Consider the following 115,343-nt stretch of genomic DNA (forward strand, 5'->3'; position numbering starts at 1 on the left):
GACGATAGGTCATTGCAAGATCACTGATCAGCATGTCCATATGGGCCGATTTATCTAGCATAGTCGTTGTAAACTTACGGACTTCCTCTTTCGACCAATCGTATTTTGGTTCTGCCAGTAAATGAGCATATCCTGTGATTGAGGATAATGGGGTTTTCAAATCATGAGTAACACCAGCGATCCATTCTTCGCGTAAGCTCTCCGTCTCCTCCCGCATGACTTGATCTCTCTTCAAGGTTGCCGATAATTTCTCAATTGAAACCATCACATCAGCAAAAACACGGTACCTTCTCCTCCATTTTAAGGCGGGTGTTCGACTGCGACGAAGTCCTTTACGATCCGTTGGCTCTGTATAAATGGCATTTCCGATGGAATCGAGCCATACGAGCATATGCAGCATTGGCGCACCAAAACGATGTGCTTGCCATAAGGAAAGCAACACAAACGCGATCAATAAAGCGATAAGCATGGCAAATGAACCGATGATCACGACTTTAACTTCTTCTGGTACCCACATTTTTTTGCCTGGATCTGTCCCTTTAATATTGGGTTCTCCCACGATCCAAGTACGACCTGAGTCCTTATCAAAAGAAGAAAGAACATGGTACCCATATCGTTCACTGTACAGGGTGCGAAGTGCAAGCTCTTGAACGGAGTACTGAGTGGGTATCACATTAGGTCTATTATAAGAAACCACTTCATTGCCTGATGAATCTATAAGTTGAACAAAAGCTTGGGCCGATTTAATTTCTTTTTCAAGTTCATCAGGAAGTACTGGCTCCCCTTTCGCAGCAGCGAATGTCCCCTCACTCACTTTCTTTAATAGTGGACCTAATACATTAGGCGCACCATACACCAGTGCGAGCTGTTTACCATCCTTTTCTTGAATCCATAGTGCCAGATTATAAGGAAACGGCTGAGTGCCCGTCCAATAAGCAACTACTTCGCCAGGGCCATATTGAATGGGTACATCTTTAGGTGTATTATAGGCACTCTCAACTTGCCCATCTTCATTTAGACTTTGTAGCCAGCCATTATTTTTCTTCACTTGCTCCAGTAAACTCGGAGAAAAATGTATGCCATCCTTATCAATCTTAGAAGATTCTACCAATTGTTCAAGACCCACATTGGCAAAATCACGCGAGAGACTAATATCAAGAAACCGCAGCAAAATCCAAGTAAATGTTATGGCAGAAATAGCGAGTACTACCATGCCCGTAATTGCGAGCTGAAGAACAAACTTTAACGTTAACCGGCGCTTAATATTCATGGCGCAGACAACTCTTGACGTTCTACTTTAACCAGTTTGTACCCAAGACCTCTAACATTAACAATAAACTTCGGATCGGATGGGTCTGCTTCTATACGCTCTCTTATACGATGAATATGCACCATGACCGTATTATCATCACTTAAGGCTTCTTCACCCCAAACCTTTTCATATAATTCACTTTTGCTGAATATTTGATTGGGATGTTTACATAAGAACAGCAGCAATTGGAATACAAGTGCCGGACAAGAGACCGACTCACCCTCAACCAGCAGCTCCCCTGCCGTCTCATCCAGTTTAAATCTCCCGTAATCGTAAACGTTCGCAGATTTGCTGTGAACTGTCGCTGTGATCTTATCAGTATCTGATGGAGCAGGTGAACTTAAGTACCGCCGCAACTGCGCTCTTATTCGAGCGACAACTTCAAGTGGATTAAAGGGTTTAGTGATATAATCATCTCCACCTATAGCAAATCCGGTCAGCTTATCAAAATCAGAGGTTCGAGCCGTAAGAAACAGGATAGGTGCGTCCGTCGTCTGCCGGATAAAAGGACAGATTTCAATTCCACTGCGCCCTGGCAACATCACATCCAATACAATCAAATCATATTTTTTGGCTTCGCAGGCGCTTATCGCTTCTTCACCCGTCACCGCAGTATCAATATTTAAATAACCCTCTTTGCGTAATACAGTCTCCATAATCTCCAAAAGCGATTGTTCATCATCTACAAGTAAAATCGATGCTTCATTCATTGTGAAATTCCCTTTCCAAATAGCCCTTGTTTTTATCATCATAGCATGATTCTTGACGCTATCAATCGCACTTACCTTAACAGAAGCTTAATTCGTATTCGTCTACTACACCAAAAGTTAAGATCGTATTAATACTGTGTTTCAGAAGAGCTAAGACTCATTTGCTATAATTTGACTAATGGGAGGCGATATTCTTGAAAAAAAGCTCTAAAAAAATAATCAGCATACCGGGAATGTCAGCAAAAACAGTTTTGGCAATAGGATCACTTGCCTTGCTATTAACAGCTTGTGGAGGAGGAAAAACGGATATGAACAATAATGCGAAAGTGGAGCAAACATCCAGTTCAGCTGTAGAATCAAACGAAACAATGTTCCTGCCTGATGATCTGCCAAATTTTCTGCTTAAAGGGAACTATAAAGAAATGTACGCCCACTTTAGTCAGCCTTTGAAAGATGAGGTTAGTGAAACTGAATTAGCTGAGACCGCTAAGGAATTCACTAAGGATATCCAGACACTGAACCAAGCTTCTGATATGCAGCTTAATGGATTTGATCGTCGTACTTGGGTAAGTGATGCAGGTAATAAAGGGCTTATCGGAATGTTTGATCCGGATGGAACCATTTCATTAATCCAGATTCAAAAACTGACATCCTCCCCTGAAACCGACTCGAAACTTAGCAAGCATGAATACGCATTACCTTTCGAAGGTGACTGGTTTGTATTTTGGGGCGGAAAGAATATTCTCGTAAATTATCATTATGAAGTAGAGATCCAGCGATACGCTTATGATTTCATCAAAGCCAAGAATAACTATTCTTATAAAGGGGATCCGCTAAAAAACAAAAGCTATTATGCCTTTGGCGAAAAAATTCTCGCCCCTGCGGATGGTACAATCGTATCGGTTGTGAATGATATTAAAGATAATGAACCTGTCGGTGTCATGAATCCAAACCAGGCAACCGGCAATAACGTGATCATCGACCACGGTGGTGAATACAGCCATCTAGCTCATCTAAAGAAAGGCTCGATTACAGTTAAGGCGGGCGATATAGTTAAAAAAGGCGATGTCATTGGACTGACAGGTAACTCAGGCAACTCTAGTGAGCCCCATTTGCATTTCCAGATTTCTGACGGAGTAGATTTGTTCAACTCTCGTTCAATCCCTGTTAGGTGGGAGAACGGATTGAATCCAATCCAAGGCGAGACGATTACCGCCACTGAATAGCGATCATTTTGGGTTGATAAGGTTGTCTCCCCTAGGAGATATTCGGACGAGACAACCTATACCTAAGCTTGAATACATACAAATAGGTCGATTTACAAATATTAATAGGCCTATAGTGACTAAATACTGATCTCTTCTCTGAAGAAAGGAAGTGTTACACCAGATGACTTTACTCCTTGGGTCACATGTATCCATGACTGGACCAAAAATGCTCCTTCGAGCTAGTGAAGAGGCAGCATCTTATGGAGCGACCACCTTCCTAATATATACCGGAGCTCCTCATAATACTCGCCGTAAGCCCATTGAAGCTTTGAATGTTGAAGCTGGACAAGCTCACATGAGAGATAACGGCATTTTAAATATCGTTGTACATGCTCCATTTATTGTTAACTTAGGGAATACGCTATCCGCTCAGGTCTTTGAACATAGTATTGAGTTTCTTCAATCAGAGATTATTAGAACGGAAGCTTTAGGCTCTACACAAATTGTCCTGCATCCCGGTTCCCATGTGGGTGCGGGTCCACAGGCCGGAATTTCTCGAATTGTAGAAGGCTTGAACGAAGTGCTGTCCGATAAACGAAATGTTCAGGTTTCATTAGAGACCATGGCGGGAAAAGATAGTGAATGCGGAATTACATTTGAGGAATTAGCAGCGATCATTGATGGAGTTACTAATAACGAGCGCCTGTCTATTTGTCTGGACACTTGCCATATCCACGATGCTGGTTATAATGTGAAGGAAGATTTTGATGGCATATTGGATCAATTTGATCGCATAATTGGAATAGAGCGCCTAAAAGTCATTCACGTAAATGATTCAAAGAATATCATCGGCTCGCGAAAAGACAGGCACGAAAATATCGGACATGGATATATCGGCCTTCAGGCGCTTCGATATGTAGTCCACCATCCACAGCTAACAACCATTCCCAAGCTCCTGGAGACCCCCTCCATCGGTGAAAAGAAATATGTTAACCCGCCCTATAAGCATGAGATTTCATTGCTACGAGGAGAAACGGATGAGCCGATAAAACAAGCATAAACGCCTTCGGCGTCCTTATAAGGACGGTAAGCGTTTATGCTATAAACTATAATCAATTTATCCTTTTGCTGGATCATTCGTAACAGGTGCGGTTTCGTTCACTTGGAGTTTCTTTAGCGAGTTTTTCTTTGCGGTTAATTCTTTTGACAGATCAGCTTGCATACGATTTAAGGTTTTTATCTCATCATTCAGCTTTTTGATTCGTGACATTTTACTGCTCAAATCTGTGTGAGACTTGCTAAATTTCATATCCTGTTCTAATTGATTAATTTTAAATTTAGATTTTTCTTTTTTGTTCTGTGTGCTCTTGATTTTGTTTTCGAGCTCGGTAATTTCTTGTTGTAATTTAGTGATCATTGGTTTAGTAAAATTAATTGCCATTCTTACACCTCATATCATATTGTGTTGCTGAGAGACTATTCTACTATAAAAAGAGCAAAAAAGCACACTCATTAGAGCATGCTTCAAAGGTTCATATATTTTAAAAATAATCAGAGAAATAAGGATGCTCTGGTCTAATCAGTCCTTCCAGCAAATGAATCGTCGCTTCATCCGTCTGAATACGTCCGATGCGAGCTAGGTAGGTTGGCCGCTTATAGCCCATTAACATGGTTGTTAAGGTAGGAATATCAATCGTAAGTGAAGGATTTAATCCCCCTTCTCGTAGGGTCCCCTTCCCTTCTTTATCTACAGTTAATGAAAATGTCCCTCGATTCCATTCCAGCATCGGATCGCTTAAGTTAAAAATGAGCTCACAGTCTTTGTCCTGCCGTTTAAAAGGATACTGTTCAATAAATAAACGGACATCTACAATCCGTGCCATAAAGTATGGAGCAATCGTTTCCTTGATATCCCCATCATCTAATATGAATGACAACGGTTCTCCTTTATAAATATCCCCTTTAACCAGCTTAATCATTGAAAAGTGCGCACTAATAAAATTCCATAAGCCCGTTCGAGCCTCTTCAACAATATATACCATCTCTTTGATATAAAATATTTCTTCGGCGACCCAATACAACAAGTACCCCATGGGTTCATCGTTGTTATTGTAATAAATACCTACCGTCATATCATCTAAATCCCACCGCAAATATTCTTCCCAAGCTAACTCATTACGAATCATTGCCCCATGATGCTGCACGGCAAACTGATCATAAATCACTTTGATATCTGGATGTTCAATGGATACACGTTCCACATTTCCTGGGACATTTCTCATTTTTGGCAACTGGGTATCCGGCACTTCAAATGAGATTTTATCAGTGATGATTTCCCAGCCTTTTCTTCTATAATAAGGGATTGAATACGGATAAAGATAAGATATCGATTGTTTACGATCCCGCATTTTAGTTAAAGCATGAAGCATCAGTTTATTCATTAAACCTAAATTGGCATATTCGGGATAGGTTCCAACACCCGTTAGTCCACCCATCTCATAGATATGCCCAAAAATATTAACCTGAAATGGGTATACGGCTAACTGAGAGATGAGCTTGTCTCCATCAAACCAACCTACAACATCAGCATACTTAAGAACTGGCAACTTAGCCTGAGTGATTTCACGATTCTCCCAGCCAAAGATTTGCAGATCACGATTGGTCACTTGAAATACATAACGTAATAGATTATTAAATTGTTCTGCGTGCTTAGTTTCGACATTAGCTAATCTGATTCTATCCTGTAACTTACTGCGACTCACTGTTATTACCTCCGATAAATTGACCACTTTTTAAGCTTAGATCACTAGCTTGATCACATTGACTCAACGCATAGTATTCTTTATATACGTTGAATCAATGCATTAGGTGTCCATTATCTTGAGGTTTCTTAATCTTTACCCAATGAGTTCCTTTGTAATCTAGGGATCAACGCGTAAGCAAACGTGATGAATGGACTTAACCATAAGAAAGTTGCATAAGGCACATATTCTATCACGGGCACACCCAGAGTCACTGCGAAGAAGGCTCCACTGACACCCCATGGAATTAATGGATTAACGAGAGTGCCGCAATCTTCTAGCGTACGGGACAGTGTCTTCGCTGGAATGCCACGGCGATTATATTCATCTTTGAACATTTGACCTGGCAAAAGAATCGAAAGATACTGTTCACCCGTCATGCCATTTACCGCAATGGATGACGCTCCGCTCATCAGTACAATGCTGCTTTTACGCTTGAGCGGTTGAATGAGTTTACGGAAAAAGGCCTCAATGACACCGCAATGCTGAATCAAACCACCTAAGGATAAGGCAATTAAGATTAGAGATACAGACCACATCATCGATTGCATTCCTCCGCGGTTGACGATAGATGCAACCATTTCATTCGCGATATTACTGTTATATCCACTCTGCATTACACTAAACCAGACATCGATTTCAGTCTGCTGCTGAATCAAAGCCGTCACAAGAAGACCACTGACAATACCAACAACTAACGTAGGCAGGATCGGTATCCGCTTGATCGAACAAGCGATGACAGCTAGCGGAGATAGCAGCGTTAACCAATGAATATGGAATCCATCTTGTAACGCAAGCTTAATGTCTTTAATCGAGGATAAGTCGATCGAATTCCCCTTTGGAGCGAACAGAAAAAAGAGAGTGGTGATAACAAGCGCTGGCACCGTAGTGTATGCCATATTACGAATATGTGTAAACAAGGATATACCCGCTACTGCAGGTGCAAAATTCGTTGTATCGGAAAGTGGCGACATTTTATCACCAAAACAAGCCCCACTGATAATTGCTCCAGCAGCCAAAGTTGGGGAAATCCCCGTAGTTACTGCAATTCCCATTAAAGCAACGCCGATGGTGCTAACTGTCGTGAAGGAGCTTCCAGTGAACATCGAGACGATGATCGTGACATATAATGCGCTCACCGCAAAATAATTCGGATTAATATAATCCATACCATAATATAAAAGCGATGGTACTGTACCGCTCATCATCCACACAGCGATCAGAATTCCAATCAGCATGAGGATAAGAATTGGCATTATGGCCGTTTGTATCCCTTGAATAATTGCTGATTCGATCTTCTTCCAAGAGAAACCAAACATTCCTAGTAAGACGGCCGTGCCTATTGTAGTTACGAGAAGCGGTAGATGCGGCTCCGCTTTCAATAGAAAGATAGATACAAATAGAAGTGCTAAAATAAAAACGATGATGATCATGCTTTTTGAGAAACTAAGCTGTCGTTCCATGAAAATAATGCTCCTTAACATTGTATTGGGTATAAAAATAATGATCGAACGCTTCCGCACTTTTAAGCTTTTTTGCTTTTTGGCATTGAAGCGCAGAGGTAATCTTAACGAAAAGACTGAGAACAGTCAATGTAAAGAACATACATTGAAGGAATTTCCATAAAAAGTTCATAAGTATAGGCGAGAAATAAAAAAAGTGCTGGCAATTATGCCAACACATTTGACTTGGTTCTTAACCCAGCTCACTACAATTTTAATTGCCAGTGTTTTTAGGTGTTCTCTGTTCTGATGAAACGTAATTTAACGGGTAAGACTGACTCCCTAGCAACATCCTATGACCCTGAAACTCATCATATAGATTTATACGAACGCTGCCTCCCCTTAATATTTTGTGGAAGTTACTATTAAATGAGGTTGAGTATGATTTATTCTTACCCATTGGCAAATCAGACCCCAGCTGCAAAGTCTTCTCCATGGATTGTCCGTAAGGGTCAATAATTTCTAAGACTAGCTTATGCTCATAGGCACCTGCTTCAAAAGCGTCTTTTTCGAATAAGCTATAATTCATAACAATATCTAATGTACCTTTCTCTTCAGTAATCGTACCCACTGCATTTGCAACCGAAAGGTTGTAAGGGAATAGATCGACACTTGTTAGATTATTCTGTGAGATTGCTGTCATTGGGGTAAGTGCTAATTTAACACTATTGATAAATCCAGTGGATGTTCCCCCTAAATCTGTAAGCTTACCGTCAGCAACCCCTTCCCCAATATAAAGCAGAAGCTCAGACGTATTCACCCCTTGCGGAAGTTTACTCCAGATTGTAACTAGGTTTTTACCATTTGGGCTTGTTGGAGTTGTCGATTGGCTAACCACCGCCTTGAAAAATTGGTTGTCAGGTGTTTTGTAATAAGCCACAAGCTGTGCCTGTTTCGACTGACGTGGTTCTTCGTTAATCATTTCCAGTTCCGTATAGATCAAGCTAGAACTGTTTTCATTATAAGTGGTTGTCCGACGCTCGCGAACTTTTGCTTTTCTGCCTAACGAGTTCACTTGGTAAGATTCACCTGCAGCAATCGTATTGATCACATTATTTAGCGAATTTGTATTCATAGAGAGAAACTTCGTGACTTCATCTCCAGAGGTATCTTGCAACTCTATCTTTAGCTGATTGAAACTATAAGTATATGGAACTCTCGCTATCACATAGATCTCTGTCGCTTCATTGGGAGCAAGCATCGATTGCGTATTTGTGGTCACGATCTGGGCTGTACTGCTAAGATCACTCATTCCTGCTTTAACTATAGCTTTTAAAGAAGGTAGCTGTACTGAGGTTAAGCCGGTGTTACGGATGCTGATAGTAGTTACGATTTGATCACCATCATCCCAAGGCAAACGCTGATAGGATCCAAGTTTCACCATGAATTTCCCGTAGCTATTCTCGACCGAATACCCTTGTCCTATCAGATTATTGTTTTCTAGTGCATAAGGTATGTTATACAGCACAGTTGGGAAAATAACTTTGTCGTCAACAGCAGGTTCCGTCCACTCTAACTTTAATGTACCTTGATTAAGTATTAATGGCACATCCGCCCTGAGACTGACGATCTTCTCTTCAAGCGGTTTCAATGTTAAATTGGCAAGTGCTTTTGAGTCTACTGGAATACTAAGTCCTTCAGCTGCTTTAACCGTAAGCTCGTATGCAGGTAGAGTGATAGGTTTATTCCCAAGATTCTTAAGTCGGAATTGAAGATTCCATTTCGCGGAGTCATTCTCCGAATATACGGAAGCACTCTTCAATTGCGTTTCAACCGTATTATTCTTTACTGAAATCTTCTTAACAGCATAATTAGCCACAGCAAAGTCGACAGTTGTTAATGCAGGAAGCTTAAACGATTTAACAGGTAGCATTATTTTCAAAGTTTCATCTTCTTGCGCAAATTGCAATATCATATGTTCAGTCTTCATATAGGAAGGGACTTCTGTTAGATAGTAAACCGTCTTCTTCTCTTGGGACTGTACATTGATACTGCTTCTCGCATCCTCCTGCTTAAGTTCGAACACCGAGCCACCGGCTGATTTCAGGTAAGCAATATAAGTGGAGCCGCTTAGCAATTTTTTACCCAAATTCGTGAAACTAACGCCTACTCTCATATATACTTTTCCATTCCTTTTAAGCCTTTGTAGACTTTCCGCTTTGATGTTTACTAGCAGATTATCCATCGTGAGCTTCCTGCTCTGGCCTTGTGGAACGACAACTGAATAACTTGCCGGAATAGCGAATTCACCTAGCTTTTTCTGATAATCCTGACTACTGAAATCCCACTTCAATAGGGTCACTTTAGTGCCGTTCAATTTAGTAGACTGTCCAATATTCACATTATAAGTTACAATTTGGCTACTCTTTGGAGGGATGTTTTTTTTGGTAACATCTCTCGTGACAGGTTTGCCTTGTATGACAGCCCCCCCAGTTGTAGTAACCCTTGAGAAATAATCAACGTGAGCTACACTATTGCTACTACCATTGCTATAACTAAGTGTGTATATAAGTATATTGCCGCTCGGTTGCTCAATAATATCCATATCAATTAGCTTCACGTTGACATTGTTTTTTAAAGCGATCGTACCAAGTTTGTCCAGCGTGAATACCGCTGTAGCTGAAGCACTTGCCGATGCTGCATATGTGCTATTTGCAAAAGGTTGGCTTAATAGCATTGCGCTGAGCAGAACTACAGCATATGTCTTTAGTGATTTGTGCATGAGTCCCCCTCCTTATACAAAATCCTGTTTAATACATCTATTCATTTAGAACGATTGTTACTCGATTCTGGATCAGCTTTGCAACAGCTTCCGCAGATTTTTGTCCACTGAAGAATGATGAGGACTCCTCTCCAATAATAGAAAGCACTTTAGTATCCAGTTCCGCATATTGATCTATTGTATGAATGATTTCTTTAAACTTAGTAAATTCTTCATCAGAAACCTTAGCTACTTTTCCGGTTGGAAGCTTATATGCACCACTTTTCATCTTTTCCTGAATATCGTTTAAATTCTTATCGTTCACGGATTGGAGCAAAGAAAATCCTTCTCTATCTTGCAATGACTGTGCTTCTTCAGATAACAAGAAGGTCATAAACTTATAAGCTTCTTCTTTCACCGGAGTATTGGCTTGTATGGCGAGCGATGATGAAGGAATGATTCTCATACCACCAGTCTGACCTGCATGTGGCTTTTGAAGGTACACCGGATTTTCAAAGTAAGAATATGGACCATCGATAAAGTCTGTTGGTGACCATATAACGATGGAGTTAAAAAGCTGATTACCTATCTCCGCTGGCTCCGAAGTCATAACTTGTTCTTTATACATTTTCTTGACTTGTTCCAACAACTCCACAAAATCAGGCGAGTCGAACTTCGCTTGTTTCGCTTCACTATCAACAAACAAATTATAATTATCAATAGCCATTTCTTGGAGTGTCATTTCCGCTGGGTACTCCGTTAGGGCATAAAGTTTGTTTTTAGCGTCCTTCCCAGTCAGTTGTATAATTTCCTTCGATTGCTCCCCAAACTCTTTCCAAGTCCAATTCTTATCGTCAATCTTCACATTTGAGTTCTTAATCATATTTCCATCACCTATGAACGCTCTAAAAGCGAACCCGGTAGGAATGAAGTATAGACCGTCGCTCACCTTCATTGCGTCCAACACATTCATTTCTAAATCGCTCTTATTTACCGTTTTATCGTGTTCAAATATATCATTCATGTTCACAAGCAACTTTTTACTCACATAATCATTGATTGAAAAGGCGCTTACATCAAAAATATCTGCACCTTTTCCAGAGAGTAGGGCTGTATTTGTTGTTTTTTTATATTCTACATAACCATTCTCCCCCCACTCGTTTCCCTCTTCTTTATATGCCTTAATTTGTAGGTCGATATCCGGGTATTTCGCTTCAAACTTTTTCTCTAGCGCCTGATAGAATGCACTCGATTCTGCTAGAGATAGAGTTAAGATTGTCTTCCCCTCTTCAGTTGTCGTTTTCCCCTTACTTTCCACTTTCTCATTACCTCCGGAATTACATGCCGTTGTCATTATCAAAGCACCCATTAATAGTACAAAAATAGATCTTTTAATCATTTGATTTCCTCCTCCTATTTTCTCGTTTATTTGATTTCTTATTGCAGTCGAACTCGGTTCCCGTCTTCAAGAGGTTCATTACTTTCCAGAATAATTGAATCCTCCTCATAGAGAATATCCGATTGAATCATCGTTTCTTTCTCGTTCTTTTCACTAGAGTGAATACGGACTTTTTGAGCGACAAAAACATTGCCTAATGCCCCCCGCTGCTCGTCAACTTTATAGACAAACAAACCTTCGCGATCCTCATGAATAGCTTCATTGGAAAGGAGTAATCCTTCTTGGAGTGAATGTTTTTCGATTTTGATCCGAGCCTGTTCACCTCCTTTAAGTTCTGGATCAACGACTTTTATTCTCAGATTCTTTTGAGGAATGGTTTGAATCTTCCCGGACTCATTACTAGAGGGGCTATCAGTACGTGACTCTGAATTCGCAACTTCTTCAATGGAGCCGTTTAGGGTCCGGGCTTCTTGTCCATGATTCATATCAACCTCAACCTCTATCTTTTCTCCAGCAGAAATCCCTAAATTGGACAAATGCACGGAATCCATAATAATATCCAATCTGTAACCCCGACTACTGTTGGATACAATTACATCCGGTTCTCCCATTGGAGCTAACCCTTCGACGGCATTTAGTTTTGAAATCAGACCATCGAAAGGAGAAAATAGTTGTTTTTCAGTTGTTAGACGATTTTTTAGCCCACTAATCTTATTTTCCTGAGCTAAGATATCTAATTTACCTTTTTCGATATCACGTCTTGCATTTCTGATTTTGAATTCATCCTCCTCCAGCGCGGATTGGATGTACTGATCTTGCCTATTCTGTTGATCAATTTTCTGCTTTTCTAAATTCGTTATTTCATCTTTCAATTCTTGCTCAGCCGTTTTGCTCTCATAGATAATAAGTTTTTGTCCCTTTTTTACACGTTGTCCTTCTTTCACTAGAATTTGTTCGACCTTTAGTCCGGAAGTACTCGAAAGTTTAACTTCAGCAAGTGGCTGCAATATCCCACTACCTTCAATCGTAAATAAAAGATTTCCCTTTGTTGGTTTTTCGGTTCTAACTTTCGGCAAGGTCAAAGTTTGTATCGTGTTACTGAACAATGTAAAAAACAACAATAATCCCATAAAAACCATGAAGACGACTTGAATATTTCGTTTACGTCTACGATCAGCCGGCTCTATACCTAACTCCATATCCCGTCATTCTCCTCCAATCAACCTTTGATACCAGACAATTGAACGCCTTCAATAAAATACGATTCCGCATACAGAAACAGCATCACCATCGGAGCCATATAAAGTATGGATGCAGCAAAAGCAATGCCTCGCTCGCCTTCATTGATCCTCGATAAAAAGACTGACAATGGCTGTTTAAACGGATCATCAAGAAAAATAAGCGGCTGCTCCACCATATTCCAATAATCCACGAACAATAATATGACTAGTGCTGCCAGACCAGGTTTAATCATCGGAATTATAATCTTGTAGAAAATCAGAAAATGTCCAGCACCATCCATTTTGCTTGCTTCGATATACGCATACGGTATATCTAGCATGAACTGTCTGAGCATAAACACACCAAAAGCTGCAAAAATTCCAGGCAATATAATTGCATATGAACTATTTAATATTCCTAGCCTATCCGCCATAATATAGTTCGGTACTAGCGTCACTTGGAAAGGCATAAGCATCGTTAGGACATAAATAAGAAACAAAGGATCTCGTCCCCGGAATTTCAGCTTCGAGAATGCATAGGCAGCGAGTGCTGCTACTAATGTTTGTCCTGCAATGATGGGCACAACCATGAATACTGAGTTCCAGAACATCGTCAGATATTTAGGGTTGTCTAGGAGAACCTTAGTATACTGGTCCAAGGACACTTGATCCGGCAGCAATTTTAAATTTACAAAAGGATCTTCTCTCCCTTCAATCACCTCATTCATCTGCCCGATAGGTCCATAATTGATCTCAATTTCTTTCTCTGTCATAAGCGAATTTGTGAATGTGATCACAATCGGGAATAATAACAAGACTGCAATAACAGCCATGACGAGTGTTAATGCCCCTTTTCGCAACACTTTGACAACTGGCACAACCTTTTCACCCCTATTCCATGAATTGTCTATGCCTCCGTTCAAATGCAAACAATCCCAACACAATCAATAAAATACAACCAAACATCAAGGTCGCCGCGGCAGTCAGCTTCTGAACATCGAGCGACATGAACATATTGTTCATATAATGCTGCAGCATGTATATGCTGTCGTGCGGATAATCACCAGCGATTAAATACGTTTCTCGAAACACTTTGAATGAATTAATAATCGACATGATGATCACAAAAAACATCGAAGAGGTTAGATAGACAAGCGTAATACTGCGAAACTGCCGTAATCGTCCAGCACCTTCAATTTGAGCCGTTTCATAATAATCCTTTGGAATTTGCTGCAATCCCGCCAAGAATAAAATCACGTTATAACCGATGTTCTTCCATAAATAAACAACAATGATTACATTTCTAGCTGCATCCGTCTTCATCCAATCCACACGATCGATACCGAAGTTGTTCAGCCAGGCGTTAAGCGAGCCATTCCAATCGAAGAGCATCTGCCAGATCAGAATGATGGAGGCGACAGGTACGACAAGCGGCAACACGTATCCAGTCCTCAGCCAATTCCGAAAATATGTATTTTTATTCAATAACATCGCTAATCCTAACGAGAGCACAAGCATTAGTGGAACACTTATCACGCTAAAATAAAATGTATTAGATGCTGCTTTACGGAAAGAATCGCTATCTAGCAGCTCTCGGTAATTATCAAACCCTACAAAATGGCCCTCTATCGTGCTGTCCATAAAAGAATAGAATACTCCCATAACAAACGGTATAAGGTAAAACATCGCGAATCCGATACCGCTTGGTGCCAGGAACATTATTGCCGCTGAGACATCCTTTCGGAGCCATTTCTTCATAATTGGGTTTATCATTCTTTCAGTAACCTCCTTCCTGTACTTAGAATAGGTAAAACTTTTTAAAAAGAAGTACGGTATATATTAAGTATTTCTTAAATTTCAAAGAATGAATTCTCTGAGAACACAAAAAAACCGTTGATGAAATATCAACGGTTAATCGAGTACAGCTCCACAGCCTGCGTATCCATAATTGGATTTATATATCTCTCTAACGTAATCGTTAATGGCTGAGGATAGTTCTTCGCATCCGTGCCAAAATTATATCCAAACTCGTTCACGGCTGAGCCATCCTTAGAAGTCGTATAGCTGCTGAAGCTACTTGTGGAAGGTGCTTTATTATATACCTTCCCTTTTGCGTCAGTAAAAGTCTCAGCAAGTCTAGTAGAGCCTTCTAAATATTGAGCATTCTCAATATTACGAATTAGGAGGATTTCTCCTTCCTCTACGTTATTCTCTTGCTTTGGCGTGACTAACTCAAGTCCAGTTCCGGGCGCTTCAATAAGCTGATATTTGTTAAGATCCACGACAATTTTCATTTGATCCTTTTCGACTGCCGAAATTCCGAATGCTTTCAACGTCACAGAATCCGGCTGCTGGCTGCCCTTACTATTCTTGAACACTAACGTGAACTTGGAGTTGTCCGAGTAGACTTCGGAATTGTCAGAATTGATGATATCGGGGTAATACAACTTCTCAACTGTGTCCCCTTTTTTACTAATCAGTACTGGATTAATTAATTGAAAAATCTGTTTATCATTATTCTGATTATATTCCAGATCCACATAGGTGCTAAGCGGAGTATACTGCACTTGATTCACTCTAATCTTTTGCCCGTCCACTGTCAGTGTTCCGTCTGTATCCAGCATTCGTTCCTGTGCTTTAAGCATGTCAGGATCAAGCTCGAAAGCAACATCTAGGCTAGTCCGATACTTATTACTACTGGATAGGAGAGCCTTATCTGAAGTTTCGGTAAGAATTATATTATAGTTTACTTTCTTTGGATATTTTACCAATGGTGAAAGTTTAGTGGAGTATATAAAATCCATAGACTGCCCAGGTTGAATTCGGCTCTCACTAGCGAGCATACTTAATGATGCGCCTTTGTGAAGAGGCGACTCCTGTATCCCTTCAAATTTAAGCTCAAAATCCGCGTGTATAACTACTTCGTCCGTATTGTTCTGAACACTGTATAAAACATAAACCTTCCGTCCATCTGTAACGGCACCTGTCACATCTATCCGGTAACCCTTGTTTTCCGCACTTTGACCGACCGGCACAACGAGATTCTGCTCAAGGGCACTGGCTAATGCAGGCTCTAACCTTGAGAACGAGCGATAAGCTTTGAAATTATCCGTGTTTTTAGTGCTTGCTGATTGTACTGAAGGTTGTGCCACTCCCTTATTCGGTAATCCGATTGTTGAGTATGTAAACAGTAACGCAACCGCTGCAGCTGCAGCTGCAACCACGCCCATACCTGTAGTATAGATGCGTCGTTTTTCTCGCTTCTTCCCTTCCACAATTCCCTTTTTCATAGCGTTGTAGATTTTCATCTCCTGTATTGTTTCGACATTCTGTTGCATATCATCGATGTTCTTACGTAGAATACGTTCTTCTTTTTCTGTCATTCCATTCACCTCCAATATCGCTATAGATAACTTCGAAGCTGTTTGAGTCCTTCGCGCAGCCAAGTCTTAATCGTACCTTCTGGCCTTTTTAGTACTTTGGCAATTTCAACAGTGGTCATGTCATGGTAGTATTTCAGCGTTACGACATGCCGGTATTTAGGTTTTATCCGATTCATCGCACGCTCCAGGTCAATTCGGTCATTACTCTTCATTTCCTGTGCCGCTTCCTCCACCAGCTTCTCCGCTACAATCACACGCTTTTTGCGCCGTAGCTCATCCATGCAACAATTGATCGTTATTCGGATCAGCCAAGGTGTTAAGGACTGTTCATCCTTTAATTTTTTACGTTTCATCCATGCCCTGCATGACGCTTCTTGGATCACCTCCAGCGTGTCTGCCTCTGTTCGTAAATAACTGTAGGCAATAGCGTACATTTTTCGATGCTCCACATACAATCGACTAAAAAAAGCTTCTTCATCCATTTGCGCAAAATCTACCATTCTGACTTCATCCATTGTGTTTTCCACCTTCCACCACCCCCTCTATCTTCTATCAGGAAGATGCATCCACCTCATATATCTATAAGTAAGACGGAGTTGAACGTAAAAACGATTGATTTTTTTCAAATTCATTTCATATGTAGTAAAATAGTAACGTTAAGTACAACCTTTAGAGCATTTTGTGAAAAGAGGTGGATCAGTGCTAAAAGCTGACAGACAGGCGTATATCCTAAAAAAAGTAGAGACCGAAGGCCGCGTCGTTGTCCAAGAATTAACACAGGAATTAAATGTAACAGAAGATACCATACGAAAAGATTTACAAAGCTTGTCGAAGCTGGGACTTCTCAAACGAATTCATGGTGGTGCTCACAGCCTTATTAATGACATGAAAGATTTCAATTCACGTGTAGAATTTAATAGCCAGACCAAAGCTGACTTAGCTAAACGAGCTTGCACACTTATTGAGAATGCAAAGGTTATTTTTATTGATGGAGGGTCCACAAATTTAAAAGTAGCCGAGAACATCCCTGAGCATTTTGATGGAAGAATTATTACCAACTCCCCCTCTATTGCATTATCGCTGTGCCGATTGTCCAAAGCTAGTGTAACCTTGTTAGGTGGCGACCTCGATAAAAAGAACCAAGTGTTATTCGGAGCCGCAACGCTTAGAGCGATACAGCAAATCCATTTGGATCTAACAATCCTTGGCGTATCCACGCTGGATTCAAAGGTGGGCATAACTGTTCCCTCTTATGAGGAATCCATCATTAAGAATCAACTTTTTGAACAATCTTCCATGGTTATCGCCATAGCTACGAAAGAAAAGCTGGAGAAAATATCCACTTTTTTTGTAGCCAAGGTATCCGCGTTAGACTATTTAATCACTGAAGGTACAGTAGACAATAAAATTGTTGATACATATAACAAACTCGGCGTTAACGTAATTACAGTATAGATACTTTCTAAATTTGTACAAAAAAAGATGAACACCTTTGAAGCTTGTGCTCATCTTTCATTTAAAAAGCTCTCAATAGCCTCATAAGAATCTTGATTATGTTGCTTATTACTGATCGTTTTCGAAGTAATCTCAATAAATTTAGCGTTTGGGATATATTCTGAGAGTAATCTCCCGTAGGTGTATGGATGAATAGGGTCAAGTTGACTAGCAAGGATCAATGTGGGCAGCTTTAAGTTCTTCCAAGCCTCACGATCATGATTAGGACAATCCATTGGCAGCTTCACAAACTTCATCGAGGTTTCTTTTACATAAGGATATTTAAACTGCCCTAATAGGGATTCACCCGCATAAGTAGATAATGAATTTATGGATTTATAGACCTCTGAATTTTCGTATCTATTTTGGGCAGTCAGAGGATCTGTATCTTGCAGTACCTCATGAACTTTGGCGTAGGCTTCACGAATCAACGTCTCTTGCGGCTTATCCTTCCAGGCTGGACGTGACAAAATAAGCTTCTTAACGCTATCCGGGTACCTCAATGCCAAATGAAGCGACACCCCAGCACCTGTGGAAATCCCCCCAATATTGAATTGACTGATATGAAGGTATTCCGCTAAAGCCATCACATCTTCGGCGAATTGTTTAAAAGAAAAATCATCCGCATGGCCGAACGCCACAGTCTTTCCATGACCGCGAAAATCTAGTGAGATCCTTCGTATGTGATCTGTTTGCTTCATTAAACCGAAAGTTTGATTAACGTCACCGCCCAGACCATGAAGAAAAATAAAAGGCTCTCCATCCCCTCCATCATCTTCATAATAAAATCGAATGTGCTCGTAGGTAAAGTACGGCATATTCTCCCCTCCTTTACAAAGGACCAGAAACGTCACTTAGATAAATCGTATTTCCGGTCTTCACCGATTCTTCAACAGCGAGCATCGCTCTCATCGTAGCAATCCCATCTTCAATCGTTGCACCTACACCTGGCTTATTATGCAGAACTGAATCTGCCAACCCTTCAATCTGCAATCTATAAAAATGACCATCTGCTCCAAGCGGTCTATGGTAGCTGTTATCACTAACTTTGAAAATTTCTACATCGCTTGATTTTAATGTCCACGGGTTGTATGTCTTTCCTACTACTGATCCGAATTCACCATAAATTTGGAATCCTTCATGCCAATCCATCCGAACCGCAATGGTCAAATCCAATTGAGCTACAAAGCCGCTTTCAAACTCCGCAGTAATAAACCAACAATAGGCACCGAACTTTTGCGTATTCCATGCTTTCACACTTACAATATTTCCACCTAGATATCTTGCGGTATCGAACAAATGGCTTCCATGACCTAAAATATAATAGCGTTCCTTGTTCGCTTTTGGATCTCCAGCAGGTCTCTTTATATTTTTACCGGATATAATCACTGGCTGAACATTCTCGGTAACGGTATACCGATAGGTGGAATCACAATACCAAGCTTTTAGGCCAATAATCTCACCCATTTCATGATCTACAAACTCTTTAGCTGCTACTATACCGGGGTCAAATCTCTTCATATTCCCCACTTGCACTTTGAGATCGGTACGATCCACTAGCTCTTTTAATTCTTCCACTTCTTCGATGGATACACCTAGAGGCTTTTCTACCAAGACATGTTTACCTGCACGCACCGCTTGTTTAGCTGCCTCCACATGAAATTGATCGGCAATCCCAATAACTACAGCATCTACGCTAGGGTCCGCCAGCATTTGATCATAATCCATATATACCTTGTCAGGTTCATAGATAGCATTCATTCTTCGAAGTAAGTATTCGTCTACATCGCATATTGCGTAAAGGTGAGCATTACGTGAACGCCTTATAGAGTCAAAATGCGCCGCTTGTGAAATCTGACCGCAACCTAATACGCCGATGTTCAACAATTGGTTTTCCTTTTTCATATTCATGTCCTCCTATTCTAGTTAAAGAAATTCAAAGCAAGTGCTACATCGTCCTCAGCTAACCCATGCATAATAACAGGACCGTCATAAACCTTACTTAATTCATTTAGATATTCCTTTAAGGGCAAGTTTCCTTTTCCCACCGGTGCAAAAGTGATCTTCTCTTCGGATACAAAAGCATCTTTGCAATGCGCAATGGCAATGTGCTTCTTCAGCGCTGTTAGCGTTTTTGAAATCTTACCTAAGAGGTCCTTATGATCCTGTGGGGTTACTAGATTTGCTGCATCATACAAAACCTTAAGATAAGGTGAATCTAGATCTTGTAATAGTCTCAAAGCATCTTCTGCCGTACTCACCACATTGGCTTGTTCAGGTTCAAATATTAGCGTTATTTGGTTGTCTTCTGCAATTTTCAGCATCCACGCAAGACTTTCATGCAATAGTGACCATGCCCTCACTGTATGATTGTCAGGATGAGAACTCCAGAAATCTTCTTGGTTCAAACTACCCGTAGAAATCGAAACATACGGAACAGCTAATGCAGCTGCAGCCTCAACTACATTTTTAAAACGCTGCTGATTTTCAACTTTCTTCTCCTCATTTAGCTCTAGCGTATTAAACGTTCCTGAGATCACAGCAATGCTAACTCCACTGTTCATTACTGCTTCTCTGATTTGATGGATGGTCTCCTGACTAATCTCTTTAGGCAAGCTTTCCAGTCCTACATTAGCAAAATTGAATTGAACGCTACTCATGCCTTGCGCTTTGATTTTGTGTAAGGCGATCTCCAGTTCATAGTTCAAGTATACTTTCGAGAAAATTCCTAGCTTCACAAGTTACACCTCCTTTATCTATTTTCAACTTCATCATACACGTAATTTCGATTATAAACAATAAAATTCAATTATCAAAAAGAACTAATGATCTGCATAAAAATATAAAAAAGTGCTGGCAATAATGCCAACACTCTACAAACAATTATCGATTTCGATTAATCATGTAATTCAATAAATGCTTCAGAAAAGCAATATTACGAGGGATCTCCTTTAACGCTTCCATAGCGAGACAGTAGTGTTCCCACATCTCTTTTCTTGCGCCGTCAGCACCAAGGATAGATACAAACGTTGAATTGTTATTCTCCACATCCTGACCTATCGGCTTACCTAGTAAATGATGATCTCCTTCCAAATCGAGCAAATCATCTTTAATCTGAAAGGCAATCCCCGCATGATAGGCAAATTTTTTCAAAGCCAGAACTTCAGATTTCTTAACCTGAGCCAGAATCGCTGGCATCACTAGTGAAGCTTCAAATGCAATTCCGGTCTTATAAAAGCAAATCATATTTAATTGCTCTAGCGTCAATGCTTTTCCCTTAGAATTCAGATCCATTGCCTGACCCATACATGTATCTTCTGCTTTTTGGGCTGAATATTGCATCAAGGCTAGCACTGCTTTTGCATCAAAAGAATGAAGTGACGCCTGTTCCTCGATCGACTTCTGAATCAGAAATAGTCCGGTTAACTCCGCCGTTGAACTAGTATACATTTCGTGTAGAGTTGCACGACCTCTTCGGGTTGAGGCATTATCCTGGGATGGAAGATCATCAAAGATTAGAGAAGCGGTATGCATATATTCCAAAGATCTCAGAAGCGGCACAATTGCGGATGCATCTAGACCATATTCGTTAACACCCATGACCCAAGTCAATATAGGTCTTATCCGCTTGCCGTCGCCTGCTAGACTATAATTAGCCGCATCAATAAGCAACTCTTTCATTTCTGGCGTCCCGTCTGGCTTGGCTATCAGCAATTGTTTATTGATTTGATCGCGAACCTTTTGGATCGTATCTCGAAATTCCACTTTTTCCTTCTTGCTGTTTTTTAGATTCAAAAGCAACTGATCCCGAAGCAGTTTATCGAAAAAATCCACATCGTCCGCTTTCTGCACCATCTGCTGGACAAGCCGATTAAACGCTGGTTGACCAGAAGCAAAAATCTCCATGATCTCTTTATACTTCTCAATTCCTACACGTTCTTTACATCGCTTGAGTCCATTAATGGCGCGATCTAATATTACTTCACGGGTTTTAGGATCAGAGCGATACACAGTGTGTATTAAATGGGAAATGACCGTCCAGTATAATTCAAAAGGATTGATCAGATCTGTACGTTGACTACGGTATTTTAAATAATAAGTATAGGGGGTTACCGCTCCCGCTTTCATATCGTCAAACATATCCGCAAAATCATCAGCCAGCTGATTATATAACCCATAGAAAAAGGTATGTTGATCAAATCCATCATCTGCTGGAGCACTAATTACGGATCGGACAATTAAACGGGAAGAAGAGGATTTTAAAATGATGGGTATGAAAAGCTCTTCATTGCTGTATTCAGAGTTAGAAAGATCCTTCATACGATCCAATTCCTGAGAATGGAAAAATACAAAAGACTGCTCGAAAAATGCATCCTGCATTTCTTCCCGCTGATACCCTCTAATATACTCAAAAGCCTCCTTGAGCTCCGAGTGTACAAATCGAATGAACGGCATGTTCTCTCCGGACCATTCACCCAATTCCGGTACAACTCTATTAAGGATCGCAGTGCGTATCATATGAGAATACTGTTCTTTCTCTTGGTCGGTTAAGACACTGGAATCAAGGAGATCATCAATGAATGGATAAGTTAGGCCATATGAATAACCAAGTCTAATGGCTTCACCAATCCTCTTGGATCGCTCCACAGGTGGTACGTCATCGTCCATCTCTTCCATCACATGGAGAATCACCCCAATAATGATCTTGATTAATTTACGCTGTGCTTGCTCGGGATTCATTTCCTTCGGAAGATGTGCTGATACCCGCTTAAGTTTGTCTATCACCCAAATCGTGGCCGTTTCAACGCCTTCCTTCTGAGCCCAACGGTAAATCCCGGTGAAATTCATGAAATCTGACTGATCCTCCGAACTTGTGGAGCCTGGAAGAATCATCTGATTTCTAATATCGGCAACCATACGCTTAATCCGGAGCTGTGTATTCGGCGAATCCAAAGCTTGCCCCAGATCTCTCATGTAAAGATAGGAAACACTTCGATCCAAATAATCATCCAATTTACCGGTCTGATTCAGCCATCCTAGATATCTATGATAATCCTGAGAATCAGGTTTCCTCTTGCCTCTTGATAAAAAGGACAACCATGAACGGCGATGAATATGGTTCTTCTTCCACAATTGAAAATCTTCAATCAAGGTAGACACATAAGTTTTTTCTTTGAACTGTTCACGAAGAGATACAAAATACTGAGCTGCCTTCTGCTCAGCAATCGAATATCCTGTATCGGCGTAATCTGTAAATTTTTCATTCATAGGTGATGACCTCAACTTCTCTTTTTGTTAACATGACCCATTAGGGAAGAACAGAATTTCTTCCTGAATGAAATGTTCATCAGTTAATACGGTCAAAACTCTTTTGGGTTACGAAAAAGAAGCTTGACTAATCAAGCTTCTTTCAAAATAACTATACACAAATTATTCTATTTAGATTAATCTGCATTATGCTACTTTACTTGGATCTTTAGCGAGAGCGTCGATCCTAATTCCTTTTGTATATATGCTAAATCTGTTATCTGCTCGATATGATAAACGCCGCCTGGAAATGAAGAATCATAGAGGAGCTTTGATACTGCTGCTGTCACTTTTGCAGTGATGATGGATTGATTCTTTCCTTGCAATATTAAATCAGCATGCATTGGCTTCCCCTCTCGATTTCTTCCACGAGCCTCAACCTTGATAGCGAACTGGTCGCTCCCAATATGCAGCCGCTCCATAGCACTAACCATCCACCTGTTCACCCAGCTTGTCTTTAACAAACGAACGGCTCCTGTTTTTTTGGCTATAGCCAGCATTTTAGTAACGAAAACTGAGTCCAGACAAAATCGTGTGGAGATGGACGATGCTTTGAGCGTTCGGGCAAGCGTCTGTTGATCTGAGAATGGGAAACGATAGGCATGGCGATTCCCTAAATCGTCACCAAAGTGATATGACTTTCTATCGGTGAAGCTCTCTACCTCTACCTGACGATTCTTCTGCTTAAATTCAAACTTTTCTCCTAAACTATTCACTGTCCATTCGATCGCCGCCTTACCATGAGAATCACCAAGTCCGAGCATAATCGCGATTTCGATGTCCTCCGTCTGTTCTATCAATCTTTCCGCTTCAAGAGCCATTAGATTGGTTATGCCGGGTGCAAGCCCTACACTAAGAACGGCACTAGATCCATGTCGTGCAGCCTCTTCGTATAACGCCTCAATTTGAGATAAAAACGGACCACTCGCTGATACATCCACATAATACGTACCGCTACGAAAGCAGGCTTTTACAAAATCCGTATTCGTTTGATCCAAACACATAATGATTAGCTTCACTTGATCTAGTAAATGTGGAGGTATCGGCTTATTAATATCTAACTGTAACGGCTTGATCCTGCCGTGGGTATATTGACTGAACCGCTCTGCTTTTTCAAGACTTCTCCCTGCAGCAAATACTTTCCCTGGATACTTCTTCTCTAATATTTCGCATATGGTACGCCCTACATGTCCATAACCACCAACGACAACAATATCTTCTTTTCCCTGCATTTTTATCACCGCATCCTATATAATAGAGTTGATTAAGAATCATTCTCAATTATACGGATTTCGCTTCCGTTCACTATCCCACAAATGTGGGAGTTGATATAATCCATTAAGGACTAGAGGGCTACTCAATGAATACCAATAAACAATTCATTCTAATAAAGAAACAAATCGTTAAACTAGGTATGGTTACTGATTCATCTCACAACTACCGTACTTCCTTGCTGACTCTTTTACGTGAAGCAGTTCCCTTTGATGCTGCCTGCTGTACTCATGTTGATCCACAGACATTGCTTTCGACAGGTGCGGTTACTGAAGACAATGTAGAATCCATTCATCCCCACTTGTTCCAGATCGAATACGGTCAGGATGATGTTAACACCTATGAGCAAATGGTTCATAACAAACTCCTCGTCGCTACAATTTATGAGGCGACCAAGCAGAAACCCGAGCGGTGTACACGCTATCGAAAGGTATTGTCTCCTGCAGGTTTTGGGGATGAACTACGTGCAGTCCTTATTCTTGGCGAATCTTGTTGGGGATATTTGACGCTGTACAGGAATACAGATCAATCGAAATTCTCACAAGAGGAATGTGATTGGATCACCTCGCTCATCCCTCTGATTGCAGCTAGAATGCGGGCTTTCAGTCTTGAGCTTCCAGAGAAAGATGAGACTTGGCTTGAAGATCATTACGGTTCCGGCATTGCAGTTTTATCTGATGACTTGGCTCTTCTCTCTTCCAATCCCACAGCGGATCGCTGGTTAGGCAAACTCCGCTCATTGGAAATGATTGAGGCTCATGTTCTACCTCGTCCAATCCGTGCTGTAAGCACGCAAGCGTTAAACAGCCCTTCCGAATCTATGGGGATAGCGAAGGCATGCATTCGTATGACTGAGGGGCCCTATTTAGTCGTTCGGGCAAGTCTTCTTAAGGCTTCCAACGGTCAGAACCAAATTGCCATTTCATTCGAACCCGCGCGTCCTGCTGACATGCTCCCCATCATTGCTGAAGCTTATGGTTTGACGGAACGTGAGCAACAGCTATTACACGGTGTAATTCGAGGATTATCCACTAAAGAATTGGCTTCTGCACTGCATATTTCTGCATACACCGTCCAGGATCATTTAAAGTCCATTTTTAGCAAAGCAAATGTCAGCAGCCGTAGAGAACTTATTTGGTATTTGCATTCACGCTACAATATTGCTCAAGCTTGAGTAATCCGAGATAAAGGATATACAAGTTGTATGTCCTTCTCTGTAATTAGTCCTTCATATAACGAATGATTATGGTCTGCACCTACAATACACAAGATTCTTTTCTCTGAGTGGCCTTTTATGGCGTTTTTGATTCGTTGAATCATTATAAGATGTCTACACAACCATCTGAACTGATGTGCTTGCGGATTGATTCGTTCTAACCATTCATACTTCTGTCTTGTAATAGTGTCATATTCTAATGAATTAAAGGGGATTGCACTTGAATCCACTGTTGAAAGCTGTCTTTGAAACCATTGCTCTAACTCATATTCCAATTCTTTTCTCTGATCTTCTTTATAGCTATTAAAAGGATCAAAATCTGTCCAAACATCCAATTCAACCCAATCAATAGGGACAAATTCATAATTCTCTTCTTTACACAAAGGAAAAATGAGATCCCAATATTCACTTGCAGGTTCTCCCCAATATCCACGGTAATTACTGTCCTTCTAATAATGTTCCCAACTACTAGGAAGGACTTCTCCACAAATAATATCTGGATTAAACTCTAAAATTAAATCCTTTATGAACTCTAAAGAAAAATGATATTTTTGCCTAAGTTCATCATCGTGAACCACTCCCAAAATACCTACAATTGACACGAAAAATCCTCCTACCTTCAATTAATTCTAATATCATCTAATTTTACAATCGTCAAATTTGATAATATTACAATAGGAATATAATGTAAATCATTGTTTTAAAAAAATAGACTGAGCACCTATGAATAGAGGGCTCAATCTGTTTAAATGTAACATTTCACTAGTGCATTCGTTAATATTGCAAAGCAGCCATCCTTTAATGCGAAGCCGTATACTCTCCCAATTCAGAAGCCGGATCAAACTTTTCCTTACTCATCACAAATGCAGCCAGTAGAGCTATAACAGACGGAATAATTGCCCATGCAAAAGTGTGAACAAGCGATGAGGATAATCCCTCTGTAATCTTATCAAGAACTTCCGTAGGGATTTTCTCACGAGTATCCGGAGTCAAAATAGTACTTGGATCGCTTAAATTTACCCCTATAGGTGTTGCACCACTGCTACTGAACATGGATGCTAATTTATTCGAAAACACATGACTTTGGATAATACCGAATACTGTTATGCCGAGTGTCATTCCCAGCTCCCTTGTAAAACTAAGTGTCGAACTTGCGGACCCACGCTGCCTTGCTGTAAATCCATGAATGGCTGCGTTACTTAGAACAGAGAATGAAGAACCTATTCCAAGACCTACTAGAAACATAAATATGGTGACCATGAACCGTGAAGAATCTGGTGTTAATGTGGTTAGCAAGGCGATACCTAAAACAAGCAGTATTAACGTCGATATCATGATGGCGCGATAATTGAACTTCGAGAGCAGGAATCCGCCCCCCGCTGCAGTGATAACGGAGCCGAGCATCATAGGAAGTAGAACAAGACCCGAATTCGTTGCTGAGCCGCCAAGCACCCCTTGAATGTAGATTGGAATGTACACCGAGGCTGTAATAAATGCTGCTCCACTAAATATAGCCATAACATTACTCGTAGAATAAAGACGATTCTTGAACATGCCGAAAGTAATGATGGGTTCTTCTGCACGACGTTCGATAAAAATAAATCCCACGATAAACACTACAAAAGCTAAGAACAATCCTAAAATCATAGCAGAGTCCCAAGCATATTTTTTACCACCCAGCTCAATCGCAAACATGAGACATAGGATGGAAGCTACAAGTGTAAACGCACCTAGGTAATCGATCTTTTCCTTGGAATGCTCAACAGACTCTTTGTAGAAGAAAGCAATCAAAAAGAAGGCAATAACACCTATAGGTAAGTTGATGTAAAAGACCCAAGACCAATGAATGTAATCCGCTATGTAAGCGCCAATAAGGGGTCCGAAAATACTTGATATACCATAAGCTGCTCCGAATAATCCACCGATCTTCCCCCGTTTTTCCGGAGCAACCACATCGAACATGATGGTGAACGCAATTGGAACCAGTGCCCCTCCACCAATACCCTGAATCGCACGATAAATACTCAGCTGAACTATAGAGTTTGCGGTACCACATAAAGCAGATCCGATCATAAATACAATAATTCCGAAAATAAAGAAACGCTTGCGGCCATACATATCCGATAATTTTCCGAAAATCGGCATTCCTGCCATCTCAGCTATCATATAAGCAGAAGTCACCCACATCAGTTTGTCAAAACCGCCAAGTTCCCCTACGATTGTTCCCATTGCAGTTGCTAATATAGTGTTATCCATGGATGCCATAAGTGTGGCCAGTAATAGAGCCGCTATAATAATCCCTACATTATTTTTCTTCTCCAAGTTCTTTACCATTCTCTTTTGTTCCCTCCACTTTTCCTTAATTTCGAATTTAATCTTATCGTTATAAGATCGCACACCAACCTCTCTCTAAACTTCTTGATGCATTACCTTTTGCAAAACTTTAATAATTCCGATAAAATGAATTCAATTAATCGCACGTTTATCGAGTATCTTAATTGTCTAATATCTCGATTATCAAGATATCAATATTTTAAAAGGAGGGCTCTCTTTTGTCAAGAGATCGACACAATCAAGTGAAAAATCAGCAGGAAGACTTCACCTTGCGTATGCGGGGCCTAGGAAGTCGAACGATACTATATCAGCAAAATGTGGCAGCATCACTTGGGTTATATAATAATGATTATCTATCCATAGATATCCTCCATGAAAGAGGTCCCATCACCGCTGGTGAACTGTCCAAGCTAACCGGACTGGCTACAGGCAGTGTTACGGCATTAATTGATCGACTTGAAAATAACGGTTTTGTTCGCAGACAAAATGACCCCAGTGACCGTCGTAAGGTAATTATTGTCCCTTTGTATGAAAATAATGAGGTCGGGAATGCCTACCTTCCCCTGCATGCCGAGATGCTTAAATTAGCTTCCACCTACTCGGATGAAGAGCTTGAACTTATTACACAATTTGTTGGCAAAGCAAGTGCGATTCTGGAAGAGCAAATTCATCGTCTAAGCTCCGCAACAAACAATAATTCTTCCTCTTAAGCCTTAATTATTCATCAAAAAAAGGACGATACCCATTGTCTAATTACAATGGGTATTGTCCTTTTTTTTCTCACATTATTCGAATGTTACTTCGTATCTATGGAAATAGATAGCTTTCCATTGGATTCAATTAAAGAAATTTTGGCATTATCCGTCTGCCATACCCTACGAAAGTTTGTACCTTCGCCTTCTTTTCCTATATCTGCTGTGTTACCTTCACTCTTAGTCGTAAGCTCTCCAAGCTGTTGCGTTATCTCTTGCGTTAATTTTTCCTTGGTAGCTTCTTCAAAATGAATCGTCTCTCCAATCACTTTTCCAGTGTGATCATAGGAGACCTGAAGATTTGCTTCGTGATTCACAATCTTCTCGTTATATTCGCGGGATAAAAGAGTAGAATTCGTACCTTCATTACGATTAGGTGCGCCTTTGCCGAGAGCTTGGACAACTTGAGCATCCTCTTTTCCAATCAAAGTGGCAAGTTCCTCAAGGCTAAATCTTTCCTCAGCTCCACTTGGCACAACCGTTGGAGGTGGTAGCTGGGATTTATCTGCTACTGGTCTTGAGCATGCACTAAGTGCAAGGACCGTAAGCAGTAGCAAACAAGTTTGTTTTAATATCTTCATGGGTTTCATTCCCTTCATTGCTAGCTCTTGATGTATTTTTCACAATTTATTGAATGATTATGTATTGCTGGAGCCAAATTCGTCCAAAAAAGACGATATCCCATGAAGTCAAATGACTTTGAGATACCGTCCTACATCATGAATCTTGCAATTAAAGGGAAGCTGAGGATTGGCTAACCCAAGCCACTAATTGAGCCGTATCCACTGTATCCCCTTTTCGTAGTTTCAGTGTTTTTCTCTCCGGAGGGCCCTCGAATATCCCTTCTGGAAACTCAAGCTCATTCGTATTAAAAATAACAAAGCTTACCGCATCTTTTGAAGTTGAAATAGCTGCTGCGTATTTACCATTTTTCAAAAAATGAGGCTTCTTATACTGAATTCGTTCCTGTACATCTGGGATTGCTTGGTGAACAACCTCACGAAGATTAGTAGATAACTCCACCTGCCATGGTTCTTTTAATGCTTCAATAAAATCGATGACTTCTTGATTCATTTTTTATCTCTCCTTTATGTACGTACCGGTTTAAAATAATATTGAATTAACTACGATGTTCCTAAGTTACACGCTGCCGCCCGATTCAGCAAAAGAATCCTTTCACGTTCATTCCCAGTCAAGGATGCGGCACGTTCAAACTCTGTACGAGCCTCATCATATCGACCCAGCTTCAGTAGAAGATCACCACGAACGCTGGGCAGCAGATGATATTCCCTTATAGATGGTTCAGTATTTAGCTCATCCACAATTTGCAGTCCAAAGGTTGGGCCGAACGCCATGGATATGGCGACCGCTCGGTTTAATTCGACAATCGGCGAAGGCATGACTCTCGAGAGCGCTTCGTACAGTGCAGAAATACGGATCCAGTCTGTCTCTGCTGCAGTAGTCGCCTGTGCATGACAAGCAGAAATTGCAGCCTGAAGCGAGTAAGGTCCGGGCGGAAGTCCAAGCTTTCGGCTACGCTCTAATGCAGTCAGGCCACGGCGGATCAGTAATTGATCCCACTGTGCCCGGTTTTGATCCATAAGTAGAATAGGCTCCCCTTTGCTATTAACCCTCGTCCTAAAACGCGAGGATTGAATCTCCATAAGGGCGACCAGTCCATGAACCTCAGGTTCATAAGGGGCAATCTCAGCTAGTACCCGTCCTAACCTCAGCGCCTCCTGGCATAACAGCGGACGGATCCAATCCACTCCAGAAGTTGCAGAATATCCTTCATTAAACATTAGGTAAAGGACTTCAAGCACCGTAGACAAACGGTCTTTAAGCTCTTCTTGAACGGGTACCTCAAAAGGAACCTTGTTAGCACTTAGGGTTCTCTTCGCCCGAACAATTCGCTGAGCAATCGTTGATTCGGCGACTAGAAAAGAACGTGCGATTTCATCTGTCGTCAATCCACATAACAGTCGAAGGGTCAGGGCTACTCTGGCATCTTGTGACAACAGAGGATGACAGGTCATAAAGATCAGACGAAGGAGATCGTCACTGATCTCCTCATCTAACGCATCATCTATATCTACCTCAGTGTATAAATCCATGCTATGTGCAACCTCTACGTATTTCTGATCTCGAAGCTTGGTCCTGCGAATAAGATCAATCGCACGCCGTTTCGCGGTGGTCATCAGCCAAGCACCTGGATGATCTGGAATCCCCGTCTCTGGCCATCGATTAAGGGCAATTACTAATGCGTCCTGAGCAAGATCTTCTGCGAGACCTACGTCCCGTACCATGCGCGTTAAACCCGCAATGATTTTTGCCGATTCCATTCGCCATATTGTATCAATCGTTCGATGCGTATGGGAGAAACTCACGTTTGCTTCTGCTCCTCAACCTGTTTACGAAGTGCTGCTTCTTTCGCCAATGTTTCGGGATCGTCCATTAATTCCTCCGGCTCGAATACCTGCCTTAACTCAATCTCTCCTTGGCCAAATCCATGAGGGTCCGGCATACGTAAAGCCCATTCAATGGCTTCTTCTCTTGATTTGACCTCAATCAGCGTATATCCAGCGATCATTTCTTTAGCTTCTGTAAACGGACCATCCATAACTTTCGGTTTGCCGCCAGCTTCCGGATATGAAATTCGAATACCACTGGAACTCGGTTGCAATCCATCGCCTGCCAGCAACACACCTGCTTTCACCAATTCCTCATTATACTTCTGCATAGCATCAATCAGTTCTTGACTAGGCATAATTCCCGCCTCTGAATCTGTGGTAGCTTTAACAATCATCATAAATCTCATAGGTGTATCCCTCCTATTTTTAATTTCCCATAAAGAATACAGTAAGCTCAGTTGAAATGATCCTTGTATTGAGTTTCTTCGTATGACCGAGCCCCTTTTTACTTAACAGTTTCGCATTAGGTAGTACTTTAGCAATTGCCTGAGCACCATGCCGTAAGCCAACAGGACTCTCCGTACCTTCGAGGACCAGCGTTGGAATGGTAACTGCGCTCCACAATGTGGCAGGAAGCGGCTTTCCGTCCATATACCCATCCAATAAAACAGCATCATAGGGAAGAGTGTGCGCTACAGCCATTAGGTTAGACCATACACTTGGCATTAAGTGCATCAATTTAACAATAAACGCAGGTGCTCCCATACCTTTAGTCATAAAATACTTAATCGCCTCAGATCGGCGATTTGTAGCAATAAGCTCAGTAACATTCATTACGAAATCTAGAGGCGGCTTGAGATCCGAAGCATCAACCACAAATGGAGGCTCATGCAGAGCTAATTTTGTAATATTTGCTCCATCCGCTGCTGCCTGTAGAGCAAGAACTGCTCCAGAAGACAATCCCCAGACATATGCCGCTCCTCCGGCCGCATTAATTATAGCCTGCAGATCTTCGATCTCACGAGCTATTGCGTATGGCTGAGTGTCTCCACTATCGCCACGACCTCGTCGATCGTAATTGAAGACTGTGAAATTCTCAGACAACAGATTAGCTAACTGTACCTGACTTGGGAATTTTCGGTAACTAAATGCACCTGTCACTAATATAAGTGCTGGCCCTTGACCCATTTTGTCATAGGCAATCTTAGTTCCGTCCATTGAAGTTACTAAATGCATTTCATCTCTCCTTCGCTTTAACGTCTGATATCCGGACTTCTATTTAAACGACGAACGGAAGATGATGAAATCGACACATTTTTAAAAATTTATTTCTTATGAGATAAATACTATATCCTACCATTTATTTCTTGTTCATCAAGTCAATATCCTTCTCTGAAGTTTTAAATTTTTACTATCCACAATATAAGAAAAAAGGGAAAAGTTCCGAAGAACTCCTCCCTCACACTAACGCTTAATGAATCGTCAGATTAAAACCGCTCTGAATATAATTCAGGTTGGGGTTAGCGATATTCGTAGTCGTCAGGTTGTTAAACGTTGCTGAACCATTGCCTGTGTAGGTATAGATTGCCGAACCCTGATGTGGCCCAGAGAAACGTGAAGTAGTAATACCATCAAGCCCAGTACCATTAATATTGATGTTGTTAAACACGATATTCTCAAATCCACCACCATAACCGAACTGGATTGCATCGCGTTGTGTATTGATGATATCGATGTTGGTAAAGGTGACGTTCTTGATGGCATCATTCGATGCCTCTAAATCGATGGCTCCACGTTCTCCACCATACAGATCTTTACTGGTACCACTTGTGATAATCGTAGTATCTGAGAAAACAATGCCCGCATTATTCTGGAAATGGTAACCAGGGAAAACGGTGTTCATACGAATACCAGAACCACCTACAGTGTCGATGATGTAGTTGTGATCTGCCTTATGACCGCCGCCTCCAAAGAATGCTATGGCTGCAGCACGCCAGTTATTCTCAATCGTGTTGTAGGAGAATGTGTTATTTACACCCGCCGGAGCACCATTGGTGTTACTAGTCCATACTGCAAGACCATCGTCACCGTTATTTCTTACGTTGGTGTTTCGAACAATCGAATTGCTAGTGCCTTGGGAGTAGTTGATACCATCGGCAAGATTGTTCCGAATCCGGCTGTTTTCAACCACAAGCCCACTGGCATAAATAGCAGGTGTATGAGCATAGTCGCCTACCCACATACCACATTCAAAATGTTCTACCCAGACATCATGGATAATTGAATTAGTACCAAAGTTATCCATAAATCCTTTATAAATTGCATTTTGTCCATAACGGGATCGCAAATTCGAATTCATGTAAATATTACTAAAATCTAGCTTGCCGCTAATACGGAGTGAAATACCGCCTCCCGCCGCATTAGGATTAGTAAACTGGAGGTTCGTATGCCAGATTCCAGCACCCGTCACCGTAAAGTTGTTAATCATATTGCTGGCAGAGCCAATTTCCCACATGCTGCTAAGATTAAATGTTCCGGCAGGAATATACATGCTCTTACCACCTGCAACAGCTGCATTCACCGTTGCTTTAAAAGCTGCAAGGTCATCCTGACCATCATTTGCTACAGCACCATAATCTGTCACTGACACGGAGTTCGCCGGACGAGCGACTGCAGTAGGAACGGGTTCGATTTCGAGGAAATCAACACCATATTCCAAGCTATCTCCATTGTTCTTCTGAATACGGATGATATCTCCAGGCTGGAGAGGAGTATCCAATTTCCAGTGGACTTCGTCAAATCGGAAGAGCGGACGCCCAGCACTAGGAGTATCACCAGGCATATCGCCCGAAAAATACTGCCAGCTGTAGTAGGATGTCAACGATACCGTTTTGACTTTTACTCCATTCACATACACGTCAAGTGAACCATTCAGTCCCATACCATCCGAAGAGTCAGGCATAGTAAATCTCATAGTTACACCCGCGCCGCCTTGTCCTTGTCTGACTGTCCATCCCACGTTCGAGCCGTTTGAAGGAAGTGCTACATAACGCTGACCAGATGCTTCTGAAGCAATTAGTGCTTGATCAAACGTAGGTGCTGATTTCAACGTAGCTCCACCACCGAGAGTAGCATCTTCGGTATCATACCGACTATAAGGCATGCTTGCACCACGTAGGGCATAGACCACCAGATTAGTTGTGCTTATATTGTTTGATTGCTTCGCTGTTACCTCATTAGCATCCACTTCAACAGTAGTGGTTATAGTGTAATTACCGTTGACTGCTGTCCATGTCCCTGGAATCGTGACGTTAACGGAAGCTCCAGCAGCAAGGGTCCCGGAATAGGATCCATTAAATGTTTGAATCGTGGTACCTGCTGAGTTTTTAAGAGCTACAGTAACACCATGAGAACCGCTTGCAGAAGCAATGGTTCCTTGATTCTTGAGATTTACGGTAAAAGCTACTGTACTATTAGCCACTGGATTACTTGGTGTCCAGGTAGTCACACCAACTAAGTCAGAGCTGGAGACTGGAGCGATAACAAGAGATGCCCCGTTCGTATAGCTGTTATTCCCTTCGTTCTGCTCGATAATCACATTGTTCTCATCTACTTTAGCGCTGAGAGCATAGGTCGCAGCGGTTTTGGCTCCAGCGTTTAATGTCATTGAGGCTGTTGTTGATGCGCCTGCAGTTAATAAACCTACTGGAGCAGATCCAACGAGCTCATTGTTTAAGTAAAAGTTGACAGTGGTTGCTGCGGAGCTAGCATTACCGTTGTTCTTAACAACTGCATTTAATGTAATTGCACTTGTCTCGACAGGAGTAGTAGGTGACCAGGACATACCCGTTATCATTAGATCAGGGTTCGCCCCTGGTGTACCGAATACTTGAAACTCCGCGATTTGCCCAGCAGGGGCACCAGAGTTCGAAGTGATATTCAACTGCAGACGTTTAACCGTTGCCGTAACCGGGATGGTTACTGTGTTGCCCGAAGCTGGATTAAACGTATAGGATTGAGCCGATACCAAATTACCGAAGGTAGTCGTGTCTTGATTGTGACCGAGCACCTGAATCGTTTGTGTGCGAGTACTCCATGCAGAGGCTGGATTCAGCTTCAAAACGATTGACGTAATGTTGTGGTTCGCCCCTAAGTCGAGGGTGAGCGAACTTGGATTGCTGCCACCTTCCCAGTACGTGCTTGTGTCATTATCGTTCGCATTTGTTGCTACGAACGTTTGTGTACTGGAAGAAGCGGTAATCGTCTTGCCGACAGCAATATTACTCCCAGGAGCAGGTGTTGGTGTGGTTGTTGGCGTTGGTGTGGTTGTTGGCGTTGGTGTGACCGTCGGTGTTGGTGTTGGTGTTGGTGTTGGTGTGGCTGTCGGTGTCGGAGTAGGTGTTGCAGGTGGTGTTGTTGTCGTCGACGCTACAGTGATTTGGTCAAGGTTAACATTGCCAGAATCACCAGCATCATATTTATATGCGATGGTGTTGTTACCCGCATTTAGATTAAGAACTTCTACTTTAGTGCTCCATAAATCCCAATTTGGTAAGTTAGATAATGAGGTCTGGCCAATTTTAGCACCATTGACATAGACACTTATTGTCTTTGCACTGCCACTTGCATTAGCGTATTTCAATGTCACCTCACGACTACCTGCTGCTGGCACGTTAACCGTGAATGTCGTTGTTGCACCTTGTGTCAAATATCCATCCACGAATCCCGCGCCGGAGTAACCGGCATGATCCGTGTTCACTTTAGCTCCTCCAGACAGTGAAGCAGATTCAGCTTCATAAGTGCCGGAAGGCGATGGAGTTGGAGTAGCAATAGGGCCACTAGCGCCGTAAATCTCGAATTCAGAGAGCTGAGCTGCCGGCCAACCTGTGTTGCTCGTTACATTCAGACGAACATAACGCGTACTGATTGAGGCAAAGTCGATGGTAACACTGTTCCCTGCCACTGATGGATTGAATTCATAATTTGCAGAACCTACAATATTCGTGAATGTCGAACCGTTTGTGCTACCTTGAACAGCCAATGTTTGCGTCCGCGTCTCCCAGCCAGAAGGGAGCTTTAGAACGATTTGATCAATATTCGTATTTGCACCTAAATCGACTTGAATCCATTGTGGGAATGCATTATTCGTGCTTTCCCAATACGTGCTTTGATTACTGTCTTTAACATTGTCAGGACTATAAGTTTGTGATTGACCGCTCGCAGTTACATTTTTGCCGAGTGTCAGGTTTGGTCCTCCGGAGGCTGAAACAAAATTAAGTGGGCCCGCAGCCAAGAATAAACTTGAAATCAGCATGGATACTACCAGCGACCATACAACATACTTGTTACGCATTTTAATTTTAATCCTCCTTAAATATGTTAGATTCTCAAAAATTCACGAACCTATCAGAGTGCTCAAATGGTAGCGTTTTCAATAGAGATCATCCAGAGCACATTAAAAAGAACCACACCCTCCCTTCACTTTCAGACACACTCATTATAGATAAATAGTAGCTCAAACTATAAGATGTAATTCTACGGAAAAGGTAAGTGATACCATTATCGCGAAACTATGCGATTTATGGAATCTATGACATCCGTTTAAAAATAAAAAAAGAGCCTGATTTATCAGGCCCGTACTTTGTCTTCACCTTTGGCAGGAGAGTTTAATAATACCACTCCTCCTACTATTAATACTATTCCGGCAAAAGTAAGAATACCAAATGGATCTCCCCACACAACAATACCCACAATTGCAGTTAGAACAGTACCTACACCCGACCAAATCGCATAAGCTAAGCTTAACGGTAATTCTCTAAGGCTTATGGATAAACTATAAAAAGCAATAATAAAACCAATAATAACCCCTATAGAAGGGAGTAATTGCGTGAATCCTTCTGACATTTTCAACATAGTAGTACCTACGACTTCGCTAGCAATCGCTATACTTAGAGCAATATATCCTACATTTCTTTTCATGCTGCAGCCTCCAAATTCTAATGAGCCCCACCTGAGAGCTTCATAATGATTACACCACCAATAATAAGTAGTAGACCTAGTAATTTCTTACGATTAAAATTCTCCTTATAAATAACTACGCCAATTATAGCTGTCAAAGCTGTGCCCACCCCTGACCAAATCGCATAAGCTGTACCTAATGGAATTGTTTTTAACGCTAAAGAAAGACTGTAAAATGCTAAGCCCATACCAAGGATCACGCCAATGGATGGGAATACCCTTTTAAACCCGTTAGACACTTTTAGCATTGAACTGCCAAATACCTCACAGATGATCGCTGTTGCAAGTAATACATATGAATTCAAAGATAACCTCTCCTTACTTCGTCATATTTATCAATTCTTGAATGACTTTCGTGCGTAATTCATCATCTAACACACCTAATCCGAACATTTCGGAATACCATAACCCATCTGCTGCCAACCTAATGATAGTGGAGCGTACAGGATCAATGCCATCGTTCTCTATGTTTTGTTGCCATGTTGCATATTGACTTTGAAATTTGTTAAGAATATCTGGATTTGTGAAAAGAGCAGCGAGAAGCGCGGTACCAATCTCTTTGCCCTCTTTAATATCATCATCCATGGCTTTAGTAATAGCACGACTCCACTTTCCTTTTTCAACCGTTTCGCTCATTGCTCTATCTTGAACATTGGTAAAAAAATGGTTCGTTAGATCTTCGACCATCCCTATGATCAAAGCTTCTTTATTTGGAAAATGGTGCAGTAGCCCGCCCTTACTGACCCCGGCTTCTTTAGCCACAGCTTCAAGCGTAAGCTTCTCTACTCCATTATTTTTAACAACTGTGGAAGCCGCCAATAAAATAGTTTTACGTTTAGAATTACTGTTCACATTGATCACCCCTAATATTTACTATACCGTCTGGACGGTTTTAATGTCAAATAAAAAATAAGCCTGCTAATCCAGGCTTACTAAACCATAATTAAATTAACTCTTTAATATACCAAGCATCACATGCGAAATGCTCTGAGCCAGCTAATGGGGCATCTAAAAGTTCGAAGCCGTTTTTCATATAAAAACGGTTAGCCGCATGCATGTTCTGTAATGTCTCCAAATAACATTTGTTGTAATATAGCTTGGCAAAATCCAGAGCCGTATTTAAGAGTTCGGAAGATATCCCTCTACCTCTAACAGACTGAGATAAGTACATTTTTTGCAACTCACATATGTCGCCCTCATTGCCGAAAGGCGCAATGCCACACCCGCCCAATATATTTCCATCTTCTTCTACAACCCAATAGGCCTGATTATCACTATGATTGTAATACTCATATAAATGATGCAGGCTGTCATCTTCCCACGCAAGCCCTGCCCTATTCCCGCCAAACTCAATCAGGCAGTTCCTAATAATCTGTTCGATTGCATAATTATCCTTCATTTGTATTCTTCTGATGTTCATGATCAATCTGTCCCCTAACTTTTGAATATCAATCTATTGTTATACTATTGTACCACCTCAATGAAAGGATAATTATAAGGGATTTCATACATAATATAGGTGAATTTATAAAAGGAGGGACTTTAATGAAAGTGGCAGCAAAGCAGCTCTGGATTGCAGCATTAGGCGGTGTGAATGAAATTGGTAAGAATATGTATTTCCTGCAATATGCAGATGATATTATTGTCATTGATTGCGGTTCTAAATTTCCAGACGAAAGTCTACTGGGGATTGACCTCATTATTCCTGATGTTACGTATTTATTAAGTAATCTTGATAAGATTCGAGCATTAGTAGTTACACATGGACATGAGGATCATATTGGAGGAATTCCGTATCTACTCAAACAATTAAATCTTCCGATCTACGCATCTCGGTTAACCTTAGGTCTAATTGAAAATAAACTGAGGGAACACGGAATATTACGTCAGACCAAGCTTCATGTCATTGATTCTGAGTCTACTTTACAGCTAGGAGCGATTACTACAACGTTCTTTAATACCAATCATAGTATTCCGGATTGCCTTGGTGTTGTATTCGACACCCCAGAAGGGACCGTTGTTCATACAGGGGATTTCAAATTTGACATGACCCCTGTTAATAAGCAGTATCCAGACATACATAAAATGGCTGACATCGGTAAAAATGGTGTAAAGTTCCTGCTCTCAGAGAGTACCAATGCAGAACGCCCAGGCTTCACCCCCTCTGAAAAACTCGTTGGCGCTCATATAGAAGAAGCATTCATGAAAGCTGACCGTAGAATCTTTATCTCTACCTTTGCTTCAAATGTACACCGTCTACAACAGATCATTGAAGCTGCTCGTTTAACCGATCGTAGATTAACCTTACTTGGCAGAAGTATGGTTAATGTTGTCCGAGTAGCCCAGGAACTCGGGTACTTGAGCATTCCAGATAACATGCTGATCGAGCCTACAGAAGCTGCCAAACTCCCTCCAGAGCAAGTAACTGTATTATGTACAGGCAGTCAAGGAGAGCCCATGGCTGCGTTATCGCGACTGGCTAACGCAAGTCATAGGCAGATGGAAATCCAGGCAGGAGATACCGTTCTGATAGCAGCTAATCCCATTCCCGGGAATGAACGCAATGTATCTAGAATCGTCGATAATTTATACGTGCTGGGCGCTAAAGTCATCTATGGATCACGCAGCGAGCTTCATGTATCTGGGCATGCAAGCCAAGAAGAGCTTAAGTTAATGTTAACCTTGATGAAACCTGAATATTTCATACCGATTCATGGTGAATACCGTATGCTACATCATCACAGCTTGTTAGCAGAGGCAGTTGGTGTTAACCCCAATAATATCTTTATTCTAAAAAATGGAGATATCGTCGAGTCATCATCAGGTGTCGTCCGCCAATCTGGCCGAGTGGCAGCTGGACAAACCCTAGTGGATGGCCTTGGGATTGGAGATATTGGTAATGTCGTTCTTCGCGATCGTCGCCAGCTGTCAGCAGACGGTATTTTGATTACAGTGATTACATTAAGCCAAGAAGATGGACGTTTATTAAACGAGCCGGATACCATATCCAGAGGATTCATCTATGTCCGTAACTCAGAAACTTTAATGGAGGAGATCAACAAGCTTGTAACCTCCACCCTTCAAAAGATGAGTGAGGCTGACCTAGGCGAGTGGAATATCATCAAGCAGACCATCAAGGAGACCCTAAGTAGATTCCTGTACGAAAAAACGAAACGACGTCCAATGATTCTCCCCATCATTATTGAGGTGTAGCAAAAAGGAGCTCCTTTAATAGGGGCTCCTTTTTCATATCTAATGAGAATTAAGAACTATGTTATCCATAATTTCAATGTCTCTGCTTCTAGCGTCATTTTTTGATGAATAATAATGATTTGCTCTAGCCGATTAACCCGCTCCTGAAGATTAGCGTTTAACAGGTCAGATTGTAGCTGAGCATTTAGAGAAAAGTATTGTGGCACTTCCCAGACACTACGTAAAGCAGTGCTTAAACAATAACCATATCTTGCAAGGGATTCGTCCCCTTGCCATCCGCTAGCCTTTAATCCTTTGATATACGAATGGAATAAAGACTCTTTAAATTCCTCGTAACGATGGATAGGAATTACACCAAGACTCATATTTACGCCAAACATTTTACCAAGATCTTCACCTAAACCTGATAAGCTCATAAATTGCCAGTCTATCAAGACTAACTCTCCGTTTTGAGTTAACAGCATATTCATTTGACTGAGGTCCTGATGGGCTAATACTCGCGGCAAGCGATGGAGAGCATTCAAGTTACTGTCTATCCGCTTCGTGAAGTCTTGGAACCAAGCCCAAAGGCTTCGGTCATTGTCTCTATGTAATTGATGAATATATTCTTCAGGGTTAGGTGCATACATTTTACTTGCGGTAGTCCATGATCTAAGCCAGCTTCTACATATCCATTGGTTATTAGGAGTGTTCTTTCCTGAAAGATAAGCTCCATTAAATCGGCCTAACCGTTCAGCGATAATATCAAACTGCTCCTTCGCATGTGCAAATTCCCCTTCAATTCGTTCCATCCATAACCATACGGTACCATCTACTTGCTCCTCAACAAGATAACACTTAGGAGCTTGGATTGAGCCCGGAAGCTCATCCAGAATCTTAGATTCAAAGACTAGGGCTTCTCGTCGCCAGTAATTGTGATGTGCTGGATCCTCTTTTTCTACACTATCAGACTTAATGATTTTTAATATGATTGACCATGGAAGCTGCTCGTTATTAATTAGTGCGATACCCTGAAGATGAAAGATACCCGCTGTTGTAAAGTTAGGTGTTTTATAATCTAAATCCTCACATGTGAAATCGACTATTTCTATTTCTTGTTCTCCAAAAATTCTTTGAACACTGATGTTAAGCTGATCCATTTTATTCTCTAACACATAGACCCTCCCCACTATCCATAAAAAAGCCTATAAAGCGTAACTGATTCGTTAACACCTCATAGGCTTGTTCAATAAAGATTTGCTTATTAGAATACTTTTGTTGTCCAATCTTCGCAATTCCAGATATCGGTGACAATGTCTTGATAAAAATCTGGTTCGTGAGAGATCATGAGAATGCTTCCCTTATATGCTTTCAGCGCACGTTTCAGTTCATCTTTGGCATCGATATCCAAGTGGTTCGTCGGCTCATCTAATACGAGAATGTTCGTCTCGCTGTTAATGAGTTTACATAGACGCACTTTAGCTTTTTCTCCACCACTTAGAACAGCAATCTTACTTTCGATATGTTTCGTGGTCAGTCCACATTTGGCAAGGGCAGCACGTACTTCGAATTGTGACAGGGATGGGAATGTATCCCAGATCTCCTCGATACAAGTCTTGTAATTGCCTTCTTTCATTTCTTGCTCAAAGTATCCAATCTCTTGATGGTATCCACGTTCTACCGAACCGGACAATGCTTGGATTTCACCTAAGATGCTGCGAAGCAAGGTGGTTTTACCGATCCCGTTCGCACCGACCAACGCGATCTTTTGTCCACGCTCCATTAACAAATTAAGCGGTCTGGACAACGGTGTGTCATATCCGATAACCAATTCTTTTGCTTCGAAAATCATCTTGCCCGCAGTTTTACCTTCTTTAAAGTTAAACTGTGGTTTTGGCTTCTCTTTTGCAATCTCGATAATTTCCATCTTGTCGAGCTTCTTCTGTCTGGACATTGCCATGTTACGGGTAGCTACGCTTGCTTTGTTACGTGCAACGAAGTCTTTCAGCTCTGCGATTTCTTGTTTTTGACGGTTATAAGCAGATTCAAGCTGTTGTTTTCTCATTTCGTAGACCTGCTGGAATTGCTCATAGTCACCCACATAACGAGTCAGCTTTTGATTTTCCATATGGTAGATCAGGTTGATAACGCTGTTCAAGAAAGGCATATCATGTGAGATCAGAATAAATGCATTATCATACTCTTGAAGATAACGTCTCAGCCATTCAATATGCTGCTCATCCAGATAGTTCGTAGGCTCATCTAGGAGCAAAATATCTGGTTTTTCAAGCAACAGCTTCGCAAGCAAGATTTTGGTACGCTGACCACCACTAAGATCAGCTACATCACGATCCAATCCAATATCTGTGATGCCTAGACCGCGCGCGGTTTCTTGTATCTTCGCATCGATCATGTAGAAATCTTGATTTGTAAGCGTATCTTGGATCGTACCAACTTCTTCAAGCAGCTTTTCCAACTCTTCAGGCGACACGTCACCCATTCTGCCGTACATATCATTCATCTCTTGCTCAAGATCAAAGAGGTATTGAAAAGCGCCTCTGAGTACATCTTGAATGGTCATGCCTTTGGTCAACACTGCATGCTGATCGAGGTAGCCAACACGCACCCGTTTGGACCATTCGACTTTACCTTCATCCGGTTGCAGCTTTCCTGTAACAATATTCATAAAAGTGGATTTACCTTCGCCGTTAGCGCCGAATAATCCGATATGCTCGCCTTTTAGAAGACGGAATGAAACATCCTTGAAGATCGCACGATCTCCAAAACCATGACTTAATCCTTCTACATTTAATATGCTCATTTATGGACACCTTTTTCTTATTTTTCTCGCTATATTATAAGCAGGATTACACAAAAACTCAATGGAGAAGCAAAAAAATATCATATTATGGACCGTAATGCGAAATACATCAGGTTCTCAAAACCTACGGTAGATGAGGATTTTACGCTGGCGATTACTCATCTTCTTTTATATGATAATATTTAGAGATAGACTGTAGCAATGAATTGAGGTTCTAAGGAGAGACAATGATGAACAAACTTGTATTTTTTCTGGGGCCAGCTGGGGCAGGAAAAACGACATTAGCTAAAGCGATCGCTTCCCGGCGTAAAGTACCCTTCTTTGATATGGATATCCTATTACGTCCAGCGGCTGACGCCATCATGACCTTTCACGGATTGGACCCGGCAGATAGAGACTCTGCCGATTACAAAAGATTATGCCGTGATTTGGGCTACCGGATTACGATGGACGCAGCGCTAGACAATATAGGCCTGAATGTAGATGCATTTGTGGTTGGACCATTTACTAAAGAAGCTGCCACCCCTGACTGGATCAGCAGTGAGTTATCTCGAATCGGACGTTCGCTGCAAGATGTTGAGGTTAAAGTTGTCTTGGTCGAACTAGCCAATGAGGAATTGTATCGGACACGAATTCACGATCGACAATCACCATTAGATGAATGGAAGTTCCAGCATTGGGATGAATTTCGCAAATCATTTGGAAACCGCAGTGTGAAGTGGCCGCTTCCAAGTTCTAATGTGAAGGTGATCGACAATTCTAATCCTGACATAACGAAGACTGTGGCTGTTGTGGAGCATTTTATCTACGACTAGGAATTAATTAGCTTTTCAATGATTATTCGTTTACGAAAAATAAAGACCGGCAAAGAGAGAACTCTCTTGCCGGTCTATTAAAATATAATATCAAAAAGTTTGGAGATTCAATTAATTCTTACTTACTTTCCAAGGCTTTCGCAAGAAGTGAGGCGTAACACTTGGAGCCCTCTGGTTTAAGATGCACACCATCTTGGTAGAAATAATCGTCTTTTCCTTCACTTGCAGAGTACCAGTCTACTACGGTCGTATTACTATATTCACTGGAAACTTTTGAAATATTGTGATTCACATTATTCTCCCATTTTCTTGGGACCCGTGTATTGACCAAAAAAATCTGCTCAGCATCACTTAATGAATCCAGTAAATTACGTAATTGCTTTGAACTAAAGGATCCGTTAGTCCCAAGCTCGATAATAACCTTTTTGCCCAGCCGGCCTTGAGCTTTCAGCTGATCCACTACCTCCTGAGCTTTAGCCATCTGCCGACCGATCTTTCCCTCGATGACAATGCCAGGTAATTCCTCTGAAAGGTATGGTGCTGCATCCAAAATGACAGAATCTCCAATGGCCGTAACATCCGTTCCAGCTTGACTCTTCTCAGCCACAGGTTTCTTTTCTTCAGGAACAGATTTTTTCACTTCTGATTCAGGCTTTGCTATTTCTGTATTTGTAGTTCCCACCTTAGTATCAGCTTTTTTCACTTCAGGTTCAGTTGTAGCTGTTGCCAAGGCTGGTATTGATGGTTTATCAGTTACATTTTCGTCTATCGCTTTATGATCTGCGGGATCATTCTTTCTTCCCATATCTTGTTGTTCTTGCTCCTGCAGTCGTTGTTCTTGCTGTTGAAGTTGTTGTTGTTCATACTGCAAATCTGCCGATTCGATCGCAGACGTATCCGATCCAGCGTTTAACAAATAACCTTTGCATGCGATTGGGATAAGAATCACAGCAATAATAGCCATTAAGAAGCCTGGACGAAGACCACCCCTTCGTTTTACACTGATGTTCTTCCAAGTTTCTTTAAATGAACCTCGACGAATGGGCTCCTCCACATACTTATATGACAATGCAGCTAGAAGAAAACTTACTGCTACCTGAATGATGATCCGAAGCATGCTGCTTTCTTCAGTACTCACATTCGAACTGCTAAGGATAATGACTGGAAAATGCCATATGTACAAGCTATATGATCGCAGCCCGATCCAACGCAAAGGTTTACAGCCTACGATCGACCCCAGACGGCTAGCAGGATGAGCTAGAACGGCAATAACTACAGCTGCAATCAAAGAAATCACTAAAAACCCACCACGGTAAAGTAAATCATCGAACTCATTAACCTGATTAAAAAGTACCAATAATAGAATGAGTCCTAATCCCCCTACAATATCAAGCACACGCCGAGCCGGTTCTGAGACGTTATCATTAAGTTTCTGACTTGGCCAAGCAACTGCAAGTGCTGCTCCAATGAGAAGCGCAAATAAGCGGGTATCTGTTCCATAATACACTCTACTTGGATCAGTCCCCGGTACGTAGATCAATGCCATGGCTAAAGCAGAGACTGCTGCGCAAGCCATAATCCATGCAATAAGCTTACCTCGCCGACGAGCGATTTTCATCACGATGATGAGAACTATTGGCCATAGAATATAAAACTGTCCTTCAATAGAAAGCGACCATAAATGTCCAATTGGAGATGGTGGGCCAAAGCTTTCAAAATAGGAAACATTATGAAATATTAGCCACCAGTTATTGAAATAAAATAAGGAAGACATAAAGTCACCCTTGAGCCCAAACAATCTTGATGGTTCTATAATTAAAAGCCATATGGCAACCACAAAAAGCATAACGGCCATCGCAGGCAACAGCCTCCGCGCCCTACGAACCCAAAAGTCTACAAGGTTCAGCCTTCGGTGCCGCTCCCACTGGCTAATGATTTGGTCAGTAATGAGATATCCGGAGATTACAAAAAATATTCCAACGCCGAGAAGTCCACCCTCAGCCCAATTCAGATTCAAATGATATGCGATTACAGCGAGTACTGATAAAGCCCTTAGACCATCAATTCCTGGCACATAACGCCTGCCGCCTACAGATTGTATAGAAGACTGGCTCCTCATATTATTTCTGAAAAGCTTCGTGTTGTCTTTCATAATGTTTCAGTCCTTACCGTCGATTTATCGTTCATAAGTAAGACGCTGTAAACATATGAAAAGTTCTGTAATCAAGTGAAAATGTTATAAAATAAAAAAAGTATGAATGGTTGATCGTAACATTTGTCCATTGTGCTCCCAACATTAACTCAGATGTGTAATAATAATTTTTTCAACTTCTGTGCCCCGTAATTCTACGTAAAACGGCTGCGCATCATCATTTAGACAATACTCCAGCCGCAGTCTGAGGTTTTTCCATGTGACCATTTCCAATGCTTGTTCTATCGAGAAAAACCCAACTTCTAAGCTCTCGGAACTAGTAGCAGGTTCGCCGCCGATGGCTTTCCCTAGAAATAGGTTAGTACAAATAGATCGATCAACATTTTGAAAAACTCCGCAGAACTTATTAATCTCTATATCAATACCCGATTCTTCTTTGGTTTCCCTGATCATTGAATACAACGGTAGCTGCGGAAAGAATATGTTTGGGGGTTGTCATATCGGATACCTCCCTCATTAAAGCTCTAAACAAGCTTTGTCATTTAGAGCATCGTGAATATTGCGGGCAAGCCACACTCTATTCTCTTCATGTTGTGTCTCCGAAAACTCTTGAAATAACAAAAGCACTAATTCCAGTCGGCGCTTCTCAATAAAGAGCGGGAGCTCTTCTAGCCATTTATTGTCGAGTGCATACTTTCGATTATACCCTTTCATAAAAGAGGTCAGCATGGCTGCCGCAAGACTAGAAGTTCTACTCTGCTCTACCTCCGGTTTTCGCCGATCCCCAAAGATAGTCGAGTAATAAACGGCAATGGCAATATCATGCACCATATAGTCATATCCGCAATCATCAAAATCAAACACGGTGATCTGCCCCTCATGCACGAAGAAATTACCCGGATGCAAATCACGGTGACATAGTCCATAGCCTTCTCGATTCCGCGGCAACTGGTTAATCCGATCATTTATTTGAAGCAACTTTTCAAAAAGCTGCTGTTCAACAGTACCAAAGTTAGCAAAGTCAAAATCTAGCTTACCCTGATGTGGTCTTGCCAGAACAGTCTCCGGACGCTCATATTGCAGAGCTAAAGCATGCATTCTTCCTGTTACCTCACCCCATTGCTCAAAAAGCTCCGTTCCCCAATAGGGATCGGAAGCATTAACATGACCACCTGGTGCTTTCTCCATCACACAGATCATAAATCTTTCTTCATCTTTGACTAACGTTTGTACCAAACTGCCATCCTGAAAGGGAATGGGGGGAGCCAGTTGCACGCCATGCTTTGCAAGATGGTCCATAAAGTCAAGTTCAGAGATGACCATCTCCTGCTCCTGATGAGAATGATGTGTTACACGTAAAATATATTCATGATCATCTTTTGGAAAGCTATAGACAACATTTTCAAAGCCACCAATATACTTAATCGTTGTCCAATCGACTTGAATCTGTTGTGCAGCTTGTTTAAGCATTTCTTCATCAAATTCCACCTGCCAGTTAGGCATTTCAATCACGCTCCTACCTTCTAAGAAAACATCAATTAAAATGGTATATTTTGTATAGCAGTGCTTTATAAAGATATTTTAACACTTCACTACCAATAAAAGAAGCAATCAAAAAGGTAGGAGCAGCCTAGAACTTTAACAAAGTCCATGACAGTTCCTACCTTAATCATCTTTCATTACTTTTGAGCTTATATTTCTATTGGTTACTTTATTGCTGAAAGCTCATCATCCGTTACCCATTTATGATTTTTCACTTTATCTCCACCCGTAGTAGGTGTGTAATCAATCATATATACCGTAGTTTGTTCCGCTGCGTTAATTTGAGCCGTTGCACCTTTCATATCTTTCATATGGTCAGCTTCCATTATGACTTCCGAGCCGGATTCATAGGGTTTGTCGGCTGCTTTTTTGATTTCCTCATGAATAATCCACTTATGATTTGTAACTGGAAATCCACCTGTTGCGGGCCTATAAGAAACGATATACGCAGTGGTATCAAAAGCTCCAACTATCGTTGCTGTTGCCCCTTTCATACCTTCCATATGCTCTGCTTGGATAATCGCTTTACTTCCTATTTTAAAAGTAGGATTCTCTGCCACTTTCAAATTTTCAGGTACGACGCTTGAACTGGAATGTGAGGTATCTTCCATTATCTTATTGCCATAGCTATTATCATTACCACATGCGCTTAAAGTGAGTGCAGCTGCGATTATGAATAGATATAATTGCTTTTTCATATATAAAACCTCCGATGTTGATGTGCCTCTGATTATTCATTTACCCATTTCATAAGATCACAAACCTAATGAAGTATTTTCGAAAATGTAAAATGGATTATTAGATTACCAATAAATGAGTGTTGTCTCAGTTATTGAAGGTTATTTATAATGTTTTCTGAAAGGAGGCTACTACAATGAAGACTAAAATATTCACTTTGTTGCTTCTTTTGGGTCTGGTAAGTATGGCTACTATGATCGGTTCTGCTAGTGCTGCACCTGTATTAACCGTAGGGAGTTCTTCTGGAGATGTGTGGGATCTTCAGTATCGATTAAAAACTCTGAATTTCTATACTCAGCCTTTAGATGGTGTATATGGATCACAAACGAAAGCTGCCGTTGCTAAATTCCAAAAGGCCTACGGATTAAATGCCGATGGAGTTACTGGTACAAAAACTTGGAATGCTCTAAAAAAATACACGCTTAGTATTGAGGAAATGGATATTCTGGCGAAAGTCATTTATAGTGAATCTCGCGGTGAGCCTTATAAAGGTCAAGTCGCAGTTGGCGCTGTAGTTATGAATCGCATACAATCTAGTCAATTCCCAGACAATATTAAAGACGTTGTATTTCAAAAAGGCGCATTTACAGCCGTATCTGACGGTCAATACTGGCTTACTCCAAACCGGACTGCCTATTTAGCTGCTCTTGATGCTGTCCGAGGTTGGGACCCAACAAACAATTCGATCTATTATTTCAATCCAGATACAGCTACTAGCGCATGGATCTGGACTCGTCCTCAGAACTTAAAAATTGGTAAGCATATATTTGCGAGTTAACGCTTCAAATAAATGTAATAGCCGGTCAACCCTAAGGTTGACCGGCTATTTTTTAGTATAAACAATTTTCTTAATACTATCTTTAGAAAGACAGTATTCACCTGAGAGCTGGTCGACGGTTGCACCAGCAGCAAACCTCAGGCAGATCTCAATATTTCTTGATTCCAAATATTTTCTACTCCCTGACTTCTCACCCCATTTTACATGTAATTCTTCAGGCTTTGGAACGTAGACCATACCACCGTTTATATATTTCTGTATTTCTTGTAGTAACTCTTTAGGGAAGACTGTATCTGCATTTACATATTTCATAATTAATCTACTCCTTAAACTTTTCAAATTAAGATGAAATAACAAACAACCTGTCTAACCATAATGGTCGGACAGGCTGTTTTTATAGAAAGCTTGCTATTAAAATTAAGATGGCTCGGGACGGGGTCGAACCGCCGACACTAGGATTTTCAGTCCTATGCTCTACCAACTGAGCTACCGAGCCTTGCAGGGATACAAATATTTCTTCTAAATGGACACAAAAAGACCCCTCGTCCGAAAAGGGACGAGGAGCCGCGGTACCACCCTAAATTAGAACTATTCTGTACAACAAACAGAAATGTTCTCACTTAAATATTTAACGGTTAACACCGGTACACCTCTACTTGCCAACAATGGTTTCAAGGGACTGCTCCGGAGTGAACTTCGATCAACCCTTTTCTCTAGAAACGCTCCCAATCTCCGGCGTTTCCTCCCTGTAGTGAGGTATTGAACTACTTTTCTCCATCAAAGCATTTGTTTTGATTAGCTTTATCCATTACAAAAATTAAAAATCATCTTTAATTCATCATCAAAAGACTTCTTACATTCTTCTTGAAAGCTATTACCAGTATATTCTTTTAGTGTCTTTCTCCAAAAATGCTGGGCTCTCCTATTAGTAGCTGTGGGATTGGTTTGTAGCTCCCATTTTCCAATATGAAGATTAAATACCTCCTTAGCCGCACGTTCAGCGATTCCCTTACCTCGGAAGGGCCGCAGGATAAAGAATTCGTTTAAATAAAATTCACAACCTGGTGGTGTATGAGGTGGTGTCGCTACTAATGCAAAGCCAGCAGGAATTCCATCCTCTTTTATTAAATAAGGATATAAAATCCCCGGCTTCTCCCACCATATGTCGAAGACTTTATTCTGTTCATTCAGCGTCTGTGTTTCATCATCCTCGTATACACCGTATTGATTAGGAAGATTCCCCCATATCTCTGATAGATCGTGTAAGTATAGTGGGTAGAGATTGTTAATCATAAACTTCGTTGTGCTGTCAGTTAATGTTACGGTGATATTCATTTCGTTCTTCCCCTTCTATCGAATGCTTGAATATATTTTTGGAGATCACTAGAATAACGTTCTGTATAGTTGTCTTTTGTATAATCCTGAAGAACTTTTCGCCAGAATGCTATGGCAGATTTATTATTTTCCATTTGAGCTAGTTTCCATTTAGCTTCTTTAAATAGATCAAGTGTTTTTATTGCGGCAGCAGTACCTATTCCATTTCTCCTGTATTTCTGCAAAATCATAAAGTCATAGATCACATGAGTTGGATCTGGGTCTGTATCTAAGTTTTCAAAAAGAACAACCACAAATCCAGCTACGTTTCCTGAAACCTCAATCAAATATGGATTCCATCGATGATCCCCTTCCCAAAAATAATCAATATTCACCTCGAATTCCCCATGCCCGTTCACATCTTGATCTGTAAATAAACTGAAATCATAATTGTAAAATTGATATAGATTAGTCAATACCTCTTTATCTTCAAACGTTACTGGAACAAGATTAATTTCCATCATACCTCCACGTTTTTTCTCTAATTTCACTTCTATACTCAGTATAATTACGACCACACACTTGTAATATGCCATGTTCAATTAGAATTAAATTTTATATAACGTCATTATTCTTCTAAAATAAAAAGAGTTCACCTGAGTTTTACACTCAAATGAACTCCAATATAATTACCTGATGATTAAGTTAGATCTACAATAACCTTGATCGTTTCTTTTGCTGCAATGGCTTTATCGAAGGCGGCTTGAATATCCTCTAATTTATAAGTCTGTGTCACCATTGTAGAGATATTCGTTTTCTTGTCGTTTATATGTTCAATTACCTTTACAATATCTTCATGTGTGTATCCACTAGCTCCAACTATGTTAACTTCTTTACTCATCACTTGAGCAAGGCTTATAGGTACTTCATTTTTATAAACGGCAATGATTGCTATTCTTGCTTGTGGCTTTACAATCTGCATCACTTGTTCAAATAAGATTGGAGCGCCCGCTGCGTCCACAAAAGCATCTACATTGGGTACATTCACACCGTATACGTTCAATTCGCCGAAGTGTTTGATTAAACCCTCTGCTAATGTTTCAGTCGACGTATTAACTGTTAATGCGCCTAATTCTTTTGCTTTATCCAAACGCCAGTTGTCAATATCCACTACGCAAACATCTTTAATGCCTTCACCAATTAATCCTGCAGCTGCAGATAAGCCAATAGGACCAGCACCAAGAACTACGATTTTGTCTCCATGTTTGGGCAGTACGCTAAAAGCGCCATGGAAGCCTACGCTCATGGGTTCCATTAATACGGCCTCTGTTGCCGAAACGGAATCATCAAATTCATAAAGGTTATAATTAAGTGCTGCATCTTCAATTAAGACATATTGTGAAAAGGCTCCTACCTCCAACGAATAACGACGACCTGCACGTTTTGCAGTAATTGGATTCACACCTACACGCATGCCAACTGCCAAATCGGTTTCCGCATCAGAACCTAATTCGACGATTTCACCAAACATTTCATGTCCAAACTCTGAGCCGAAACGGATACCCATTTCTGAGCCTGCTTTTACTATATTGATATCTGTACCACAAATTCCACCAGCTAAAATCCGAACCAATGCATCTTTTGCTCCTACTTGAGGCATCGGACGCTCTTCTATCCCCACACAATTTTGACCGTGATAAATGCCGACTTTCATCATTCATTAACACTCCTTATTACTATCTATTACTTTCATGGTAGTAGTTATTAAGGAGCTAAGCAATCTACAATAATACTGAAAGCGTTAATAAAGCAACAGTTGATAAATATGTGTTAATTAAAATTTAAATAGTGAAACAATTCACTATATCTTTTTATTATTTGCAGGTATAAATGGATTTAACTGTATGATTCGTTCTGCTAAATATTTAGGTGTATAAGGCATATCATTGCCTAGCCACATGGAAATTGTACCAATGATAGCCGATGTTCCATACCAAGCTGCAATATCAGATGGAGTATCGACGGTTAAGAAATCCTCTGTTTTTTGAATCGATTGTTGTTCTGTTGTTGTTAATATCAATTCATATAACAGATCCATCAATTTCGGTGTGAAATAAGGAATATTTTTGGTTACAAGCAACACCTTATACATATGAGAATTCTCTGCAATATGCTCAAGCAATAAAATCAGCGAGGTAAGTTCATCCCCTGGTTTATAGGATTCTTCAAATTTATCAATGAGTATTTTCTTCAAATCTGCTAATAAATCATCCAAGATACTATCAATCAAATCATTAATATCTTTGTAATGTAAATAAAATGTGGCTCGATTGATTTCAGCCTTTAGCGTAATAGCGTTGATCGAGATCTTATTCAGTTCTTTCTCTGCTAATAAATCTATAAAAGCATTCCGGATTGCTTTTCTTGTCTTTCTTATCCGTAAATCTAAGTATGTTTTGTCTGCCATGTATCTTCCACCTCGTAGTTAATGAACATACTGTCAATTATAATACAAAAAGCCACGTCAGAGCTTCCTCTAACGTGGCTTTTTGGGATTATAGCTATTTTTTTGTGTAAACAATCTTCTTAATACTGTCCCTTGATAGGCAGTATTCATCTGAAAGCTGGTCAACCGTTGCTCCAACGGCAAACCTTAAACAAATCTCAATATTTCTAGATCTTAAGTATTTTCTGCTCCCTGACTTCTCGCCCCATTTTACATGTGCTTCTTCAGGCTTAGGGATATACACCAAACCACCGTTAATATATTTCTGAATTTCCTCTAATAATTCTTTTGGAAAAATCGTATCTGCATTTACATATTTCATAGTCGCTCTGCTCCTTAAACTTTTTTTGAGTTTGAAGGTAGCAAAGTCTATTCTAAAAACAACCCTGCACAGTGCACTGGCGGTAAATCAATTTTTATTCGCTCTATACAAACAACCGCCGTTGTTTATAGTCTAGACTTTGCATAGAGCTTATCGCTAATTTTCTCACTATTGTCCGCCCTCCTTTGTTTAATGTGTAATTACTTGTTCCAAAATGCGTTCCGCTGTCTTCTCTCCATTTGCAATACAATCAGGAATACCCACACCATAATAAGAACATCCAGCAAGGATTACATTCGGATAATGATCTGCAATCTTCTTCTCTAAGGATACTACAATCTCGTGATGGCGTTTGTGGTAATTTGGCATAACATCATGCCATTTGGTCACATCGTGGGTAACTGGATGTCCAGTAATTCCAAGACTGGTCTGTATATCATTCAACGCCACCTTTAATAATTCCTCTTCTGAAAGCTTAATCAAGGACTCATAATGCGGTCCTGAGCTTTTATAAAAGAGTCTGACAAGCAGACGTTGTTGACCAGACGTGTGCTCCCACTTGCGACTTGTCCACGTACAAGCATTACAAAGAACATCGTCACTGTTGGCTGTTATAAACCCTGTACCGTTCGCTGGCAGTTGACTGTCAGGGATATCAAATCCTATATACACACTAATCATAGAGCTGTTAAACAACTGTTTGAAATCTTCATTCAGCGCTTCGTCTTGAAGTAATGCTTGTGCAGTAGAATGCATCGTTCCTAGTACGGCAAAATCGCTCTCTAAGATTCGTCCATCTGCCAGTGTTACCCGGTACCGTTCTCCATCCTTTGCAATGCGCTCTGCCCGAATCCCTTTGATGATCTCAACATCGGACAGCTGTTCTTCCATGGCATCAATCAGAGCAGATACGCCACCCTTAAAAGACATAAACTTCTTATCGCCGTTCCCCTGGAATTTAGCCTTATTCGCGGACAATCCCTGAATAATACTTCCATATTCATTTTTATAATCAATCAAATAAGGAAGGGTCGAGGCAATGGTAAGTTCGCTCAATTTCCCGGAATATACACCTGATAGGACAGGTGATATTTGCTTCTCGACAAGTTCTTTTCCAAAGAAAGCTTCCAGAAAGTCACCTACAGAATCGTTTTTCGTAAAACGATCATTCGGAGTATAGAAATCTTTAAGTGCTTCAACTTTACCTTCAGCAGAGATCAAATCTGTAGTAGCAAGCGATTCAATACTGAGAGGGATGCCAAAGACTGTATCTTTAGGAATTTGCTTAAGCTTACCTTCTGTGTAGATGTATGATATTCCTGTCGCGTTATATACAACCTCATCCTGAATGCCTAATTCTTCAATCAATGGTGCTACATTTGTCTTGCGAGTGACAATTGAATCAGCACCAGACTCCATGATGAAGTCATCATGCTGAAGTGTTCTGATTTTGCCGCCCAGTCTATCGCTGGCTTCAACCAAAATGATTTTTACATCCAACTTATTATGCTGTATAGATTTCTGTAGATAGTAAGCGGTAGACAATCCAGTAATTCCCCCGCCAATCACGACGACCGTTCTCAAGCGTTGACACCTGCCTCTAAAGTTATAATCTGTTAATTTCAATTGAATACATTATATCATAGGGATTTATATGTAATAACATACCGTTCGTGTCATATATAACACAAAACACCCCCAAAAAATATAAACCTTCAGAAAAGTCAAATAAGCCGCGATTATCGCGGCTAATCCTTATATATTCTCCTGTTTTAAAGCATCAATAATATTTTCCTTCTTCACTTTTGAACTGGAGTACAGCATAGCTGAGCTAACGATGATAAATACAGCGACTATGACATACAAGATACTCATCCACGGAAGTGTGAATCCATAAGAGAAGCTACTCATCATTGATCTATAGATCAGGTACATAATAACTATACTAATCGGAAGCCCATAAAGTAGTGACTTAATTCCATAAAAAACACTTTCGTAATTAATCATTTTATTAAAACCATTTGGCGTCATCCCCACAGACTTCAGCATCGCAAACTCTCTTTTACGAAGGGATATGCTAGTTGATATCGTATTAAAAATATTCGCAATCGATATTAAAGTAATTAAAGCAATAAAACCATAAGTGAAAATAGACATTAACATGATCATCTGCTCACTATTTTGTCTATTTTGAAACACATTTTGAACATAGACATTCCGCTCTTTCATCTCTTCAATGGCTTGTTGTGTCGCTAATGGATCAGAGCTGTTCAGGTTTAGTCGGCTTTGTATATCGTTACTCATCGTATCATTTGTTAATTGATCGAAGACTTGGTCAGAGACAATGATGTTTAATCCACCAACTTGTGCTGAATGAACACCCATAGGGCGTTTATCAGTTAATGCGACGATTTCTACTGGTGGTAATTTCGTCTCTTTCTCTGTGTTCCAATCCGTATAAATTAAATCAAGCTTCTGACCTATTTCCGAATGAAGAGCTTTGGTCTCAATAATTTTTTTGGCGTTTTCATCCTCAAAGGTGACGGTATCATTCACAATAGCTGACATCTGATTGAGATCCGTTAATTGTTCATAACTTACACCGACGGATTCTGCATAGGTTCTCAAACTCTGTTCATTTAGGGCATGGATCTGAATGTAGTAAGGATATTTCCCATTCTTTAAAATACTGCTATCCTTCTCCACGATCTCTTGCAATTCTTTTGCCATATCTTTTTCATCAATCCATGAACTCAAGCTTAGTTCCCTGACCACATTATATTCCGTTATATTAGGTAAGGCAGATATCGATTTCGTCAGCCGAGCTACTTTTTGAGTGTCCTCAGTCCCCATATAAACTTGGATATCGTAGTTCAAACCATCCTGTGAGAGTTCTACCGACTTTCTCATATTAGTAGTGAACGAAGATACGGATAAAAACAGAACAATACTAATGACAAGTGAGAACACGGTTGCTTGGTACCTGCGTTTATTTCGCTTTAAATTCTTCAAACCAATTTCTGCTTCAATTCCAAACAAATTGCGAACGAACTTGGAAGTTTTCACCGCTTTACCAGAGAGCTTAACATCGGTTGTTTGTCTGATTGCATCAATCGCCGAAATCTTGGAAGCTTTTCTGGCTGGAAGATAGGTGGATATAAAAATCGTCAGTATCGAAACTACACAAGCGGTGAATAGGGACAGAGGTGTAACAACCAATGTTAATTTTTCAGTTATCCCTAGTACATCTTGAATCATCGAATTGATAAACATAAAAGTGATCCCGATTCCTGTAATTCCGCAAAGGATCCCAATAGGTATACTAATTAAACCGATGATCATCCCTTCAAAAAACACTGAATTCTGCTTCTGCCTCTTTGTAGCACCTACGCTGGAGAGCATTCCTAAATGGCGTGCACGTTCCGAGACAGAAATTGCGAAAGCATTATAGATTAAAGAAACGGAACCAATGATAATCACAGTCATAACGATGACTGACAATGAAAGAAGTGTATTACGTAAGCCATCGTTATTCGTCACACCATAATAGCGGAGCAAACTATTATTATAAGAGATTGACTCGATATTGTTTTCTTGTGCCAATTCCTCTGCATGCTTGTATATGGAGCTATCCACCTTATTTAATACAACCGTCGCTGTGGTTTTTTCAGCTGCTCCAATCAAGCTTTCATCCACATAACTTAGAGCAGTATAACCCGGGGACCATGTTGGTTCCCAAGTAGGGCGCTTTATCACTCCCACAATCGTGTAGTTCATTGGTTTTTTATGAATGATCTCTTCATTCAGGGTATCCTCTTCAGTCCGTAATCGTTCGTTCTGAGATAAGGGCTGCCCACTATTTTTAACATCCCTAGTGACTCGCTCTCCGACATCGAGAGTTAAAGTTTCACCAATCTTGTATGTTACTTTAGCGTTTTTTGCAATTTCCTCAGAAATGACTACTTCATAGTTAGTCTTCGGGAGTCTTCCATCCAGAAGTTCAATCGGAAATTGTTTAAAACCAGCTAAATTATATTCCTTAATATACCAATAGGGCTTGTTCTCATTCTGTCCCCCCTCTAAAGGGGCATAGCCACGATCATTTGAGATGACAAGTGTTTTCGTTGCATCATCCGCTTCTATCGCTTTAAGCTGAGCTTTAGTAACATTTCTATATTGGACATGCCATTCTCCATTTGTTGAGATACTCTGCTGCCTCATTAATTCCATAAATGAAAAACCAAGCGTTGCCACAGCCGTCACCATAGCCACAGAAATGATGACTCCAATGATAGTAACCAATGTTCTTCGTTTATTTTGCTTCAAATGTCTAAGCGTTAATTTATTTACGATATTCACGGACGAATCACCTCATCTTTGGCGATCCTTCCATCTTCAATGGTAATCACTCTATCCGCTTGTAATGCAATCCGTTCATCATGAGTAATGACAATCAGTGTTTGATTATAGGTTTTATTAAACATTTTTAATAAATCTATAATTTCACCACTGTTCTTACTATCCAGATTACCGGTTGGCTCATCCGCCAGCATGATTGCGGGATTACTAATTAACGCTCTACCAATAGAGACCCGCTGTTGTTGCCCGCCTGAGAGCTGATTCGGGAGATGGTTTAAGCGATTCTCCAGATTTAACGCCTTTACAGTATCCGCAAATTGTTTCTTATCTACCTTGTGCTGATCAAGGAGTAAAGGAAGTGTGATGTTCTCTTCGACCGTTAGGACCGGTATTAGATTATAGAATTGATAAATCAGCCCAATTTGTCTGCGTCTAAAGATCGCCAGCTGTGTTTCATTCAATTCATAAATATCCGTGTTATCTACGAATACTTTGCCGCTTGTCGGTCTATCCACTCCGCCTAATAAGTGCAGAATGGTCGATTTCCCGGAGCCAGATGGCCCGATAATCGCTACGAATTCCCCTTTTTTAATCGAAAAAGATACATCATCCAGTGCCTTTACCGCTGTTTCGCCTTTACCATATGTTTTAGACAGATGTTCAATCTTTAAAATGTCCATTGTTAGACCTCCATTTGTTGATGAGATCAGTATATCTGTCTACAATGACTATCCAGTGACTCAAAAGTGACATTCTAGTCACTAAGCTACAAGTGCTAAATGACTTGCTTATAAAATTTGATCTGAAATTGTGTACCCTTTCCCACTTCACTCTTCACATCGATCGTTCCGTTTTGTCCTGTGATAATGCTTTGTGCCAAGGCAAGTCCAATCCCTACACTATCTTCGCTTGCATTCTTACCTTTATAGAATCGTTTGAAGATATAGGGGAGCTCTGCCTTTGGGATTCCTTTGCCGTTATCTGTAATGATAATTTCCGTAAACAGTGCATTTTCTGCAAAAGAAATCGAAATTTCTCCCCCAGCAGGTGTGTGCTCTACACAGTTTTTCAGAATATTAATGATCGCCTCAGTTGTCCAATTGAGATCACCGGCAAATGTGGTACTATCTTCTCCATCAATCAAGATCCGTTGTTCTTTAATATCCATTGGAATTAACATGGGCTCCAAAGATTTTTGAACTAGCTTGTTCACCAGAACAAGATCTTTTTTAAAATGAATGGTTCCTGCATCGATCTTGGAGAACTTTAATAAAGAGGAGACTAGCCAGCCAATTCGTTCGAGCTGGATCGTAATTTTCCGGGTAAACTCCATTCTCTTCTCAGTGTGCAGCTCAGGATCACTTAATAAATCTGCCATCACAGTCATGGAAGTAAGCGGGGTTTTGAGCTGATGAGAGATATCCGAAATCGCATTGGTGAGCTTCATTTTATCTTCTTGTAATTGCGCACTCTGCTCGGATAACATCAGCGTCACTTTATAAATGTCATTCTTCAGGATACTAAGCTCACCTTCCTGATTATCACGAACATCGAGCGAATAATTCCCACTACTGATTTGGCGTAGATACCCTGAGAGTTTTTCAATTTCACCATATCTCCAGCGGGTAAACAATACACTGCAAGCTATAAGCAAAGCTGAAGTCCCAGCTGTGAGCCCTACCGCCTCTAACGATATAAATGTCGCCACCGCTGTAGCCACAAGACTGATCAAGCACATCGTAAACAATAACCATCTAAATTCTCTATTACGAAGCATCCTAATCACCTACCTTGTAACCCAACCCTCGAACTGTTTTGATCAGTGTGGGTTCTTGGGGGTTATCTTCTAACTTTTCCCTAAGTCTTTTTATGTAAACCGATAATGTATTGTCGTTCACGAATTCACCTGCCACATCCCAAATCCGTTCTAACAATTGATTTCTTGAGAGAACCTGACCAACATGGTTAGCAAAGATCAGTAATAATCGATATTCTAATGCGGTCAATAGCACTTCATTGCCGTTCTTATAAACCTTTCCTTCAAGCGTGTTAATCCGTATATTCTCTAATTCGATATTGGATTGGGTCTGAGCCTGCTTGTTATATCTCCTTAAGACGGATTTAATCCGCGATAGCAGCTCCCGAATCCGAAAAGGCTTAGTTATGTAATCATCTGCCCCCATATCGAGTCCCATCACCACGTTGACCTCATCATCAATCGCCGTTAAAAAAATTACCGGTATATCACTTTGCGCTTTCACGATCTTGCACAATTCATAACCGCTGCCATCCGGCAGTGAGAGATCAAAGATGCATAAGGTGAGCTCTGATAACTGCTCAGATAACACCGCTTTGGCTGAGCTGGCGTCATAACATAGAAGGGTTTCAAAATGATCCTGCTGTAATGAATATTCAAGCCCTGATGCTATCGTTCTATCGTCCTCGACAAGAAAAATTTTCATGGATGATCATCCTAACCTTATAATATATTCAATCGTTCCATTCGTTCCGATGATCATTCTCTCATAATTATAGAGTTATACCAAATTACAATTCATATTATAGTATTTACAACTCCACGGTAAATATAATAAAAACGTCTACTCCATGGAATAGACGTCTCTAAAAGGATTATATTGCAAAAGCACCACACTTATATTGATGTATCTGCTGAAACCCTAGCCGTAGTGACGATTTTTTCGAAGCTTCATTATCTAGTGAACAATCCCAGTAAGGAATAAAGCCATTGGCAAGCACATCTTCAACTACTAGCGTCGCTAAATGTGTCCCCACTCCTTGTTTCTGATATTTAGGAAGGGTTTCAATTCCGATTGCGTGTGTATCCTGTGTAACAAAACTAGAATAACACACCCCCATAATTTCAGATCCCTCAACTGCAGCATATCCGTAGCCTTTTTCAGCAAAGTCTTCTTTCGATGACCAGAATAAATCAATATTTTCATGTACAAATTCTATATTCTTTAGATCTGAGTTCTCCCAATCCAGCATTTTAAGATTTATAGTTCTAGTCCCATTAGTCTGCGTCGTAGGCGGCTTGTGAAGTAACTTGAACACTATCTGTTCAAACGGATATAGCTTCCTAGAAGGAAACATCAATTCCAGATTCCATTCATCATGTTGACCAGAAACTTCGAAATGTTCCATCCCGAGTTCCTTCATTCTAGGTACAATATGATCTGTTACATAACTGTCCAGTGCATGGATAAAGGCTTGATTGGTGTGATCACCGATAAGATAAAACCCTTCAATCCCCTGACTCCATACTAACGCACTCTTTGGTGCTGTAAGGTGATCGACAAAGATCCAACCAGGATTATTGCCTTCAATCACAGAGAGAGTTTCGGGATGGATATGCTCGCCTTGAAGTAGTGGCTTCACTTTATAATAATCCTCATGAGGTATTTCATGCATACAAACACTCCCCTTATTTTCCTTACAGATGCTGTATACATAAGTATAAAGTAATCGTCCTTCATCGGCTGGTAAAGTTCATTCATAACTGAAAATTACTGTCCACGTATAACTGTTTTTCTAGCCTTAATTATTAAAAATGAAGGTCTCCTTCTTTCATTTATTAATTTGGGCATCTTCTCAAGACCCTCAAGGCTGGATTCAGGTTCAACAATTCCTTCAATAGTCAGTCCATTTTGGATCAAAGTATTAAGTAATGTTGAAAGTTTTCTATGATATTTTATGACACCATCGATTCCCCAAAACTGTGATCTGAGACCTTCTTCTCCATAATTATCAATGGGCCAATGTAGGATATTTTGATCGGAATCTTTAACCCACCCACTTTGAATCTTATTTGATAAAACAACAGGATGCTCTGTTGAGAATACCAAGTAACCATTGGGTTTAATCCATTCTGAAATCCTACTAATGAGTGTTTTATAATCCTCGACATAATGAAAAGCTAACGAACTTACAACCAAATCAAATTCATTTCGATTAAATTCGATTTCTTCCATTGAGCCCTGTATATAACGGATCTCAGGTCGTTTCCTTGCCATAGCTAACATCTTCTCTGATATATCTACACCTGTTACCTGTGAAGCATTGTTATCAATCATATAGTTTGCCATTTCACCAAAACCACAACCCAGATCGAGAACATTTAAATCCTGTAGGTCTGGAAGTAACCCTCTTATTGCAGGTTGTTCAATAAAGTCATTGTATGTAATTCTTGACTCCCTTAAGTTCTTATACATTTGGAAAAACTCAGGGTTGTCATAAATGTTCTGTTGCATCATACACCTCCACGATATTATTGATGATGTTTACGAAGTCGGTTGTAATATAGCCAAGTCCGACTAACATATGATCCAAACATTAGAATTAAGATGGCGTACAAGATCATATTTATGATCTGCAATCGATCCAGGTTAGAATAAGTCGATAATCTTACATTTAAACCAATGATATACATATATAAAATAGTGAGGGGTAAGAACATAGCAGAATACGTTAAAGCTATACGTCTAGCTAGTTTCAACTGATTTAACTTATCGCTGTATATTTGCGGTTTGGCTTTACCTGCTATATATTCTTGGCCCCATAAAACCCATTTCTGACTCCATGAACTCGAATGATACAGACATATCCAGCCAGAATCCGTATGAATGTTGAAGTAATTGGTATCAGCAGTATTTTGTAAGTCCGCACAATAACACATCTTACGAGGCTTCCCTTTTTTAAAATAAAAGGCAGTTCCTGTTTTGCCAACGCTGTACAGATTATATCCCTTTTCTTCCATTCCCTCTAGCCACTCTTCAAGCCGATCCGGCGAATACATCCATCCAATCTTCCACTTCAAAACAAGTTGACCTGAACTTTTCAAACGCTTCTCTTCATTCTTACTTAGCCTGTCTTTCAGAGGGGATGTCCCCTGACCATTTTGCTTGTTTGGTTGTATGAATTCCCCTGTTAATCTTTGGTTCGTCTTGTTTAATGTGATCAGCGAATATACGGTGAAAATGCATAAGATAATGCTAAGCCCTAATGCAGTAGCGGGAATAAAACCAAAAGGTCCGTTGAAGACATTAAAATGACCAGACTTGGAAACACTCAATGCTATCGTACTTATTAAAATTACATTGAGTAATGCAACCATTAAATAAATCAATATCCCCATAAAAATATACATGATCTTCTTGTTATGCTTTACGATTCCCTCTCGATCAGGGAGAGCTCTAATCTGTTCTAAAGGCAGCCGATTCATCGTCACAACCCATTTGCCGCTCTGTAACACCTTCGTCCATCCGAAATTTAATAGACCCTTAGAGAGGGATTGGTTGGGAACTTTATCGAATACGATTCGATAGTTTGCTGCTTTCGGTTCGCCCTGCTGAAAGTAAAAATATCTAGTTAAACGGTTGATTCGGATAAGTTCGTAGCCTTTTTGGGCCATAGAAGCTAACCATTCTTCAGTTTTCTGAACATCATAACTCCAAAGGGGTCTAAATATTTTGATAATCATCTATGTCACCTCCATATTTTGTAGCATTCTCATGTAGCTCTTTAAGCCTATTAATCTCCGTAGCAAGAATTAGCATCCCTATGTCTGTTCTTTCGTAAACTGTTTTTCTCTCTTCATCAGCAAAAACAGTAATCATCCCATCTTTTTGCATCTTCGTTAACGTGCCATAAACTGTACCTGAACCTAACAAAAGACGTGCTTTCGTGATTTTCTCCACATGCTTCACTATTCCATATCCATGACGTGGTTCATCTAAGGATAAAAGAATATAGAATGCTGTTTCAGTCATGGGTACGTATTTCTTCAATACTTTCTCAGGGTTCAACATGCCCAGCTCCCTTTATTTATACGTCGCATTTAAATATGTCTTAACGTGACTATATCACGTCGTGACATAGTCTACAATATTAATGCTCGAAAAAAATAAAAAAAGTGTGTAGAATCGCTTCATCAGCCATTCTACACACTCTACATTTAACTGCTCCAACCTGCCTAACGAATATCTTTTACACGAATATTACTTCCTAACAGACTCGAATCACTACTTAATCGGAATGACGGGTAATTCTCATCTGCTTCAAGTCGCATCTGTTCATCAAATAAAGACTCCTGTTGCCGGTCAACAAAAAAAGTAAAAGGTTCTTTCTGAACTTCAATATCTGTAGCATGAGGTTCACTAATGAGCTGAATTACGATCACGCCATTACAACCACAGCCCTCTGTATCGAAGAATAATTTAAAATATCCTGGTCGTTCACCAAGGCTTTTTTCTAACTTTTCAATAGTTTGGGAGTTCAATTGTATGAACATAGGATGATCTACTCCTTATTTATAATTGAGCTATTACTTTCCCAAAGTATAATTTGCTTTTCTTCCATCATCGTGTGACTGCCATCACTTCTATTTTGACAGACATGCGACTGAGGGGAAGGCTAAACCGCCTTCTGCGTCTCCCGTTCACCACCTAGCTTAAACACGAGAATGCCTCCAACAATAACAATCACTCCGACCAACTGCTTCCAAGTAAAAGGAACCTTTTCAAGCCCTAACCAGCCTAGTGAATCCCAGAGCAGCGCAAACCCAAGCTGAGAGATTAATACGATCGAAATCGCATACGTAGGGCCCAACCGCTTAGTACCTTGCACAAGGCATATTACTACCCCAACCCCGATCAAACCACTGATCCAATACCAAGGCTCCATATTTCTCAAAGTAAATATACGGTTTCCTTCAACGATAAGACTCATGATAAATGAAGCTAGGAATCCCATCCCTAACACTAAAGTTGTCGTGGCCCAAGATCCAACCTTTTCATTAACTTTTGTATTAAATATATTTTGCAGACTCACTAGTGATCCCGCGATAAGCGCTAATATCAAACCAATAATCATAACTTAACTCCTCCATTTATCGACTTTACGCAAGGCCATTAGAATTTCAGTATCACTACGCCAGCGATCATCAACCCGATGCCGATGAACTGCGGCAGTCTCATTTTTCTCTTTTCCATTCCAAACCAGCCTTTAATATCAATTAAGAACGTCAGACATAGCTGAGCAATCAACAATGAGGATATCGTAAACGTAACACCAATTTGCTGAATGGCCGTTACTTCACTGAAAATAATGACAGCCGCAAAAGCGCCACCGATCAAATATAAGGGTTTTACTTGCTTAAAGCCTCCCCTTTTCCCATCTCTAACGAACAAAAGAATGAGAAAGGACATGATGAACCCTGTTAATTGTGTAATTGTAGCCGCCTGCCAAGTCCCGATATCTTGACTAATTCGAGCATTTGACACGCCCTGTAGCGTAATACAAGCCCCCGCTAAAAATGCAAATATAATTCCTCTCATTTCTCTCTCTCCTCAACTTCGATCTCTTCCATATTAAATAGCATTTCGGGGGGTTAAAAAAGGACATCTGTCCTTAATGAGAAGAAACGTTGCTATCGCCCAACAATGACCTTTGGCTCATAGAAATAAAAAGACCGTCCCAAGCCAACTTGCTGGCTTAAAACGGACTTCAAATGCTGTATATGGTTGATTATGAGAGCAAATTCTTCTCATGCAATTGATCAAAAATAATTCGGGTAACAACAGACACGCGATCCCGATCCTTATAGCTTAACCAAGATAATTCCTCGATTTCGGACGCTGGCATTAATGTCCCTTCATAATCCGCAATATAACAGGTCATTTTGACTGTAACACCCTCTGCTTTCCCATGAGCTTCTGCCTCAAACGTTCCAAAATAAGAAACAGTCTCTGTCTTGATCTGAACAGAAATCTCTTCCTCGATTTCGCGCACGAGCGTCTCTTCGTCTGTTTCTCCGGCTTCTCTTTTTCCTCCCGGTAAATAATACATATCTTTCCCTTTGGAACGCGCACATAAGACTTGCCCATTCTCGATATGAATCCAGGCGATTTTATCAATGATTGTAGTCATATTGTTCTCCCCATGCCTTTTTTTCAACAATTATATCATACAGCTGAACGTATACATTTATGCAACGTCAGCTTTAGATTTTTGAACGCGAAGCTTAGATTGAGGTAGGTGATGAAGCAAATAGTATACAGCAACTGAGATAAGCGTCACGAACCCTGCAACTTCGTACATCATACGGTAATCTGTATAAGAAGCAACTACACCCATAATATAAGAACCCGCTCCATACCCCAAATCAAATAACAAGAAAAAGGTTCCATTGGCGCTTCCTCTACGTTCTTTATCGGCTAATTTAAGTGCAAGCGTCTGAAAGCATGGCATAAGTGCGCCATACCCAACCCCCATAATGATGCCTGAGAACATCAACATGAATCCGGATTTAGCTTGACTTAAGCTAAGCAGACCTACAGCGAAGATCAGAATTCCGGGATAAATGAGAATATGTTCATTATATTTATCGAATACTTTACCGATTAGCGGTCGAAACAGCACAATCATAATCGCAAAGGCCACAAAAAAATAACCGGTAAGCTGTGATTGGTTAATTTCTTTTGTAAAAGAAGCGATAAAACCAGATAAAGAACTATAGGAGAACGCAAGCGTAAATCCGACAAGCGAGATGGGCAGTGCTTTGGGTTCAATGACGTCACTCCAGCGAAGACCCTTTCGCATCTTCACAGGTTCCTTAACGGCTTCTTTAACCGTATCCTTCTCTTCTTTGGGCATACGAACGCCTAATGTGAATAACAGCGAAAGCGCAGCAATCACACATACACCTAACAGTAATACATGAATGTTCTCATCTTTCCATAGAAAAAGACCCAAAGCTGGTCCAATGACCATCGCAATGCTCATAAACATACTGAAATAACCGATACCTTCTCCTTGGCGTGAGAAAGGGATTAACGTGGAAGCTATTGTACTTGTCGCTGTCGAGGCAACCGCATAACTCATACCGTGAATGAAACGAATCACCAGAAACAATACAATTCCATTAGCTCCGAAGTATCCTATACAGGCGAGTAGAAATAAGACCAGCCCAATAACCGCCATTTTCTTTTTACCGAATTTATCAACCCATTGTCCTGAAAAAGGACGGATCAATACACCTCCGAGGACATAGATGGTAATGGCTAACCCCATTTGCTGCTGATTCCCGTGCAAGCTTTCCTTCACGTATAACGGGAATGCAGTCGCCAGAATGTAAAAGGTCAGAAACATAAAAAAACTACTCAAACAAACAACAATAAAATTCCGGGTCCATATCTTCTCTCTAATCACAGCAGACTCTCTCCATCCTACCTAAATCTTTTTATATGTTACAATAGTATAGGACCGAAAATTAATTAAGTAAAATACATATTATATGATGGATATATCACATTAGAGTTATGAATAAAGAGAGGTCAATGTTATGGAATTCCTTCAGCTTCAATATTTCCGTGTAGTTGCTCGTCTTGAGCACATGACTAATGCCGCCAAAGAATTAAATGTATCTCAACCCTCACTTAGCAATTCCATCCAACGTTTAGAGAAAACCTTAGGTGTTCCCTTATTCGAACGCCAAGGCAGAAATTTAAAATTGAACGAATTCGGAAAAACATATCTTCGTCGTGTGGAGCAAGCATTTCTGGAACTGGATGAAGGTCAGCATGAGCTCACGGATATGGCCGGACTTGAACATGGAGTAATATCTATAGCAGTAACACTACCGTATGTATTGCCCACTTTACTAAAAGAGTTTCTTACCCTTCACCCGCACGTTCGGATCATTCAGCGTCAGCTTGGCTCAGCATTAGAAATGAGAAACGATCTGGAGAGTGCGGTGATTGATTTTTGCATATCTTCGACACCTGTCACCGGACCAGACATCGAATGGTTTACCTTAGCAGAAGAGGAATTATGTTTAAGTGTGCCTAAGAATCATCGTTTTGCCAATCGCGAGAGTATTTCTTTGATTGAAGCTGCTGGTGAGAATTTCATTTCTTTGTCTTCTAGATCTAATTTCCGTGAAATTACAGATGCATTTTGCCGTCAAGCTGGATTTGAACCGCTAATTGCTTTCGAGCTCGAAGAAGTAAGTGCCGTTCAAACCTTAGTTGAGATGGGGCTGGGTATCACCTTTACTCTCCCTTTAGCCTTAAGCAGGAGAAGTAAAAACACAGAAATCGTTCAATTGAAAATAACCGATCCGTTTTGTCAGCGCACTTTTGGCATCGCTTGGAGCAGAAAACACTTTTTATCACAAGCGGCTATACAATTCCAGAAATTTGTTGTGGATTTTTTTAGTAAACCTCATGAGTATAGTTAAGGAGAATATGCCATCTTATATCAACCGCAATCACATCTAATAAGCTACTTATACCAAGAGGATTGTAAAGCGTACATGTTTGCATAAATCCCATTGTGATGTACTAAGTCTTGATGATCCCCTACTTCAGCAATTTCTCCATGATACATAACATAGATCGTATCAACATTCTTCGCCCAACCCAAGCGATGTGAAATAAAAATAGCTGCTTTATCTTGGCAGATTTCTAATAATTTCGTATAGATCTCCATCTCGGCATTCGGGTCAATTGCAGAAGTAGGTTCATCGAATACTATAAGTTCCGCATCATTGTATAACGCGCGCGCAATCGCCAGCTTTTGCCATTGTCCCCCTGATAGCTGCCTGCTTCCTTCTACTATTTGCCCCAAATTCACATCTAATCCGCCTAATTCATGGAGCAAATCTATCAGCTCACATTGTTCTAGAACCCTTAGTATTTTAGCATCATCTGAAGGTGTATTCGCATCGCCCAATAGGATATTTTCTCTTAGTGTCAGTTCAAACTTCACAGCATTCTGAAATACAACGGACACCTTACCGTGAGGTTCTAAATGATCCTTCCAGCAAATCGTTCCGGAGCTTGGTCTATATTGACCTAATAACATTTTAATCAACGTAGATTTCCCTGCTCCATTTTCCCCGACGATCGCTATTTTCTCACCCGGCTTTATGGTCATATTGATGTTAGATAAGAAATTCTTGTTCGATTTGGCGTATTTAAAATAGACATTTGAAACGGTAATTGGGAGCATAGAATCAGTCGAATTATTTATGTTATTTTTGCGAAAATCACTGTTCTTATATGTAAGTACTTCATTTAAGTCATATAATTTGCTACTGCTGATGTAAAGCTTGCTTAATGGCCAGGTCAAACTCATAATTTTACCACGACTCGATAACAGCGCCAGAAATAACACCGAAATTGTTCCAATTGTAACTGTATTAGACTCCCCCATTTTGTTTAACAGGTACACTAGAACTACAAAGATAGCACTCGTCTGGACCATAGCCACGACCATCCCTGTTTTGATCTCGAATTTTCTGGCGCTAAATCTTTTATTATGCTGCTTCTTCATAAGCATTGCCCAGAGATTTGTAAAATAAGAGATGGAATCATAAATTCGCATTTCTCGAATCGCATTAGGGTCTTCCAAAGTGTTAGCAAGATAGTCTCCCATTCTTCCATCGAAGGTGAGTTCTCTTCCTGTTCTTCTCACTTTAATTTCCGTAAATAATCGAATGGATAAGGTAGTCACGATCATAAGTGCTACCACGAATGTGACCAAGAAATAACCACTTGTCGCCGACAACCAGATGATGCTTATTAGTCCTGAGATAATTCCTACACTCGATACCAAAAAACCTGTAATCCCCTCTAAATCTTCTCCAACTACCTTTTTAGCTCTTTGCAGTTTATTTACAAACTCTTCATCATCAAAATCCTCAAAATCAACCCGGTTTGCAATATCTATCAATTCGGATTGAAAAGCGAGGGTTAGTTCCGCATTCATTCGATTCTTCATTATGTTGGTTATGCTTAATGAACAAGCTTGTACGCCATGAATCACAACAAACCATAGAATAGGGAGCAGCGTCATAACACCGCGAGCCACACCGTTAATGATATTCACTTGGACAGCGTAAGAATAAAAAGTTAATAAACCACTGATTATAGGGACTATGTTAGTAATTGTTGAGATCATCGGACTTTTTCTAAACATTCTCACGAGTATCATTACAAGATTAGTGATGTCAGACTTCAGCATGGATTTCTCCTTTCTTATACATATAAAGAGGACTGGCGATTAAACATCTTTTTGTATTTACCATCCACCCTCATTAATTCTTCATGCGTTCCACTTTCCACGATTTCTCCATGCTCAAACAGAAAAATTCTATCGACGAATTTGGACATATACAGCCGGTGAGTCACAATAATGGAGGTCCGCTGCTCTCCTAATTTCATAAAGGTATCGAACGCCTGTTGTTCCGCATAAGGATCCAGGGCAGCAGTCGGCTCATCAAAAATCATAAGAGCGCCGTCATTGAGATAGGCTCGAGCAATCGCCAGTCTTTGCCATTGTCCCCCAGACAAATCTATCCCTCCAAACTGTGGACCTACTAAAGTATCCAATTGAACACCATAATTATCGGCTTCTGCTTTTTTCATCGCGGCTAATAATCTTGAATCGTCATGAATAGTAGCCATATTACCTAATGCAATGTTTTCTCTAATTGGTCTTTGTAACTTAATGAAATCCTGAAAAACAACTCTGGTATCCTGTGTCACGTTATGCGCTAAGACTTCATTCTCACCTTTAAACCACTGGATGTTTCCAGCTGTTGCAGGATACAGCCCTAAGATCAACTTAACAAGCGTAGATTTACCCGAACCATTCTCACCTACAAAAGCAATTCGTTCACCTGGATGAATAGTCATGTTTATATTACTCAGGGTGTTCTTAGCGTTGGTCGGATATCTAAAAAACAGCTGATGAACTTGGACCTTCATCGGATCGGTGTTCCTATTGGAATTCACCTCCTGATCTCTAAGCACCTGCTCTTCCAAATCTAAATAAGACGTATAATCCTCGTACCGTAAACGACTCTTCGCTAAGTCCGCGTAAACTCTTGTTAATGCAGGAATAACGATGAATAATTGACTGGATATCTGAAGTAATAACACAAAAAGCCCAGCACTCTGTCCGCTACTTCCGATCGTAATCGCTAGAATGGCAATCGTAGTCCCATTTAATAAGATCATGATTAAGCTTTGGGAGAAGTTGAGGGTTTCAGAATAAATAACCTTACGGTGCATTTGTTTGAAGTTATTCGTAAAGCTCTCTTTCATTGAGGAAAACAAATAGGAGGACATTCTGTACATTCTTACTTCCGGAATGGAATTTCTGTTAATCAACAAATCGACTAAATAGTTGATCATTCGCACAGAGGAGGTTTGATTCGCTGAAATGGACTCTACTTTCTGTGACATTCGCTTCATAAGATAAAGCTGTAGAATCTGCACCCCTAAAATAATCAAAGCCAGAATATAGAAGCCATAAACAGATAAGACAACCATTAACACAACTAATGTTATTAGGTGAACTGTCACACCTGTCCATTGGTCTAACAGATCAATCAAGGAAAGTCGTTTTGCTTTTTCTCTTTTAGTTTTTGTAGCGGGGTCCTCCAAAAGTGCCGTAGATAATTTAGAAGTCTTTTCCAAAATGCTATGTTCCAGTTCATATATACTGGTGGATGTTAAATTGGTGATAGCAATGGCTCGAAGAGAACTATTAAGGCCCGCGAGATATAACATTACCATAAGCAAACTTACTAATAACAAGATATGTTGGTAGGTGTTAGGATTGAAGTTCTGAATGAGGTCAACCACATATTTCGTTGTGAATAATTCTGCAAAAAGGATTGGGGCACTCAGTAAGTTAGTGATAAAATATAAAAGTGAGTTTCTTCTGTCTTTCACATATAATAGTTTTACAACATAGAGAAAGTCAGGCAGGCAGCATCTCTCCTTATAAGTGTATTCCATTCTGTAAACACTTTCATTGTTTAGACGTGGAAACCGATTATAACGTTTAATGTTTATAATTGGAAGAGGTAATTTTCGAAATGACCAAACGAACAGGAGTGTACATTCATGAAACTTCAATTTAACTTATTTCCGGGCGGATTGCCCAAGGCGCTCACCATGAGCTATGATGACGGACAGAAACACGATATTCGCTTGGCGGAGATTTTTGATCAATATGGGATTAAAGGTACTTTCCATTTAAATAGCGCAATGATAAACGCACCCGGATTCTTATCATCTGCTGATGTTAAACATTCGCTCAGAAACCATGAGGTATCTGCCCATTCCGTTACCCATCCACATCTAGAGCGTCTACCTTTACCTATGGTAATCGATGAGCTGTTCGAAGACCGTAAGCGACTAGAGAAACTAGTGGATTATCCGGTACGAGGCATGTCCTATCCATACGGTACATACTCTCAGGAAATCATTGCTCCTCTACAGTCTGTTGGGATTGAATACAGCCGAACTGTCCATTCTACCAAACAGTTTGATATGCCTTTGAATTTCATGGAGTGGCATCCAACTTGTCATCATATAGAAGATCTGCATCACGTATGGGAGCGATTTACAACGGAAGGGCCATCCCAAAAGCTGAGACTCTGTTATGTTTGGGGTCATAGTTATGAATTTGCACAGCAGAACAATTGGGAGCTTATCGAATCCTTTTGCCAACAAGCAGGTGGACATTCGGATATTTGGTACGCTACCAATATAGAGATTTATGATTATGTTGATGCGCTATATTCACTGAAGATGAGTGCTGACAAAACGGTCATCCGTAACAACTCAGCTATTGATGTTTGGGTATCCGTAAATGATCAACCTGTTCAGATTAAAGGTGGAAGTACGATGATGATGAAATGATCCAAAATGCAAAAAAGAGCGATTTTAAACATCGCTCTCATTTTGCTTATTACATAAAAGTGATTGAAATTATTTGGATTGAAGTGTAAATGTCACTGTTTTTGCTTTTTCCTCAAGGATTGGAGTATAGGTGAATGTCATTACATTCCCTTTGCGACTCTTCAACACTAACATTCTGGTCAATACATATGGATCTCTGCCATCATTTACTCTATCCCATTCCTTACGATCCTCACTAGTAATTAGTTTTTCATAGAGATTAATGATTTCACCGGTGTTGCTATAAACTAAATATAAGTGTGTCGTATCTAATAAACGAACGAGCACAACGTCTTCCGCAGCATACTCCACTATGAAATCTCCGGTTGCTCCTGTTAACTTTTCCATCTCAAATAACTTGCCCAAACCGCCATCCTTAGTAATATATTGAACGTTCTTCCCATCGGTCATATACACCTGAGTGGAAGGCACTTGTGGTGCATGGATATAAGCCGAGTTATTGTAATGATAGTCCATTTGCTTGAGGATAGTGCCCGCTTTGACCAATACTTGATAACTGCTATTAAAATCGGTGAACATGGCATAATGATTGTCCGTTAACTGGAGTAAGTCCGTACCATTGCCCATTTTTTCAATCTCAAAAGCGTAGCTGTACGCAGATTCCTTAAAAGGTAGTCGACCAATAATTACTGGTTTCCCAGTTTCCGTTGCACGGTAATACAAATCGCCGTTTTTTTGAGATATCCAATAGGATCTTCCATCTACAGAAGCAGAAACCAATCTAGCTTTATCTATAATTTGGATAACCCCATCCGTTTTATTAAGCCCCGCTTTACCTCCAAGTACACTGACCGCTGAGATCAATGGCACGTACACCGAGCCTTTTATAATACGTGGGGATTTTGTTAAAGTCACCACGGCCTCGTTCACTTTTGACTTTACAGTACCTGCCGTGAAGATAACCTCACGCTCAGGACGAACCAGTTTGGCCGTTTTGGACGGTTGATCCCAAGATAATGTATACCCCATAGCATTTGCGAGTGATTTCAGGGGTACAAAAGTTGTATTCTCTGTGATGACCTGCTTACTGCTGATCCCGATTTCTTTATAGTTGAATTGAATTTGGCTTTCTGCTTGGGCAGATACCGATCCATCCCCCGTACTTAAAGTCAAAGCAGCTAAGATTCCTAGCGTTACCTTCCATTTATTCATTTCTAATCGTCTCCCTCGACTCTATAGTCATATGTAATTAGACGGTAAGTTTTGGAAAAAGTTTCTTGTTTCGCTTTAAGCATTACAAAAAGACCTGATCCACGGTAGATTACCGCAGTCAGGTCTTCTGTCTTTTACAAAGTAATCTTAACTTCTAGCAAACTCATAAAACGCCAAAGCGTCCTCCCATGTTGGGAATCCAGCTTGCGCTAATTTATCACTGCCTCCGCCTTTTCCATTGTAGGTACTAAGATGCTCTTTGAAAAAAGCTCCACAGGAGACCTCCGCGCTGCCATTCTGTGCAAATACAACCTTATTCTCAGCAGAACTAGCCAATAAAACCGGAACATCGCATTTCGCGGTAAGCTTGTTAGCTAAACTTTGTAAATCTTTCAGCGATTTATCCTCGAACACTTTTGAGATCGGCTTTCCTTCTTGCTGTGCTAAAAGCTCCTGTACGACATAATCATCATTCTTCTCTTTAAGTAGGGTAATTTCAGCTTGCAGCTGCTTTTGTTCATTCTCCCATTTTTCAATGCGATCGATAATTTCATCTTTTCCCGTATTGAACTTGGAAGATAGAGCTCCAACAATTTGCAGACTGCTATTAAACTCCTCCAAAGCACGGTATCCACATTTAAAATAGATCCGCGTATTGCCTTTTTGTTTCTCCGCTTTCAGAAGCTTAATTATACCAATCTCACCTGTTGAAGATACATGCGTACCACCGCAAGCATTATATTCTATATCTTTAATTTCTACAATCCGGATGTTCTCCGTCACTTTAGGTTGTTTGACCAATTTAAGCTGTGAAGCCTCTTCCCCTGTTACAAAATAGCTCAGGATACTATGGTTCTGGTAAATCTGCCGATTAACCTCCCACTCTATGGAATGAAGTTGTTTAGGCGACAGTTCTGACGCTTCTATATCAATGGTGCAATAATCCTCACCCAAGTGAAAGCTTAGAGTCATAAACTGGTACAAATTGAGACAGATGGCTGAGAGCAAGTGTTGTCCACTATGCTGCTGCATATGATCAAATCTTCTCTTCCAATCGATTTGACAAGTGACGGATAAATCATCAGGCAGACGTTCCAGCTTATGCAAGACAAGATCTTCCTCACTAATTACATCAAGTACCGGAATATCCCCAATAGTCCCTAAATCACAAGGTTGTCCACCGCCATGCGGATAAAAAGCGGTCTCCTCCAAAACAACATAGCGTCCATCTTCTCGTTCTATGGTTTCAGTAATACAGGTCTCCCAATCAGTAAGGTATGTAGAATTGTAGTATAGTTTGTTGGTCATGTATGTATCCCTCTCTTTTATACGTTTATGGCACATTAAGCTTATAGTATCATAACGGATTTCAAAGACAAACTGCACAATGAAAAACGCCTTGCGGCGCTTTTGGAAGGAATTCACTTTGTTGTTCTACTTTCAGTTGTCTTCTACCTTGTTCATCAGTAATCCTCTACTCTCATCCAAGAATTCCGCTGTCATACTCTAGAACCTTTACCCCTGTTCAAGGAAAATAACGCCCTAGCCGAGCAAGCGCTTCACAGTGTCATTTGGACTTTCTGGCACCACCGTAGACATGGTTTGAATTTCCACAACGTGGTTCGCGAGCCAAGGACCCACCTGTGGGGGTATGGTTGGTTTAGTGCGAATGATATTGAACTGCTCTTATTAATCAGGACGAGTGGGATCAATTATGGAATAGTGATGATTATCTATGTAAGCATCAAAAGCATCTATGCCTTCTTGTAAAATTATACGCGATTCTTTGGGGGTAATTGGTACTACCCACAAGACATTAATTATTTCTTCACCTATTTTTATTTGTTCTAAATCCTCACTTTCTCCTCTTAGTTCATCAATCAAAAGGGCTTTTGTAGTCCAATTTTCTGGTGCGAGTGCGCTCTCAGTCATTACTCGTGGTACTTCCGAAGATTGGATATGTTCAATATTATGGGCAATTATGTCACAGAAATATGAGAATATGCGATCAATGTTTTCTTGTCCCAAATCGGGTTTTAAAGCTATCATCCATTCATTCTCAATAGGTTTTCCAGTTTTCCGAATGGAATTAGATAGGCCGACTGTTGCGAATCTTGCAGGATTATTAACGTCAATTGATGGAAAATAATATAACTCAATATATACGCCAATCTCCGGTTTTGTCATTATGACTCTATATTCTGGCATAGACCATTCTTTAATATATAAATTGAGAATAATTGTTCTCCTAATGTCGAATTCCAGAATGATCCCTCGGCATGACTCTTTATTGATTTGCACATCCATCACCTTTTTTCAATATTGGTTTTTTGGTTTAGAATTTGGGCTGGTATCATTGTCCTCCTTCATCGTTTCGCGGCCTACCATTTCAGTAATTGAAAGGGCAAATCTCTCCAATTAAGAAGTTATTAATCTCTTTTCGATGAATGGTGCTTCATGACTGCTTCTTGAGCTTTAAGGACAATATCATCTACTTCGGAAAGCTGACGCTCAATAGAGGCTAGAGCCTTTAGTAAAAATAAGCCAAGACTTTCATCCCCTAAGGATAATTCCAATTCGGCGAAACATTCGATGTCTTGGAGTTTTTCTATATTTTTTTTGCTATTGATTTTTTTAGGGTATTCGATGTATTTATAGAGGGTTAAGACTGCTTCTTCCCCCTTGGTTTTAAAGTTGTGAACAGTTCCTTTGAATAGGGTGTCTTTGAATCCTTCCTTAAGCCTACCTTGTTCATTCAAGGCATCCAGATGAAAGGTTGCTAAATATTTTTCGTTTCTTACGGCATGATCATTAATGCTGTAGGATACATTCTCTTCGTCAAGAATCTTTATTATTTCATCAATTGACTTGAACTTCAGTCTTGCAAATCTCGCCGGAGAAAATTGCTTGCGCAAAGAATCTTCATTATTTGAAAGGTATGCCTTAAAAGAAATTTCAGCATTTCCTTCCAGGAGTTCTTTGAAATAAACAAGATGCCTTTCATCTACCATATCTGCCTCCTGCAACTCTTGAGCTTTTGGGTATATTATAATTACGCGTTATTTTTTTGACTCAGGATCAGGATTGGAGATCATATTGAAAAATGTGGCCCAGAGATAGTGTATGATGCCAGAGAACTGATATTTTGAAGCGATTAATCCAGATCTCTAGCCCAGCTGACTAACTCTTCATCGTCAAAGTTATATGGATATTCGTAAATATTAGAGTAATAGTACTCCGATTCTAATAAATCTCTAATTACATTGAAAACCTTATTGGTGGCATGAAATCCATTCCTGATGGGCGCGGTGAAGGCAAGCGAGCCATTATGAAATCCATCTAAAGAACCGGAAAGCTCTCGTTTGACTATAGATTCAGCTGTCTCTATCTTTTCTTTAACAAGCTCCTCTTTGTAAATTTGAATGCAGAAATTTCCACCATGTTTTATTAATTCAAACTCTCCATTGGGATGGAGTTTTATTGTATCTCCTTTCGCAAGCCCTAGAGCCAGCCCAGGAGATGCACATAATTTGAATATTTTATCGCTTATGCATTCTGCAGGAAGCTCTTCAAAGACTGCTTCCTCTGAATTTATGCCGGCAAAAACATTAATTAAAGTTAATTTATGTTCCATACGAATACTCCTCAATACTGTTTCTTTTAATGTATGAGATTTGAGATTACATCCTACATGTATCCGCTATCGCTTGTAATTCAACGGGTCGATAATAAAGGAGGGTCCTCTTTTTTTTGAAAAGGGTTACTTCAAGATGCTTTCAAGGCGGCAATGTCATGTACCTTGTTAATAATTGGGGCGTTGCTGGCCCTGCTTTCTCAAATCTAGGAAAGATATTCAAGAAATCATAGCAGGTACTAAAACGCCTCGTCAAGTGCTAGAAGCGGTAGACAAGTCTTCGACGCCGGATGTACTCGGATAACGAGATTCCGGTAATGAACGGAAACCCAACAAATCCGATGTATAGTAACATTAAGCTTTACTGCCAGTATGTAGACTGAGAATCACCAAGGATTGTTCAAAGAATTCAACAAAAGAAAAGTTCAAGTGGTATCTCTGCTTGAACTTTAAATGGTTATATTGAGGTGAATCTGGCGTTAAATCAATTCTTTCTCACTATTTCGTAACTCTACTTTCCGCTGTACCAAACCAAATACGCTATACGCATTTTACCAATAAAGCGAACGAACAAAATGCTTATTTTCTGAGCGAGGCATTATATCGGTGAGTGTATACAAACCATGTAATGCTTGCTGTTAATAATGCCGACGAAATCAAAGCTGTAAGAATACTATATGTTTGCCAAATAAGTATCGTTGGCCAATCTAATGCACAGCACATTATACACAGGGCAATCGTAGCAATCAGCAAAATAGCTGTTACGATTATTCGCTTTTTTGTAATTGGCTGCCGCTCATTCGTTTTCCTTCTACGTAATCCTAAGATAAAGAACAGAACAGCCAATAGGCAAAGAATAATTGTGATAGACGATAAAATGATGTCCAAAAGCTGTGTGCCGCTTATTTCATATGACTGCGTTAGATTGCCGTCTAATATATCTTTAACTTTTAGTACCATGCTTCTATTGATATTTGCGCCGTTGGTCAGCAAGCAGACGGCTGTTCGTTCATTTGGCAGTATGATCACTTCGGTTCCAAAATTGGGATTTCCCCCGGGGTGCTCTATAATCGTTTGGTTGGCGTTTACCGTCCAGCCCGCCGCATAGTACATTTCGTTGACAGCCGGAACAGACATATCACCCTGATGTGATTTTTCGATAACCGTATGGAATATTTCGGGTATGTCCTGCACAATACCCATCTGTATGCCCATCCAACGCGCCATATCTTTTGTACAAGAAATGATGTAGCCTGCGGGTTTATTCCCGGAATAATCCGGCGCGTTATATGGAGTTGTCATAAAAAAGGAAGAACGGTAGCCCTGCGCCAACTGTCCGGTGGCTTGAGCATCTTCTTTATAAACATACGTCTGGTGAAGACCTAACGGCTGAAATACCTGTTCGCTCATAAAGTCTTCATAGCTTTGTCCCGACACAATCTCAATAACCAAACCCAATACGTCATAATTAACGGTTCCATAGCTATACTGTTCACCGGGAGGGAACGCCAACTCAGCATCTACCAGCATTTCCACAGTCTTTTGCAGCAAATCTGGTGTATTGCCTTGTGGAATATTTTGAGAATGCCTACTATTTGTTAGGCCGCTAGTATGGTGAAGAAAGTTATTGAGTGTAAGGCTTTGCATATCAACAGGTTTGCCTTGATATTTTAACGTAAACCAAGGTAAATATTTTTGGACAGTGTCAGTCATTGACAGCAGCCCTTGCTCCTCCAACAGCAGAATACCCATGCCGGTAAAAGCTTTACTGACCGAGGCCAACTCATATAGTGTATTTTCACTTGCAGACAATCCACTTTCACGGTCTGCATACCCGGAAGAAAAGTAGAACACTTCATCATCAGCAAGTATTGAGATTGACATTCCCGGCACACCTGATATGCGATGGGCATCATCCAACAACGTCTGTATTGCCGCAGATTGCGTATCTGACAACGACGCATAACTTTGTGTTGCGAATCCTGAGAATACTATAAGTATCGTTATTACACAAACAATAGTCTTTTTCATAAACTCTCCATTTCGAAAAAATATAAACAACGGAGACTAACCAATATGGCTAGTCTCCTTTCTTTTATAAAAATTTCCCTATTATGATAAAGCTCAGTGTAGGCAAGTTTCATTAATCTTTCCATGTTACCTGCCATCCATATGACTGAAGTTTAAAGTATTTATTAAACTCCGCGACTACGGACTTTGCGTTCTCTTTCGATGTTGCATGAAATATAGTTATATCGACTATATTACAGTCTGAAATTTCCTCCAACCCTTTAAGTCTTGATGCATCTACTCCAATCTGCTTTAGACTCATACAATTTTTGAGTATTGTTAAATCTCCGACCGGATAAGTGAATTGCTTTAATTTCTTCAATTCTCCTATAACCTCTATATGTGATTCATCTATTGCACAGCTATCCGTCTCAAAAAACGTTAGATTCTTTAAACCTTTTAAGAATGATAAATGTGGTATAGTCACTTGTTTGAGCTCTAGTTTTATTAACTTACTAAGGTTTGAAATATAAAGCAGGTCGCCAACCTCCATTTCTTCTAAACTTAGTTCCTTCAAATTTTTTATAGTTCCTATTAATCCCCTATCAATTGAGTTCATTCTACATAATCTCAAACTCTTTAATTTCTTTATATCTTTCAGTTTATGTATATCTTTTAATGGAAGTCCTATTAATGTTAGTTGCCTTAGCCCATCTAAAGAAACTAAGTACTCCAAATCAGACTCTTTAAAGGCTTCTGATCCTATCACAAGTTCTGCTAAAGAAGGCATCCGTTTAAGTACATCGAAATTAGTAATTTCATCCGCATGTATAATAAGTTCTTTAAGATTAACCATATGGGTTAAAATATCCAAAGATATTGCTCCGTATTTTTGAGCTTGATCAGCTCTAATAAATACCATTCTCTTTTTTTTCAATGTTTTTGAAGATACAAAACCACTCTCAACATCGTCTTTAAAATACTCTTCCCAAAATCCACTTACAGGGATAAGGCTGTTCTCTTCGATATCCATTTTAGTCAAAGCCAAAATATCATCCAACAAACTTCCACTTTCACGGGATAATATGATTACATCATCTTCTTCACTAATACCAATACTACTATTTCTGAGGCTCGAATCTATAAATTCAAAGAAATGTCCCAAACTTTCCGCAATAACATATGAAAAACTAGAATTGTGATCTATCGTTATAATTTGCCCATAAACGCCCTTTTCTCCGGGGTCTAAATCAATTGCCAAATATGAGCCTCCACCATCTTCGGCAAAAGGAATCCAACCTTCTCTGTAGTTCCCATCTTTTATTATATCTGGTTTGCTGGATATAATATCGTATGCTGATTCCAAAAGGGACTTCCAGTTGCTTACTATCGATTCAATGTTCATCCAACCAAGACCAGCCATAACGCCAAAAATCTGCTCTCCTTCTCCATTAGAATTCATGTATAACTTTCTAAAATCTTCTGGAAATTTGCAGTTCATCATGCTCTCAAAAAGGTTTATTTCTGATTCCTCAACTGCTGGATTCAGTAATTCCTCTACATTTGGTATATGTGATTTTAATGTCTCGATCAGTAAACACTCTTCTTTTTCATTAACTAATGACATATAGTGGCCCCCATTCTACAGAATCATAATAGTTTCAGTAAACGTCCTTGGTTGATCATCAATCATTTTGTTATGAACCATCTTCAACAGTTCCATCAATAATTAATTCTATCTTACATATGGAGCATCTATTTCCTGATTTAGCAATATCGTATCATGAATTTGTAAATATTGTTGTATTAAGTCATATAAAAAAACTAAGAGTCATCTTAGGGGCTAAACTCTATTATGATACTTTTTCCCGCGTTTGAACTTCAACTATCCTGACCTTTTGCTGAATAAAGGCAGCCGATCACATTGACTGACCGGCTGCCTTATCGTGTTTATTGAGCTATCGTTACCCGTCAGATCAATAAGAAAGAAAAACAGTATCCTCCTAATGTGACAGGAAAAAGCTTTACTTTGATCGTTGATACAAGGATCAGAAGGTTCAGAAGTTCAACGAATTAACAAGCACAAGTTACGTCTTTTAAATTTCGTATAGCAATAGCATTAAGTCGGAGCGCTTCTATGATTGAATCTCTTACTGCTAACAATTCAAATCTTTCACGACTGCCAATAGGCAATCTGCAAAGCAATGCTTCAATTCTTTTGAGACTTTCCTTCAGAACCACTCTTTGCTTACGCAAAGCATTCAAAGCTCTTTGAATTCTTCTCTTCTCTGCAGCAGTCATAAACTACCACCTCTTTTCGATTGTGATAGTATATGAGATGCGACAGAGCTCTTATCTGCTTGTACAATCCGGAAGGTAAATGATTGATTTTACTGCTTTTTGCTAGCTTCCATGATAGGAACGGACCAATCTACATTGGTGTACAACCGGTTGACTATCGTGCGTATTAATTGAAGCTGATCAGGGATCGTAGTAAGGCCAATTGCACGGAACTCAAAAAAATTCTTTTTGTTATTTGACTGCGATTCAACGATTACGATATAACCATCTTTCCATCCGGACCCATCAGTAGAATAAGCTCCTCGTCCTGAGAGAGGATACTCTTTACCCTCAAGATCCTTAAATATCCACTCACTGTTCATAAATTCATTTCTCAATCTTCCGCTAAAATGTAATGAACCTTCCTTCGTTGATCCATTGGTATCAGGCGGTGATTCCACAGTAAAATCATTTAACATCAGCTCATCTCCATCAAATGCAAAGGGGATCGGATGCTCCTTCAACTTGGATGGCTCAAACTGTACCATCGAACCATCCTTTTCTAGAATGAAATACCCATCGAGCACAAAAGTATACGGCGTATCCTGAGGCAAATATTTAAACGTATAGCTCCAATGCATAAGTCCAGGTTTATCACCAGGTGTCGAAGATCGTGACATTACACTATCCTTACTCGGCAATTTCCTCGCATTAACACTGTGAATCTCTTCACCCGCGCTATCCTCAAAATGGAACTTCACCCCTTGCTGCTTCCATAATTCACCTGGAGAACGGTTTAGCGCCTCATCACTCAACTCCGTATCAAATTCAAAACGAACACCTTGTACCATATGAGTTAATTTTTTCAAGGTGACTGTTAAACCATCCGGAGATGTGTAGCTGCCCGTTAGTGGAGTTGAGGTCGTTTGCTTATTCGCTTTTGTCATATCCATCGAAAAACTAAAGTTCCACTCGCCTTGAAGTGCAGGAATATTTCTGCTCTTGCTTCCCAACTCAGTAATATGACCTTCGACAATAATTTGATCGGTTTGCAGTGGCTCCGAGAAATTAGCAATCATATAGTAAAAATCGTTGGTAAATCCCATATCGTATAATTCTCCAACGACCTTTCCTTGATCATCTTTAACTTCAATCTTATTTCCTTCACCAAAACCCAAGCGATGTCTGTCATGCTTTCCATCCGGTCCGAACAACTGAAGAGCGACAATCACACGAGTAGGATCCGCTACAGCTTCATCTATTTTTATCGTATAGCCCTTATCCTTCACCTTAATATTAGGATGTTCTACTAACCCAAATTCTTGTGCACGTAGAAGGCCAATGTCCACATTATCTTTTACAAAAAGAGAACGTAAAGTCTCTGCCAATGTGGGCACAGAATATAAAATCACGGCACTCAGAACAATAAGTAACAAAGCCGCTCCCATGGCTATTCTTAGTGACTTAAGTATCTTCGGATTCTTTCGCTTCCTGTCAGGTACCGTTACTTTCTCTAGTTCTACGAATTCTATTGAAGCCATAACTTGAGCAGTAAAAGAATCTGGCAGCTTCTCTTCAAACAACGCTTGCGACCACTCCTCTTGTTCTTCTAATAGTGTATGATAGATTAAATTGCAATGGGCACAAGCAGCGATATGATCAACATTTTCAAAAGGTCGGGAGGTGGGTGTACTTAGGATGTATTGCTCGATCTCAAATGGACTTAAGCACTTCATCGCTCTTCACCTCCTGGTGTGTCATAATATGTTTCAATCGTTGTTTTGCACGATAAAGGTCATTTTGGATCTTACTTAAAGGGACCTCTAAGAGCGTACACATTTCTTCATAGCTTAAATCATTGGTATAACGAAGCAGCAAAGTCGTACGATAATTAGGTGGTAGCTTCTGCATTAACTGATGCAGCTCTGTGCGATGCTCCGATCGAATGAATTCTTCTTCTGGATTATCTGAAAGAGATAGTTCAGCAAGATCGTCTGGTAAGCTCGCAATAGGACGAGTTTTTTTCCACAAATCCTTCAGTAAATTAGTCGCGATGGTATACAGCCAAGCCGCAAAGTTTTTATCCAAATCATGTGAGGCTAGCTTACGATAAGCTTTTATAAAAGTCTCCTGAGTGATGTCTTGCGCGTCTTGGTGATCGGCCCCCATTCCTCTCAATAGGCCATAGATTTTATTCTTATATCGATTCACAAGATACGAATAGTCTTCCTTATGCCCATCCAGAACGTTTAGGATCCATTGCCTTTCTTCCTCTTTTTCAACTTTCGGTACATGTCCCTTCACCCTTAAGCCTCCTTGAAGCACGATACTCTATAGACGATCCCTAACAAAAAAACTCTCACTTTATACAAAAAAAGTGGGTCTTCAATTGTATTGAAGACCCACTCTGTTATCTAACCTCGAACATGCCCCATCTGCAGCCAAATAGGCTCACCCCAGTGCTAGTGATACAAGTCTACTCCAATATATAAGCTCTTCATCCTGACCGTAAGCCCCAATACATTGAAATCCTAAAGGCATGTTATGAATAGTGGCTGAAGGAATGCTCACAGTTGGCGCTCCTGCGTATGACCAAATGGCCGTCATTCCAGCCCATCCTGTCCGTGTTCCCCACAATGGAGCAGTTCCTGCTTGAGCGGGCGAGACCCAAATATCAATCCCCTCTGTCTTTTGAACATCCAGTAGATCATATCTCAATTTGATTTGTCCTCTACGATATCGCTCCAGTTCTTCCTCTTTGATGGTTTGACCTGATTCAATACCAGCACGCATCGCCGAACCATAGTAATCTTTATATTTTTCAAATCGTACAGCATGCACTTGAGCCATTTCCCCTTGTACTAATCTCAACATTGCATCCCCATAGATGAAACTATCTTCCCATGGCATCTTAACATTTTTTATGATGAAGCCCGCCTCTTCCAACTTCTTAATCTGGCTCCAAAAAGTATGTTTAGCGTCCTCTTCCAATAAAGTCATGAATACCCCTTCTGGAATACCAAGCACGGGTTTACGGTTAGATTCGAAAGTCCTCCATTCCGAGATGAGTTCTGAAGAGATCCGCTCCATGCTAACCATATCCTGTGTAAAAAATCCCATCGTATCAATTGAAGGGGACATCAACTGAACACCATCCAAAGGGATACGTCCATAGCTTGGCTTAAATCCAACAACACCACAGAAAGAAGCAGGTGCCATAACAGAACGTAAACTTTGTGTGCCTATCGCAAATGGACACATCCCCGTGGCAACTGCCGCTGCAGACCCTGCACTAGAGCCGCCTGGTGTATGATCCAAATGATGAGGATTACGAGTTGGGAGATGCCCGGCATATGCGAACTCTTCGGTCACCGTTTTGCCTGTGAACCATACTCCTTTTTGCCGCAGCTTTTTAATAAAACTACCTTCTGAACGTGTTAATTCCTGTGGAGGAAGATTTGAACCGGCACGAGTGGGCAAGCCGTCTATATGAATTAGATCCTTAACTCCTACTGGAACTCCGTATAATGATGGTTTTGGGAGCTCATGATAGGTTTGTCTTAGCAGCGCTACTTCACTCATGATTCTATCTGTTCTTTTCTCTTCCGATACAAAAGAATGGATGTAAGGCTCCAACTTATCATAACGATCTAAATGCTGATTAAGGAATAGCTCGAGTGATGAGTCAATTGGCTCTAATCCTTGGAACTGTGTTAAAGAAGATGTATGGATATACATACCTAACCCCCTCCACAATTTACCGAACTAAGATCACCCGGGCTATGATTGTATTTATTTGGAATAACTTCATGTTAATCGTAGTCCTTTGCTAAGGCAAGAAGTTTAATCACTGCATACAAGGCGCACATAATCACTACAATCCCTGCGAAAATAAGAATTGTCTCCACTTGGACACTATCAGCTAGCGGACCAAACAGCACCATCCCGAGTGGCAAAGCACATGAATTCGTTACTTGAACAAGACTAAATACCCTACCTTGCATATCCGGATCCACATTCTGCTGCAACAACACTGTCAAAGGAGCGTTAAAGCAAGGCATCGTTATACCAATCAACAAGTTAAACAATAGGTACATTGCAAACATAGGAGCGACGCCAAGTCCAACCATCAGCAAACCGTAGAGAGCACATGCTAGAATGTTGGTATGCATACGAGACTTAAAGCCGCCCCATGATGCGATTAGAACCCCTCCAACTAACGCCCCAGCACTGAAAGTCATCTCACTTGCGGTCAATCTCCATACTTCTGGACCAAAGGATCGACTCACCATTAGAGGGGTTAAGAAGGCGGCTGGACTAATTAGTATCATTACGACAAATAAATAGATTAGTAATTGCTTAATAAAAGCATGATCCTTTAGATACTTAAATCCTTCCTTAATGTCTTGTACATTCGATTTCTGACCATCCTCCACTTTAGCGTGAGCTGGAATAACGATTATACACATCATACCGATCCCAATAATTGCAGTCATCACATCGATAAAAAAGGCAGTTTCAATGGTACTAATCGACAGGATCACGCCACCTGCAGCTGGAGCCAGAAATATCATCAAGGATGAAATACTGCTGTTTACTCCGTTTACCTTCATAAGCTGATCTTTTGGAACAATTTGAGGTAGATGTGCGTTCACAGCAGGAACCTGTATGCCCGTACCTGCTGCTCGGATCAGCAAAATTAAATATAGCAACCAAATATTGTGATAACCCAACAAAAACATCACAGCGAGAATAAGTGTAGCGATCGCAATCATACCATCTGCTAGCATGATCATTTTTTTACGACTATAACGGTCGATCCATACCCCAGCAAACAGCGAGATGGCCATCTGCGGGAGAAATCCACAGACGGTTGATATCGTCATCATCACCCCTGAGGTAGTTGTTAGAGTGATATACCAAATAATCGCATATTGAACAAGCGAAGATCCAAATAAAGATATGGTTTGAGCCGTTAGAAATAGGGTTATTTTTCTTTTCCAATGGTCATTCATGGTTTGCATTAGTACTTAACTCCTTTATTGCTGGTTTCATCTCCTATGTTGAGCACACGATCAACCCATCCCTTATAAAATTGTTCTTCATGAGAAACAAGTATCACAGTTCCACTAAATTGGATTAGAGCTTTCTGTAAAGCATCTTTCGTTTCAGCATCTAAGTGATTGGTCGGCTCATCCATAATTAGAAAGTTATATTCTGAAAGCAGTAATAGGCACAGCTTAACTTTAGATTGCTCCCCGCCGCTGAGTGTACGTATTGACTGTGTTACAAGGTTATCTTTAACAACACACTGCGCTAGATAGCGACGTATTTCCTTTACTGTCAGTTTGGGATTATAAGCTGAAATCACCTGAATAGGTGTCATTGTATCGTCTTCCCAAGTTAAATCTTGCTCGAAATAACCCACTTTAACTTGTTCTGCGAACTGAAACCTGCCGGTAATCCCTTGGATCTCTCCAACCAATGTCTTTAGCAATGTTGATTTCCCGATTCCGTTGAACCCCGTAATCACGAGCTTTTGTCCACCGCGAATGGAGAACTTTAATTTAGGCAGCAAAGGCTTATCGTAACCTACGACTAAGTGATCCACTTTAAGGACTACTTGTGACATGCACGGAAGCTCCTTAAAGCGAATAGACACTTTGGAGACAAATGTCGGAGCAGCGATTCGTTCCATTCTATCCAGCTGTTTTTGGCGACCACGGGCAATTTTGGAATTAACACCTGCACCGTTTTTTCGAATGAATTGCTCAGTGGTTTCGATTTTTTTCTGCTGTGCATGATATTGCCGGATATGACTCTCTCGTAAATGTTCCTTCTGCTTCACAAAATCCGAGTATTTCCCGTGGTATTTTTTAATCGTTTCGCCCTCAATATCGCAAATACTAGTGGATATTTTATCGAGAAAGGCATAGTTGTGAGACACTACAATGAACGCTTGATTGAATGCAATCAGATACTCAGCGAGCCAGTTAACATGTTCCTTATCCAGATAATTGGTTGGTTCATCGAGTAATAACACATCAGGTTGTTCAAGTAAAAGCTTGGCCAGAATGACTTTCGTCCGTTGCCCCCCGCTTAACTGCTCGATGGGACGGTCGATTCCAATCGCGTTGATTCCTAGACCGGTAACCATCTTACTGATGTTGCTCTCCATTGAATAATAGTCTAGCGCTTCTAATCGTTCCTGGTAGTCTGCTGCCTTTTGTAATAACGTTTCGTTGCCAGTTACAGCGCACTCTTCATAGAGCTCATTTATTTTTCGTTCTAGTTCATATAATTCTGAGAAAGCCTGTCTTAAATAATTATGAACCGTACGGTTTCCATCCATGACAGCATATTGATCGAGATGACCGATTGTAATATTGGGCTGCCACTTTATCATTCCTTCATCCGGGATCACTTCGCCTGTCAAAATGCTAATAAACGTACTTTTCCCCGTTCCATTCTGGCCAACCACACCGACATGCTCACCCTTGTATAATTCCATAGAAACATTCTTGTATAGAACCTTATCGCCAAAAGCATGTGATAAATTAGAAACCTCAAGTAAACTCATTTCCTATTCCTCTTTTCTAAAATTAATTAAGAACGCAAAAAAAGCAGAAGACACTGCACCCTTAGGTGCAAGCCTTCTGCTTGTCAGTGCACGAATGAACGGCACAAACATATAAATGTCAGTGTAGAAACTGAGCAATATAACACAAAAGGCTGTAGACGAAAATTGTCTACAGCCTCTTAATCATTAACATCGGAAGATGGCGCAATCAAATAAGCATGAATAATCACACTAAAATGACCTAGCTATCTTTCGATGATATAAAAAGCGATTCGCTTTTCGATTAAGCTCCGGACAACGTTTCATCGTTTGTATCCGATTGTTCGGAGCAGCCTCTGGTATATAACTTTACAGTTTCTACATGAATCATGTTAAACCATCCCTTCGTTTGGTAACAGTTTAAAACGCATGCCGTTACTTGTCAACTTAGAACGGGAAATGTTGTTATTTTTTGCGAGGTCGTTTAACATTACTTATTCTAGTCCCTTGAGGAATTGAAATGAACTGGCTCTTCGATACACCAATAAGCTGTGAAGTATAAATACTACTATGTCCGGAGAATAAATAACTCACTACACAAGCGATGAACATGTATACAGCCCCCTCTGACCCGAACAGCTCAATCCCCATTAAAAAGCAAGCGATAGGCGTACTGGTAGCTCCACAGAAGACAGCAATGAATCCGAGAGCTGCCAGAAACGGTCCATATACATGTAAAATTCCAGCCAAAGCATTACCTAATGTGGCTCCAATCGCAAATAGCGGAGTAACCTCACCACCCTGAAATCCTGTTCCTAAGGTAAAGGCGGTAAAGATCAGCTTCCATAAAAAAGCGAAAGGAGAGACATCTCCCTCAAAAGAATCCTTGATTAATGGAATTCCGAGGCCTAAGTAATCACGGGACCCTACAAGGAATACTAACGCTATGATAATCAAACCACCCACTGCACCTTTTATCATAGGATTGCTTATCATGGCGGTGAAGATTCTTTTTAGTAAATGAGTCAGTTCACTGAAAAGCATACTCACGAGACCAAAAATTACAGAGGCCAATACCACTTTTAGAATAATCATTAAACTTAAGGTTGGAAATTCATTCACGACATAGTGAGTATGATGAACGCCCCACAATCGAGTGGTGACCAGATCACCAACAAAGCTAGCCACAAAACATGGAAGTAATGCCTGTTGGCTAATAAGTCCAATGGTTACTACCTCTAGACCAAATAAGGTTCCAGCCAGCGGTGTTCCGAATATAGAACCGAAGCCCCCGCTAATCCCGCACATTAACAGTATTTTGCGATCTAACGGGCTGATTTTGATTAATTTCCCAAACCACTCCGCGAGGCTTCCTCCCATTTGTACAGCTGTTCCCTCCCGTCCGGCAGATCCACCAAACAAGTGAGTGACCAGTGTTCCTAACAATACTAAGGGTGCCATGCGTAATGGAATGGTCTCTGTACCATCCTGAATTTGTTCTATAATAAGGTTATTTCCTTTAGCGCTGTTTTTTCCGTAACGCATATATAAGAAACTAACAAATACTCCCCCAAGAGGCAGCAAATAAAGTAGCCATGGATGCTCTAAACGTACATCTGTTACATAGTCTAAGCTTTTCAGAAAGAAAGCCGAGGCAGTTCCCGATAAGAGTCCAACCACACTTCCGAGTACAATCCATTTGATAAATGTACTCCAAAGTGCAAAATGACTTCTTTTCTTCACGAATTCATGCCATCGTGCAGACCATTGATTCATAACAGCAACTCCCAAAGTCAGTATAAATTAGTCTCTAGCAACAAAACAGACTCCTACCAGTGAAGCTCACTCTGGTAGGAGTCATTAGTCTGAAGAGACGGTTGTGGCGAACTCCATCGCCTTGTTATATGTTATTCTTAGTCCTCAGAATCTACGTTATGATACACTTGTTGAACATCTTCTAAATCTTCTAAGGCATCAATCAATTTCTCGAATTGAGCTTGTGCATCTTCAGGAAGTGTTACATAGTTCTGTGGAAGCATGTTCAGCTCAGCAACCGTAAATTCAGTGATTCCTGCATTCCTGAACACTTCTTGTACGGCATGGAACTGATCAGGTTCAGCATACACGATAACCGCTTCATCCTCTTCCAGTACATCACGTACATCTAGTTCTGCATCGAACATCATCTCAATCACTTCATCGGCAGTTTTACCTTCTACACCGATAACAGCCGTTGAGTCAAACATGTAGGCTACAGATCCGCTGACACCCATATTCCCGCCATTCTTACTGAATGTAGAACGGATCAAAGGCGCTGTACGGTTAACGTTATTCGTAAGTGCATCGACGATGATCATCGAACCGTTAGGTCCAAATCCTTCGTAACGAAGCTCTTCATAATTCTCATCACCGCTGCCTTTGGCTTTATCCATTGCGCGGTCAATAATGGCTTTTGGTACATTGTAAGTTTTTGCACGTTCTAATACAACCTTCAAGGCCCGGTTTGCTTCTGGATCGGGTTCACCTTTCTTGGCTGCTACATAAATCTCAACACCAAACTTTGCATAGACGCGACTTGTGTTGGCGTCTTTGGAGGCTTTCTTTTCCTTAATATTATTCCACTTACGACCCATATTGTTCCCGCTCTCTTTCAACATGAATTAAAAACAATTGTTACTTATTATACCCTTGATTAATAGCTCTAGTAAAGTGCGCTGGTAGGTTAATCCTCTAAGCTGTTACAATACACGCATAAAAAAGGCCCCTAAATCAAACAGGAGCCTTCTAAAAACTTATTTTATTTATACCCAAACCTCTTGGGCTGTTTCAATTACGAGACGTATTTTATCCCACTGCTCTTCTTCGGTTAGGATATTTCCTTCCTCGGTGGAAGCAAACCCACATTGAGGACTTAAGCAAAGCTTCTCAATATCTACATATTGTGCCGCTTCTTCAATACGCGCTTTGAGCTGCTCTTTGCTCTCAAGACCACCATGTTTCGTAGTTACTAGTCCCAATACCACAAATTGATCTTTAATAAATCGTAAGGGCTCAAAATCGCCCGCCCGCTCATTATCATACTCCAAGAAAAAAGCATCCACTTTAGTATTCGAAAAAAGTTCTTCGGCCACAGGCTCATAACCACCAGCTGCGAACCATGTGGAACGGAAATTACCTCGGCATACGTGAAGCGCGATCGTCATATCACCTGGACGATTGGCAATGCTCTCGTTAATCAGCCTAACATAATCCTTAGCCAACTGATCTGGATCTGTACCTCTGCTTCGTAAATGCGCCCGATGTCTACCACTACACAGCGTTCCCCAAGTTGTATCGTCTAACTGGAGGTAACGGCAGCCTGCATCATAGAACGCTTGGATTGCAGTTCGGTAAACAGCAATAATATCTTGGAATAGGGTTTCTTGATCCGGGTAAACTTCATTCCCGTTAAAGTCCTCCACAAAGTGAAATAAAGCGGGTGAAGGGATCGTCATTTTCGGAATTCGGTCTCCGGCCATTTGTTTCAAAGCGATAAATTGGTCGATCATTGGATGATCTTCAAAGGCAATCCGGTCCACGATTCGAAAAGATTCCGCGCGCTGAACCGCTTCCGCTCTTCCTTGATTTAAGTTAATCTTCTCAGTTCCTTTAATCCCTACAAAGAAATCGAGATGCCACCAGGAACGGCGAAATTCCCCGTCTGTGACCGCCAATAAACCCACTTCTTTTTGCAATTCCAGTAGTTTGGCGATTTCAATATTCTCAATTTCATGAAGCTGACTGCCCGTGATTTCACCATTGTCATATTGGAGGCGGGCTGTTTTTATCTCATCCGTTCGTAAGAAGCTGCCAACGATATCGTAGCGAAAGGGTGGAGCATTTCTCTGGGTGCCAATTACGGGTCTAATCATACCGATCCTCCTACTGCTATAGTAAAAAATGATTTAGATCAAAATAACTTCCTGAAACCAGGTCATTCAAAATCTCGATATACTTAGATGCCATTACACTCGGTCTGCGATCTTTATGCGCTATCCAGCCAACCGTAAATACTTCATTGCTCTCAAAAGGAATCGTCTTCAGTCCATCACCATTTAGATCAGACGCCAGAATTCCTGTGCCTACCGTATAGCAATCCGTACCCATTAACAAATTGGTCAGTGTCGCTCGGTCATTCACCTTAATATTCTTCTCAATTTGTGAAAAGCTTAACATTTCCTCTGAGAAGTGCAGTGAATTGTTCTCACCCTGTTCAAAAGTGATATAAGGAAACGGCACAATATCATCCTGTGTAATGACGTCCTTATGAGCCAGCGGGTGTCCGGTTCGAACATAAAGATGCGGATCGGTATTAAAAAGTGGTGTGAATTTCAGATTGCCATCACTAAACAGTTTATTCATATGCTTATAGTTACTCTCGTTAATATAAAGAATTCCTAAATCACTACGCAAGGTACGTACATCTTCGATAATCTCGTAGGTTTGCGTCTCTCTCAAGCTAAAGTTGTATTCTGAGACGTCATTGTGCTTCATGAGATTTACAAAGGCGTCAACCACAAAGGCGTAGTGCTGCGTAGAGATGGAAAAATAGATCGGACTACGCTTTTTCCCCGTATAACGATTCTCCATAAGCTCTGTCTGTTCAATAATTTGGCGGGCATAACCCAGGAATTCCATTCCCTCAACGGAAATACTGATTCCACGGTTGGTCCGCTCAAAAATCGTAATCCCCAGTTCACTTTCTAACTCTTTAATGGCATTGGACAGGCTCGGTTGAGAAACAAAGAGCTTCTTTGCCGCCTCATTCATGGAGCCACTATTTGCAATTTCGATAGCGTAGCGGAGTTGTTGCAACGTCACTCCTATTCCCCCTGTTCCAGACCTGTTAGTTCTGTATTCTGTTTCATGCTAGGTGATATCGTAGCATATTTTCATATGGCAATCCAAGATAATCCTTATCTTATTTACGTATTAAGAGTGCTTTAGCGTGTACGCTTCTTAGCAGCATCAATTTTGGAGGGGTCAAGTCCCTTCCAAATATTCGGCATATCGACTTGCTCAGGGTGCTCAAACACAAGAAAAGCCGTAGGTAAATATCGTTCCCCATATTGAGAAGATGGCTTGTTCATAATCTCGTTGTCTTTTACCAACACAGTAGAAGAACCTCCATCCAAATTGGCAGCAATCACTGCTCCATGCTTAAGAAGGATTTGCTGCACATCGTATAGATTTGCCCCAATACTATAAGTAGGTTGTCTTCCATCAATAACAACAAATATAATCGCTCCGTCAGCTCGCTGGCCCATCGCTGTTCTTGGTGCAATTCCCCAACCTTCAGCCGCGTTCTTAATTAATCCTTTTCCATTGACGATTAAACGAGGGCTAAAAGTCACTGCCTCCTGAACACCCATTCTACTAATCTCGTCTAAAGAATAATTTCCAGCAACCATCTTCCCTTGTTTATCAAGACCTACGATTTGCGTGGATTTCTTGCCACCGAGACCGTTGTAATATAACTTACCTTGTGAGATCACAATACCGATAGGTTTAAATCCATTACCTTTCCAGTTAGGATCAGCGAATCCACCACCGTTAACTCCAGCGATAGCACCTGTGCGCTTCACCATACTAGTTACTTTCTCACCTGACCCTACTTTATCCGGAATTCCCAAACGAACTTTAGTAGGATCATTAACGATCATGACATATCCTGAATATCCAGTACCTGAGACATTTTCTATCTCGACCAGTGGTTTCTCTTTTACTTCAGGTTTAGGAGTGATGGTATGTGTGTCCTTTTCGACCCCCATCTCTTCAAATTGGGCGCTATATTCAGTCACTCTGTTCTTTAATCCGTCCTCACCAATAATATATTTAGCCATGTAGCGGTGCTGTGTTGTAATCAGTGTATCAGCGATTGAATAGCGCAGATTTTTAGCCGAAGGTGCAAAGTAAAACCAACCGCCTCCAGCAATCAACAAAATTAAGCAGAATAAAAACACTTTGGATAGTGTTCGGAAAAAGCTCCGTTTCTTACGTTTTTTTGTTGGCTTCTTTTTGCGTACGGTGGAACGTTGAGGTAATGATGAAGTGCTCACTTCTTTTTTCCTCCCTGACTATTACGGAATTTGAAAATAAATGTCTAACTTTATCATAGACGATAAATTTTATGAAAAGTTACTATTAAGTAACAACCTAAAACAAATAAGTAACCTCCTAAAACAAAACAAGCAGGTTTCGGATAACCCGGAAACCTGCTCATCTTCAACCTTTTTAGTGTCTACCCGCTCCGCCACCACTGCTGGCGCTACCCCCACCACCTGATGAGCCACCACCGCCGGAATAACCTCCTCCACCGGAAGAGCCATTATCATTGTTAGAGTAGCTGCTGCTGGAAGAGCTGGAAGAGCTAGAAGAATGTCTACCTGCACCTCCGCCACTACTCGAACCTCCGCCTCCACGATTCTCGTTACTTGAGGAATATCGTCCCGCTCCTCCACCTCTAGTAGAGCCGCCTCCACCGCTGTTTCCCCAGAAGCTTGACTGTGAGTTATTGGATGGTGTGTTTCTATGATGATGATGGTGATTATGATGGTGATTATTATAACGTCTGTGCCAACGTCTACCATAACCGTAATCCGCTTGACCGTACCAATTCCCATACCGACGAATATTTCTTGGGCTATACGGATTAAATGGCAAACCGTACATTTCAATATATTTATTGCGTCGTGAAAGACCATATCCGAACAGTATGAGCGGAGCAAATATCAATAAGTAAATTAGAAGGCCTTTTCCTACACTAACACTGGTCTCCTTTGCTGAAGTGGTTGTTGAGGAAGAATTGGCGGCTGTAGTGCCTCCACTGTTTCCCGTCGCTCCAACGGATTGATCCGCTCTAGCCAATAAGAAGCTGTACAAAGCATTAGAAGTTGCCGTAGCTCCCGTTCCGTAATCTTTTTTCACAAATTGGGGCTCAAGTACAGTATCCAAAATATTGCTGATTGCATCATTAGTTAGAACCTTGTCGATGTCCTTCCCTTGCAGAACATGATAGTTGTCTCCACCTATGTCTAGCACGAGCATAACATCCTTAGGGCCAGCAGCAACGGAGGCAAACTTCATGTAGGTATAATCCTGAAGTGTTTTATCTCCTGCGTTCTTTACAGTAACCACATAAATTCCGCTGCCAGTTGTAGTTTTATATCTGTTGCTAGATTCATTCAAATAATCCTTTGTTACTTTTTTGAGTACACCGGCATTATCTGATACATAGTTTTTAGTGCCGACATTTTCCACCCAGGTCCCACCCATGGCTTGAATAAAAGCGCCATAAGTTTTACGTGCACCGTTACTATAAGTTTTAGCTGCAAAATCCGGCTCAAGATATTGAGAGAGAATATCTTTAATCTTACTGTTAGGCAACGTGTCCTCAATACCCTTACCTTGTACCGCCCAGTAGTCATCATCTTTTATAGAAAGCAATAGCAAAAGCCCGTTATTCTTATCCGCAGAGCCTACGCCCCAGCTATTGAATAGCGAAGTTGCATACTCTTCCATCGAAACTCCATTTGTAGAATCGACTGTCACCACTACGACTTGAGCACCCGTATCCTGATGTAATCGAATTCCATAGTTCACCATGTAATTCTCAGCTTTCTCGTCGATCACATTCGCAAAATCATTCACATAAAATGACCCAGTATGCTTAGGTACAGCTGTCTTGGCTGAAGTTAAAACCGGAAGAAGCAAAACACTTAACATCAGGGTGGCAAGTGTGGTAAGAAGCATCTTTCTAAAAATTCTGTAGTTCATATGTACCTCCTGCTCTATCATAATCTCTTTTATTTATCGGTTACGCATGGCTTAAGCAATAGTTCCATTTTATTCTATTCTGTGTATTACACAGCGAAGAATGAACTGAGAAACTTTAGTCCCAATTAATCTATTCATATTCTTTCTCCTCTATCTTCCTAATCCAAAAAAGACAATCCACTTCTTAATTCTACCAATCCATATGTACTTATTTCACTATCGTAAAATCTTTCTCACTCTCATTAAGAGGCAGATCACTCATAGTTACTTTCTTTACAGATGCCCGTTTCAATGATTTCATGCAATGGACTAGAAAAGAGATTCGCTGCTCTTCTCCTTGTACTTCTACCTCTACACTTCCGTCGTTTAAATTTTGTACCCTACCCGTTAATTTCATTCTTTCAGCAATCGTATATATTTCCAAACGGAATCCTACGTTTTGAACTCTACCTGAGAAAACCACTTTCTTTCTAACGACAGGACTTGAAGGAAAATCCAGTAACTGAATACGATTTGCATGCCAAATCACATAATTATTTCTAACTTTTTTGAACACATTCACACGTTTCATACTCCTTTTTTAGAGCTACTACGATTTATGCTATATTGTACCATAGCCATTGGTAAAATAAGGGGCTGAATTGATCACTCTTTAATTACTAAATACACAAAAAGACTCAGCATTCCGCTGAGCCTCCTTGTTTGTATTAACCTCAGTGCTAGAAATTAAAATACTCCTGATCTGCACCCATCCGATGGGTTTGATTCAATTCGTTAATTCTAGCCACTTCTTCTGTATTATCTTAGGTCAAACCAATCTATTCGTTAAAATCAAACAGAGTAGTTGTTAAATAACGTTCACCAGTATCCGGCAAAATCACCACAATCGTCTTCCCTTTATTTTCTGAACGTTTAGCAATTTCTGTAGCTGTGTATACCGCCGCACCAGACGAGATCCCTACAAGTAACCCCTCGGTCTTGGCAATTTCACGCGCTACATTAAATGCGTCTTTATTCTTCACCTGAAAAATCTCATCGACAACCTCTTTATTGTAAATCTCCGGAATGAAGTTAGCCCCAATCCCCTGAATTCCATGCGCACTAGGCCGGCCACCAGATAATACCGGTGAATCAAACGGTTCGATAGCGACGATCTGTACCGAAGGGTTCTTAGCCTTCAAAGCTTCCCCAACCCCTGATATGGTGCCTCCAGAACCAACACCCGCAATAAAAATATCTACATTTCCATCAGTATCCCGCCAAATTTCCTCTGCAGTTGTCGTTCTGTGAATTTCAGGGTTAGCTGGGTTGCTGAATTGTTGTGGAATGAAAGCATTTGGAATTTCCGCTGCCAATTCCTCTGCCTTTTTCAGAGCACCGCTCATTCCTTCAGCTCCAGGTGTTAATACAAGCTTAGCACCAAGTGCAGCCATCACCTTACGGCGTTCAATACTGAATGTATCCGGAAGTACGATAATCAACGGATAGCCAAGGCTAGTAGCAGCCATTGCAAGGCCAATGCCGGTATTGCCACTTGTTGGCTCAATAATTACAGAATCTTTGTGAATTAAGCCTTTATCCTCAGCATCTTTGATCATCGCATACCCTATACGATCCTTGACGCTACCTCCAGGATTAAAAGACTCTAACTTGGCAAGGATTTTTGCTTCAACGTTCTGAGATTTACTATATTTCGAAATTTCCAATAACGGTGTATTACCAATCAAATCTGTTACGCTTTTATATATTTTAGCCATAATAATCTCCTCATTTCATATTCCCCCATCAACTTACTTAGTATTAAGTCTAACAGGATTTAGAGGATTTTCAACCTGTCGTACTACGCTTAACCGAAACACTAGACTCTCGCACAATTAAACGCGGATCAAGCTGCACCCTTTGGTAGTCGCCCGTAATATTATCCTGAATGCGTTGCAACAGAAGCTGAGTAGCCAATCGGGCGACTTCATTGCCCATGATCGAGACCGAACTAATCTGCGGACTTGTAATGGTTGTCCATGCGTTATTATCCACCCCTACCACTGCCACATCCTCAGGAACACGAACGCCTAACTCTTTAAATCGGTTTACGATCCCTATAGCGACCATGTCATTTACAGCATATATTGCATCTGGCATATGGGTCAGGCTATAGAAATAATCTGCAGCTTGTACCCCCGTTTGCAAGGAGAAATCCTCGCCAAAATAAACCAAAGAAATATCCACTTGATTTAACGCCTGCTGATAGGCAAGATAACGATCTTCAATGAGATCCTTCTGAGCTCCTGCGTAAGCAATTCTGGTTCGGCCAATATTGCTTAGATGTTCCATGATTAGCTGGCCCTCAAAACGTGACAGGCTTACGATATCCGCTTTCACATTCTCTGTAATGCGTTTCCCGTAGTTAATGATCGAGACAGGAACACTCGATTTATTAATTAGCTCTACCATAGTCTTGGGATAAGCAAGAGGCATGATAATGAGGCCATCAACATGTAATTTCTTGATCTCACGAATCGTTTCGAGCTCTGTCCGCGGATTTCCGGAAGTATTAATCTGAATGACTCGATAGCCGTCCTGTTTAGCTGCTTGCTCCACGGACCAGGCGATATCTGGAATAATGGCATTTCGAATGTCGGGAACGGCCAGAGCGATTTGCTTCGTTTGGCGAATCTTCAGACTTTGTGCAGAGGTATTAGGTGTAAAACCCATCTCCTCAATAACTTGCAGTACTAATGCCTTAGTCTTGGAACTAATTCCCTCCGAATTATTAATCGCTCTTGAAACAGTAGCAATACCTACTCCCGCTCGTTTCGCTACATCCTCTATTGTTACTTTGTTTTTATTAGCCAAGTTGATAGTCCCCTCATTTTCGGAATCGTTTCCGTAATCATAGCTATTATTAAATCTATCCGTCTCATTCAAGCCGTTTTTCCAATGTATTTATTATAACATATATGTACTTATAAAAGCACTTATAGCAAGTACGACACAGTCTATATACCCCTGCTATTGCTAAGTTCAGGTGAATTTTTTCACTAATTTTCGATATTAATATTTTAGTATTTAAATTTGACAATATGAAAATTATGTGACATATTTGTTGTCGGAAACGTTTCCTCTTTTCCAGGAGAAAAACACTATTTATTATCAATTAATTAATCTAGGAGATGAATGATATGCAAGCATTAAGATGGCATAACGTCAAAGATCTACGGTTAGAAACGATTGAAGAACCAGCAGCACTTGAAGGAAAAGTGAAAATCAAAATAGAATGGTGCGGGATTTGTGGCAGTGATCTTCACGAATATGTAGCCGGTCCTATTTTTATTCCCCAAGGTACAGATCATCCCCTTACTGGTGAAAAAGCGCCAGTCGTAATGGGACATGAATTCTCTGGACAAATCGTTGAAGTAGGTCAAGGCGTTAGCAAGTTTAATGTTGGTGATCGAGTTGTCGTTGAACCAGTTTTTGCATGTGGTGAATGTGTAGCTTGTCGACAAGGCAAATACAATCTTTGTGAAAAAATGGGCTTCCTAGGTTTGGCTGGAGGCGGCGGTGGATTCTCAGAATACGTTGCAGCAGACCAACATATGGTGCACAAAATTCCTGAAAGCTTGTCCTATGAGCAAGGCGCTCTAGTAGAACCTTCTGCAGTTGCTCTGCATGCTGTTCGTTCCAGTCAATTGAAGGTCGGAGATAAAGCTGTAGTATTTGGCGCTGGCCCTATCGGTTTGCTTGTGATTGAAGCTTTGAAAGCTTCCGGTGCAGCTGAAATTTATGTTGTTGAGCTCTCAGAAGAACGTAAGAGCAAAGCTGAGGAACTTGGTGGTATTGTAATCGATCCTAAACAATATGATGTGGTTGAAGAAATTCAAAAACGTACCGATGGCGGCGTGGATGTTGCTTTTGAAGTCACAGGTGTCCCTCCCGTTCTAACACAAGCTATCAATTCCACTAAATTAAGTGGTCAAATCATGATCGTTAGTATTTTTGAAAAAGATGCTACCATTACTCCAAACAACATCGTACTTAAAGAACGTAATTTAACTGGTATCATCGGATACCGTGATGTATTCCCAGCAGTAATTAGTCTCATGGAACAAGGTTACTTCCCTGCAGACAAACTGGTGACTAAAAGAATCAAATTGAACGAAGTGATTGAACATGGGTTCGAGGCGCTTTTGAAGGAAAAAAATCAAGTGAAAATTCTTGTAAGTCCTAAACAATAACCATAAGCAGCCAAATGGCTGATCTATAGAGCAAGAGTCCTTCTCCATAAGAGAGGGACTCTTGGCTTCTTTTATATAATTATGAGTACTTCTCATTTAATAAATAGTGCAGATTCTCTTTTACCGATGGCCATTCGTTATCCAAAATACTAAAGACAACATTATCATGAATCGAACCGTCAGATCTGATTCTATGCTGGCGTAGAACCCCTTCTTTTACAGCCCCTAATCGTTCTACCGCTCTTTGTGACCTCAAGTTAGTCTTCACCACTGTAAATTCTACACGAATCAGCTTTAGCTCTTCAAAACAATAATGAAGCAGTAATGACTTAGCCTCGGTGTTCACACTCGTTCTCCAATATTCAGGTGAGATCCACGTACATCCGATTTCAGCATTGCGATGAACCAAATCCGGATGCATGATTCGAGTGGTACCGACGATTTGTCCAGTAGCTTTTTCAATGATGACGAAGGGAGTTTGCGATTCATTGTTTTGATTTGCGAATGCGGTTGTGATTAAATCCTGTACCTGCTCGTCCGACGTTATTTTTCGCCAAGTAAATTCCCAGATGTTTGGATTTCTTAATACTCTCGCTAGCCCTTCTACATGGCTGTCATCCATTGGAACCAGCTTGACTGTATTGCCCTCCAAGATTGAATTACGAGGTTGGATCATTTCGCACACCGCTCTCTTAATGATATATGTTGGATGATATCCGCAATTTCTTCTACTCGATAAGCGATATGATCTGCCCCAGCATTCTCCAGTTCTTCTTTAGGTCCGTAACCAAACGTCACACCAATAGATTCTACTCCACAACCTATAGCACCAATAATATCATGCTCTCGGTCCCCAATCATCACAGCTTCCTCCGGAAGAATAGCATTCTGATCGAGTACGTACTGTATCACATCTTTCTTTTTAGAACGGGTGCCATCCAGATTACTACCACCGATATGCTCAAAATAATGATCTAGTTTATAATGCTTAAGAATTTGTTCTGCAAAAACAGTAGGCTTGGAGGTAGCTACATACAATGAAAATCCTTTATTCTTGAGGTCTTCCAGTAGTTGCGGTATACCTTCAATCACCATGTTCTCAAGCATTCCAACGGTGCTGTAACGCTCACGGTAGAATACAACTGCTTGTTGCGCTTGTTCCTCTGAGAACTGATGCAGCTCGATAAATGAATCATAGAGAGGTGGGCCTATGTAAGGAAGAAGTTTATCCAAATGCTCGATCTGTATATCAAATTTGTTCAATGCGTATTCTACGCTTTTTGTTATGCCTTCTTTAGGGTCCGTTAATGTACCATCCAAATCAAATAAAATACTTTGTAGTCCTCTTCCCACTGCTGTCTTGCTCCCCTCAATTGATATTAATGGATGTATTTATAATACCTTCGTTTCAAGATACTTTCCACATACTTCTCACATATAAAAACATAAAAAAAGCAGATCAAGGCTAAGTCCTTGGTCTGCTTTTCTAATGTGATGCGAAGGTTATCCCGCACTTTGAACAGAAATTACACTACGCTTCTTGCGCAATAAAAACATAAGTGGTAATCCAAACAACACGATGATAGAGCCGACTACGAATACATCATTCACACCCATAGTGAACGATAATAATCTTATCGAATCTGCATTACCTGCACCTGAACTGATCAATTCTTTAGAGTGCAGTAAGGATCTTGTGGACAAAATAGAAGTGAACACCGCAATCCCAAGTGAGCTTAACACATTCCGAACCCAGTTGTTGATCGATGTGGCATGACCTGACCATTCGACTGGAATTTCCTCCATAGACGCTGTGCTACTCGGAACGTTAGCTAATCCAATACCTAAATTCCGAACCACCATTGCCCACATAATGAAGCTGTAAGAAACATTTGTATGCAGCCGGCTCATCATAAATAAACCGATGAAAATAAATAAAATACCAGCAGAAATTAACTTCACAGGCCCAAACTTTGGATACATCTTACCCACGATAGGACTAAGTAAAGCCAGCAGAATCGAAGATGGCAATAAGATAAGCCCCGTTTTAAGTGTTGTTGCTCCTTCTACCGTTTGTAAGAACAATGGAGTTAAGTAAGTTCCAGCATACATTGCTATCGTCACCAAACTATAGATACTAAGCATGGCAGTAAAACGCCGATTTCGAAAGACACGCAGATTCAGCAGTGGTACTTCCGCCTTCAGCTCGTGCAAGACGAAGAAAACTAAAAGTACGATCCCCATAAGTATTAAGGATAGGGTCTTCCATGAGCTCCATCCCCAGCTATTGCCTTGGCTAAATGCGGTTAATAAAGATAAGCTGCCCAGTACAACAGTTAGGAAGCCAGGAATATCAAATGATTTCGGAACATTCATTCGATAGTATGGAATTAACGTTACGGTTAGAATAACAGCAATGATCCCAATGGGAATGTTAATTAAAAATAACCAGTGCCAGCTAGCATACTGAAGTAACCATCCGCTAAATGTCGGACCTATGGCTGGGGCTACCATCGCGGATAGCGACCATAGGCTCACGGCGAAAGGTCTGCGTTCAGCTGGAATCACTTGGAATATAATCGTCATCGTACAGGCCATAATCAGCCCGCTGCAAGAGCCCTGAAGCATTCGAAATACAATCAGAGAGATTGGATTCCAAGCTACTGCACAGAGTAAGGAGAACATGGTGAATCCCATCAAAGCGAATAGATACAGTCGCTTATAGCTGAATCTGCCTCCCAGATATCCGGCAAGTGGTGCAGTTACTCCCGTTGCTAGCATAAAACCTGTAACCATCCATTGCATAGTGTTCAGGTTCGAATGGAAATGATTCATTAAAAGAGGAACAGCTATGTTGATGGTCGTTGTACTTAAGACAGAGACGAAGTTTCCGAAGAATATGGCAATCATAATAGGCCAAAAATGAATTTTACTTTCTTGTTTAACGTCCACGCTACCCCTCCTTATCTTTTTATATGTCTACTTTTACATATATAATTCAACTTAAATAATGTTATAATCGTATGGATAATATGTCAATGATGACATATCGCCAAAAATCACAATGAAAACGGATTTATAATAACTGGAGGGCTTCATAGTAATGAATACACTGTCTTATGGACTTCTTGCTTTACTAAGTGCTAACTCGTTGTCTGGATATGAATTAACACAGAATATAAAACCCTTATGGCGAGCAGGACATAGTCAAATCTACCCTCTTCTTATGAGCATGGAGCAGCAAGGTTACATTTCATATCAGCTCATTGAGCAATCGGATAAGCCGGATAAAAAGGAATACTCCATTACGGAAGCAGGACTTGAGCAATTGCGGAATTGGGTGGAAACTCCAGCTGAGCCTCCAGTCCTACGGGACGAGCTACATTTTAAGCTGTATAGTCTATGGCTCTCCAAACCCGAGGAGGCAAAAGAACTTCTACAAAAACGAGCGGAGTTTTGTAAAAGTGAGCTAGAACGATACAAGGTCTTGCTGAAAGCTAACGAAGTCTTACGTGATGAACGAAGTGAGAGTCGTGAATTAAAAGCAACGACTTTTGGACGCTATTTACTCATTCGGAAACGTGTGCTCGATATGGAGAGCTCTATACAATTTTGCGAGTGGGCACTTGAAGAGCTTGAGCCAGCAAAATAGCGTTAGCTGACAACAATTAAAAAGAGACTTCGCGTACATACGCAAAGTCTCTTTTGGCTCTTACTTTTCGGATTTTGTTAATCTAGGCAGCCGTACCTCGCATCGGGTTCCAACTCCAGGCTGACTTGTAATTCGAATCTTACCGCCGTGTAATTCTACAAGCTTTTTAACAATGGATAGTCCAAGACCTGTACCACCATATTGCCTGGATCGTGATTTCTCAACTCTGTAGAAGCGTTCAAAGACATAGGGCAGTTCTTCCTCAGGAATACCTATTCCGGTATCCTCTACAATAAATAAAACGGTATCTCCGTCGACATCCTCATCTACATGGACGGTAATCTCACCTTCATCCGTATAACGGATCGCATTCTCCAGAAGATTCATCATAATCTGTTCCATACGCTTTTCATCTCCACGAACCCTATACGAAACTCCATGATACATAATCTTCAGCTGAAGTCCCTTTTCTTTGGCTTTCAATTCCACTCTGCGTACCGCTTGTTCTGCCATGTGCTTAAGATCTATCCAGTCCAGCGTAAGTGAGATTTTACCTTCTTCCATCTTTGCCAGTTCAAATAAATCTTCTACCAGATGCTCAAGCCGATGCGCTTCCTCGTGAATAATATCCAAATACAGATCTCGTTCCCCTTCGGTCTCATAAAGCCCATCCTTTACGACCTTAGTATACCCCTTCAAATAAGTGATGGGTGTTCGTAGTTCATGAGAAATGTTGGCTAAAAATTCCTGACGCGTGTCCCTATATCTTTGCAGATCTATAGCAAGGTCGTTAATAGCTCCTGCCAAAAATCCGATTTCATCGTTACTCCGTATGGAAAGTCTCGTTTCCAATTCACCGGCAGCAATTTTTCTAGTCGCCTTCTGCATCTTGATCAGCGGCCTGGATAACAACAAACTAATTATTCCCGTGATCCCTAGTGCCAATATAAAGGCCCCAATTCCTGCGAGCAACAATAGATTACGGATAGAAGCCAAGGATTGCTTCATATTCTCTGTAGAGGACATTACATATAGTGCAGACTGGATGGTTTGACCATTTGAAATTGGTTTCCCAGTGATGAAATATCTGTGTCCAGTAGGATCTGTATACTCAAAATTCACACTTTTTCCGGCAAATATCCGACTAATATCCGAAGCATTTATGAATGAACGATCTGCGCGGTCATGAATACCCGAATGCAGAATGACACTACCGTCTTTTGAAATATTAAATATACTCACGTCCGAAAACTCTGCAAAAGTACTCATCATCTGCTCATTTGAACTATCCGGTGATTCAGCCATTACGATAAAATGCGAGGTTAGCTCCTCAGTTTCTTTTTGCATCTCGTTGTAATAAAAACTGGTAAACATTCGGTCTATCGTTATCCCAAGAATAAACAAAACAACTAAAAAAACAGACATAATAACTGACCCGAGCTTCAGTCCGATCATATTATTCTTCATAGATGATTACCTGGGATCTCAAATTTATAGCCTAACCCCCATACCGTTTGAACAGGATTATAAGACAGACCCGCCTTATGTAATTTCTCGCGAATATTCTTAATATGTGTGTCGATGACACGGTTCTCACCCTCATAATCATTGCCCCATAAACGCTCCACTAGTTCTTCTCTCGTAAAGACACGGTGCGCATTTTGTGCCAAGGCCGTTAGCAGATCAAATTCCTTGAGTGTAAACTCAACTGCTGTATCCAGAATATGTACCTCACGAGCATCCGGGTAAATCGCAAGCTCAGGGTAGCTCAGAACCTTTTTCAGAGGTTGTTGGGTCGATGTAAGCATTGAACGCCGTACCAAAGAGTAAATTCTTGCGACTAATTCCTCTGGCTCGAACGGTTTGGTGAGATAGTCATCCGCGCCTATGCCGAGACCACGAACCTTGTCCTTAGTTTCCGATCGAGCTGTTAGCATTAGAACGGGGACAGAGCTTACCTCTCTAACGGCTTTACAGACCTGCCAGCCATCCATATCTGGCATCATCACATCCAGCAGGATTAGATCAAAGTTCTGTTGATTCAGCAAAGTGAGTGCCTCATGCCCCGTTGACGCTTCTCTAGTCGTTATTCCTTCTCTTGTTAAATAAATCCGAATTAAATTCCGCATGTTCCATTCATCGTCAACGATCAGTACCTGAAGCTTATTCAAGTTGTTCACCTCTTCGTGGCCTAGTGACCGGAATGTGGATTGCCTCCTGCCGCCGGTGAGATTTCCAGCATATCATCGATTTCGCTTTGGACACTTCCTTTTATTGCGTTGATGTCCCCAGTTAACCAAGCATGATTATAGGGGCCTTCTGCTGGTGAATCTTGAAATTTAGGTTGAAGGGTCATCATATATTCCATCACGGAATCTGGCAACCCGTCATTTTCCGTAAAGATAAGCGGTGCATGTTTCCCTAAATGCGAAAAAGGTGCAGCGGCGATCGCCAGCATCGTTGAATCGGTAGTCAACAAAGACAAGTTATGTCCAGGTGTCGTTATGCCCCAGCCGAAACCGTTGCTGGCGTCCTTAAAAGCAGCAAAAGCAATGGCATTCTCATAAATGTCTTTTCCAGCTATACGGGTTACTGTGCCGAATTCCTGTAATTGCTTTTCTACTGCTGTAGATACAACTTTTTCAGGTCCTAAGATATAAATCGTAGCCGAACCACCACGCTCTTTCAAAGCATCAACCGTAGGGTCTGGAATTTCATCTTTTGTTACATAGAGAAGCGGCTCTGGCATATGGGCGATCCAATTCACCGCAGGCAGTGTGTACTCAGGACTATCCATAGAACCTACAATGACTGCCTTTGGAAGTTCATCGGAAGCTTTTGCATAATAAGTATCAATGGCTTGTGCTACAGCTGCCGGCTCATCCCCTTCAATTCGGTCTACTTTCAGATCCAGTGTCTTTAATTGTGCTTCGACATTGGAAGCCATGGGTCCGACGAGCACTACTTGTACACCATTATTACCTTCTGCGCCTAAAGGATTCAATCGCTTAAGCTCTGCTAACGTTGCCTCAGGGACACCCTCTTTAGTTGTAAAAAGAATAGGGCCATTATTCGGATGATGGATCAAATCCGCACTAACCGCGGCAATCTGCCAATTGCTTACATCCGTTAATACTACACTTGAAGGTCTGTTGTTCTTCGTCTGTGCAGTCCAAAGGGTTTGTGAAACGATAACTGCTGCCTCAGTAGGGTCAGAAGTGTTTATACGAGTTGTGTTTTTTGTTGCGATCCATGGTTGATCCACTGAAGATATAGAAGCTTGCTTATCTGATCCAGATGGGGCATTATTGCCCGATTGACAGCCAGCTAACACTGAACTTAGAAGCAATGTTACAGCAACTATGGGTATGATTTTTTTCATCCTAAACCCTCCATTTTAAATTTCTCGCTTAATTTAGAGTAGTTTAGTCTATAAATGTGTAGAAAGTATGTAGAATTTAAAATATATAAAATTTGTATATGATGTAAAAAGAGCACCTGTAAGCCATAAACGACTTAGGATGCTCTTTTACTTTAGGAATTCCGTTTCTGCAATTACCAGTGTTTAGCGATAAAGGAATCCCGTCCGGATTGCTCACGATCCTCTTTATAATGCTTGGGATTCTTGTGATGATAGTCCTGATGATATTCTTCCGCTCGATAAAAGGTTGGCACTGGAAGGATTTCCGTCACAACGGGTCCTGAGAATCTGCCACTCACAGCAACCTGCTCCTTCGAGGCAAGGGCTGCTAAACGTTGTTCTTCGTTATAGTAAAAGATGGCTGTCCGGTATTGTGTTCCTCTATCCTGAAATTGTCCACCATCATCCGTGGGATCAATCTGAGGCCAATATAATTCAAGCAGCTTCTCGTATGAAAAAAGCGATGGATCAAACGTAATTTGTACCACCTCGTAATGTCCTGTTGTTCCTGTTTTGACTTCTTCGTAAGTTGGGTTCTCAGTTAATCCTCCAGCATATCCCGATACAATCCCTTGGATACCTGGTAACTCCTCGAACGGTGTAACCATGCACCAAAAGCAACCACCTGCAAACATTGCTTGTTCCATATGTTCAAGTCTCTCCCTATCCATCATCATCTAGTAAATAACATATGCTATGACGATAATGCTTCTAGGTTATAATGTCAAAGGAAATCATTCATTTACATTCGAATTCGATGCTTTAAGGCGTTATAATATAACAAACAACGGAATTAGAAAGGAACAACCTATGAATAAAAATCGTTTGGGTCAGTCCGATTTATATGTAAGTGAAGTAGGACTCGGATGCATGTCCTTAGGTACGGATGAGGCTAAAGCCATTTCCATCGTCCATGAAGCGCTCGATCAAGGCATTAACTTTTTAGATACAGCCGATCTGTATGATGAGGGTCGTAATGAAGAGATCATTGGTAAGGCGATTCGCCACCGCCGCGGTGAGGTTATATTGAGTACAAAAGTGGGTAACCGCAGAATTCCAGGTCAAGAAGGCTGGAGCTGGGATCCATCAAAATCCTATATTAAATCCGCAGTCAAAGTCAGCCTAAGACGCCTCCAAACGGATTATATCGATCTGTATCAGCTGCATGGCGGAACGATCGATGATCCGATGGATGAGACTATTGAAGCCTTTGAAGAACTTAAGCAAGAGGGGCTAATCCGATATTATGGGATCTCTTCTATTCGACCTAATGTCATTAGAGAATATGTAAAAAAATCAAATATTGTCAGTGTAATGAGCCAATACAGCATTTTAGATCGACGTCCTGAGGAGGAAATCCTCCCTCTGCTGGCCGAGCATGGGATCAGTCTTATTGCCCGGGGTCCTTTGGCGGGTGGCATCCTTTCGGAGAACGGCCGCAGTAAGGCAGAGAAGAAGTACCTAGATTACAGCAGTGAGGAGCTTCTGAAATTGCATGATCAGCTTATCCAGGAAACGAGCCACTCTCGCCCCTTAGGACAAACTGCACTTCATTATCCTCTAGCTAATCCATCTGTAGCGGTTATCATTCCTGGAGCGAGTAGCATGGAGCAGTTGAAGAATAATGTAACGGCTGCTAAGTCAACCCCACTGTCTTCGGAGGAAATCGAAATGATCCGCGGGTTGAGTAAAGCGAACCGCTACACACTACATTTGTAAAGTAGTCTGTCATTTATAAAATTAAGAGCGCCAGTTAAGAAACTGACGCTCTTAATTTTATTTTCTTTTACCGATGTATAACAAATGGGATGAGATGCCCAAGATTGAGGGATCATTTGCTTTGGATATGAGAAAGTTAATCAAGCTCTCTTCCCCTTCTTGGTGAGTCCAATACTGTTGCTGCTCTGCAGATAACATGGCTGCAATACTTGATGAACCAATTAAATCTATCGACTCAAATCCATTCCTTTCCATGAAAGGCTGAATCTCATCAATGTTAAAATAATAAGCACCTGTAAATCGGCCCTTGTCACTATGATTAAAGATTCCGCTCTCATAGAATTCATTGATGGTGTTCATATTATCGTTCGGTTTCCACTGCTGCGGGGATTGTAACGAATTAATGGTCATTCTCATTCGACTTTGAAAAGCCACGAATACTAAGCCATCTTGCTTGGTCACGCGGTGCAACTCTTTTACTGCTAAAATTCGTTCCTCTTCCTTCTGCAAATGATACAAAGGACCGAGCATCAATGAAACATCATAATTCTCATTAGGTATTCCTTCTAAATCAATAGCATTTAAGTTATGAAACCCGTCAAATTGCTTAGTTAATTCTAGTTCAGCTGCCTTTTCCGTTGCTACTTCAACTAATTTAGGTGTGATATCTGAAAGGGTTACTGTATATCCGAGCTTAGCCAGTTCCATCGCGTATTTACCGGGTCCTGCGCCATTATCCAGCACCTTCCCAGCTGATGGCATATATTTCTTGATATAATGGAGATTAATAATGAACTCTAAAGGTTCTCTATCCAGCCTGCCCCACTCGTCAAAGCTTGAGTAATAATCAATAATATTGCTCATCAACATAACACCTGCCTTCTTTTGAAATATATTATCTTCGATATGTCGAAATTTTTCTATAGTTCTTTCTTACATTTTACCATTATAAAATTGATTGAAGGTTTATTCTTCATGTTCTTATTAGGCTCATCCATTTCTGAAAACTCAACCAGTCCATATGGTTCAAAATCTTGTGTGATGGTGTCAGAATCATAAAAGAACATTTTCACGCCATCCTTCGTCTCAAAATAATCTTTGTCTAATGGTTCGCCCTTTCCAAACATAGGAGCATTTTTCGAAACTGTTGTAAAAATCATATAACCACCTGGCTTTAACTGGTTGTAGCAATCCTTAATGAACTTTTCTCTTTCACTTTTATTCAACAGATGAATAAGACCATGGCAAAATATTCCCTCATAGAGGTTATTATCATACGGCATGTCATTCACTGAACCATGAAAAATGCTAATATCAATTCCATTTTGCCTCGCCAAATCAATTGCTGTTTGAGAAATCTCAATACCCGTTACATTTATCCCACTCTCTATAAAAACCTTTGCATTTCTGCCATATCCAATCCCTGGTACCAATATGTCTTTAACATTCCTCTCAAGGAAAAAGTCCTTAGTGGCGATCGCAGAGTCTGTAGGTTCAAATCCCCACATCGTTTGTTTTTCTATAAAGCTTGATTCCCAGAATTCCGTCATATTTCATTCTCCTTTATATTAAAGTCATTACGGACTTATATTATCTTTAATTATATTCAAAAAAGAACGGATCTTTACTCCGTCTTCATTGTTTTCGCCAAATCTGCAATTTTCCTGTTCTCCAAGTACTGCTCCATCTGTCTTTCAGCGTCAATCACTACCTGTTGAATCAGGCACTCGCTACCGTGATCCAGGCTACATTCGAACAAAGATGCAGTCCCTTCGATCGCATGGATAATATCCAGAAAAGAGATCTCTTCGGACTTCCGTCTGAGACGATACCCACCGTTTGCTCCGGGTGCAGATTGAATCAATCCAGCCTTGACTAGCTTGGTCATCATTTTGGACAGATAGGTTTGCGAAACACCCAGCTTCTCAGCAAGTAATTGAACACCTACAGGCTTATCGGACGCCGCCGTCACCAGATAAAGCATTGCATGAAGCGCATAGTCTGTCGCTTGGGAATATTTCATTCAGCACCTCCATTAACGACTTTGAAAATCCATAATAACTCTAATCGTTAAAAAAGACAAGCATGTGCAATCAGCTGCTTTCTTCTATCCTCTGGAAAGAAATTCAGATCTATATAATTTCCCTTACAACTGGTTCCGATGTTGAAATAATATCAACGACATGGTCAATACAACAGATCCCATAGTGCTTATATGGTTTTGGAAAATCCTTTGATGCAAATATTCCATTAGAAATAAAATCAAGATACCTTGATTTTTTATAAATCCTAAATGTTCTTCCGTCAAATTCCTCGTAATCATCCCAAGAAGTAAAGAATTCATTTCTAATCGAATATGCAATATAGGAGTGAAAATCAACTTGTATTATGGGAGAGCTTTTCTCACCATCCATAAGAGGCACAGCTATATCACTAGCTTTGCTTTTACAAAAAGATAACCTTAGTTGATTTACCTCCGGCTCTATTAGACCAAAGAAAAACACATCCTGCAATTCTTTTAAATCTGTATATTCCATCTCATCTCCCCCTCATCACTAATTTGTTCTTACTCCATGTACTACTATTTCCTTTGAAGACAATACTCTACTCTTTCGCGTTACGGTTAGCTTTAACATGTTTAAGCTGAGCAACTATAATGACACTAATAATGACCAGAAGGAACCATGAACTGATCTTACTGACACTAACCACATGCCATACCTGATTCTGATCAGGATATTTCCAAGCATTAAAGAATGTAGCGATATTCTCAGCTAACCAGATAAAAAAACCTACTAAGAAAAAAGCCAGTGTCAAGGGCATCCGATAAGTAGTGTTTCGTACCCGATAAATGATCCAAGTTTTCCAAAAAACAATGAGTACAAGCCCCTTTAGCCACCAGCGAAAATCAGGAATGAAGTGATGCGTGAAAAAGTTCAGATAGATAGCTGCTCCGAGCGATCCAGCAGCAGCAAGTCCCGGCCAGCCCGTCATATCCATTTTCAGTCTACGCCAAATTTGACACATATAGCTCGCGACGCTCGCGTACATAAACCCGCTATACAGTGGCACTCCAAACACCTTGGTTAGCCCGGGTTCAGGGTATGACCATGACCCCATTCTTATCTTAAAAATTTCCAGCAGCAAACCAATAATGTGAAATACACAGATGACTTTAATTTCATCTAGCGTCTCTAATCCAGTACGGTACATAAGGTATTGAACGGTAAGCAATATAATAAGAATGGCATCATATCGGTAAATGTAAGGCAGATCTATTACGTTAGAGAGAGCTAAAGTCCCAAAGATCGCAATAGGAAATATGCAACTCATCGCCTGATGATAGCCAAAATGCAGAAACTGCGTTGTTGATTTCAATGATGCTCTCTCCTTTCCAGGCAATGCTGTTCTTTTCAATCTGCGGAGTCGATTACTCATTACGATTTAAGCATCTTCGTCCATTAGGTATTCTAAAATATCTCCAGGCTGACATTCTAAAGCTTTACAAATCGCATCAAACGTTGATAATCGAATCGCTTTTGCTTTTCCATTTTTCAATATAGAAAGATTGGCCATTGTTATTCCAACCCTATCTGTAAGCTCAGTAACGCTCATTTTTCTTTTAGCTAACATCACGTCAATATTCACTATAATCGCCATTATTTTCACCTCAGACTGTTAAGTCATTTTCTGATTTTATTTCTATGGCATTTTTCAAGAGCTTTTGAAGAACAGCAGCAAAGACCGCAATCACGATTGGAGCACAAGTCATGACAAGTCCGAGTACGACTAGACCTGGTGCATCGGCTTCCTGTGCCATTTCGTAAATAAGTGGCATACCTGCCGCATATAAGATACTGATGATGATTGCACAGTAAATTATATTTTTTAAAGCCTTAATGGATAGTTCTGAGAACGCTTTGTTCTTGTCAATATAGCTTAGAAGTCTTAACGCCTGATATAAAGCTACGAAATAGGCTATCACTGTTACATACACCCCTATAAGAACGGGATAAACCAAATACACCGGATAATCTCCAGCTGCCTTGTTAGGTATCGTAGGTAACCAAAAAATACACAAAGCAAGAACCGGAATTCCAATAAGAATTACAACTATCTTTAAAAAGAGTGTTTCACGTTTCATAAACTGCACCTCACAAAGTTAATAATCTGGATTCAATTTATCACATAATTTATCGTTATTCAATATATATTGATTGTATTACAATTATTTTTTATCATTAATATAACCCCCTATTATTTCACACCTCCAATTATTGCACATCAAAAAGGCCCCCTCCTCATAAAGATTGAGAAAAGAGCCCTGCCTCTACTATTCATTTATTTCTTAAGTCTCCTCGTCACTTTTGTATTCTAAAATATCTCCAGGCTGACAATCTAAAGCTTTGCAGATCGCCTCTAATGTTGATAATCGAACCGCTTTCGCCTTTCCATTTTTCAATATAGACAGATTAGCCATTGTTATTCCAACCCGCTCCGAAAGCTCGGTCACGCTCATTTTTCTTTTAGCCAGCATCACGTCAATATTAATAATAATCGCCATTGTTTTCTCCTCAGACCGTTAAGTCATTTTCTGATTTTATATCAATAGCTTCCTTCAAAAGCTTTTGGAGCACCGCAGCAAACACTGCAATCACCATGGAAGCAAAAATCACAACCACCCCAATGACAATGAACCCTGGGGCATCATCTCTCTCCGCGACGAGATAGAAAAGTGGCAATCCCACTACATAAATTCCACTGATTGCAATTGCACAGTTCCTGATATTTTTTAATACCTTTACAGATAATTCTGAGAAAGCGTTGTTGTTGTCAATATACCCTAACAATTTGATCGCTTGATACAATGCAAAGTAAAAAGGTATCGCCGATGCATACAAATCAATGTACAAGAGATATTTAATATAGGTTTGATCAGGGTATAATTCTGCTGCATAATTCGAAATCGCAGGCACAAAAATTATACACAAGGCAAGAACTGGAAGTCCAATAAGAACAACAGCTATCCTTAAAAAAAGCGTTGATCCAAGTTTCATAAAACACACCTCACAAAGTTATTTTCAAAATTGAATCTAACATATAGTTTATCGTTTTACAATATATTTTAATCGAAAAATAGTGTTTAATGACTGTTTTATATTTCACGACTAAAAAGGCCGAGCTAATCGACTATTAAAAGTCATTAACCCGGCCTTTGTCACCTTTTTATATCTCTTTATGTCTCTTTATATCTAATTTTCTATTCTAAAAATAATTCTAGAACTGACCGAGATCGATAAAATTCAAATCCATGTTAGCTTCATCTTCAGCCTGCTTGGCGGCCTCTGTTGATATTACTTTTCCTTCGTACTCAAGGTTACCGCTTGTCAAATTGAATACATATAGACGATTACCTTTGAAATTCTTATACCCCATAATATAGAGATGGTCTTGTTTAAAAGCATAGGTAATGTTTTCACTTAAATCTATATTTGTATTCTTCAGAGTAGTCTCATATTCTTTACTCACGAGATCGTAAGAAATAACAGTGAATCCTATATTTTCCTTACTCGATACAGCTTTTTGCAGGAAATAAATTTTCTGTCCATAGACATTCATAATATTATTCAATAACATTTCATGCCCTTGGAATGTGAGTGGAGAGATTTGTCCTGTCTTAACATCCACTTGATATGCCTTTCTATGATTATCTCTACTAATCCTTAAAATCCATTGCTCCGTGTGCTCCAGATTTTGATTGGCTAGCCATGCATATTGAGTATCCCCGTCTGCCGCTACAGATTTACCGCCTGGTAACGCGAGCGGCTCATTCTTAATCTCTTTTGTGGTTAGATTGACACGGAGGATCTGCGGTTCAGATACATAACCTTTGGCACTGTGATTCATAAACACCATAGCAACAAGCTGCTGATCAATAAGCTGTACATTTTGTACATACATATCTGAAATATCATGATCTACATTGATATCGGATGTGATTTCCAGCGTATTGTTCTTTTCCTTGTTAAGCACAGAAATACTGAGCTTAGCATTCTTCTTCACTGATGAATCATTTGTCCGCTTCGTATCTACTGTCGCATTAACATAAGCAAGCATTTCCTCATTCTCATAGAAACCAGATGTGTTTGTCTTACCGCGCATGAACTGACGATGCTCTTCAATCCACTGATCCAATTGCGTTTTCATTGGTCTTCGATTTAAGCTTTGGCTAATCGCAGACTTTTCATCTGGATAATCTGTACCATTTGTCGTGATATAAGCTCGTTTGATGCCAAAAGTACTATCCTTAATCATGTAGTTTCCGTATACAGCTATACCTTCAACGAGGGAAGCATCCCCTTGAACCGTCGTCAGCTTATAATTAGGTGGTGTCTCTTGTGAAGCTTGTACATAATACGTCCCGATTGTAACAACAGCGAACACTACAAGAACGGCGGTAACCATATATTTTCTCATTCCTTAACTTCCATC

109 protein-coding genes, 1 tRNA gene, 1 pseudogene, 1 riboswitch and 1 other annotated feature (1 of these 113 only partly in view) are annotated in these 115,343 nt (G+C 40.5%); of the genes and pseudogenes, 13 read left to right on the forward strand and 98 right to left on the reverse strand.

Annotation, left to right across the window (positions count from 1 at the left end; genetic code table 11):
• Positions 1-1,270: the 5' portion of a sensor histidine kinase gene (locus ACQKMP_RS00375; RefSeq protein WP_427468611.1), read on the reverse strand. It extends 482 nt beyond the left edge of the window; the window shows 1,270 of its 1,752 coding nt (coding positions 1-1,270); its start codon is at positions 1,268-1,270; its stop codon lies off the left edge, out of view.
• On the reverse strand, positions 1,267-2,022 hold the full coding sequence (locus ACQKMP_RS00380) for a response regulator transcription factor (RefSeq protein ID WP_042188104.1): 756 nt from the start codon (positions 2,020-2,022) through the stop codon (positions 1,267-1,269). The genes ACQKMP_RS00375 and ACQKMP_RS00380 overlap by 4 nt, the downstream gene beginning before the upstream one ends.
• A 308-nt stretch (positions 2,023-2,330) precedes the next feature.
• On the opposite strand from ACQKMP_RS00380, the gene ACQKMP_RS00385 reads away from it, so the two are divergent.
• Positions 2,331-3,248 (forward strand): M23 family metallopeptidase, encoded by a 918-nt coding sequence (locus tag ACQKMP_RS00385; RefSeq protein WP_427468612.1) that lies wholly within the window; start codon positions 2,331-2,333, stop codon positions 3,246-3,248.
• 163 nt (positions 3,249-3,411) lie between these two features.
• Positions 3,412-4,290: a deoxyribonuclease IV gene (locus tag ACQKMP_RS00390; protein WP_427468613.1), complete on the forward strand. Its 879-nt coding sequence runs from the start codon at positions 3,412-3,414 to the stop codon at positions 4,288-4,290.
• A gap of 57 nt (positions 4,291-4,347) precedes the next feature.
• Here ACQKMP_RS00390 and ACQKMP_RS00395 read toward each other — a convergent pair whose 3' ends face one another.
• The 10 genes from ACQKMP_RS00395 to ACQKMP_RS00440 form a co-directional block, all read right to left on the reverse strand.
• The gene (locus ACQKMP_RS00395; RefSeq protein ID WP_042188099.1) at positions 4,348-4,671 is read right to left on the reverse strand and encodes a hypothetical protein; all 324 of its coding nucleotides are present in this window, start codon (positions 4,669-4,671) and stop codon (positions 4,348-4,350) included.
• A gap of 100 nt (positions 4,672-4,771) precedes the next feature.
• Positions 4,772-5,992, reverse strand: a complete 1,221-nt coding sequence (locus tag ACQKMP_RS00400) for a GNAT family N-acetyltransferase (RefSeq protein WP_149644492.1) — start codon at positions 5,990-5,992, stop codon at positions 4,772-4,774.
• A 128-nt stretch (positions 5,993-6,120) separates the two neighbouring features.
• A complete protein-coding gene (nhaC, locus tag ACQKMP_RS00405) occupies positions 6,121-7,494 on the reverse strand; it encodes a Na+/H+ antiporter NhaC (protein ID WP_427468614.1) in 1,374 nt (457 codons plus the stop codon).
• Positions 7,495-7,747: 253 nt separating this feature from the next.
• Positions 7,748-10,255 (reverse strand): hypothetical protein, encoded by a 2,508-nt coding sequence (locus ACQKMP_RS00410; protein ID WP_427468615.1) that lies wholly within the window; start codon positions 10,253-10,255, stop codon positions 7,748-7,750.
• Between the two features lie 37 nt (positions 10,256-10,292).
• Entirely contained in the window at positions 10,293-11,633 is a 1,341-nt protein-coding gene (locus ACQKMP_RS00415) for an ABC transporter substrate-binding protein (protein WP_427468616.1), read from the reverse strand.
• 38 nt (positions 11,634-11,671) lie between these two features.
• The gene (locus ACQKMP_RS00420; RefSeq protein ID WP_339248075.1) at positions 11,672-12,832 is read right to left on the reverse strand and encodes an efflux RND transporter periplasmic adaptor subunit; all 1,161 of its coding nucleotides are present in this window, start codon (positions 12,830-12,832) and stop codon (positions 11,672-11,674) included.
• Positions 12,833-12,852: 20 nt separating this feature from the next.
• Positions 12,853-13,686, reverse strand: a complete 834-nt coding sequence (locus ACQKMP_RS00425; RefSeq protein WP_179086678.1) for a carbohydrate ABC transporter permease — start codon at positions 13,684-13,686, stop codon at positions 12,853-12,855.
• A 58-nt stretch (positions 13,687-13,744) separates the two neighbouring features.
• Positions 13,745-14,611 carry a carbohydrate ABC transporter permease gene (locus ACQKMP_RS00430; RefSeq protein ID WP_042193877.1) on the reverse strand — a complete coding sequence of 289 codons (867 nt, stop codon included), beginning with the start codon at positions 14,609-14,611 and terminating at the stop codon, positions 13,745-13,747.
• Between the two features lie 146 nt (positions 14,612-14,757).
• Positions 14,758-16,236 carry a DUF4179 domain-containing protein gene (locus tag ACQKMP_RS00435; protein WP_427468617.1) on the reverse strand — a complete coding sequence of 493 codons (1,479 nt, stop codon included), beginning with the start codon at positions 16,234-16,236 and terminating at the stop codon, positions 14,758-14,760.
• A 20-nt stretch (positions 16,237-16,256) separates the two neighbouring features.
• The gene (locus ACQKMP_RS00440; RefSeq protein WP_339248069.1) at positions 16,257-16,751 is read right to left on the reverse strand and encodes an RNA polymerase sigma factor; all 495 of its coding nucleotides are present in this window, start codon (positions 16,749-16,751) and stop codon (positions 16,257-16,259) included.
• Between the two features lie 184 nt (positions 16,752-16,935).
• Between ACQKMP_RS00440 and ACQKMP_RS00445 the strand changes: the two genes are divergently transcribed.
• Positions 16,936-17,691 carry a DeoR/GlpR family DNA-binding transcription regulator gene (locus ACQKMP_RS00445; protein ID WP_042188080.1) on the forward strand — a complete coding sequence of 252 codons (756 nt, stop codon included), beginning with the start codon at positions 16,936-16,938 and terminating at the stop codon, positions 17,689-17,691.
• Positions 17,692-17,741: 50 nt separating this feature from the next.
• Here ACQKMP_RS00445 and ACQKMP_RS00450 read toward each other — a convergent pair whose 3' ends face one another.
• From ACQKMP_RS00450 to ACQKMP_RS00470, 5 genes are all read right to left on the reverse strand, one after another.
• Positions 17,742-18,548 (reverse strand): alpha/beta fold hydrolase, encoded by an 807-nt coding sequence (locus ACQKMP_RS00450; protein WP_076285757.1) that lies wholly within the window; start codon positions 18,546-18,548, stop codon positions 17,742-17,744.
• A 13-nt stretch (positions 18,549-18,561) separates the two neighbouring features.
• Positions 18,562-19,635 carry a Gfo/Idh/MocA family protein gene (locus ACQKMP_RS00455; protein ID WP_081393175.1) on the reverse strand — a complete coding sequence of 358 codons (1,074 nt, stop codon included), beginning with the start codon at positions 19,633-19,635 and terminating at the stop codon, positions 18,562-18,564.
• A gap of 17 nt (positions 19,636-19,652) precedes the next feature.
• Positions 19,653-20,468, reverse strand: a complete 816-nt coding sequence (locus ACQKMP_RS00460; RefSeq protein ID WP_427468618.1) for a sugar phosphate isomerase/epimerase family protein — start codon at positions 20,466-20,468, stop codon at positions 19,653-19,655.
• Positions 20,469-20,613: 145 nt separating this feature from the next.
• A complete protein-coding gene (locus tag ACQKMP_RS00465) occupies positions 20,614-22,998 on the reverse strand; it encodes a polyprenyl synthetase family protein (RefSeq protein WP_427468619.1) in 2,385 nt (794 codons plus the stop codon).
• Between the two features lie 191 nt (positions 22,999-23,189).
• Positions 23,190-24,269: a saccharopine dehydrogenase family protein gene (locus tag ACQKMP_RS00470; RefSeq protein ID WP_042188066.1), complete on the reverse strand. Its 1,080-nt coding sequence runs from the start codon at positions 24,267-24,269 to the stop codon at positions 23,190-23,192.
• A 128-nt stretch (positions 24,270-24,397) separates the two neighbouring features.
• Here ACQKMP_RS00470 and ACQKMP_RS00475 point away from each other — a divergent pair, with 128 nt between their 5' ends.
• On the forward strand, positions 24,398-25,483 hold the full coding sequence (locus ACQKMP_RS00475) for a helix-turn-helix transcriptional regulator (protein ID WP_042188064.1): 1,086 nt from the start codon (positions 24,398-24,400) through the stop codon (positions 25,481-25,483).
• Here ACQKMP_RS00475 and ACQKMP_RS00480 read toward each other — a convergent pair.
• The 3 genes from ACQKMP_RS00480 to ACQKMP_RS00490 form a co-directional block, all read right to left on the reverse strand.
• On the reverse strand, positions 25,474-25,908 hold the full coding sequence (locus ACQKMP_RS00480; RefSeq protein ID WP_231573448.1) for a hypothetical protein: 435 nt from the start codon (positions 25,906-25,908) through the stop codon (positions 25,474-25,476). The genes ACQKMP_RS00475 and ACQKMP_RS00480 overlap by 10 nt on opposite strands.
• Positions 25,909-25,974: 66 nt before the next feature.
• Entirely contained in the window at positions 25,975-26,127 is a 153-nt protein-coding gene (locus ACQKMP_RS00485; protein WP_197071290.1) for a hypothetical protein, read from the reverse strand.
• Between the two features lie 196 nt (positions 26,128-26,323).
• Complete coding sequence (locus ACQKMP_RS00490) at positions 26,324-27,859, reverse strand: MDR family MFS transporter (RefSeq protein WP_076285763.1); 1,536 nt, start codon at positions 27,857-27,859, stop codon at positions 26,324-26,326.
• Positions 27,860-28,134: 275 nt separating this feature from the next.
• On the opposite strand from ACQKMP_RS00490, the gene ACQKMP_RS00495 reads away from it, so the two are divergent.
• Positions 28,135-28,569 (forward strand): MarR family winged helix-turn-helix transcriptional regulator, encoded by a 435-nt coding sequence (locus ACQKMP_RS00495; RefSeq protein ID WP_197071317.1) that lies wholly within the window; start codon positions 28,135-28,137, stop codon positions 28,567-28,569.
• Positions 28,570-28,655: 86 nt separating this feature from the next.
• Here ACQKMP_RS00495 and ACQKMP_RS00500 read toward each other — a convergent pair whose 3' ends face one another.
• From ACQKMP_RS00500 to ACQKMP_RS00545, 10 genes are all read right to left on the reverse strand, one after another.
• Positions 28,656-29,192 (reverse strand): hypothetical protein, encoded by a 537-nt coding sequence (locus tag ACQKMP_RS00500; RefSeq protein ID WP_156113110.1) that lies wholly within the window; start codon positions 29,190-29,192, stop codon positions 28,656-28,658.
• Positions 29,193-29,343: 151 nt separating this feature from the next.
• A complete protein-coding gene (locus tag ACQKMP_RS00505) occupies positions 29,344-29,685 on the reverse strand; it encodes a DUF1801 domain-containing protein (protein ID WP_076285765.1) in 342 nt (113 codons plus the stop codon).
• 50 nt (positions 29,686-29,735) lie between these two features.
• The gene (locus ACQKMP_RS00510) at positions 29,736-30,998 is read right to left on the reverse strand and encodes an RNA polymerase sigma factor (RefSeq protein WP_042188053.1); all 1,263 of its coding nucleotides are present in this window, start codon (positions 30,996-30,998) and stop codon (positions 29,736-29,738) included.
• Complete coding sequence (locus ACQKMP_RS00515; RefSeq protein WP_042188051.1) at positions 30,995-31,429, reverse strand: YciI family protein; 435 nt, start codon at positions 31,427-31,429, stop codon at positions 30,995-30,997. Before ACQKMP_RS00515 ends, ACQKMP_RS00510 begins: the two co-directional genes overlap by 4 nt.
• 19 nt (positions 31,430-31,448) lie before the next feature.
• On the reverse strand, positions 31,449-32,258 hold the full coding sequence (locus tag ACQKMP_RS00520; protein WP_427468620.1) for an alpha/beta fold hydrolase: 810 nt from the start codon (positions 32,256-32,258) through the stop codon (positions 31,449-31,451).
• Positions 32,259-32,493: 235 nt separating this feature from the next.
• A complete protein-coding gene (locus ACQKMP_RS00525; protein WP_427468621.1) occupies positions 32,494-36,375 on the reverse strand; it encodes a discoidin domain-containing protein in 3,882 nt (1,293 codons plus the stop codon).
• 275 nt (positions 36,376-36,650) lie between these two features.
• On the reverse strand, positions 36,651-37,001 hold the full coding sequence (locus ACQKMP_RS00530; protein ID WP_042188045.1) for a DMT family transporter: 351 nt from the start codon (positions 36,999-37,001) through the stop codon (positions 36,651-36,653).
• Positions 37,002-37,018: 17 nt separating this feature from the next.
• Positions 37,019-37,345 carry a DMT family transporter gene (locus ACQKMP_RS00535; protein ID WP_042188043.1) on the reverse strand — a complete coding sequence of 109 codons (327 nt, stop codon included), beginning with the start codon at positions 37,343-37,345 and terminating at the stop codon, positions 37,019-37,021.
• Positions 37,346-37,358: 13 nt separating this feature from the next.
• On the reverse strand, positions 37,359-37,892 hold the full coding sequence (locus tag ACQKMP_RS00540) for a TetR/AcrR family transcriptional regulator (protein WP_052404282.1): 534 nt from the start codon (positions 37,890-37,892) through the stop codon (positions 37,359-37,361).
• A 91-nt stretch (positions 37,893-37,983) separates the two neighbouring features.
• The gene (locus tag ACQKMP_RS00545; RefSeq protein ID WP_042188041.1) at positions 37,984-38,460 is read right to left on the reverse strand and encodes a GNAT family N-acetyltransferase; all 477 of its coding nucleotides are present in this window, start codon (positions 38,458-38,460) and stop codon (positions 37,984-37,986) included.
• A 125-nt stretch (positions 38,461-38,585) separates the two neighbouring features.
• Here ACQKMP_RS00545 and ACQKMP_RS00550 point away from each other — a divergent pair, with 125 nt between their 5' ends.
• Complete coding sequence (locus tag ACQKMP_RS00550) at positions 38,586-40,253, forward strand: ribonuclease J (protein WP_042188039.1); 1,668 nt, start codon at positions 38,586-38,588, stop codon at positions 40,251-40,253.
• A gap of 56 nt (positions 40,254-40,309) precedes the next feature.
• Here ACQKMP_RS00550 and ACQKMP_RS00555 read toward each other — a convergent pair whose 3' ends face one another.
• On the reverse strand, positions 40,310-41,407 hold the full coding sequence (locus ACQKMP_RS00555) for a phosphotransferase (protein WP_076285770.1): 1,098 nt from the start codon (positions 41,405-41,407) through the stop codon (positions 40,310-40,312).
• 89 nt (positions 41,408-41,496) lie between these two features.
• Complete coding sequence (locus tag ACQKMP_RS00560) at positions 41,497-43,053, reverse strand: ABC-F family ATP-binding cassette domain-containing protein (RefSeq protein ID WP_042188035.1); 1,557 nt, start codon at positions 43,051-43,053, stop codon at positions 41,497-41,499.
• A gap of 230 nt (positions 43,054-43,283) precedes the next feature.
• On the opposite strand from ACQKMP_RS00560, the gene ACQKMP_RS00565 reads away from it, so the two are divergent.
• On the forward strand, positions 43,284-43,868 hold the full coding sequence (locus ACQKMP_RS00565; RefSeq protein WP_076285771.1) for an AAA family ATPase: 585 nt from the start codon (positions 43,284-43,286) through the stop codon (positions 43,866-43,868).
• A 118-nt stretch (positions 43,869-43,986) separates the two neighbouring features.
• Here the strand turns inward: ACQKMP_RS00565 and ACQKMP_RS00570 are convergent, their stop codons facing one another.
• From ACQKMP_RS00570 to ACQKMP_RS00580, 3 genes are all read right to left on the reverse strand, one after another.
• The gene (locus tag ACQKMP_RS00570) at positions 43,987-45,942 is read right to left on the reverse strand and encodes an acyltransferase family protein (protein WP_427468622.1); all 1,956 of its coding nucleotides are present in this window, start codon (positions 45,940-45,942) and stop codon (positions 43,987-43,989) included.
• 594 nt (positions 45,943-46,536) lie between these two features.
• Entirely contained in the window at positions 46,537-47,523 is a 987-nt protein-coding gene (locus tag ACQKMP_RS00575; protein WP_076285772.1) for a phosphotransferase enzyme family protein, read from the reverse strand.
• A 203-nt stretch (positions 47,524-47,726) separates the two neighbouring features.
• The gene (locus tag ACQKMP_RS00580) at positions 47,727-48,260 is read right to left on the reverse strand and encodes a YdhK family protein (protein WP_427468623.1); all 534 of its coding nucleotides are present in this window, start codon (positions 48,258-48,260) and stop codon (positions 47,727-47,729) included.
• A 176-nt stretch (positions 48,261-48,436) separates the two neighbouring features.
• Between ACQKMP_RS00580 and sleB the strand changes: the two genes are divergently transcribed.
• Positions 48,437-49,078, forward strand: coding sequence for a spore cortex-lytic enzyme (gene sleB / locus ACQKMP_RS00585; protein ID WP_427468624.1), 642 nt, complete (start codon positions 48,437-48,439; stop codon positions 49,076-49,078).
• 45 nt (positions 49,079-49,123) lie between these two features.
• On the opposite strand, the gene ACQKMP_RS00590 is transcribed toward sleB, so the two are convergent.
• From ACQKMP_RS00590 to ACQKMP_RS00690, 21 genes are all read right to left on the reverse strand, one after another.
• A complete protein-coding gene (locus ACQKMP_RS00590; RefSeq protein ID WP_042188024.1) occupies positions 49,124-49,390 on the reverse strand; it encodes a CD3324 family protein in 267 nt (88 codons plus the stop codon).
• A gap of 111 nt (positions 49,391-49,501) precedes the next feature.
• Positions 49,502-49,574: transfer RNA gene (locus tag ACQKMP_RS00595), tRNA-Phe, on the reverse strand.
• Positions 49,575-49,627: 53 nt separating this feature from the next.
• Positions 49,628-49,868, reverse strand: a binding site (T-box leader).
• A gap of 11 nt (positions 49,869-49,879) precedes the next feature.
• Positions 49,880-50,413 (reverse strand): GNAT family N-acetyltransferase, encoded by a 534-nt coding sequence (locus ACQKMP_RS00600; RefSeq protein WP_427468625.1) that lies wholly within the window; start codon positions 50,411-50,413, stop codon positions 49,880-49,882.
• Complete coding sequence (locus ACQKMP_RS00605; protein WP_427468626.1) at positions 50,410-50,943, reverse strand: GNAT family N-acetyltransferase; 534 nt, start codon at positions 50,941-50,943, stop codon at positions 50,410-50,412. Before ACQKMP_RS00605 ends, ACQKMP_RS00600 begins: the two co-directional genes overlap by 4 nt.
• A gap of 149 nt (positions 50,944-51,092) precedes the next feature.
• Positions 51,093-52,109 (reverse strand): zinc-dependent alcohol dehydrogenase, encoded by a 1,017-nt coding sequence (locus ACQKMP_RS00610; protein ID WP_427468627.1) that lies wholly within the window; start codon positions 52,107-52,109, stop codon positions 51,093-51,095.
• 144 nt (positions 52,110-52,253) lie between these two features.
• Positions 52,254-52,859, reverse strand: a complete 606-nt coding sequence (locus tag ACQKMP_RS00615; RefSeq protein ID WP_042188018.1) for a TetR/AcrR family transcriptional regulator — start codon at positions 52,857-52,859, stop codon at positions 52,254-52,256.
• A 94-nt stretch (positions 52,860-52,953) separates the two neighbouring features.
• Positions 52,954-53,220 (reverse strand): CD3324 family protein, encoded by a 267-nt coding sequence (locus ACQKMP_RS00620; protein ID WP_042127555.1) that lies wholly within the window; start codon positions 53,218-53,220, stop codon positions 52,954-52,956.
• 189 nt (positions 53,221-53,409) lie between these two features.
• Positions 53,410-54,804, reverse strand: coding sequence for a protoporphyrinogen oxidase (locus tag ACQKMP_RS00625; RefSeq protein WP_427468628.1), 1,395 nt, complete (start codon positions 54,802-54,804; stop codon positions 53,410-53,412).
• 171 nt (positions 54,805-54,975) lie between these two features.
• Positions 54,976-57,579 (reverse strand): ABC transporter permease, encoded by a 2,604-nt coding sequence (locus ACQKMP_RS00630; protein WP_427468629.1) that lies wholly within the window; start codon positions 57,577-57,579, stop codon positions 54,976-54,978.
• Positions 57,576-58,259, reverse strand: coding sequence for an ABC transporter ATP-binding protein (locus ACQKMP_RS00635; protein ID WP_042127549.1), 684 nt, complete (start codon positions 58,257-58,259; stop codon positions 57,576-57,578). Before ACQKMP_RS00635 ends, ACQKMP_RS00630 begins: the two co-directional genes overlap by 4 nt.
• Positions 58,260-58,354: 95 nt before the next feature.
• A complete protein-coding gene (locus tag ACQKMP_RS00640) occupies positions 58,355-59,356 on the reverse strand; it encodes a sensor histidine kinase (RefSeq protein WP_427468630.1) in 1,002 nt (333 codons plus the stop codon).
• Position 59,357: 1 nt separating this feature from the next.
• Positions 59,358-60,041, reverse strand: coding sequence for a response regulator transcription factor (locus tag ACQKMP_RS00645; RefSeq protein ID WP_427468631.1), 684 nt, complete (start codon positions 60,039-60,041; stop codon positions 59,358-59,360).
• Positions 60,042-60,210: 169 nt separating this feature from the next.
• Positions 60,211-61,011 (reverse strand): GNAT family N-acetyltransferase, encoded by an 801-nt coding sequence (locus tag ACQKMP_RS00650; RefSeq protein WP_427468632.1) that lies wholly within the window; start codon positions 61,009-61,011, stop codon positions 60,211-60,213.
• A 95-nt stretch (positions 61,012-61,106) separates the two neighbouring features.
• Positions 61,107-61,850: a class I SAM-dependent methyltransferase gene (locus ACQKMP_RS00655; RefSeq protein WP_339248569.1), complete on the reverse strand. Its 744-nt coding sequence runs from the start codon at positions 61,848-61,850 to the stop codon at positions 61,107-61,109.
• A 17-nt stretch (positions 61,851-61,867) separates the two neighbouring features.
• A complete protein-coding gene (locus tag ACQKMP_RS00660; protein ID WP_427468633.1) occupies positions 61,868-63,079 on the reverse strand; it encodes a DUF2812 domain-containing protein in 1,212 nt (403 codons plus the stop codon).
• Positions 63,060-63,407: a PadR family transcriptional regulator gene (locus tag ACQKMP_RS00665; RefSeq protein WP_371916540.1), complete on the reverse strand. Its 348-nt coding sequence runs from the start codon at positions 63,405-63,407 to the stop codon at positions 63,060-63,062. Before ACQKMP_RS00665 ends, ACQKMP_RS00660 begins: the two co-directional genes overlap by 20 nt.
• A gap of 164 nt (positions 63,408-63,571) precedes the next feature.
• Positions 63,572-63,889 carry an iron-sulfur cluster biosynthesis family protein gene (locus tag ACQKMP_RS00670; RefSeq protein WP_427468634.1) on the reverse strand — a complete coding sequence of 106 codons (318 nt, stop codon included), beginning with the start codon at positions 63,887-63,889 and terminating at the stop codon, positions 63,572-63,574.
• 122 nt (positions 63,890-64,011) lie between these two features.
• A complete protein-coding gene (locus ACQKMP_RS00675; RefSeq protein WP_042187996.1) occupies positions 64,012-64,470 on the reverse strand; it encodes a DMT family transporter in 459 nt (152 codons plus the stop codon).
• Positions 64,471-64,508: 38 nt separating this feature from the next.
• Entirely contained in the window at positions 64,509-64,934 is a 426-nt protein-coding gene (locus ACQKMP_RS00680; RefSeq protein ID WP_042187994.1) for a DMT family transporter, read from the reverse strand.
• A gap of 190 nt (positions 64,935-65,124) precedes the next feature.
• A complete protein-coding gene (locus tag ACQKMP_RS00685; RefSeq protein ID WP_340969306.1) occupies positions 65,125-65,526 on the reverse strand; it encodes an NUDIX domain-containing protein in 402 nt (133 codons plus the stop codon).
• Positions 65,527-65,583: 57 nt separating this feature from the next.
• Complete coding sequence (locus ACQKMP_RS00690; RefSeq protein WP_339271134.1) at positions 65,584-66,807, reverse strand: MFS transporter; 1,224 nt, start codon at positions 66,805-66,807, stop codon at positions 65,584-65,586.
• A 133-nt stretch (positions 66,808-66,940) separates the two neighbouring features.
• Here ACQKMP_RS00690 and ACQKMP_RS00695 point away from each other — a divergent pair, with 133 nt between their 5' ends.
• On the forward strand, positions 66,941-67,837 hold the full coding sequence (locus ACQKMP_RS00695; protein ID WP_042187990.1) for a LysR family transcriptional regulator: 897 nt from the start codon (positions 66,941-66,943) through the stop codon (positions 67,835-67,837).
• Positions 67,838-67,881: 44 nt separating this feature from the next.
• Here the strand turns inward: ACQKMP_RS00695 and ACQKMP_RS00700 are convergent, their stop codons facing one another.
• The gene (locus tag ACQKMP_RS00700) at positions 67,882-69,624 is read right to left on the reverse strand and encodes an ATP-binding cassette domain-containing protein (RefSeq protein WP_427468635.1); all 1,743 of its coding nucleotides are present in this window, start codon (positions 69,622-69,624) and stop codon (positions 67,882-67,884) included.
• Between the two features lie 14 nt (positions 69,625-69,638).
• Positions 69,639-71,084: an ABC transporter ATP-binding protein gene (locus ACQKMP_RS00705; protein WP_427468636.1), complete on the reverse strand. Its 1,446-nt coding sequence runs from the start codon at positions 71,082-71,084 to the stop codon at positions 69,639-69,641.
• 432 nt (positions 71,085-71,516) lie between these two features.
• Between ACQKMP_RS00705 and ACQKMP_RS00710 the strand changes: the two genes are divergently transcribed.
• A complete protein-coding gene (locus ACQKMP_RS00710; protein WP_427468637.1) occupies positions 71,517-72,317 on the forward strand; it encodes a polysaccharide deacetylase family protein in 801 nt (266 codons plus the stop codon).
• 69 nt (positions 72,318-72,386) lie between these two features.
• Here ACQKMP_RS00710 and ACQKMP_RS00715 read toward each other — a convergent pair whose 3' ends face one another.
• The 23 genes and pseudogenes from ACQKMP_RS00715 to ACQKMP_RS00825 form a co-directional block, all read right to left on the reverse strand.
• Positions 72,387-73,529 carry a stalk domain-containing protein gene (locus ACQKMP_RS00715; protein WP_427468638.1) on the reverse strand — a complete coding sequence of 381 codons (1,143 nt, stop codon included), beginning with the start codon at positions 73,527-73,529 and terminating at the stop codon, positions 72,387-72,389.
• 147 nt (positions 73,530-73,676) lie between these two features.
• Positions 73,677-74,837: an alanyl-tRNA editing protein gene (locus ACQKMP_RS00720; RefSeq protein ID WP_427468639.1), complete on the reverse strand. Its 1,161-nt coding sequence runs from the start codon at positions 74,835-74,837 to the stop codon at positions 73,677-73,679.
• A 234-nt stretch (positions 74,838-75,071) separates the two neighbouring features.
• Positions 75,072-75,164, reverse strand: a pseudogene (locus ACQKMP_RS00725) (SDR family NAD(P)-dependent oxidoreductase); the annotation flags it as partial.
• A 54-nt stretch (positions 75,165-75,218) separates the two neighbouring features.
• Positions 75,219-75,830, reverse strand: coding sequence for a suppressor of fused domain protein (locus tag ACQKMP_RS00730; RefSeq protein ID WP_405176566.1), 612 nt, complete (start codon positions 75,828-75,830; stop codon positions 75,219-75,221).
• Positions 75,831-75,958: 128 nt separating this feature from the next.
• On the reverse strand, positions 75,959-76,540 hold the full coding sequence (locus ACQKMP_RS00735) for a hypothetical protein (protein ID WP_042187979.1): 582 nt from the start codon (positions 76,538-76,540) through the stop codon (positions 75,959-75,961).
• A gap of 143 nt (positions 76,541-76,683) precedes the next feature.
• Entirely contained in the window at positions 76,684-77,163 is a 480-nt protein-coding gene (locus ACQKMP_RS00740) for a DUF4265 domain-containing protein (RefSeq protein WP_094874831.1), read from the reverse strand.
• Between the two features lie 579 nt (positions 77,164-77,742).
• The gene (locus tag ACQKMP_RS00745; RefSeq protein WP_427468640.1) at positions 77,743-79,194 is read right to left on the reverse strand and encodes a serine hydrolase domain-containing protein; all 1,452 of its coding nucleotides are present in this window, start codon (positions 79,192-79,194) and stop codon (positions 77,743-77,745) included.
• Between the two features lie 112 nt (positions 79,195-79,306).
• Entirely contained in the window at positions 79,307-80,800 is a 1,494-nt protein-coding gene (locus ACQKMP_RS00750) for an SMI1/KNR4 family protein (protein WP_427468641.1), read from the reverse strand.
• 446 nt (positions 80,801-81,246) lie between these two features.
• Positions 81,247-81,474: a hypothetical protein gene (locus ACQKMP_RS00755; RefSeq protein ID WP_076285799.1), complete on the reverse strand. Its 228-nt coding sequence runs from the start codon at positions 81,472-81,474 to the stop codon at positions 81,247-81,249.
• An 89-nt stretch (positions 81,475-81,563) separates the two neighbouring features.
• On the reverse strand, positions 81,564-83,189 hold the full coding sequence (locus tag ACQKMP_RS00760; protein ID WP_427468642.1) for a DUF4179 domain-containing protein: 1,626 nt from the start codon (positions 83,187-83,189) through the stop codon (positions 81,564-81,566).
• The gene (locus ACQKMP_RS00765) at positions 83,167-83,757 is read right to left on the reverse strand and encodes an RNA polymerase sigma factor (RefSeq protein WP_379421683.1); all 591 of its coding nucleotides are present in this window, start codon (positions 83,755-83,757) and stop codon (positions 83,167-83,169) included. The genes ACQKMP_RS00760 and ACQKMP_RS00765 overlap by 23 nt, the downstream gene beginning before the upstream one ends.
• A gap of 147 nt (positions 83,758-83,904) precedes the next feature.
• A complete protein-coding gene (locus tag ACQKMP_RS00770) occupies positions 83,905-85,191 on the reverse strand; it encodes an amidase (RefSeq protein WP_427468643.1) in 1,287 nt (428 codons plus the stop codon).
• 74 nt (positions 85,192-85,265) lie between these two features.
• Positions 85,266-86,468, reverse strand: a complete 1,203-nt coding sequence (locus tag ACQKMP_RS00775) for an MFS transporter (protein WP_427469194.1) — start codon at positions 86,466-86,468, stop codon at positions 85,266-85,268.
• Positions 86,469-86,476: 8 nt separating this feature from the next.
• Positions 86,477-88,033 carry an ABC-F family ATP-binding cassette domain-containing protein gene (locus tag ACQKMP_RS00780; protein WP_427468644.1) on the reverse strand — a complete coding sequence of 519 codons (1,557 nt, stop codon included), beginning with the start codon at positions 88,031-88,033 and terminating at the stop codon, positions 86,477-86,479.
• A 444-nt stretch (positions 88,034-88,477) separates the two neighbouring features.
• Complete coding sequence (locus ACQKMP_RS00785) at positions 88,478-89,788, reverse strand: voltage-gated chloride channel family protein (protein ID WP_042187964.1); 1,311 nt, start codon at positions 89,786-89,788, stop codon at positions 88,478-88,480.
• A gap of 68 nt (positions 89,789-89,856) precedes the next feature.
• Positions 89,857-89,918, reverse strand: a riboswitch (Fluoride riboswitch).
• 7 nt (positions 89,919-89,925) lie between these two features.
• The gene (locus tag ACQKMP_RS00790; RefSeq protein WP_042187963.1) at positions 89,926-90,645 is read right to left on the reverse strand and encodes a YebC/PmpR family DNA-binding transcriptional regulator; all 720 of its coding nucleotides are present in this window, start codon (positions 90,643-90,645) and stop codon (positions 89,926-89,928) included.
• A 168-nt stretch (positions 90,646-90,813) separates the two neighbouring features.
• Positions 90,814-91,923 carry a 5-methyltetrahydropteroyltriglutamate--homocysteine S-methyltransferase gene (locus ACQKMP_RS00795; RefSeq protein WP_339247953.1) on the reverse strand — a complete coding sequence of 370 codons (1,110 nt, stop codon included), beginning with the start codon at positions 91,921-91,923 and terminating at the stop codon, positions 90,814-90,816.
• Positions 91,924-91,939: 16 nt separating this feature from the next.
• A complete protein-coding gene (locus ACQKMP_RS00800) occupies positions 91,940-92,872 on the reverse strand; it encodes a LysR family transcriptional regulator (RefSeq protein ID WP_042187960.1) in 933 nt (310 codons plus the stop codon).
• A gap of 122 nt (positions 92,873-92,994) precedes the next feature.
• Positions 92,995-94,110 (reverse strand): phosphodiester glycosidase family protein, encoded by a 1,116-nt coding sequence (locus ACQKMP_RS00805; protein WP_427468645.1) that lies wholly within the window; start codon positions 94,108-94,110, stop codon positions 92,995-92,997.
• A 175-nt stretch (positions 94,111-94,285) separates the two neighbouring features.
• Positions 94,286-95,827 (reverse strand): TPM domain-containing protein, encoded by a 1,542-nt coding sequence (locus ACQKMP_RS00810; protein ID WP_427468646.1) that lies wholly within the window; start codon positions 95,825-95,827, stop codon positions 94,286-94,288.
• A 208-nt stretch (positions 95,828-96,035) separates the two neighbouring features.
• Positions 96,036-96,389, reverse strand: a complete 354-nt coding sequence (locus ACQKMP_RS00815; protein WP_149644596.1) for an acylphosphatase — start codon at positions 96,387-96,389, stop codon at positions 96,036-96,038.
• Positions 96,390-96,645: 256 nt separating this feature from the next.
• The gene (cysK, locus tag ACQKMP_RS00820; RefSeq protein WP_339247935.1) at positions 96,646-97,584 is read right to left on the reverse strand and encodes a cysteine synthase A; all 939 of its coding nucleotides are present in this window, start codon (positions 97,582-97,584) and stop codon (positions 96,646-96,648) included.
• 70 nt (positions 97,585-97,654) lie between these two features.
• Positions 97,655-98,680: a LacI family DNA-binding transcriptional regulator gene (locus tag ACQKMP_RS00825; protein WP_042193856.1), complete on the reverse strand. Its 1,026-nt coding sequence runs from the start codon at positions 98,678-98,680 to the stop codon at positions 97,655-97,657.
• 326 nt (positions 98,681-99,006) lie between these two features.
• Here ACQKMP_RS00825 and ACQKMP_RS00830 point away from each other — a divergent pair, with 326 nt between their 5' ends.
• A complete protein-coding gene (locus ACQKMP_RS00830; protein ID WP_379421689.1) occupies positions 99,007-100,059 on the forward strand; it encodes a 2,3-butanediol dehydrogenase in 1,053 nt (350 codons plus the stop codon).
• Positions 100,060-100,138: 79 nt separating this feature from the next.
• Here ACQKMP_RS00830 and ACQKMP_RS00835 read toward each other — a convergent pair whose 3' ends face one another.
• The 3 genes from ACQKMP_RS00835 to ACQKMP_RS00845 form a co-directional block, all read right to left on the reverse strand.
• Positions 100,139-100,735, reverse strand: a complete 597-nt coding sequence (locus ACQKMP_RS00835) for a GNAT family N-acetyltransferase (RefSeq protein ID WP_427468648.1) — start codon at positions 100,733-100,735, stop codon at positions 100,139-100,141.
• Positions 100,732-101,412: an HAD family hydrolase gene (locus tag ACQKMP_RS00840; RefSeq protein WP_339247922.1), complete on the reverse strand. Its 681-nt coding sequence runs from the start codon at positions 101,410-101,412 to the stop codon at positions 100,732-100,734. The genes ACQKMP_RS00835 and ACQKMP_RS00840 overlap by 4 nt, the downstream gene beginning before the upstream one ends.
• Positions 101,413-101,562: 150 nt before the next feature.
• Positions 101,563-103,011: a DHA2 family efflux MFS transporter permease subunit gene (locus ACQKMP_RS00845; protein ID WP_427468649.1), complete on the reverse strand. Its 1,449-nt coding sequence runs from the start codon at positions 103,009-103,011 to the stop codon at positions 101,563-101,565.
• Between the two features lie 151 nt (positions 103,012-103,162).
• On the opposite strand from ACQKMP_RS00845, the gene ACQKMP_RS00850 reads away from it, so the two are divergent.
• A complete protein-coding gene (locus tag ACQKMP_RS00850; RefSeq protein WP_076285812.1) occupies positions 103,163-103,711 on the forward strand; it encodes a PadR family transcriptional regulator in 549 nt (182 codons plus the stop codon).
• 60 nt (positions 103,712-103,771) lie between these two features.
• On the opposite strand, the gene ACQKMP_RS00855 is transcribed toward ACQKMP_RS00850, so the two are convergent.
• From ACQKMP_RS00855 to msrA, 4 genes are all read right to left on the reverse strand, one after another.
• On the reverse strand, positions 103,772-105,178 hold the full coding sequence (locus ACQKMP_RS00855; protein ID WP_339247916.1) for a sensor histidine kinase: 1,407 nt from the start codon (positions 105,176-105,178) through the stop codon (positions 103,772-103,774).
• Positions 105,175-105,882, reverse strand: coding sequence for a response regulator transcription factor (locus ACQKMP_RS00860; protein ID WP_339803615.1), 708 nt, complete (start codon positions 105,880-105,882; stop codon positions 105,175-105,177). The genes ACQKMP_RS00855 and ACQKMP_RS00860 overlap by 4 nt, the downstream gene beginning before the upstream one ends.
• 20 nt (positions 105,883-105,902) lie before the next feature.
• A complete protein-coding gene (locus ACQKMP_RS00865; protein ID WP_427468650.1) occupies positions 105,903-107,093 on the reverse strand; it encodes a cell wall-binding repeat-containing protein in 1,191 nt (396 codons plus the stop codon).
• A 173-nt stretch (positions 107,094-107,266) separates the two neighbouring features.
• Positions 107,267-107,779: a peptide-methionine (S)-S-oxide reductase MsrA gene (msrA, locus tag ACQKMP_RS00870; protein WP_427468651.1), complete on the reverse strand. Its 513-nt coding sequence runs from the start codon at positions 107,777-107,779 to the stop codon at positions 107,267-107,269.
• Between the two features lie 163 nt (positions 107,780-107,942).
• Here msrA and ACQKMP_RS00875 point away from each other — a divergent pair, with 163 nt between their 5' ends.
• Entirely contained in the window at positions 107,943-108,851 is a 909-nt protein-coding gene (locus ACQKMP_RS00875; protein WP_427468652.1) for an aldo/keto reductase, read from the forward strand.
• Between the two features lie 57 nt (positions 108,852-108,908).
• Here ACQKMP_RS00875 and ACQKMP_RS00880 read toward each other — a convergent pair whose 3' ends face one another.
• The 10 genes from ACQKMP_RS00880 to ACQKMP_RS00925 form a co-directional block, all read right to left on the reverse strand.
• Positions 108,909-109,715 (reverse strand): class I SAM-dependent methyltransferase, encoded by an 807-nt coding sequence (locus ACQKMP_RS00880; RefSeq protein WP_340974835.1) that lies wholly within the window; start codon positions 109,713-109,715, stop codon positions 108,909-108,911.
• A 56-nt stretch (positions 109,716-109,771) separates the two neighbouring features.
• Positions 109,772-110,401 (reverse strand): class I SAM-dependent methyltransferase, encoded by a 630-nt coding sequence (locus ACQKMP_RS00885; protein WP_427468653.1) that lies wholly within the window; start codon positions 110,399-110,401, stop codon positions 109,772-109,774.
• A gap of 74 nt (positions 110,402-110,475) precedes the next feature.
• The gene (locus ACQKMP_RS00890) at positions 110,476-110,874 is read right to left on the reverse strand and encodes an RrF2 family transcriptional regulator (protein ID WP_427468654.1); all 399 of its coding nucleotides are present in this window, start codon (positions 110,872-110,874) and stop codon (positions 110,476-110,478) included.
• Between the two features lie 109 nt (positions 110,875-110,983).
• Positions 110,984-111,388, reverse strand: coding sequence for a hypothetical protein (locus ACQKMP_RS00895; protein ID WP_427468655.1), 405 nt, complete (start codon positions 111,386-111,388; stop codon positions 110,984-110,986).
• A 67-nt stretch (positions 111,389-111,455) separates the two neighbouring features.
• Entirely contained in the window at positions 111,456-112,229 is a 774-nt protein-coding gene (locus tag ACQKMP_RS00900; RefSeq protein ID WP_427468656.1) for a DUF817 domain-containing protein, read from the reverse strand.
• A gap of 66 nt (positions 112,230-112,295) precedes the next feature.
• Positions 112,296-112,511 carry a helix-turn-helix domain-containing protein gene (locus tag ACQKMP_RS00905; protein WP_379421696.1) on the reverse strand — a complete coding sequence of 72 codons (216 nt, stop codon included), beginning with the start codon at positions 112,509-112,511 and terminating at the stop codon, positions 112,296-112,298.
• 10 nt (positions 112,512-112,521) lie between these two features.
• Complete coding sequence (locus ACQKMP_RS00910; protein WP_405176545.1) at positions 112,522-112,995, reverse strand: DUF2975 domain-containing protein; 474 nt, start codon at positions 112,993-112,995, stop codon at positions 112,522-112,524.
• A 204-nt stretch (positions 112,996-113,199) separates the two neighbouring features.
• Entirely contained in the window at positions 113,200-113,415 is a 216-nt protein-coding gene (locus ACQKMP_RS00915) for a helix-turn-helix domain-containing protein (RefSeq protein ID WP_042127458.1), read from the reverse strand.
• 10 nt (positions 113,416-113,425) lie between these two features.
• On the reverse strand, positions 113,426-113,908 hold the full coding sequence (locus tag ACQKMP_RS00920; RefSeq protein ID WP_076298949.1) for a DUF2975 domain-containing protein: 483 nt from the start codon (positions 113,906-113,908) through the stop codon (positions 113,426-113,428).
• A gap of 220 nt (positions 113,909-114,128) precedes the next feature.
• A complete protein-coding gene (locus ACQKMP_RS00925; protein WP_379421698.1) occupies positions 114,129-115,328 on the reverse strand; it encodes a hypothetical protein in 1,200 nt (399 codons plus the stop codon).
• Between the last annotated feature and the right edge of the window lie 15 nt (positions 115,329-115,343).

It is taken from the genome of Paenibacillus sp. NPDC101420 (genome assembly GCF_050277435.1).
GTDB lineage: Bacteria > Bacillota > Bacilli > Paenibacillales > Paenibacillaceae > Paenibacillus_AQ.

Bases quoted from the DNA above. Each gene is read 5' to 3' on its own strand.
- ACQKMP_RS00380 (WP_042188104.1), bottom strand. From the start codon at position 2,022: ATGAATGAAGCATCGATTTTACTTGTAGATGATGAACAATCGCTTTTG.
- ACQKMP_RS00385 (WP_427468612.1), top strand. From the start codon at position 2,331: ATGAACAATAATGCGAAAGTGGAGCAAACATCCAGTTCAGCTGTAGAA.
- ACQKMP_RS00390 (WP_427468613.1), top strand. From the start codon at position 3,412: ATGACTTTACTCCTTGGGTCACATGTATCCATGACTGGACCAAAAATG.
- ACQKMP_RS00395 (WP_042188099.1), bottom strand. From the start codon at position 4,671: ATGGCAATTAATTTTACTAAACCAATGATCACTAAATTACAACAAGAA.
- nhaC (WP_427468614.1), bottom strand. From the start codon at position 7,494: ATGGAACGACAGCTTAGTTTCTCAAAAAGCATGATCATCATCGTTTTT.
- ACQKMP_RS00410 (WP_427468615.1), bottom strand. From the start codon at position 10,255: ATGCACAAATCACTAAAGACATATGCTGTAGTTCTGCTCAGCGCAATG.
- ACQKMP_RS00415 (WP_427468616.1), bottom strand. From the start codon at position 11,633: ATGATTAAAAGATCTATTTTTGTACTATTAATGGGTGCTTTGATAATG.
- ACQKMP_RS00420 (WP_339248075.1), bottom strand. From the start codon at position 12,832: ATGGAGTTAGGTATAGAGCCGGCTGATCGTAGACGTAAACGAAATATT.
- ACQKMP_RS00425 (WP_179086678.1), bottom strand. From the start codon at position 13,686: ATGGCTGTTATTGCAGTCTTGTTATTATTCCCGATTGTGATCACATTC.
- ACQKMP_RS00430 (WP_042193877.1), bottom strand. From the start codon at position 14,611: ATGAAGAAATGGCTCCGAAAGGATGTCTCAGCGGCAATAATGTTCCTG.
- ACQKMP_RS00435 (WP_427468617.1), bottom strand. From the start codon at position 16,236: ATGACAGAAAAAGAAGAACGTATTCTACGTAAGAACATCGATGATATG.
- ACQKMP_RS00440 (WP_339248069.1), bottom strand. From the start codon at position 16,751: ATGGATGAAGTCAGAATGGTAGATTTTGCGCAAATGGATGAAGAAGCT.
- ACQKMP_RS00450 (WP_076285757.1), bottom strand. From the start codon at position 18,548: ATGCCGTACTTTACCTACGAGCACATTCGATTTTATTATGAAGATGAT.
- ACQKMP_RS00455 (WP_081393175.1), bottom strand. From the start codon at position 19,635: ATGAAAAAGGAAAACCAATTGTTGAACATCGGCGTATTAGGTTGCGGT.
- ACQKMP_RS00465 (WP_427468619.1), bottom strand. From the start codon at position 22,998: ATGAATGAAAAATTTACAGATTACGCCGATACAGGATATTCGATTGCT.
- ACQKMP_RS00470 (WP_042188066.1), bottom strand. From the start codon at position 24,269: ATGCAGGGAAAAGAAGATATTGTTGTCGTTGGTGGTTATGGACATGTA.
- ACQKMP_RS00475 (WP_042188064.1), top strand. From the start codon at position 24,398: ATGAATACCAATAAACAATTCATTCTAATAAAGAAACAAATCGTTAAA.
- ACQKMP_RS00490 (WP_076285763.1), bottom strand. From the start codon at position 27,859: ATGGTAAAGAACTTGGAGAAGAAAAATAATGTAGGGATTATTATAGCG.
- ACQKMP_RS00495 (WP_197071317.1), top strand. From the start codon at position 28,135: ATGCGGGGCCTAGGAAGTCGAACGATACTATATCAGCAAAATGTGGCA.
- ACQKMP_RS00500 (WP_156113110.1), bottom strand. From the start codon at position 29,192: ATGAAGATATTAAAACAAACTTGTTTGCTACTGCTTACGGTCCTTGCA.
- ACQKMP_RS00505 (WP_076285765.1), bottom strand. From the start codon at position 29,685: ATGAATCAAGAAGTCATCGATTTTATTGAAGCATTAAAAGAACCATGG.
- ACQKMP_RS00515 (WP_042188051.1), bottom strand. From the start codon at position 31,429: ATGAGATTTATGATGATTGTTAAAGCTACCACAGATTCAGAGGCGGGA.
- ACQKMP_RS00520 (WP_427468620.1), bottom strand. From the start codon at position 32,258: ATGCATTTAGTAACTTCAATGGACGGAACTAAGATTGCCTATGACAAA.
- ACQKMP_RS00525 (WP_427468621.1), bottom strand. From the start codon at position 36,375: ATGCGTAACAAGTATGTTGTATGGTCGCTGGTAGTATCCATGCTGATT.
- ACQKMP_RS00530 (WP_042188045.1), bottom strand. From the start codon at position 37,001: ATGAAAAGAAATGTAGGATATATTGCTCTAAGTATAGCGATTGCTAGC.
- ACQKMP_RS00545 (WP_042188041.1), bottom strand. From the start codon at position 38,460: ATGAACATCAGAAGAATACAAATGAAGGATAATTATGCAATCGAACAG.
- ACQKMP_RS00550 (WP_042188039.1), top strand. From the start codon at position 38,586: ATGAAAGTGGCAGCAAAGCAGCTCTGGATTGCAGCATTAGGCGGTGTG.
- ACQKMP_RS00560 (WP_042188035.1), bottom strand. From the start codon at position 43,053: ATGAGCATATTAAATGTAGAAGGATTAAGTCATGGTTTTGGAGATCGT.
- ACQKMP_RS00565 (WP_076285771.1), top strand. From the start codon at position 43,284: ATGAACAAACTTGTATTTTTTCTGGGGCCAGCTGGGGCAGGAAAAACG.
- ACQKMP_RS00575 (WP_076285772.1), bottom strand. From the start codon at position 47,523: ATGCCTAACTGGCAGGTGGAATTTGATGAAGAAATGCTTAAACAAGCT.
- ACQKMP_RS00580 (WP_427468623.1), bottom strand. From the start codon at position 48,260: ATGAAAAAGCAATTATATCTATTCATAATCGCAGCTGCACTCACTTTA.
- sleB (WP_427468624.1), top strand. From the start codon at position 48,437: ATGAAGACTAAAATATTCACTTTGTTGCTTCTTTTGGGTCTGGTAAGT.
- ACQKMP_RS00590 (WP_042188024.1), bottom strand. From the start codon at position 49,390: ATGAAATATGTAAATGCAGATACAGTCTTCCCTAAAGAGTTACTACAA.
- ACQKMP_RS00600 (WP_427468625.1), bottom strand. From the start codon at position 50,413: ATGAATATCACCGTAACATTAACTGACAGCACAACGAAGTTTATGATT.
- ACQKMP_RS00610 (WP_427468627.1), bottom strand. From the start codon at position 52,109: ATGATGAAAGTCGGCATTTATCACGGTCAAAATTGTGTGGGGATAGAA.
- ACQKMP_RS00615 (WP_042188018.1), bottom strand. From the start codon at position 52,859: ATGGCAGACAAAACATACTTAGATTTACGGATAAGAAAGACAAGAAAA.
- ACQKMP_RS00620 (WP_042127555.1), bottom strand. From the start codon at position 53,220: ATGAAATATGTAAATGCAGATACGATTTTTCCAAAAGAATTATTAGAG.
- ACQKMP_RS00635 (WP_042127549.1), bottom strand. From the start codon at position 58,259: ATGGACATTTTAAAGATTGAACATCTGTCTAAAACATATGGTAAAGGC.
- ACQKMP_RS00640 (WP_427468630.1), bottom strand. From the start codon at position 59,356: ATGCTTCGTAATAGAGAATTTAGATGGTTATTGTTTACGATGTGCTTG.
- ACQKMP_RS00645 (WP_427468631.1), bottom strand. From the start codon at position 60,041: ATGAAAATTTTTCTTGTCGAGGACGATAGAACGATAGCATCAGGGCTT.
- ACQKMP_RS00650 (WP_427468632.1), bottom strand. From the start codon at position 61,011: ATGCATGAAATACCTCATGAGGATTATTATAAAGTGAAGCCACTACTT.
- ACQKMP_RS00655 (WP_339248569.1), bottom strand. From the start codon at position 61,850: ATGCAACAGAACATTTATGACAACCCTGAGTTTTTCCAAATGTATAAG.
- ACQKMP_RS00660 (WP_427468633.1), bottom strand. From the start codon at position 63,079: ATGATTATCAAAATATTTAGACCCCTTTGGAGTTATGATGTTCAGAAA.
- ACQKMP_RS00665 (WP_371916540.1), bottom strand. From the start codon at position 63,407: ATGTTGAACCCTGAGAAAGTATTGAAGAAATACGTACCCATGACTGAA.
- ACQKMP_RS00670 (WP_427468634.1), bottom strand. From the start codon at position 63,889: ATGTTCATACAATTGAACTCCCAAACTATTGAAAAGTTAGAAAAAAGC.
- ACQKMP_RS00675 (WP_042187996.1), bottom strand. From the start codon at position 64,470: ATGATTATTGGTTTGATATTAGCGCTTATCGCGGGATCACTAGTGAGT.
- ACQKMP_RS00680 (WP_042187994.1), bottom strand. From the start codon at position 64,934: ATGAGAGGAATTATATTTGCATTTTTAGCGGGGGCTTGTATTACGCTA.
- ACQKMP_RS00685 (WP_340969306.1), bottom strand. From the start codon at position 65,526: ATGACTACAATCATTGATAAAATCGCCTGGATTCATATCGAGAATGGG.
- ACQKMP_RS00695 (WP_042187990.1), top strand. From the start codon at position 66,941: ATGGAATTCCTTCAGCTTCAATATTTCCGTGTAGTTGCTCGTCTTGAG.
- ACQKMP_RS00700 (WP_427468635.1), bottom strand. From the start codon at position 69,624: ATGCTGAAGTCTGACATCACTAATCTTGTAATGATACTCGTGAGAATG.
- ACQKMP_RS00710 (WP_427468637.1), top strand. From the start codon at position 71,517: ATGAAACTTCAATTTAACTTATTTCCGGGCGGATTGCCCAAGGCGCTC.
- ACQKMP_RS00715 (WP_427468638.1), bottom strand. From the start codon at position 73,529: ATGAATAAATGGAAGGTAACGCTAGGAATCTTAGCTGCTTTGACTTTA.
- ACQKMP_RS00720 (WP_427468639.1), bottom strand. From the start codon at position 74,837: ATGACCAACAAACTATACTACAATTCTACATACCTTACTGATTGGGAG.
- ACQKMP_RS00735 (WP_042187979.1), bottom strand. From the start codon at position 76,540: ATGGTAGATGAAAGGCATCTTGTTTATTTCAAAGAACTCCTGGAAGGA.
- ACQKMP_RS00740 (WP_094874831.1), bottom strand. From the start codon at position 77,163: ATGGAACATAAATTAACTTTAATTAATGTTTTTGCCGGCATAAATTCA.
- ACQKMP_RS00745 (WP_427468640.1), bottom strand. From the start codon at position 79,194: ATGAAAAAGACTATTGTTTGTGTAATAACGATACTTATAGTATTCTCA.
- ACQKMP_RS00750 (WP_427468641.1), bottom strand. From the start codon at position 80,800: ATGTCATTAGTTAATGAAAAAGAAGAGTGTTTACTGATCGAGACATTA.
- ACQKMP_RS00755 (WP_076285799.1), bottom strand. From the start codon at position 81,474: ATGACTGCTGCAGAGAAGAGAAGAATTCAAAGAGCTTTGAATGCTTTG.
- ACQKMP_RS00760 (WP_427468642.1), bottom strand. From the start codon at position 83,189: ATGAAGTGCTTAAGTCCATTTGAGATCGAGCAATACATCCTAAGTACA.
- ACQKMP_RS00770 (WP_427468643.1), bottom strand. From the start codon at position 85,191: ATGTATATCCATACATCTTCTTTAACACAGTTCCAAGGATTAGAGCCA.
- ACQKMP_RS00775 (WP_427469194.1), bottom strand. From the start codon at position 86,468: ATGAATGACCATTGGAAAAGAAAAATAACCCTATTTCTAACGGCTCAA.
- ACQKMP_RS00780 (WP_427468644.1), bottom strand. From the start codon at position 88,033: ATGAGTTTACTTGAGGTTTCTAATTTATCACATGCTTTTGGCGATAAG.
- ACQKMP_RS00785 (WP_042187964.1), bottom strand. From the start codon at position 89,788: ATGAATCAATGGTCTGCACGATGGCATGAATTCGTGAAGAAAAGAAGT.
- ACQKMP_RS00790 (WP_042187963.1), bottom strand. From the start codon at position 90,645: ATGGGTCGTAAGTGGAATAATATTAAGGAAAAGAAAGCCTCCAAAGAC.
- ACQKMP_RS00795 (WP_339247953.1), bottom strand. From the start codon at position 91,923: ATGATTAGACCCGTAATTGGCACCCAGAGAAATGCTCCACCCTTTCGC.
- ACQKMP_RS00810 (WP_427468646.1), bottom strand. From the start codon at position 95,827: ATGAACTACAGAATTTTTAGAAAGATGCTTCTTACCACACTTGCCACC.
- cysK (WP_339247935.1), bottom strand. From the start codon at position 97,584: ATGGCTAAAATATATAAAAGCGTAACAGATTTGATTGGTAATACACCG.
- ACQKMP_RS00830 (WP_379421689.1), top strand. From the start codon at position 99,007: ATGCAAGCATTAAGATGGCATAACGTCAAAGATCTACGGTTAGAAACG.
- ACQKMP_RS00835 (WP_427468648.1), bottom strand. From the start codon at position 100,735: ATGATCCAACCTCGTAATTCAATCTTGGAGGGCAATACAGTCAAGCTG.
- ACQKMP_RS00850 (WP_076285812.1), top strand. From the start codon at position 103,163: ATGAATACACTGTCTTATGGACTTCTTGCTTTACTAAGTGCTAACTCG.
- ACQKMP_RS00855 (WP_339247916.1), bottom strand. From the start codon at position 105,178: ATGAAGAATAATATGATCGGACTGAAGCTCGGGTCAGTTATTATGTCT.
- ACQKMP_RS00865 (WP_427468650.1), bottom strand. From the start codon at position 107,093: ATGAAAAAAATCATACCCATAGTTGCTGTAACATTGCTTCTAAGTTCA.
- msrA (WP_427468651.1), bottom strand. From the start codon at position 107,779: ATGGAACAAGCAATGTTTGCAGGTGGTTGCTTTTGGTGCATGGTTACA.
- ACQKMP_RS00875 (WP_427468652.1), top strand. From the start codon at position 107,943: ATGAATAAAAATCGTTTGGGTCAGTCCGATTTATATGTAAGTGAAGTA.
- ACQKMP_RS00880 (WP_340974835.1), bottom strand. From the start codon at position 109,715: ATGAGCAATATTATTGATTATTACTCAAGCTTTGACGAGTGGGGCAGG.
- ACQKMP_RS00885 (WP_427468653.1), bottom strand. From the start codon at position 110,401: ATGACGGAATTCTGGGAATCAAGCTTTATAGAAAAACAAACGATGTGG.
- ACQKMP_RS00890 (WP_427468654.1), bottom strand. From the start codon at position 110,874: ATGAAATATTCCCAAGCGACAGACTATGCGCTTCATGCAATGCTTTAT.
- ACQKMP_RS00895 (WP_427468655.1), bottom strand. From the start codon at position 111,388: ATGGAATATACAGATTTAAAAGAATTGCAGGATGTGTTTTTCTTTGGT.
- ACQKMP_RS00905 (WP_379421696.1), bottom strand. From the start codon at position 112,511: ATGGCGATTATAGTGAATATTGACGTGATGTTAGCTAAAAGAAAAATG.
- ACQKMP_RS00910 (WP_405176545.1), bottom strand. From the start codon at position 112,995: ATGAAACGTGAAACACTCTTTTTAAAGATAGTTGTAATTCTTATTGGA.
- ACQKMP_RS00915 (WP_042127458.1), bottom strand. From the start codon at position 113,415: ATGGCGATTATTATTAATATTGACGTGATGCTGGCTAAAAGAAAAATG.
- ACQKMP_RS00920 (WP_076298949.1), bottom strand. From the start codon at position 113,908: ATGAAACTTGGATCAACGCTTTTTTTAAGGATAGCTGTTGTTCTTATT.
- ACQKMP_RS00925 (WP_379421698.1), bottom strand. From the start codon at position 115,328: ATGAGAAAATATATGGTTACCGCCGTTCTTGTAGTGTTCGCTGTTGTT.